At 31.0% G+C, this 102000-nt stretch carries 96 protein-coding genes and 2 tRNA genes; 65 read left to right on the top strand and 33 right to left on the bottom strand.

Annotated features, from left to right (window positions below; all coding sequences use genetic code 11):
* Window positions 1–131: 131 nt before the first annotated feature.
* From ACTF56_RS07085 to ACTF56_RS07095, 3 genes are read right to left on the bottom strand one after another with little or no spacing between them, the layout of a single operon-like run.
* Window positions 132–1151 (bottom strand): glycoside hydrolase family 53 protein, encoded by a 1020-nt coding sequence (locus ACTF56_RS07085; protein ID WP_438966213.1) that lies wholly within the window; start codon window positions 1149–1151, stop codon window positions 132–134.
* Window positions 1152–1154: 3 nt separating this feature from the next.
* The gene (locus ACTF56_RS07090) at window positions 1155–2228 is read right to left on the bottom strand and encodes a glycoside hydrolase family 53 protein (protein WP_438966214.1); all 1074 of its coding nucleotides are present in this window, start codon (window positions 2226–2228) and stop codon (window positions 1155–1157) included.
* Between the two features lie 4 nt (window positions 2229–2232).
* Window positions 2233–3285 (bottom strand): aldose epimerase family protein, encoded by a 1053-nt coding sequence (locus tag ACTF56_RS07095; RefSeq protein ID WP_438966215.1) that lies wholly within the window; start codon window positions 3283–3285, stop codon window positions 2233–2235.
* Window positions 3286–3387: 102 nt separating this feature from the next.
* Between ACTF56_RS07095 and ACTF56_RS07100 the strand changes: the two genes are divergently transcribed.
* The 3 genes from ACTF56_RS07100 to ACTF56_RS07110 all read left to right on the top strand — a co-directional run bounded on the left by ACTF56_RS07100 (window position 3388) and on the right by ACTF56_RS07110 (window position 6387).
* Complete coding sequence (locus ACTF56_RS07100; protein ID WP_438966216.1) at window positions 3388–4386, top strand: GntR family transcriptional regulator; 999 nt, start codon at window positions 3388–3390, stop codon at window positions 4384–4386.
* Between the two features lie 33 nt (window positions 4387–4419).
* Window positions 4420–5220 carry a zinc-dependent peptidase gene (locus ACTF56_RS07105; RefSeq protein WP_438966217.1) on the top strand — a complete coding sequence of 267 codons (801 nt, stop codon included), beginning with the start codon at window positions 4420–4422 and terminating at the stop codon, window positions 5218–5220.
* 126 nt (window positions 5221–5346) lie between these two features.
* Window positions 5347–6387, top strand: coding sequence for a T9SS type A sorting domain-containing protein (locus tag ACTF56_RS07110; protein ID WP_438966218.1), 1041 nt, complete (start codon window positions 5347–5349; stop codon window positions 6385–6387).
* 35 nt (window positions 6388–6422) lie between these two features.
* Here the strand turns inward: ACTF56_RS07110 and rpe are convergent, their stop codons facing one another.
* The 3 genes from rpe to ACTF56_RS07125 form a co-directional block, all read right to left on the bottom strand.
* Window positions 6423–7085: a ribulose-phosphate 3-epimerase gene (rpe, locus tag ACTF56_RS07115; RefSeq protein WP_438966219.1), complete on the bottom strand. Its 663-nt coding sequence runs from the start codon at window positions 7083–7085 to the stop codon at window positions 6423–6425.
* A gap of 324 nt (window positions 7086–7409) precedes the next feature.
* Window positions 7410–8273 (bottom strand): sigma-70 family RNA polymerase sigma factor, encoded by an 864-nt coding sequence (locus tag ACTF56_RS07120; RefSeq protein ID WP_438966220.1) that lies wholly within the window; start codon window positions 8271–8273, stop codon window positions 7410–7412.
* An 80-nt stretch (window positions 8274–8353) separates the two neighbouring features.
* Complete coding sequence (locus ACTF56_RS07125) at window positions 8354–9304, bottom strand: hypothetical protein (protein ID WP_438966221.1); 951 nt, start codon at window positions 9302–9304, stop codon at window positions 8354–8356.
* 97 nt (window positions 9305–9401) lie between these two features.
* Between ACTF56_RS07125 and ACTF56_RS07130 the strand changes: the two genes are divergently transcribed.
* The 3 genes from ACTF56_RS07130 to ACTF56_RS07140 are packed head-to-tail and all read left to right on the top strand — an operon-like array spanning window position 9402 to window position 11653.
* On the top strand, window positions 9402–10229 hold the full coding sequence (locus ACTF56_RS07130; RefSeq protein ID WP_438966222.1) for an LA_2272 family surface repeat-containing protein: 828 nt from the start codon (window positions 9402–9404) through the stop codon (window positions 10227–10229).
* 3 nt (window positions 10230–10232) lie between these two features.
* The gene (locus ACTF56_RS07135) at window positions 10233–10874 is read left to right on the top strand and encodes a hypothetical protein (RefSeq protein ID WP_438966223.1); all 642 of its coding nucleotides are present in this window, start codon (window positions 10233–10235) and stop codon (window positions 10872–10874) included.
* A gap of 5 nt (window positions 10875–10879) precedes the next feature.
* Window positions 10880–11653, top strand: a complete 774-nt coding sequence (locus tag ACTF56_RS07140) for an LA_2272 family surface repeat-containing protein (protein ID WP_438966224.1) — start codon at window positions 10880–10882, stop codon at window positions 11651–11653.
* Window positions 11654–11727: 74 nt separating this feature from the next.
* Here the strand turns inward: ACTF56_RS07140 and ACTF56_RS07145 are convergent, their stop codons facing one another.
* The 3 genes from ACTF56_RS07145 to ACTF56_RS07155 all read right to left on the bottom strand — a co-directional run bounded on the left by ACTF56_RS07145 (window position 11728) and on the right by ACTF56_RS07155 (window position 14866).
* On the bottom strand, window positions 11728–13893 hold the full coding sequence (locus ACTF56_RS07145) for a polyribonucleotide nucleotidyltransferase (RefSeq protein WP_438966225.1): 2166 nt from the start codon (window positions 13891–13893) through the stop codon (window positions 11728–11730).
* A 134-nt stretch (window positions 13894–14027) separates the two neighbouring features.
* Window positions 14028–14297, bottom strand: a complete 270-nt coding sequence (rpsO, locus tag ACTF56_RS07150; protein ID WP_338376346.1) for a 30S ribosomal protein S15 — start codon at window positions 14295–14297, stop codon at window positions 14028–14030.
* A 113-nt stretch (window positions 14298–14410) separates the two neighbouring features.
* A complete protein-coding gene (locus ACTF56_RS07155) occupies window positions 14411–14866 on the bottom strand; it encodes a GAF domain-containing protein (RefSeq protein WP_438966226.1) in 456 nt (151 codons plus the stop codon).
* Between the two features lie 70 nt (window positions 14867–14936).
* Here ACTF56_RS07155 and xrtF point away from each other — a divergent pair, with 70 nt between their 5' ends.
* From xrtF to ACTF56_RS07205, 10 genes are all read left to right on the top strand, one after another.
* Entirely contained in the window at window positions 14937–15482 is a 546-nt protein-coding gene (gene xrtF, locus ACTF56_RS07160) for an exosortase family protein XrtF (RefSeq protein WP_438966227.1), read from the top strand.
* Window positions 15469–15912, top strand: coding sequence for an exosortase F system-associated membrane protein (locus ACTF56_RS07165; RefSeq protein WP_438966228.1), 444 nt, complete (start codon window positions 15469–15471; stop codon window positions 15910–15912). Before xrtF ends, ACTF56_RS07165 begins: the two co-directional genes overlap by 14 nt.
* Before the next feature lie 18 nt (window positions 15913–15930).
* Window positions 15931–16338: an HYC_CC_PP family protein gene (locus ACTF56_RS07170; RefSeq protein ID WP_438966229.1), complete on the top strand. Its 408-nt coding sequence runs from the start codon at window positions 15931–15933 to the stop codon at window positions 16336–16338.
* A 55-nt stretch (window positions 16339–16393) separates the two neighbouring features.
* Entirely contained in the window at window positions 16394–18634 is a 2241-nt protein-coding gene (locus ACTF56_RS07175; RefSeq protein WP_438966230.1) for a TonB-dependent receptor, read from the top strand.
* Between the two features lie 53 nt (window positions 18635–18687).
* On the top strand, window positions 18688–19035 hold the full coding sequence (locus tag ACTF56_RS07180) for a heavy-metal-associated domain-containing protein (protein WP_438966231.1): 348 nt from the start codon (window positions 18688–18690) through the stop codon (window positions 19033–19035).
* Window positions 19036–19183: 148 nt separating this feature from the next.
* The gene (locus ACTF56_RS07185; RefSeq protein ID WP_438966232.1) at window positions 19184–19531 is read left to right on the top strand and encodes a hypothetical protein; all 348 of its coding nucleotides are present in this window, start codon (window positions 19184–19186) and stop codon (window positions 19529–19531) included.
* A gap of 177 nt (window positions 19532–19708) precedes the next feature.
* A complete protein-coding gene (locus tag ACTF56_RS07190) occupies window positions 19709–22198 on the top strand; it encodes a YbcC family protein (RefSeq protein WP_438966233.1) in 2490 nt (829 codons plus the stop codon).
* Between the two features lie 6 nt (window positions 22199–22204).
* Window positions 22205–24073 (top strand): proton-conducting transporter transmembrane domain-containing protein, encoded by a 1869-nt coding sequence (locus ACTF56_RS07195; RefSeq protein ID WP_438966234.1) that lies wholly within the window; start codon window positions 22205–22207, stop codon window positions 24071–24073.
* A gap of 62 nt (window positions 24074–24135) precedes the next feature.
* Window positions 24136–25734: a SulP family inorganic anion transporter gene (locus tag ACTF56_RS07200; protein WP_438966235.1), complete on the top strand. Its 1599-nt coding sequence runs from the start codon at window positions 24136–24138 to the stop codon at window positions 25732–25734.
* Between the two features lie 74 nt (window positions 25735–25808).
* A complete protein-coding gene (locus ACTF56_RS07205) occupies window positions 25809–26552 on the top strand; it encodes a DUF2490 domain-containing protein (protein WP_438966236.1) in 744 nt (247 codons plus the stop codon).
* Between the two features lie 173 nt (window positions 26553–26725).
* Here ACTF56_RS07205 and groL read toward each other — a convergent pair whose 3' ends face one another.
* The 7 genes from groL to miaB form a co-directional block, all read right to left on the bottom strand.
* Complete coding sequence (gene groL, locus ACTF56_RS07210) at window positions 26726–28351, bottom strand: chaperonin GroEL (protein ID WP_438966237.1); 1626 nt, start codon at window positions 28349–28351, stop codon at window positions 26726–26728.
* 71 nt (window positions 28352–28422) lie between these two features.
* Entirely contained in the window at window positions 28423–28698 is a 276-nt protein-coding gene (locus ACTF56_RS07215) for a co-chaperone GroES (RefSeq protein ID WP_438966238.1), read from the bottom strand.
* Window positions 28699–28836: 138 nt separating this feature from the next.
* The gene (secG, locus tag ACTF56_RS07220) at window positions 28837–29217 is read right to left on the bottom strand and encodes a preprotein translocase subunit SecG (protein ID WP_438966239.1); all 381 of its coding nucleotides are present in this window, start codon (window positions 29215–29217) and stop codon (window positions 28837–28839) included.
* A 2-nt stretch (window positions 29218–29219) separates the two neighbouring features.
* Complete coding sequence (locus ACTF56_RS07225; protein WP_438966240.1) at window positions 29220–30032, bottom strand: tetratricopeptide repeat protein; 813 nt, start codon at window positions 30030–30032, stop codon at window positions 29220–29222.
* Window positions 30033–30036: 4 nt separating this feature from the next.
* A complete protein-coding gene (lptE, locus tag ACTF56_RS07230; RefSeq protein WP_438966241.1) occupies window positions 30037–30540 on the bottom strand; it encodes an LPS assembly lipoprotein LptE in 504 nt (167 codons plus the stop codon).
* A gap of 1 nt (window position 30541) precedes the next feature.
* A complete protein-coding gene (locus ACTF56_RS07235; RefSeq protein ID WP_438966242.1) occupies window positions 30542–31807 on the bottom strand; it encodes a sigma 54-interacting transcriptional regulator in 1266 nt (421 codons plus the stop codon).
* Between the two features lie 10 nt (window positions 31808–31817).
* Window positions 31818–33269 (bottom strand): tRNA (N6-isopentenyl adenosine(37)-C2)-methylthiotransferase MiaB, encoded by a 1452-nt coding sequence (gene miaB / locus ACTF56_RS07240; RefSeq protein ID WP_438966243.1) that lies wholly within the window; start codon window positions 33267–33269, stop codon window positions 31818–31820.
* A 288-nt stretch (window positions 33270–33557) separates the two neighbouring features.
* Here miaB and topA point away from each other — a divergent pair, with 288 nt between their 5' ends.
* The 7 genes from topA (at window position 33558) to ACTF56_RS07275 (ending at window position 43109) form a co-directional block, all read left to right on the top strand.
* On the top strand, window positions 33558–36062 hold the full coding sequence (topA, locus tag ACTF56_RS07245) for a type I DNA topoisomerase (protein ID WP_438966244.1): 2505 nt from the start codon (window positions 33558–33560) through the stop codon (window positions 36060–36062).
* Between the two features lie 3 nt (window positions 36063–36065).
* On the top strand, window positions 36066–37214 hold the full coding sequence (locus ACTF56_RS07250; RefSeq protein ID WP_438966245.1) for a formimidoylglutamase: 1149 nt from the start codon (window positions 36066–36068) through the stop codon (window positions 37212–37214).
* Between the two features lie 152 nt (window positions 37215–37366).
* Window positions 37367–38731 carry a gliding motility lipoprotein GldK gene (gene gldK / locus ACTF56_RS07255; RefSeq protein ID WP_438966246.1) on the top strand — a complete coding sequence of 455 codons (1365 nt, stop codon included), beginning with the start codon at window positions 37367–37369 and terminating at the stop codon, window positions 38729–38731.
* 66 nt (window positions 38732–38797) lie between these two features.
* Window positions 38798–39445 (top strand): gliding motility protein GldL, encoded by a 648-nt coding sequence (gene gldL / locus ACTF56_RS07260; RefSeq protein WP_438966247.1) that lies wholly within the window; start codon window positions 38798–38800, stop codon window positions 39443–39445.
* Between the two features lie 56 nt (window positions 39446–39501).
* Window positions 39502–41034 carry a gliding motility protein GldM gene (gene gldM / locus ACTF56_RS07265; RefSeq protein ID WP_438966248.1) on the top strand — a complete coding sequence of 511 codons (1533 nt, stop codon included), beginning with the start codon at window positions 39502–39504 and terminating at the stop codon, window positions 41032–41034.
* 43 nt (window positions 41035–41077) lie between these two features.
* A complete protein-coding gene (gldN, locus tag ACTF56_RS07270; protein ID WP_438966249.1) occupies window positions 41078–41986 on the top strand; it encodes a gliding motility protein GldN in 909 nt (302 codons plus the stop codon).
* A gap of 67 nt (window positions 41987–42053) precedes the next feature.
* The gene (locus ACTF56_RS07275) at window positions 42054–43109 is read left to right on the top strand and encodes an NAD(P)/FAD-dependent oxidoreductase (protein ID WP_438966250.1); all 1056 of its coding nucleotides are present in this window, start codon (window positions 42054–42056) and stop codon (window positions 43107–43109) included.
* Here ACTF56_RS07275 and ACTF56_RS07280 read toward each other — a convergent pair.
* Window positions 43102–43503, bottom strand: a complete 402-nt coding sequence (locus ACTF56_RS07280; protein ID WP_438966251.1) for a DUF983 domain-containing protein — start codon at window positions 43501–43503, stop codon at window positions 43102–43104. The two genes, ACTF56_RS07275 and ACTF56_RS07280, sit on opposite strands and share 8 nt — an antisense overlap.
* Before the next feature lie 67 nt (window positions 43504–43570).
* Here ACTF56_RS07280 and ACTF56_RS07285 point away from each other — a divergent pair, with 67 nt between their 5' ends.
* A complete protein-coding gene (locus ACTF56_RS07285; RefSeq protein WP_438966252.1) occupies window positions 43571–45490 on the top strand; it encodes an ABC-F family ATP-binding cassette domain-containing protein in 1920 nt (639 codons plus the stop codon).
* Window positions 45491–45789: 299 nt separating this feature from the next.
* Here ACTF56_RS07285 and ACTF56_RS07290 read toward each other — a convergent pair whose 3' ends face one another.
* From ACTF56_RS07290 to ACTF56_RS07310, 5 genes are all read right to left on the bottom strand, one after another.
* Window positions 45790–46800 carry an 8-amino-7-oxononanoate synthase gene (locus tag ACTF56_RS07290; protein ID WP_438966253.1) on the bottom strand — a complete coding sequence of 337 codons (1011 nt, stop codon included), beginning with the start codon at window positions 46798–46800 and terminating at the stop codon, window positions 45790–45792.
* Window positions 46801–47074: 274 nt separating this feature from the next.
* Entirely contained in the window at window positions 47075–47554 is a 480-nt protein-coding gene (locus tag ACTF56_RS07295) for a DUF1761 domain-containing protein (RefSeq protein ID WP_438966254.1), read from the bottom strand.
* A 132-nt stretch (window positions 47555–47686) separates the two neighbouring features.
* Complete coding sequence (locus ACTF56_RS07300) at window positions 47687–48139, bottom strand: KTSC domain-containing protein (protein WP_438966255.1); 453 nt, start codon at window positions 48137–48139, stop codon at window positions 47687–47689.
* 282 nt (window positions 48140–48421) lie between these two features.
* Window positions 48422–48494 (bottom strand) — tRNA-Met (locus ACTF56_RS07305).
* Between the two features lie 33 nt (window positions 48495–48527).
* A tRNA-Met gene (locus ACTF56_RS07310) sits at window positions 48528–48600 on the bottom strand.
* Window positions 48601–48715: 115 nt separating this feature from the next.
* Between ACTF56_RS07310 and era the strand changes: the two genes are divergently transcribed.
* A complete protein-coding gene (era, locus tag ACTF56_RS07315; protein WP_438966256.1) occupies window positions 48716–49600 on the top strand; it encodes a GTPase Era in 885 nt (294 codons plus the stop codon).
* 37 nt (window positions 49601–49637) lie between these two features.
* Here the strand turns inward: era and ACTF56_RS07320 are convergent, their stop codons facing one another.
* Genes ACTF56_RS07320 through ACTF56_RS07330 form a run of 3 tightly spaced genes read right to left on the bottom strand, consistent with a single transcriptional unit; the run spans window position 49638 to window position 51278 of the window.
* Window positions 49638–50129: a hypothetical protein gene (locus ACTF56_RS07320; protein WP_438966257.1), complete on the bottom strand. Its 492-nt coding sequence runs from the start codon at window positions 50127–50129 to the stop codon at window positions 49638–49640.
* Between the two features lie 55 nt (window positions 50130–50184).
* Window positions 50185–50778, bottom strand: coding sequence for a GNAT family N-acetyltransferase (locus tag ACTF56_RS07325; RefSeq protein WP_438966258.1), 594 nt, complete (start codon window positions 50776–50778; stop codon window positions 50185–50187).
* Window positions 50779–50780: 2 nt separating this feature from the next.
* Window positions 50781–51278: a hypothetical protein gene (locus ACTF56_RS07330; protein ID WP_438966259.1), complete on the bottom strand. Its 498-nt coding sequence runs from the start codon at window positions 51276–51278 to the stop codon at window positions 50781–50783.
* 252 nt (window positions 51279–51530) lie between these two features.
* Between ACTF56_RS07330 and der the strand changes: the two genes are divergently transcribed.
* Entirely contained in the window at window positions 51531–52841 is a 1311-nt protein-coding gene (gene der / locus ACTF56_RS07335; protein WP_438966260.1) for a ribosome biogenesis GTPase Der, read from the top strand.
* Window positions 52842–52969: 128 nt separating this feature from the next.
* Window positions 52970–55753 carry an outer membrane beta-barrel protein gene (locus ACTF56_RS07340; RefSeq protein WP_438966261.1) on the top strand — a complete coding sequence of 928 codons (2784 nt, stop codon included), beginning with the start codon at window positions 52970–52972 and terminating at the stop codon, window positions 55751–55753.
* 85 nt (window positions 55754–55838) lie between these two features.
* Here the strand turns inward: ACTF56_RS07340 and ACTF56_RS07345 are convergent, their stop codons facing one another.
* From ACTF56_RS07345 to ACTF56_RS07365, 5 genes are all read right to left on the bottom strand, one after another.
* Entirely contained in the window at window positions 55839–56669 is an 831-nt protein-coding gene (locus ACTF56_RS07345; RefSeq protein WP_438966262.1) for a TPM domain-containing protein, read from the bottom strand.
* Window positions 56670–56672: 3 nt separating this feature from the next.
* Complete coding sequence (locus tag ACTF56_RS07350) at window positions 56673–57110, bottom strand: TPM domain-containing protein (RefSeq protein WP_438966263.1); 438 nt, start codon at window positions 57108–57110, stop codon at window positions 56673–56675.
* Window position 57111: 1 nt separating this feature from the next.
* Complete coding sequence (locus ACTF56_RS07355; RefSeq protein WP_438966264.1) at window positions 57112–57717, bottom strand: LemA family protein; 606 nt, start codon at window positions 57715–57717, stop codon at window positions 57112–57114.
* An 83-nt stretch (window positions 57718–57800) separates the two neighbouring features.
* Window positions 57801–58133, bottom strand: a complete 333-nt coding sequence (locus ACTF56_RS07360) for a MerR family transcriptional regulator (RefSeq protein ID WP_438966265.1) — start codon at window positions 58131–58133, stop codon at window positions 57801–57803.
* 79 nt (window positions 58134–58212) lie between these two features.
* A complete protein-coding gene (locus ACTF56_RS07365; protein WP_438966266.1) occupies window positions 58213–59190 on the bottom strand; it encodes a M23 family metallopeptidase in 978 nt (325 codons plus the stop codon).
* Window positions 59191–59353: 163 nt separating this feature from the next.
* Here ACTF56_RS07365 and alaS point away from each other — a divergent pair, with 163 nt between their 5' ends.
* From alaS to ACTF56_RS07440, 15 genes are all read left to right on the top strand, one after another.
* Entirely contained in the window at window positions 59354–61990 is a 2637-nt protein-coding gene (gene alaS, locus ACTF56_RS07370) for an alanine--tRNA ligase (protein ID WP_438966267.1), read from the top strand.
* A gap of 7 nt (window positions 61991–61997) precedes the next feature.
* Entirely contained in the window at window positions 61998–62429 is a 432-nt protein-coding gene (locus ACTF56_RS07375; protein ID WP_438966268.1) for a hypothetical protein, read from the top strand.
* A 69-nt stretch (window positions 62430–62498) separates the two neighbouring features.
* Window positions 62499–63449 (top strand): GSCFA domain-containing protein, encoded by a 951-nt coding sequence (locus ACTF56_RS07380; RefSeq protein ID WP_438966269.1) that lies wholly within the window; start codon window positions 62499–62501, stop codon window positions 63447–63449.
* 78 nt (window positions 63450–63527) lie between these two features.
* Entirely contained in the window at window positions 63528–64595 is a 1068-nt protein-coding gene (locus ACTF56_RS07385) for a hypothetical protein (protein WP_438966270.1), read from the top strand.
* A gap of 85 nt (window positions 64596–64680) precedes the next feature.
* Window positions 64681–65703, top strand: coding sequence for a hypothetical protein (locus ACTF56_RS07390; RefSeq protein WP_438966271.1), 1023 nt, complete (start codon window positions 64681–64683; stop codon window positions 65701–65703).
* A gap of 3 nt (window positions 65704–65706) precedes the next feature.
* Entirely contained in the window at window positions 65707–67521 is a 1815-nt protein-coding gene (locus ACTF56_RS07395) for an ATP-binding protein (protein ID WP_438966272.1), read from the top strand.
* Window positions 67522–68276: 755 nt separating this feature from the next.
* Complete coding sequence (locus ACTF56_RS07400; RefSeq protein ID WP_438966273.1) at window positions 68277–68981, top strand: hypothetical protein; 705 nt, start codon at window positions 68277–68279, stop codon at window positions 68979–68981.
* Between the two features lie 85 nt (window positions 68982–69066).
* Window positions 69067–70671 carry a hypothetical protein gene (locus ACTF56_RS07405; protein WP_438966274.1) on the top strand — a complete coding sequence of 535 codons (1605 nt, stop codon included), beginning with the start codon at window positions 69067–69069 and terminating at the stop codon, window positions 70669–70671.
* Between the two features lie 38 nt (window positions 70672–70709).
* Window positions 70710–72278, top strand: coding sequence for a hypothetical protein (locus ACTF56_RS07410; protein WP_438966275.1), 1569 nt, complete (start codon window positions 70710–70712; stop codon window positions 72276–72278).
* A gap of 8 nt (window positions 72279–72286) precedes the next feature.
* Window positions 72287–73018, top strand: a complete 732-nt coding sequence (locus ACTF56_RS07415; protein WP_438966276.1) for a DUF6498-containing protein — start codon at window positions 72287–72289, stop codon at window positions 73016–73018.
* Window positions 73019–73069: 51 nt separating this feature from the next.
* Window positions 73070–73486, top strand: a complete 417-nt coding sequence (locus tag ACTF56_RS07420) for a hypothetical protein (RefSeq protein WP_438966277.1) — start codon at window positions 73070–73072, stop codon at window positions 73484–73486.
* A gap of 81 nt (window positions 73487–73567) precedes the next feature.
* Complete coding sequence (locus ACTF56_RS07425; protein ID WP_438966305.1) at window positions 73568–75025, top strand: tetratricopeptide repeat-containing sensor histidine kinase; 1458 nt, start codon at window positions 73568–73570, stop codon at window positions 75023–75025.
* Window positions 75026–75172: 147 nt separating this feature from the next.
* Entirely contained in the window at window positions 75173–75349 is a 177-nt protein-coding gene (locus ACTF56_RS07430; protein ID WP_438966278.1) for a hypothetical protein, read from the top strand.
* Window positions 75350–75352: 3 nt separating this feature from the next.
* Window positions 75353–75997 (top strand): response regulator, encoded by a 645-nt coding sequence (locus ACTF56_RS07435; RefSeq protein ID WP_438966279.1) that lies wholly within the window; start codon window positions 75353–75355, stop codon window positions 75995–75997.
* 36 nt (window positions 75998–76033) lie between these two features.
* Window positions 76034–76693: a DUF4230 domain-containing protein gene (locus ACTF56_RS07440; RefSeq protein WP_438966280.1), complete on the top strand. Its 660-nt coding sequence runs from the start codon at window positions 76034–76036 to the stop codon at window positions 76691–76693.
* 27 nt (window positions 76694–76720) lie between these two features.
* Here ACTF56_RS07440 and ACTF56_RS07445 read toward each other — a convergent pair whose 3' ends face one another.
* Entirely contained in the window at window positions 76721–77029 is a 309-nt protein-coding gene (locus ACTF56_RS07445; protein WP_438966281.1) for a rhodanese-like domain-containing protein, read from the bottom strand.
* 128 nt (window positions 77030–77157) lie between these two features.
* On the opposite strand from ACTF56_RS07445, the gene ACTF56_RS07450 reads away from it, so the two are divergent.
* The 19 genes from ACTF56_RS07450 to ACTF56_RS07540 all read left to right on the top strand — a co-directional run bounded on the left by ACTF56_RS07450 (window position 77158) and on the right by ACTF56_RS07540 (window position 95594).
* On the top strand, window positions 77158–77730 hold the full coding sequence (locus ACTF56_RS07450; RefSeq protein ID WP_438966282.1) for a TetR/AcrR family transcriptional regulator: 573 nt from the start codon (window positions 77158–77160) through the stop codon (window positions 77728–77730).
* 182 nt (window positions 77731–77912) lie between these two features.
* Window positions 77913–78986 (top strand): 1,2-phenylacetyl-CoA epoxidase subunit PaaE, encoded by a 1074-nt coding sequence (gene paaE / locus ACTF56_RS07455; RefSeq protein WP_438966283.1) that lies wholly within the window; start codon window positions 77913–77915, stop codon window positions 78984–78986.
* A 342-nt stretch (window positions 78987–79328) separates the two neighbouring features.
* Window positions 79329–80309: a 1,2-phenylacetyl-CoA epoxidase subunit PaaA gene (gene paaA / locus ACTF56_RS07460; RefSeq protein ID WP_438966284.1), complete on the top strand. Its 981-nt coding sequence runs from the start codon at window positions 79329–79331 to the stop codon at window positions 80307–80309.
* 62 nt (window positions 80310–80371) lie between these two features.
* Entirely contained in the window at window positions 80372–80656 is a 285-nt protein-coding gene (gene paaB / locus ACTF56_RS07465) for a 1,2-phenylacetyl-CoA epoxidase subunit PaaB (protein ID WP_438966306.1), read from the top strand.
* Between the two features lies 1 nt (window position 80657).
* Entirely contained in the window at window positions 80658–81410 is a 753-nt protein-coding gene (paaC, locus tag ACTF56_RS07470) for a 1,2-phenylacetyl-CoA epoxidase subunit PaaC (protein ID WP_438966285.1), read from the top strand.
* 84 nt (window positions 81411–81494) lie between these two features.
* Window positions 81495–81995 carry a 1,2-phenylacetyl-CoA epoxidase subunit PaaD gene (paaD, locus tag ACTF56_RS07475; RefSeq protein ID WP_438966286.1) on the top strand — a complete coding sequence of 167 codons (501 nt, stop codon included), beginning with the start codon at window positions 81495–81497 and terminating at the stop codon, window positions 81993–81995.
* Window positions 81996–82059: 64 nt separating this feature from the next.
* Window positions 82060–82842: an enoyl-CoA hydratase-related protein gene (locus ACTF56_RS07480; protein WP_438966287.1), complete on the top strand. Its 783-nt coding sequence runs from the start codon at window positions 82060–82062 to the stop codon at window positions 82840–82842.
* A 52-nt stretch (window positions 82843–82894) separates the two neighbouring features.
* Window positions 82895–83257: a four helix bundle protein gene (locus tag ACTF56_RS07485; protein ID WP_438966288.1), complete on the top strand. Its 363-nt coding sequence runs from the start codon at window positions 82895–82897 to the stop codon at window positions 83255–83257.
* 56 nt (window positions 83258–83313) lie between these two features.
* A complete protein-coding gene (locus ACTF56_RS07490) occupies window positions 83314–84465 on the top strand; it encodes a 3-hydroxyacyl-CoA dehydrogenase NAD-binding domain-containing protein (RefSeq protein ID WP_438966307.1) in 1152 nt (383 codons plus the stop codon).
* Between the two features lie 86 nt (window positions 84466–84551).
* Window positions 84552–84956, top strand: a complete 405-nt coding sequence (locus tag ACTF56_RS07495) for a PaaI family thioesterase (RefSeq protein ID WP_438966289.1) — start codon at window positions 84552–84554, stop codon at window positions 84954–84956.
* Between the two features lie 27 nt (window positions 84957–84983).
* Window positions 84984–85298: a four helix bundle protein gene (locus ACTF56_RS07500; RefSeq protein ID WP_438966290.1), complete on the top strand. Its 315-nt coding sequence runs from the start codon at window positions 84984–84986 to the stop codon at window positions 85296–85298.
* 82 nt (window positions 85299–85380) lie between these two features.
* On the top strand, window positions 85381–86589 hold the full coding sequence (pcaF, locus tag ACTF56_RS07505; RefSeq protein WP_438966291.1) for a 3-oxoadipyl-CoA thiolase: 1209 nt from the start codon (window positions 85381–85383) through the stop codon (window positions 86587–86589).
* Window positions 86590–86695: 106 nt separating this feature from the next.
* On the top strand, window positions 86696–89191 hold the full coding sequence (gene paaZ / locus ACTF56_RS07510; protein WP_438966292.1) for a phenylacetic acid degradation bifunctional protein PaaZ: 2496 nt from the start codon (window positions 86696–86698) through the stop codon (window positions 89189–89191).
* Window positions 89192–89245: 54 nt separating this feature from the next.
* A complete protein-coding gene (locus ACTF56_RS07515; RefSeq protein WP_438966293.1) occupies window positions 89246–89536 on the top strand; it encodes a GIY-YIG nuclease family protein in 291 nt (96 codons plus the stop codon).
* A gap of 42 nt (window positions 89537–89578) precedes the next feature.
* On the top strand, window positions 89579–90331 hold the full coding sequence (locus tag ACTF56_RS07520; protein WP_438966294.1) for an enoyl-CoA hydratase/isomerase family protein: 753 nt from the start codon (window positions 89579–89581) through the stop codon (window positions 90329–90331).
* 92 nt (window positions 90332–90423) lie between these two features.
* Complete coding sequence (locus ACTF56_RS07525) at window positions 90424–91020, top strand: transferase hexapeptide repeat family protein (RefSeq protein ID WP_438966295.1); 597 nt, start codon at window positions 90424–90426, stop codon at window positions 91018–91020.
* A 40-nt stretch (window positions 91021–91060) separates the two neighbouring features.
* Window positions 91061–92347, top strand: a complete 1287-nt coding sequence (locus ACTF56_RS07530) for a dihydrolipoamide acetyltransferase family protein (RefSeq protein ID WP_438966296.1) — start codon at window positions 91061–91063, stop codon at window positions 92345–92347.
* A gap of 14 nt (window positions 92348–92361) precedes the next feature.
* Complete coding sequence (locus ACTF56_RS07535; protein ID WP_438966297.1) at window positions 92362–93417, top strand: branched-chain amino acid aminotransferase; 1056 nt, start codon at window positions 92362–92364, stop codon at window positions 93415–93417.
* 131 nt (window positions 93418–93548) lie between these two features.
* Window positions 93549–95594: an alpha-ketoacid dehydrogenase subunit alpha/beta gene (locus ACTF56_RS07540; RefSeq protein ID WP_438966298.1), complete on the top strand. Its 2046-nt coding sequence runs from the start codon at window positions 93549–93551 to the stop codon at window positions 95592–95594.
* A gap of 38 nt (window positions 95595–95632) precedes the next feature.
* Here ACTF56_RS07540 and ACTF56_RS07545 read toward each other — a convergent pair whose 3' ends face one another.
* Window positions 95633–96166: a DUF4136 domain-containing protein gene (locus ACTF56_RS07545; RefSeq protein ID WP_438966299.1), complete on the bottom strand. Its 534-nt coding sequence runs from the start codon at window positions 96164–96166 to the stop codon at window positions 95633–95635.
* A 47-nt stretch (window positions 96167–96213) separates the two neighbouring features.
* Window positions 96214–98442, bottom strand: a complete 2229-nt coding sequence (locus ACTF56_RS07550) for a urocanate hydratase (RefSeq protein ID WP_438966300.1) — start codon at window positions 98440–98442, stop codon at window positions 96214–96216.
* A gap of 110 nt (window positions 98443–98552) precedes the next feature.
* Between ACTF56_RS07550 and ACTF56_RS07555 the strand changes: the two genes are divergently transcribed.
* Genes ACTF56_RS07555 through hemL form a run of 4 tightly spaced genes read left to right on the top strand, consistent with a single transcriptional unit; the run spans window position 98553 to window position 101877 of the window.
* The gene (locus ACTF56_RS07555; protein WP_438966301.1) at window positions 98553–98879 is read left to right on the top strand and encodes a hypothetical protein; all 327 of its coding nucleotides are present in this window, start codon (window positions 98553–98555) and stop codon (window positions 98877–98879) included.
* A 1-nt stretch (window position 98880) separates the two neighbouring features.
* Window positions 98881–99786, top strand: a complete 906-nt coding sequence (locus ACTF56_RS07560; protein WP_438966302.1) for a 1-aminocyclopropane-1-carboxylate deaminase/D-cysteine desulfhydrase — start codon at window positions 98881–98883, stop codon at window positions 99784–99786.
* Window positions 99773–100597, top strand: a complete 825-nt coding sequence (locus ACTF56_RS07565; RefSeq protein WP_438966303.1) for a glucosaminidase domain-containing protein — start codon at window positions 99773–99775, stop codon at window positions 100595–100597. Before ACTF56_RS07560 ends, ACTF56_RS07565 begins: the two co-directional genes overlap by 14 nt.
* Window positions 100597–101877: a glutamate-1-semialdehyde 2,1-aminomutase gene (gene hemL / locus ACTF56_RS07570; protein WP_438966304.1), complete on the top strand. Its 1281-nt coding sequence runs from the start codon at window positions 100597–100599 to the stop codon at window positions 101875–101877. The genes ACTF56_RS07565 and hemL overlap by 1 nt, the downstream gene beginning before the upstream one ends.
* Window positions 101878–102000 lie beyond the last annotated feature (123 nt).

Here is a 102000-nt window from a genome sequence, read left to right on the forward strand (position 1 = left end):
GTACGCTTTACATACCGAATTTCTTCATTTCTTTCCATTTGGATACTTTTTGTGTATCGCTATTTCAGGACAAGACAATATAGAAATATAAAAAGTTGGGCTAAAAATAAGTAGTGTTTTTTTATCATAATTTATTCTTTAAAAGCATCTAAAGCTGGTGATGGTTGTCCGTTTTCGAGCCAAGCACTTAATCCGTAATGGCTCCATGATTTTGCTCCTTGTGGTTCCCAATAAAAAACGCCTAAACCTTTATTGTCAGGAACATTTCTAACCGCTTTAATTGTAGCACTTAATAATTCTTTGGTGTTTTCTATTTTATGGTCTTCGCCGCCAACTTCAACAACCATTACTTCTTTGTTGTATTTTTTTGAGAGTTCAATTAGGTTCTCTTCAAAATCTTTAATGACTTCTGTATAATCTTTTTTAATCCAATAAGGATAAAAGGAAAGCCCAATGATGTCATATTTTACATTTTGAGCAGTTGCATTGTCAAAGAAATCATTGAATTTTTCTTTGTTATTTCCTTCATCAACATGCACAATTACTTTAATATTTTTGTTTACTGCTTTTACACCTTCATAACCTTTGTTTAAAAGTTGCCCTAATTGGTCCCAGTTTTTTGTACTTCCTTCGGGCCAAAGCATTCCACCTGGAATTTCGTTACCAACTTGCACCCATTCTGGAGTGACACCTGCTATTTTTAAAGCATTTATAACATCATAAGTATGAGTATAAACATCATTTAACAATTCTGAGAAAGAATGATTTTCCCATGCTTTGGGTTTAAATTGCTTTGCAGGATCAGCCCAAGAATCCGAATAATGAAAATCAATCATTACACGCATGTTTAATTTTTGAGCTCTTAATGCCATTGCAACCGTTTCTTCTTTACTGCAATGTCCACTGGCTTTATCTTCATTTGGATTTACAAATACACGCAATCTAATGGCATCCATGCCTCTGTCTTTTAAGATTTGTAGACAGTCTTTTTCGCTACCATTTTCATCGTAAAATTTATAACCAGTTGCTTCCATTTGCGGTAGCCAACTAACATCAGCTCCTTTTGCAAAAGAGTTTTTGTTTGTTGCATTTTGTTGAGTTGAACAACTTAAAAACAGTATTGATGCTACGAATACAATTATTTTTTTCATTTTTTAATTTGCGTTAAATTCTTCTAATATTGGAAGTGAATTATTATTAAAATCCCAAAGCGCTTGATTTTCCCATGAAGATCCATTGCTAGCTGTTGGACCTCTAAAAGCAACCCATTCTGAACCCCAATAACAAAAACCAATACCGTGAGAACTTTGATTGATGGTGTTTTTTAATGCAGAAAGAAACGATTTTTGACCCATTTCAGTAGCTTGAAAAGCCGGAATTAATTGATTGCTTAATCCTACAATGTTATTTGTGAAGTCATTAAAGCCCAAAGTAAAAGGATAAGCCGTCTCAGTAATTACTATTTTTTTATTGTAAGTAGTTCCTAAACTATTCATGGTGTTTTGTAAATTCACTAAGCTTTTTCCATGAAAAATGGGATAATATGACAAACCAATATAGTCAAAATCTAAATTACCCACTTTACTAAAATACCAATCTGACCCTGAAATTCCTGCATAGTGCAACATGATTTTTGTAGAGGTTGATTTGCTTCTTACGACTTGAATTGCACTAGTTACCAATTGAACATATTGCGATTCATTGGTAGATAATCTTCCTTCAGGCCAAAGCATACCATCATTAGTTTCATTGCCAATTTGTATAATGTCAGGATTAATTTCGTCCATTATTTGAGTTGTATATGTAGTCATAGTATTTTTCAAATCTGTAAAAGATAAATTTTGCCATGCCGTTGGTTTTGTTTGACTTCCAGGATCAGCCCATGTGTCTGAATAGTGAACCGTTAACCAAACTTTCATGCCTTGCTGCTTGACTCTTGAGGACAAAGATTTTACTTCATTAAAACTTGAAGTTGCATCTATTGGATTTACCCACAAACGAATTCTAACAGCATTGCAACCCGCATTTTTTAAAGTCACTAAAGCATCTTGCGTTTGTCCGTTGTGCTTGTATTGTGTTCCTTCACTTTCGATTAAAGGTAAAAAGGACATATCAGCACCTCTAATTACTTCTTCTGTAATTGGTGTAGGTTCAAGACTTTGAGAAGTAGTATCTGAAGAACAAGAAAATATGATTATCAGAAGAAAAAGGAATAGAACTTTTTTCATGGCTTTATATGTTTTCAAATTTAAAAATTGTTTTTTGATGGTATTTTTCTCCCTTTTTTAATATTGAATTAGGAAAATGAGCATGATTTGGTGCATCAGGAAAATTTTGTGTTTCAAAGCAAATACCACTTGTTGCATGATAATCGGTATTGTTTTTTCCTTTAATTTGTTTAGAACAATTTCCACCAACATAAATATGAACAGATGGTTGATTGGTGTAAACATTCATTTTTAATCCGTTTTTTGAATTTAATAAAGATGCTGCTAAAGCGTTTTCTTTTTCAATTATGAAACTATTGTCAATGCTTTCAGGACATTTTTTTGGGCTACTGAAATCAAAATGGGTTTGGTCGACAGGTAAATAATTGCCTGTTGGAATGTTTTCAGAATTAATTTCAAGCATTTTATTTGAAAAAATTTCTAATTCTTGATTTAGAACACATCCTTTATGCCCTTCTAAATTAAAATAACTGTGATGTGTTAAATTAACAATCGTATCTTTTGTGGTAGATGCCCAATAATTTATAATCAATTCATTTTCTTCAGAAAGCGTGTAAGTAACTTTAATAGATAGTTCTCCTGGAAAATTTTCCTCATTTTCAGCACTTGTATATTCTAACTGAATTGAAGGATTTTCGTTATTCTTTACTAAAATTACTTTCCAAAAAACATTACTAAAACTATTAATACCTCCATGAAGAGAATGTTTTCCATGGTTTTTATTCAATTGAATTTGCTTCCCGTTTAAGTTGAAAGTTCCGTTGTTAATTCTACCCGCATAACGTCCAATTACAGCTCCAAAATAAGGAGCACCTTCCATTTGAAACGATTTTTTGTATTCTTCTAAAGTGTCAAATCCCAAAACTACATCAACTATTTCATTGTTTTTAGTCGGAATTTTTAATGCTGTTATAGTTGCTCCATAATTCATCACGGTGAGTTCAAATCCGTTTTTATTTCGTAAAGTATGTTGCAAAACGTTTTCTCTTTCAGTGTTTAAACCGAATGATTTAGGATTTATTGTTGTTGAAAATTGTGAATTACTATTTTTTAACATTGGTTTTTTATCATATTGTTATCAAAAGTATAAATTAATAGTATTTAAACATACCAGTACCTACCAGTTTTTTGTATCTTGCCACCAGTTAATAATTTATTTATGAAGTTAATTACCATTGATGCTAATTCAAATCAACCTAAGTACAAGCAAATAGTGTTTTCTATAGAATTGGCTATTGCACAAAACCGACTTTCCAAAAACGATAAATTGCCTTCTGTTAATAAAGTCAGTTTGGAATTTTCTATTTCTAGAGATACCGTTTTGTTGGCCTACGATGAGTTAAAAAAAAGAGGAATTATTTATGCTATTTTAGGTAAAGGTTATTATGTAAAAAGTGTCGAATTTAGTTTTGAAGAACGCTATTTTTTATTGTTTGATGAATTGAATGTTTTTAAAGAAGATTTGTATAATTCTTTTCTGAATACAATTAATGGAAGGGCACAAGTGGATATTTTTTTTCATCATTTTAATGTGGAAATGTTTAAAAAATTAGTCAATGAAAGTCATGGAAATTATTCAAAATATATCATTATGCCTACTAATTTAAAAGATGTTGCTTCAGTAATTAAGACTTTGCCTAAAAATGATGTTTTTATTCTAGATCAAACTAATTCTGAATTGAAAGATTTTCCATCTGTACATCAAAATTTTGTAAAAGATATTTATGAAGCTTTGGTTTTTGGTCAAGACAAATTAAAAAATTATGAAAAATTGATTCTGATTTTTCCCGGATTTAAAGAACCTCTCGGAATGGTTGAAGGTTTTGAGAAATTTTGTGAAGAGTTTGCTTTTTCCTATCAAGTAGTAACTTCTTTTGATTCCAAAATAATTAATAAAGGAGAAGTCTATGTAATTCCAAACGACAGGCATTTGGTTGAAGTTGTAGAGCAATCTAAAATTCAACATATTAAATTAGGTGTAGATTTTGGTATAATTTCTTATAACGATACGCCTTTGAAAAAAGTTGTGGAAAACGGAATCACAACAATATCTACAGATTTTATTGCAATGGGAAAATTATTAGCAGAAATGGTACTTTCCAACGAAAAAAAAAATATCGAAAATTCAAGTCAATTGATTTTGAGAAGTTCTTTGTAAAAGTTATTTTTGAATTCACATAAACTTCAATAATTGACTTATTTATTCCTTTTTGTCGGATTTCTTTTTTTAGTCTTCTTTTTGTATAATGCGGTTTTAGAACCTGCATATGCTTTTTTATTCAGAAAGCCCATTTATGTTCATTTTTATCCTTTTCCCAATAAATTAACTTTAGCTCAATTACACATTTTGGAAAATGAATTTGAATTTTACAAAAAATTAAATCCAAGATTGAAAAGATATTTTGAGCATCGAGTGGCTAATTTTATCAAAAAATTTCCTTTTTATGGTAATGATGGTTTACTTGTTACTGATCAAATGAAAGTTTTAATAGCTTCAAGTGCTATAATGTTAACTTTTGGAATGCGTAATTATTTATTTTCCATTATCGATAAAGTTATTATTTATCCAGATGTTTATTATTCCAGAATTAATGATAATTATCACAAAGGGGAATTTAATCCACGAATGAAAGCCATAGTTTTTTCATGGAAGCATTTCATGGAAGGTTATGAGATAAGTAACGATAATCTCAACTTGGGTTTGCATGAATTTTCTCATGTTTTGCATTTTCAAGGCATGGTAAATACAGATACTTCTGCAACTATTTTTTCGGTTACTTATCAAGAAATTATGGATCAAGTAAAAAGACCAGCTAATCTGAAAAGATTAATTGCTTCCAATTATTTCAGAATCTATGCTTACACTAATGAATTCGAATTTATAGCAGTGATATTGGAACATTTTTTTGAAACTCCTCTTCAATTTAAGCGCGAATTTCCAGAACTTTACGATAAAGTTAAAGTAATGATAAATTTTTCTGAAGGCATTTAATTTCAAATTTTAAGCAGGTTCAAAGATAGTTTAATCGTTAAAAAAAATCTTTTTAACGATTTTGTTAAGACGTTGTAATTTGTATAGATTTAATTCTTAATTTTATTTAAATTTAAACAACTACTTATGACTCAAAAAACTACTTTCAAAATTTTTACTTTTTTGTGTGTTATGCTTTTTCAACTTGGAAAGGCTCAACCCTATGTAAATGGTCCTTTATCTACAGGTGCAACTTCAAATAATGGCGTTGCTGCTCCAACAGGTTACACTTGGAGTGAATGTCAAAACAACACCGGTAATACTACAGAATCTAATACAAATTCTGGTTTTAGTTGCTTTTACAATACAGCTAATACGAGTAGTTTTAGAATTGCAGATGATTTTGCAGTTCCAGCAAGTGTTAGTTGGAATGTAACAAGCTTTGAATTTTTTTGTTATCAAACCAGTTATTCAGGAACAGTTCCTCCAATTGATGGGTTAAGAGTTCAGATTTGGGATGGTGATCCATCACTTGCAACATCAACTGTTGTGTCTGGTGACATGACCACTAATGTTTATGATGCGGCTAATTCTTCAGATGCTTTAATGTATAGAATATTTAATTCGGCTGTACCAGCAGTTTCTGCACCAACAACGGCAAGAAAAATATGGAAAGTTAGAGCAAATTTAACAACAACTTTAAATCCTGGTACATATTGGGTGGTTTATCAAACTCACGCTATTAATGACGCTACAATATTTGTTCCATCAGCTACTGTATTTGGATCAAGAGGACTTGCAGGTTGGAATTCAAAACAATTGAATGCAGTAACAAATACTTGGACAGACTTAGTTGATGGAGGTAATCCAGCAGCAGCACCAGATGTACCTCAAGATATGGCTTTTAATATTAACTATACAGAAGGGCCTTTGTCCAATGATTCTTTTGTAGAAAGTAATTTAAAACTATATCCAAACCCTTCTGCAGATGCTTTTGTTATTGAAAACACAAATGCTTCAAATACTATTAGTAGTGTTGCTTTGTACGATGTAAAAGGAGCAAAAGTAGTCTCATTTAAAAATCAAGAATCTTATTCTGTAAAAGATTTAATATCAGGAGTTTACTTTGTTAAGATTTATGATGATAAAAACACGTTGATAGAAACTTTGAAACTAATCAAAGAGTAATAAAAAAAAGCGAAACTATTGAGTTTCGCTTTTTTTTACTTTAATAATTCTTTCAAACTTTTAATAGTTTCAACAGGATTATCAGCACCAAAAACATAGCTTCCGGCAACCAAAACATTAGCTCCAGCTTCCACAAGTTGTGCTGCATTTTTGTTCGTTACACCTCCATCAATTTCAATAAGTGTGTCTAATCCTTGCTCATCAATCATTTTTCTTAGTTTTTTTACTTTTTGATAAGTAATTTCTTCAAACTTTTGACCTCCAAATCCAGGATTGATGGACATGATTAAAACCATATAACATTCTGGTAAAATGTCTTCCAAAACGGAAACAGGTGTGGTTAAATTAAGAACTACTCCAGCTTTGCAACCAGCAGCCTTAATTTGTCTTAAGGTTCTATGCAAATGCACAGTAGATTCGTAATGCACTGTAATAATATCTGCACCTATTTTAGCAAATTCTTCAATGTATCGTTCAGGCTTTTCAATCATTAAATGCACGTCTAATGGTTTAGTGGCATGTTTTTTAATAGCTTGGATAACTGGCATTCCATAAGAAATGTTGGGTACAAAATGACCATCCATAACATCAATATGAAACCAATCGGCCTCACTATTGTTAATCATTTCGATGTCTCTTTGAAGGTTTGCAAAATCAGCAGCTAATACTGATGGAGCGATAAGTATGTTTTTACTCATTAGTAGTTATTGTTTTTTTAGAATTCGTGATTATACGTTTTCATGTTGTGTTGTTGTTTGTGCAAAGGTAGTTTATTTGTTTAGGAGTAAAAAAAGTTTAGAAGTTTAAATAGTCTTTTAGTTGATATTAAAAGGTTTATTTTTCTGATAAATAAATTTTTGAAAACTAATATATTACAAATATACAGTAGATTTATTCCTAAAAAATAAAACTCCGGTAATCAGCCGGAGTTTCAATCATCAATCAAAAAACGAATAGTCTAAGACTATTGTTTACGGTATATAAATTCTATTTTTGAAATTTGGAATTTATTTTTTTGGAATTTATCCAAGGTATGTTTTTAATATTTTACTTCTAGAAGTATGTTTTAATCTTCTGATAGCTTTTTCTTTTATTTGACGAACACGCTCACGAGTTAAGTCAAATGTTTCACCAATTTCTTCTAAAGTCATTGGGTGTTGATCGCTTAATCCAAAATACAAACGCACCACATCAGCTTCTCTTGGAGTTAATGTTTCCAAAGCTCTTTCAATTTCTGTTTGTAATGATTCGTGAATTAATTCTCTATCTGGATTTGGCGATTCACCAGAACGTAAAACATCGTATAAATTAGAATCTTCACCTTCTACTAAAGGAGCATCCATAGATAAATGACGGCCTGAGTTTTTCATAGACTCTTTTACATCATTTACGGTCATGTCTAGTTCTTTTGCAATTTCTTCTGCAGAAGGAGCACGTTCACTAGATTGCTCTAATAAAGCATACATTTTATTGATTTTATTGATCGAACCAATTTTGTTAAGTGGTAATCTAACAATACGAGATTGTTCCGCTAAAGCTTGTAAGATAGATTGACGAATCCACCAAACAGCATAAGATATAAATTTGAAACCACGAGTTTCATCAAAACGTTGAGCCGCTTTAATTAAACCTAAGTTACCTTCATTAATTAAATCGGGTAATGTTAATCCTTGATTTTGATATTGTTTTGCCACTGAAACCACGAAACGTAAATTAGCTTTAGTTAATTTTTCTAAAGCTCTTTGGTCACCAGCTTTGATACGTTGTGCTAATTCTACTTCTTCATCTGCAGTAATTAGGTCAACTTTTCCAATTTCTTGTAAATATTTGTCTAAAGATGCAGTTTCACGATTGGTTACCTGCTTTGTAATTTTAAGTTGTCTCATTCTTTTTTACAGTACTTTTTTATTCGCGTACTATTGTTATACGTAGGTGTTACAAAAAAGTTACAAAAAAGTTATCTTTTTTAATCTAAAACAAAGCTTTCTATTTTTTTAGAATAAAAGTCTATCTTTTGCAGCATTTTATTGAAAAACATTTTTTGTTCTTTCTTGCCGGAAGATTGCAAGGATTTTGAGTTTTTTAGTTGATTTTGAAAATAACTGTTAATTTCAGAAGTAACTTTTTCATTCTTTGTTGTAAAGTAACCCAACATATTATAGGGAATAAAAACCTGCTTCGACGATTTTGAACTAAACAGAACATTGTTGTTTAAAATCAACAATTCATTATAATAAATTTGATAATTGTCTGAAGGATTTTCGCATTTGCTTTCTAAAGATTGAATGATTGTTTTAATTTCCTCCAATAAAATTTTAGAAGTGCCATAGCTTAAAAATCCCGATTCAAAGTAGTATATAATTTGAAGTAAACTACTGTTTATGGTAGTGTCGTTCCAAATTTCAATTACTTTTACATTGTTTAAAATAGCATTTATTTTAGAAGTTTCACTGAGTAGCGAATTTTCAATATTAAATTTTTCAAAAGCTATGACAGGATTTTCGGTCATGATGTTGTACCATACATACATTTTGAATTTAGATAAAATACTTCCACCAATAGTATAGAAAATGGGTATGTCTTTGGCAGAATAATATAAAGTAGTTTCTTCTTTGGGATTAAGATGAATTTTAGTTGCAATTTCAGAAAAATAGCTTTCATAATCTGCTATTTGAGCAATAGTTTTGGTTTTTTCAAGGACTATTTTTTGTTCGTTTTTAAACAAATTATCCATTGAAATTTTAAAATGAGCACTAAGTGCAACGGCTTCATCAATGGAGAATTTGCTTTTATTGGAAACTCTTCTGTGTGAAGCATCGTAACTTATATTTAAAATTTGTGCTATCTCATCAATAACTGAAACCCCATCGTTTAATTGTTTTCTAATGGCATTTAATAAAAGTTCTTGTGTTTTCATAATTGCGATTTTCACAAATATAAAAAATATTATTATTATTTAGCACAATATTATTTGTGATAAACGAAATAAATTTGTCAAACAAAATCAACTTATTATGAACACTTTTTTTAGTACAATAAGAAAACGAATTTCAATTTCTCTAGAAGGTATTACTAGTGACGATTTGAAATTGTATTCCAAAAGGATTAATAAGATTCAAACCCAATCTCTTTTAAACACTACTATTAAGGATTTTAAAAGGTTAAGTTTAGTGCTGTTTTTTTTGTTTTCAACAGCTGGTTTTTGTCAGGATTCATTAAAATTCAAAAAGAAGAATGCTTTTTTTGCTTTTACGCCCAATCAAATTGAAAAAGTTAACGGTTTAGCTCTAGGTTTAAGTTTAGAAGGTTCTGATCAAATTAAGCTGAAACAAAAAGTAAATGGACTTAATTTAGAAGTAAACCCTTTATCCGTTTTGATAGTTTTGTTTGCTGACCCAAGAGGATTCTCAAAAACCGAAAGTTGTGTTGTAAACGGATTACACATCAGCTCGGGAAATTTATCCGATTCCAAAATTAATGGTGTGGCTTTAACTACTTTTAATATCAATCATTCGATCAATGGTTTTTCGATTAATGGAATATATTCTTATGCCAAAGAGTTAAACGGTTTTCACATCAGCGGAATTTCTAATATGTGCGAGACTGCGAACGGAGTAACCATTGCCTTTTTTAACGAATCAGAATCTATGAAAGGTTTTCAATTGGGAGCTTTCAATCAGGCTAAGGTTTTGAGTGGCTTTCAATTGGGTTTATATAACAATTCTTTTGCCTCTAAAGGACTTCAAATAGGCTTGATTAATGTCTCGAAAAAGCATAAAGGATTGCAAATCGGACTTTGGAACATAAATCACAAAAGGTCGATGCCTTTTATAAATTGGTAGTCTATGAAAAAGTATCAAGTAGTAGTGCTGTTTTTATTGGTAATAGAACCATTATTTTCTCAAGAAATAAATTTTAAAAAGTTCAAAATTGAAACAGGTGTTCACATGCCAATGGGTAATTTAGCAGATAAAATAGGTCTTTCTGAAGAACTTGGATTGTATTACAGAATGCAATCTTCATTTGATGATATAGTTGATTTGGGTTTTAAAATAAACATTCTGAACCATACCAAGGCGTTTACTTATTTTGATAGAGATACTATTTATCAAACCAATTCAAAAGATGTTAACCTTAGTTTTTTAACGAAAATAAACAAGCATTATGATGTTAATTTTTTGAACAAGGATTTTATAATGGAATGGACTAATGGTTTTGGCTTCAATTTTTTGCTCTTTGATGATAAAGAACGTATTAAAAATGAGATTTATTCTTATACAGATGACGATGGAAATCTGGTAATTAACATTGAGAATGATATAAAATCACTGATTTCGCCCTATTTCAGTCAAGGAATAGGGATAAGTAAAGGAAATTTTGGATTTTCTGTAAACTATATTTTTACACCTTACAATTGGCTGTCTAAACGTATTGAAAAGAATTTTGGAAACAGTAGTATCACTTATTTAATAACTTACAAACTTTAAAAATCATGAAAAAATTTATTTTAAGCATTGTAATTCTTTTTGCAATCCACAGTTATTCTCAAGTTGATTCGCCGAAAATTTCAACTTATAGTTCTAAAATAGATACTGTTAAGTATCCGAAACACAGAGATTTTAATTATTTTGACCGAAAATCAAAAGGGGATTTGCGTAAGGATAGTATTCGCTATTTTAGTTTTTCACCTATTTATAGAAAAAATGCCAGAGTGGACGGTTTAGCATTTGGTGTTGGACATTTTGAAAATTGCAGAATAAAGCAACAAACTGTAAACGGATTAAATTTAGAAGTCAGTCCTATGGCTTTGGCTCTGATTCCTTTGTTGCATGTTCCTATTGAAGGCTTGTTTGTGGGTATCAATGACAAACAAATTAATAATGTTGCTTTTTTCGATTATGATTATGAAACCTATATAAAAATAAACGGTTTAAATATTTCTTCTGGAGGATTTATGGGTGGAGCTCAAGTCAATGGACTTAATATTTCTGTTTTTTCGGGTATGAACGAAATGAACGGAATTTCAATAAATGCGACACTTTTAGGAACAAAAAGTTTCAATGGAATTAGTATTTCAGGAATTGCAAATATTACTGAAAAGGGTAGAGGAGTTCAAATTGCGATTTCCAATGTATCTCGAAATCATAAAGGAATTCAAATAGGTTTGTTTAATCATTCTAAAAATTTAAGAGGTTTTCAATTCGGTTTATGGAACACTAATGGAAAAAGAAAATTGCCATTTATTAATTGGCAGTTTAAGAGTTAGTTTTGAAGTTTTTTTAAACAAAAATCCCGTTACAAATAAATGCAACGGGATTTTTTATGAATTAAATAATCGAATTAACCTTGAGGTTTATCTTTTTTCTCGATTGGCTTTTCTTCTCTAGGAGGTCTAGGCAATAAAGCTTTTCTTGAAACTTTTTCTTTTCTTGTTTTTGGATCAAGTCCGAAATATTTCACCATAAATACATCACCCATGTTTACCACATCAGTAACATTTTCTGTTCTTTCCCAAGCTAATTCAGATACGTGTAATAAAACTTCGTTACTTGGTGCTTGTGTATATTCTACAACAGCTCCAAAATCTAACATCTTAATTACTTTAACTTCGTAAGCTTCACCAACAGTTGGTTTGAAAATGATAGAATCAATCTTAGCCATAACTGCTGCAATTCCAGCTGGGTCAGTTCCTAAAATTTCAACAATTCCCTCTTCCGTAATTGGATCTTCATTGATAACAATTGTTGTTCCAGTAGCTTTTTGTAATTCTTGAATCACTTTTCCTCCAGGTCCGATTAATGCTCCAATAAATGCATTTGGAATTCTTCTTGTAATGATTTTTGGAGAATGATCTTTAACGTCAGTTCTAGGTTGAGCTAATGTTTCTGTTAATTTTCCTAATATATGTAAACGTCCATCACGAGCTTGAGCTAGTGCTTGCTCCATGATTTCATATTTCAATCCGTCAATTTTGATGTCCATTTGGCATGCTGTAATTCCTTCAGAAGTTCCAGTTACTTTGAAGTCCATATCTCCTAAATGATCTTCATCACCTAAAATATCAGATAAAACTGCAAAACGATCTCCATCAGTAATTAATCCCATCGCAATTCCAGAAACTGGGCGAATCATTTGAACTCCAGCGTCCATCAAAGCTAATGTTCCAGCGCAAACTGTTGCCATTGAAGAGGAACCGTTAGATTCTAATACTTCAGAAACAATTCTGATTGTATAAGGATTTTCAGCAGGAATCATGTTTTTTAAAGCACGTTGTGCTAAGTTTCCATGTCCAACTTCTCTTCTTGAAGTTCCTCTTAAAGGACGAGCTTCTCCAGTTGAGAAAGGAGGGAAGTTATAGTGTAAGTAGAATTTTTCTTCTCCTTGTTGTGAAGGTGAGTCGATTTGGTTAGCCTCTCTAGAAGTTCCTAAAGTTGCTGTAGCCAATGCTTGAGTTTCTCCACGTGTAAATAATGCAGAACCGTGAACCGATGGTAAATAATCTACTTCACACCAAATTGGTCTGATTTCTGTAGTTTTTCTACCGTCCAAACGAGTTCCTAAATCTAAAGTTACGTTACGAACAGCTTCTTTGTTAACTTTATAGAAATATTTAGAAACTAAATCTCCGTTTTCTGCTAATTCTTCTTCTGTAAATAAAGCTTTAACTTCTTCTTTCACTTCGTCAAATGCTGCTGAACGTTCATGTTTAGCTGAACCTTTAGAGGCAATTGCATAAATTTTATCATAAGCCGCAGCTTTTACTTTAGCATGAATAGCTTCATCTTCTCTTTCACCTTCGTAAGTACGAACTTCTTTTTTACCAAAGGCATTTGCTAATCTTTCTTGAGCAGCAATTTGCACTTTAATATGTTCGTGAGCAAATTTGATAGCTTCTACCATTTCTGCTTCTGAAATTTCTTTCATTTCACCTTCTACCATTGCGATAGAATCTGTTGAAGCACCAATCATCATGTCGATGTCAGATAATTCTAACTGAGCTTGTGATGGATTGATGATGAATTTACCGTCAATTCTTCCAACTCTAGCTTCAGAAATTAAAGTTTCAAAAGGAATGTCTGATAATGCCAATGCTGCCGAAGCTGCTAATCCTGCAAGAGCATCTGGCATAACGTCATCGTCATGAGACATTAATTGAATCATAACTTGAACTTCTGCATGGTAATCTGATGGGAAAAGTGGACGTAAAACACGGTCAACTAAACGCATTGTTAATACTTCGCTGTCACTTGGACGAGCTTCTCTTTTGAAGAAACCACCTGGAAAACGACCTGCTGCAGCAAATTTCTCACGATAATCTACTGTTAATGGTAAAAAGTCAATGCCTGGGCTTGCTTTTCTTGCTGAAACAACTGTACCTAAAATAACAGTTTTTCCAATTCTAACTACTACAGAACCATCAGCTTGTTTAGCTAAACGACCTGTCTCGATTGTGATGTTTCTGCCATCACCTAAATCGATGTTTTCTACAAATAATTGTGGAATCATAATTTTTTATTCTTAATTAAACAAAGGGTTAGTTGTGTTGTAGTTGTTGTGTAGTTGCATGAAACCCAATGAAAAACCGAACTTTTTCTAATATAAAACGTAAAATAAAAGGGGCAAAAAGCCCCTAGTATTATTTATTTTCTGATGTTTAACTCTTTGATAATCGCACGATATCTCAAAATGTCTTTCTTAATTAAGTAATCAAGAAGACTTCTTCTTTTTCCTACTAAAAGTACTAACGAACGCTCTGTGTTATAATCATGACGATTTTTTTTCAAATGTTCTGTTAGGTGTGAAATTCTGTGAGTGAATAACGCGATTTGTCCTTCTGCAGATCCTGTGTTTTCTGCTTTTCCTCCGTGTTTGGCGAAGATTTCTGCTTTTACTTCTTTAGTTAAGTACATGCTAATATTATTTTAAATGATTATTATGTATGAATTATATAGTGGTAATTCGGGTGCAAAGATAAACATAATTATGAATTATGAGTTATGAGTTATGAATTATTTTAAAAAAGTTAAAACAACATCGCAACTTGCTCATTCACAAACTCTAAAAAGCGTTCATCAGCTTCGGTAAATGGATCAATGACATGTGAATCAATATCAATTTGACCTATATTTTTACCATCAACAAATAACGGAACGACAATTTCCGATTTTACTGTAAAACTACAAGCAATATAATTATCTTGAGCAGTCACATCTGGTACTACAAAATTAGCATTTGATTCTGCTACTTGTCCACAAATTCCTTTTCCAAAAGGTATTACTGTATGATCTGTTTCAGCACCAACATATGGACCAAGGTGCAAAGTTTTAGCTTCGTGATTGGCAAAATAAAACCCAACCCAATTATAGTAAGCAATATTGTCTTGTAAGTAATGACAAATATGTTTTAGTTTTTCATCTCTTGTTAAGGATTCATTTTTAACAATATCAACAACCGATGGTTTTAATGTTTCAAAGTTCATTTTTAATTTTTTTACAAAAGTATTTAATCCAATTCATATAAAAATGTATATTTTTGAAAAAAAATAACTCTTGAAAAATATTCTAATTCAATACAAGCCCTTTTTTGTTTTTTTGGCTAAGTTTTTTGTGACTTATTTATTGCTTTCTCTGCTGTATAGCTTCTATTTAAGTAATTTTGATGCTTCTAAAAATGAACTTGATGGTGTTTCTAAATTTGTAGCTTCCAATGTCAATGAAATGTTGTTGTTTTTTAATCAAGATGTTTCTTTTCAATACAGCGAAAAAGAACCGGCAGCAGTAATGTTTTTTAATGGCAAAAGTGTTTCAAGAATTATTGAAGGTTGTAATGCTGTTAGTGTAATGTTGTTGTTTGTGGCTTTTATCGTGGCATTTTCATCTAATTTTAAGCATACTTTTTTTTATATTTTATTAGGATTGGTATTAATTCATTTTATGAATATTGCACGAATTGCTTTTCTTAATTATTCACTTTTTTATTATCCCGAACAAAAAGAATTGCTTCATGACATTGTTTTTCCATTAATTATATATGGTAGTGTGTTTTTACTTTGGATATTGTGGGTTTTAAAATTTTCGGGTTATGCAAAAAAATAAAAATCTATTCCTTAATTTTTCTGGTGTTTTTATATGTGTTTTGTTTTTTGCTTTAATTCGTTTTTTTCAGAACCAATTATTTTATGATCCTTTTATTATTTTTTTTAAAACAGATTATAAAAACACTAGTTTACCTGATTATGAATCTTTAAAATTATTTTTTTCTTATTCGTTGCGATTTTTATTGAATACCTTAATATCGATAGTATTGATTTTTATTATTTTTAGGGAGAAAGAAGTAGTTAAAATTTGTACCATCTTGTTTTTTGCTATTTATCTTATTTTACTGTTAGCTTCAGTTTTTACTCTTAATTTGGATTCAGAAAATTACATGTTGTGGTTTTATGTTAGAAGATTTATAATTCAACCTTTGTTTGTAATGCTTTTTATTCCAGGTATTTATTATCAAAAGAAGATGGTTTCAAAATAATTTTGTAACTTTGCAACAATGAAAAGTAAAAAAAGCATTTCTTTTTTATTATCTTTTTTTATACTATGTTCAAGTATAGGATTGAATTTTTCTGTGCATTATTGTAACGATGCTATTGCTTCAATTGCTCTAAATGCAAGTGTTGATGAACCTTGTCATAAACCTCTAGTTTCTTGTTGTTCTGTAGCCAATAGTCATGACGATTGTTGTTCAAATAAAATTATAAAAGTAGATAAAAACTCAGATGAAGTAGTTTTTTCTAACTCTAAAATCACTTTTGAATCATTAGTTTTTTTATCGCAAAACCCACAAGTTTTATTCAAAACAATACATTACGATCCAAAAAACGAATTTCTTTTTTTTTATTGTGATTCTAATGCGCCACCCATTTACAAATTAAATTGTCAATTGGTTTTTTACGCATAATATTTAATGTTTTTTATCAAATATACATTGATTAAATAACGTTAAATGAATAATTATGTTTAAAAAAATTAAAATTCTATTATTTTTATTTCCCATTATTTCATGGTCACAACAAACTGTTGAAGGTATTGTTTATGATGATTTGAATGAAGTAATTATGGGTGCAACTGTTTTTTGGGAAGGAACAGATGTTGCAACCACTTCCGATGAAAGCGGAAAATTCATCATTAAAAAATCGGATAAATCTTCTGTATTAGTCATTAGTTATCTTGGTTTTGAATCTACTAAAATGACTATCACTTCTGAAAAAGTACTTTCAATAAAATTAAAAAGTGCCAATCAATTAACTACTATTGAGCTAGTTAAAACAAAAAAAAGTACTGAACATTCTATGTTTAAAGCTACCAATGTGCAAACTATGGGGCAAAAAGAGTTGCTAAAAGCGGCTTGTTGTAATATATCTGAAAGTTTTACAACCAATCCATCCATTGATGTTAATTATTCGGATGCGGTTACTGGTAATAAACAAATTAAAATGTTAGGATTAACAAGTCCTTACATATTAATAGCAGAAGAAAATATTCCTTCCGTACGAGGCGCTTCTCAAGCTTATGGTTTGTCTTTTGTGCCGGGAACTTGGGTCGAAAGCATTCAGATTACTAAAGGTGCAGGAAGTGTAATTAATGGGTATGAAAGTATTTCAGGTCAGATTAATTATGAATTATTAAAGCCTGCTAATGATGATCAATTTTTTGCCAATGCTTATGCAGATATGAGTGAGCGTTATGAATTGAATACACATTTCAATAACAAATTAACGGATAAATTAAGTACTACATTATTTGTACACGGCAGTGCAAGATTAGGTAAAAACGATCTGAATCACGATCATTTTTTAGACAATCCAATTGGCAAACAAGTTAATGTGTTAAATCGTTGGCAGTATAATGATGTTGAATCGGGAATAGTGAGTTTTTTAAATCTTCGTTATATGAAAGATGATAAACAAGCTGGTCAAATGCATTTTAATCCTGATACGGATAAATTAACAACCAATCATTGGGGAAGCGAAATTGAAACTGAAAAGTTTGAATTTTCTAATAAAATAGGCTACGTTTTCAAAGATATTCCTTATCAAAGTTTAGGTTTTCAAAATTCATTTCAATCGCATACACAAAATTCATATTTTGGTTTAAATCAATACAATATTGACCAAAAAAGTTATTATTCTAATTTGTTATTCAATTCCATAATTTCCAATACTAAAAATAAATTTACTACAGGAATTAACTTCACTTTCGATAAATACAAAGAGTTTGTTGCCGTAAATTTTGCAAGAGATTTTTCTAGAATAGATAATTCTGTTGGTGCTTTTTTTGAGTATAATTATGATAATTTAGACGATTTTCAGGTTGTGGCAGGAATTCGATTGGATAATCACAACAGATTGGGAACTTTTTTAACACCAAGAGTTCACATAAGATACAATCCTTGGAAAGATGCTGTGCTAAGAACTTCAATAGGAAGAGGAAAACGCGCAGCGAATATTTTTGCCGAAAATCAACAACTTTTTGCTTCTAACAGAACTTTTTCAATCCAAAATAATAACGGAAAATTATACGGTTTAAACCCAGAAATTGCATGGAATTATGGATTAAGTTTTATTCAAAATTTTAAATTGTTTGGTAAAGAAGCTGCTTTTATTTTGGATTATTACAGAACCGATTTTCAAAACCAAGCCGTTGTCGATGTTGACTTTAGTCCTCAGCAAGTTCTTTTTTATGATTTAAATGGGAAAAGTGTTGCCAATTCCTTTCAAGCTGAATTTAATGTCGAATTAAAAAAACATTTAAATTTAAAAACAGCCTATAAATATTATGATGTAAATACCGATTTTACAGTTGGAAATCTTCAGAAAGCATTACAAGCCAAAAACAGATTTTTTGCCAATTTATCTTACGAAACGCATATTTTAGACAAAGGACAACAATGGAAATTTGACGTCACTTACAATTGGTTAGGAAAACAACGTTTGCCCATTACATCAAGCAATCCTTCACAATATCAACTAGCTGAGTTTGGTGAAGCTTTTGCAGTAGTTAATGCACAAATTACTAGAACGTTTTCAAGTACTTTTGAAATGTATATTGGTGGTGAAAATATGGGAAATTACAAGCAAAATAACGCAATTGTTGGTGCTGATAATCCTTTTGGTGCGTATTTTGATAGTAGTATGATCTATGCCCCAGTTTTTGGTCAAATGTATTATGCAGGTTTGCGATTTAAAATAAAATAGTTGAATTAATCAATTGCCGTTCGGCTTCAGCCAACGGGTTAAATAATAATAATATGAAAAAAATAATTTTAGTACTCTTAGTTTCATTAATTGGAATTTCAGTACAAGCTCAAGAAAAAAAGAAAAACAAAAACGCAAAACTTGAATTTAAAGTTGAAGGCAATTGCGACATGTGTAAAAAACGAATCGAAGCAGCTGCTTTCTCCGTAAAAGGAGTAAAAAGTGCCGATTGGCATATTGATCATAAAGACATTCATTTAATTATTGACGAAAATAAATGTTCTAAAGAAGATGTTGCAAAAGCGATTGCAAAAGTAGGTCACGACACAGAATTTGCAAAAGCATCTGACGAAGTGTATGAAGAATTACACGGTTGCTGTCAATATGAAAGAATTGATTAAATACTATAAATATCCCGAAATCGTTTTCGGGATTTTTTATTAAAAAAAAGCAAAAAAAAATTTGTGATTAGAATTTTGTTATACATTTGTTCCTTATTAAAGAGTAAGAGTGAGTTTAAGAAAATATAGTTTTACAAAGTTAATTTTTATGCTACCTGTGTTTGCACTATTGCTTGCACTGAATTCATTTACTCAAAATTTAATTTCATCTGAAACAGCAACTCAAATAACTGTTTCAAACAAAGTTGTAAAAAGTAATACTAACGCTACTTTTATTGCTTTTGATTTAGAAGATAACGATTTGTTGTTCAATGAATCTGAACCTTCCGAATTTGAAATTGAATTTGATTTTTTTCACGATTATTCCTTTTCAGATAACTTTCTTGGTATACAATTAGAATCTGAAAAACAAACAATAACTTATGGTTTTCATAAAATAAATCAAAAACTTCCTTTGTATGATTTGTTTTGTAATTGGAAATTAAATCTTGCATAATACTTAAGCTTTAATTGTCTTTGTTGTTTTGGATTCGACTTGTTCTGAACTTGTTTCAGTAATTCAAAATCTCTGACAATTTTAAATTTGTTTTCGACATTCCAGTCCTTCTGAATTTATTTCTGAATTTAAAACAAATTTATTTTCACTTATGTATTAACCTTTTTTATTCAAAAAATGAATACAAAAAACTCAAGTTTTGACGAACATCATGTTCTTCATCACTTAACTCATTATTTGCCAGCGCAAAATCCGTTGAAAGATTTTGTGCATCACAATACATTACACGCTTTTCAAAACAAACATTTTTTTGAAGCTTTGCACGAAGCTTCTGAGATATTTGGTTATAAAACCTATTTGTCAATTGAGGTTTTTAGAAAGCGTTTTCATCAAAATGATATTAATCCTGAAATTTTAAATCAGGTTATTATCAAAAACAAAGGCATTGAAAATCTAGATTTATGGAAAAATAAAATGCTTCAAGAGGCTTATGACGAATCGATTAATCCACGAATAGGAAAATTGCGTTCCAATTGGAAGTCGCAATATGCCATGAATTTAGACAAATCAACTCACAGTACTTTGTTTAGAGTATTATGTAGTTATTTGGATCAAGGCATCGCCATGTGGTCTTTTCCAGTCCATGACAAAGGATTTTTGGTTTCTATTAGAGAATTAGAACGTACTAGTTTTTCAGGATTTTTCAGTACCAAACGAGCTAAAAAATTATTGGAAGAAAAAGCTTCAATTACCGATTTATTGAAAATTATAGTTGGTGATGAACGCTTTTATGAAACTTATATTTTTGACCAACAGTTTTCTCATCCAGGTTGGAGTGGTATGGTAGCCACTTTAGAAAGCAATCCTACATCATTATTAGATAAAAAATCTATTACACTTGAAGAACTTATTATTTTCGAATTATTATTGGAAATTGATACGTTAGATAAGAAATTCAATGAGAATTGGGCACCTTTAGCCAGTAGAATTAAAGCTGAACCTGAAGATTTATTCAAAATTGTTCTTGCTGATGAGCATTTTGAAGTTTTATCACTTTGGCAACAAGCTTTTGAATGGTCTTTATACGATCAAGTTTTAGCTACAGTTAAGCAATATAAGCCTTCTAGCGAAAAAATCACACCTAGTTTTCAAGCATTCTTTTGTATGGATGATAGAGAATGTTCGTTCAGAAGACATATTGAACATATGGATAAAAACGCAGTAACGTTTGGAACAGCAGCATTTTTTAATTTCGAATTTTTCTATCAACCTGTAGATGGTAAGTTTTTTACAAAGCTTTGTCCTGCACCAATGACGCCAACTTTTTTAGTTAAAGAAAAGCCTAGAAAGAAAAAACATGCCAAAGATTTTCATTATCATAAGCGTTCACATTCGTTATTTTTTGGATGGATTATTTCTCAAACTTTAGGATTTTCAGCCGCTTTAAAATTGTTTTTGAATATTTTCAAACCAACAATGACTCCTGCAACAAGTGCTTCTTTCAAACATTTAAACAAAAAATCAAAATTACATATCGAGAACAAAGATGTTACTGATAGAGTCGATGATTTGCAAGTAGGTTTCACAATTGAAGAAATGGCAAATAGAGCAGAAGGTTTACTGAAAAGTAACGGTTTAATTGAAAACTTTGCTCCAATGGTTTATTTAGTTGGCCATGGTGCTACAAGTGTAAATAATACGCATTATGCAGGTTATGATTGTGGTGCATGTTGCGGTAGACCGAGTTCGGTAAACGCTAAAGTGGCTTGTTTTGCAATTAATCATCCTGAAGTTAGAAAAATTTTGGCTGAAAGAGGTATTGTAATTCCAGAAACGACACAGTTTTTACCGGCTTTACATGATACTACACGTGATGAAATTACTTTTTATGATGAAGATACTTTGAACGTCATCAATAAAGATTTACATCAACAAAATAGTCTAGTTTTTGAAAAAGCTTTATTACATAATGCCAAAGAACGTTCTCGCAGATTTGATACAGTTGATTCTACACAATCGCTTAAAAAAGTTCATGAAAGCATCAAAAGACGTTCGGTTTCTTTATTTGAACCGCGTCCTGAATTAAATCATGCTACAAATGCTATGTGTGTTGTGGGAAGAAGAAGTTTGTCTAAACATATGTTTTTAGACCGACGTTCCTTCATGAATTCCTATGATTATACAATTGACCCATCTGGTGATTATTTGGCCGGAATATTAGGTGCTGTAGCTCCAGTTGGTGGTGGAATTAACTTGGAATATTATTTTTCAAGAGTAGATAATCAAAAGCTTGGAGCTGGAAGCAAATTACCTCATAATGTTATGGGATTAATTGGTGTTGCTAACGGAATTGATGGCGATTTACGTCCAGGTTTGCCAAGTCAAATGATTGAAGTGCATGATCCCATTCGCTTGTTGGTTGTTGTAGAGCATTTTCCAGAAAAGGTTAAATATGCGATTACTAAAAATCCAGCGACTTATGAATGGTTCATTAATGAATGGGTAAAATTAGTGGTGGTTCATCCAGAAACGTTAGTGTTATATCATTTTAAAGCTGGTGCATTCGAAATTTACAACCCAATTCAACAAAATATAATTACAGTTGCTGACGAGTTAAAATTAGCTGAAGAAAGTATTAATAACCTTCCAATTGGAATTTTAAATTAAGGTAAGATGAACGAGATATTATTATTTTTTATAGCATTACCTTTTATTGGTTTTATTATAAGTTTGTTGTTGCCAGAAAAAAAAGAAGCTTTGATTTCTTGGGTAGCTTTTGGAACGGTTTTTACACAGTTTTTAGCATTAACTTTATTTATTGTTTTTTGGATCATTGATGGTGCCAATCATTTAAACTTAAACGAAGTTACTTTATTTAAAACAGATCATTATGAGTTTTTTATTGATTTTTATTTTGATAAAATTTCCGCTGTTTATTTCTTTATTGGAGCACTATTAACTTCAATGATAACAACATATAGTCGTTATTATTTGCATAGAGAAAAAGGATACAAACGTTTTTTTAATACGGTTTTGTTTTTCTTTTTTGGATATAATTTAGCCATTTTAGCTGGAAATTTTGAAACGCTTTTCATTGGTTGGGAAATCATTGGAATTTCATCTTTCTTGTTAATTGCTTTTTATAGAGAACGCTATTTGCCTGTAAAAAATGCTTTCAAAGTATTTTCAATTTACAGAATTGGCGATATCGGAATGATTTTAGCCATGTGGGCAAGTCATCATTTATTCCATGAAAACATTACCTTCATGAAAATGAATAATTATGAATTGGTCAATGAGCATTTACAAAATCATTCACTTATTGGAGTATTTATTGCCCTTTCTTTAGCATTAGCAGCAGCAGCAAAATCGGCTCAAATTCCGTTTTCATCATGGTTGCCTAGAGCTATGGAAGGTCCAACACCTTCAAGTGCTATTTTTTACGGTTCACTTTCGGTGCATTTAGGAGTTTTCTTGATGTTGCGAACTTTTCCTTTTTGGGAACATCAAACTTCGATGCGAATTTCTATTGGCTTGATGGGTTTTACAACTAGTATCATGGCAGCTTATATGGCAAAAGTGCAATCGTCTGTTAAAAGTCAAGTGGCTTACAGTTCTATTTCTCAAATTGGATTGATTTTTATTGAAATTGCTTTAGGATTTGAAACGTTAGCTTTGTTTCATTTTGCTGGTAATGCATTTTTAAGAACGTATCAATTGTTGGTATCACCATCCGTTGTGAGTTACATGATTCGGGAACAATTTTATAATTTTCAACCCAAAGAAAGAGCCATCAAAAATACTTTGCCTAAACGTTTAGAATACGCCTTGTATATTTGGAGTTTAAAGGAGTTCAAGTTGGAACAATTTATGAATTTAATTCTTTGGAAACCTTTAAAAACCTTAGGGAAATCATTGGATTTTATAAACTTAAAACGATTGATTTTAGTGTTTATTCCAACCTTTATTTTAGGAATATTTTTATATGAATTCCAAGAATCAATTCCAGAACGATTTTTAAATTATTTGCCTGAACTTTTCGCATTTATTGGACTTTTATTTGTTTTCAAATCTTTTTCAGAAAGAAAAAGTCCTTTTATAGCTTGGGTTTTAATCGTATTAAATCATTTCTGGATTGCATTGGCCATTGTGTTTAATGAAAAAGTTGATTATTCCGAATTACTGGTTTACTTATCAGGAATAGTTTTAGCTGGAGTAGTGGGTTATTTGGCACTGGTTAGATTGAGTAAAATGGAAGCTAAGATTAGTTTAAATCAATATTTAGGTCATGTTTATGAGCATCCAAAATTTGCATTTTTCTTTTTATTGGCGGCTTTAGGAGTTACAGGATTTCCAATTACAACCACTTTTATAGGCGAAGATTTGATATTTAGCCACATTGAAAGTGAACAAGTGATGTTGGCTTTCTTTATTGCATCAAGTTTTATTGTTTCTGGTATTGCTGGAATTCGAATTTATACACGATTATTCCTTGGGCCACACATTAAAACGTATCATGAACTGCCTTATCGTTCATCATAACTACATCAAAAATCTATAACAATAAATTCTGAATTAAGTTCAGAATAACAAAACATAAAAAAATGAATTCAAAAATAAAAAAAATAATTCCTGCTGATGGATTAGCAGGTTTAAAAGAAAACTTCAAAACAGACGCAATTTCGGGATTTATTGTTTTCTTATTGGCATTGCCTTTAAGTTTAGGGATTGCAAAAGCATCAGAATTCCCACCAGTAATGGGATTGTTAACCGCTATTATTGGTGGTGTTTTAGTGAGTTTTATAATGGGTTCACGATTAACAATTAAAGGACCAGCGGCCGGTTTAATTGTAATTGTTGCCGGTTCGGTTGCCGAATTTGGACAAGGTGATAACGTTCTTGGATGGAAATTAGCACTGGGAGCCATGGTTGTTGCTGGAATTGTTCAAATTTTATTTGGTGTTTTTAAACTGGGTAAATTGGCCGATTTTTTCCCTCTTTCTGCTATTCACGGTATGTTGGCAGCCATTGGAATTATTATTATCGCCAAACAAATTCCTGTTTTATTAAACGATGATCCCATTTTAGGAAAAGGAAAAGGACCTATTGAATTGTTAGCAAACATTCCTAATTTCATAATGAATTTAGATCCAAAAGCGTCTATAATTGGTATTGTGAGTTTAGCAATAATGATGGGTTGGCCTTATATCAAAAACAAAAGTATAAAAATGATTCCTGCTCCATTGGTGGTTTTATTATTTGCAATTCCATGCGAATTATTTATGCATTTTAAAGAAACAGAACCTGCTTATGCATTAGTAAAAATCGGAAATTTTGTAGATAGCTTAGGAATGAATGCCAGTTTTGCTGGATTATCGCAAACAGGAGTTTTTATTAAATATGTTGTGATGTTTGCGTTGGTGGGAACTTTAGAATCACTTTTGACCGTAAAAGCCATTGATTTATTAGATCCTTTCAAGAGAAAATCAGATATGAATAAAGATTTAATTGCGGTTGGAATTGGAAATACTTTTGCGGCCTTTTTAGGAGGTTTACCAATGATTTCTGAAGTGGCACGTTCTTCATCTAATGTAAATAATGGAGCAAAAACTCGTTGGGCAAATTTCTTTCATGGTGTATTTATTTTAGCTTTTGTTTTATTGGCTGCACCAGTTTTAGAAATGATTCCAAATGCTGCTTTAGCTGCGATGTTGATTACTGTAGGAATTAAATTAGCACATCCAAAAGAGTTTATTCATACGTTTCAAATTGGTAAAGAGCAATTGGCTATTTTCTTGGTGACTATTTTCTTTACTTTATTTGAAGACTTATTAGTAGGAATTGCTGCTGGAATTGTATTAAAAATGATTATTCATTTATTTAACGGAACACCCTTAAATTCTATGTTTAAAGCACCAACTTTAGTTTCTTTTGAAGGAAATAATTATTTAGTTGAAATTGATAAAGCGGCTGTTTTTACCAATTATTTAGGTGTAAAAAGTAAATTAGATGCCATTCCACCTGGATTTAATGTAACCATTGATTTGAAGAAAACGAAACTAGTGGATCATTCTGTCATGGAAAATTTAGAACATTTTAAACACGATTATGAATCGCATGATAACAGCACAGTTTCAGTTATTGGATTAGAAAATCATCAATCGTTATCGAGTCATCCTTTGGCTTCTAGAAAAAATAAATAACTCTTATTCTTTTAACAATTTTGTCAAGGTTTTTGAATTTTGACAAAGTTGTTATGTTTAAAAATAAATATAAAATGAAAAATAATATGCATTTAGTTGTAAGTTTCTTACTTATTACTGGGGCCATTTCAGCACAAGAGACTATTCGTCATGACGATACAAATACTTGGTTCACGATGTTAAATAGATTAACTATTAACTCTAAATGGAGTGTTTCTAATGAAATACATGAACGAACAGGTGCTTTTTTAAGTGAACAAGGGACTTTTTTACTTCGCCCTTCTGTAGATTATCATTTAAATAACAATGTAGAGTTTAGTGTAGGTTATTCTTACATTAATAACAAACCTAATGATCCAAATCCGAGTCAGAAAATTGGGGTTATTGAAAATAACATGTGGGAACAAGTTTTATTGAAAAATGATATTGGAAAGGTGCATTTTCAACACAGATTTAGACAAGAAAACAGATGGTTTGATAAAGTAGGTCATAATTTGGATGGAACTTATACTAAAACAGGAACGAATTATGCCAATCGTTTTAGATATCGTTTGACTGTAAATACGGATGTTAAAAAATTTGAAAATGGTAAATCTTTATTTTTTCAAGCTTTTGATGAGGTTTGGATTCCACAAACGGATAAATTGGCTCCTAAATCGTTGTCAAGAAATTGGTTGTATTTAGGATTAGGCTATAAATTTAATCCAAAGTCAAATATTCAATTGGGTTATATGAATCAATGGGATGTTTTAGGAACCAATTCCTATATTTCTACTCCAATTTTGCAAACGACTTTTGTACGAAATTTTGATTTATAAATGTTTTTCGAATTCAGTGAAATGCCCTAGCCCAGATAGGAACGGCATCCTTTTTATTTTGTTTTGTAAAAACAGAATAAAAAGATAGAGTGGATAGCTGGAAATAGCTTCAAAAAAAAATCCCGATAAGATTAATTTCTCATCGGGATTATTATTTATTTAGTACCTTAAAATTACATCATTCCTGGCATTCCACCGCCCATTGGCATTGCTGGAGCATCTTCTTTGATGTCGATTAATGCACATTCTGTAGTAAGAATCATTCCAGAAACCGATGCAGCGTTTTCTAAAGCCACACGTGTTACTTTTTTAGGATCAATGATTCCTGCTTTTAACATTTGAACATATTCACCTGTTTTAGCATTAAAACCAAAATCTTCTTTACCTTCTAATACTTTTGCAATTACAACTGAACCTTCACCACCAGCATTTTCAACGATAGTTCTCAATGGAGATTCTACGGCTTTATTTACAATTTGGATTCCAGTTGCTTCGTCAGCGTTTTCTGATTTTAAGTTAGCTAAGGCAGCTTTTGCTCTTACTAAAGCAACTCCACCACCAGCAACAATTCCTTCTTCTACAGCAGCTCTTGTTGCGTGTAACGCATCGTCAACTCTATCTTTTTTCTCTTTCATTTCTACTTCAGAAGCAGCGCCAACGTATAAAACAGCAACTCCACCAGCTAATTTAGCTAAACGTTCTTGCAATTTCTCTTTGTCATAATCAGAAGTTGTAGTTTCAACTTGTGCTTTGATTTGGTTTACTCTTGCTTTGATATTATCTGGAGCACCAGCACCATTTACAATTGTAGTATTGTCTTTGTCAATAGTTACATTTTCGGCTGTTCCAAGCATTTCTAAAGTAGCATTTTCTAATGAATATCCACTTTCTTCAGCAATTACAGTTCCTCCAGTTAAAATTGCAATATCTTCTAACATCGCTTTTCTTCTGTCACCAAAACCTGGAGCTTTAACAGCTGCAATTTTTAATCCACCTCTTAATTTGTTTACTACTAAAGTTGCTAAGGCTTGACCGTCAACATCTTCTGCAATAATTAATAAAGGCTTTCCTGATTGAGCAACTGGTTCAAGAATTGGTAATAATTCTTGTAAGTTAGATATTTTTTTGTCGAATAATAAAATGTATGGATTATTCAATTCAGCAATCATTTTATCTGCATCAGTTACGAAGTAAGGAGAAAGATATCCTCTATCAAATTGCATTCCTTCTACAACATCTACGTAAGTGTCAGTTCCTTTTGCCTCTTCTACAGTAATTACACCTTCTTTTCCTACTTTGTCAAATGCTTGAGCGATTAATTCGCCAATAGTATCATCATTATTTGCAGAAATAGAAGCGATTTGCTTGATTTTTTCAGATGAATTTCCAACCGTTTGCGATTGTTTAGCTAAATCTTCAACGATAGCTTCAACTGCTTTGTCAATTCCTCTTTTTAAGTCCATTGGATTTGCTCCAGCAGCTACGTTTTTTAAGCCTTCTTTTACGATTGCTTGTGCTAAAACTGTTGCAGTTGTAGTTCCATCTCCAGCTAAATCATTAGTTTTTGAAGCTACTTCCTTAACCATTTGAGCTCCCATGTTTTCTAATGGATCCGCTAATTCAATTTCTTTTGCTACAGAAACACCATCTTTTGTTACTGAAGGTCCACCAAATGATTTGCTAATAATTACATTTCTTCCTTTTGGTCCAAGAGTAACTTTTACAGCATTTGCTAATGCATCAACACCTCTTTTTAAACCATCTCTTGCTTCAATGTCGAATTTAATATCTTTTGCCATTTTAATTTATTTTTTGTTATTAATCCGTTGGCTAAAGCCTAACGGCAATTTAATTGTCTTTAATACTCTAATTAAATAATTGCGTAAATTTCTTCTTCTTTCATGATAAGGTAATCTTTACCTTCATACTTTAATTCTGTTCCTGAATATTTACCATACAATACTGTGTCTCCAACTTTTACAGTCATTGTATGATCTTTTTTACCGTTTCCAACTGCCATTACTGTTCCTTTTTGTGGTTTTTCTTTAGCAGTATCAGGGATTATTAATCCTGAAGCGGTTGTAGTTTCTGCGGCCATTGGCTCAATCACTACACGATCTGAAAGTGGTTTAATGTTTAATGACATAGTTTTTATATTTTTTTAATTTATTAAATGTTTATAATCTATTTTCAGAAATTGTGCCAAGTCATTTTTTATGACAATTTTGCTAAAAAAAAATGCCAGCACTGACATGCTGGCATTTTATAATTTTATAAAAAACGATTATTTTTTTTCTGTTTCTGTAGCAGGTGTCGATTCTGCTGGATTTGTAGTTGCAGCAGGTGCTGTAGTAGCGTCTTTTGACATGTCTGGCATTGCTGGAACTGCTGGTGCTACAATAGTACTTTCATCTACAATTTTAGAAGAATTAACACCTCCTTTAGGAAAACTTAAAGTAGATAAGAAAATTAATACTACCAATGCTCCTGCTAAATACCAAGTACTTTTGTCTAAAAAGTCGGTAGTTTTTTGAACACCACCAATTTGACCACCACCACCAAACGATGAAGATAAACCTCCACCTTTAGGGTTTTGTACCATTATTGCTATAATTAATAGAAAACATACTAATGTTATCGCTACTAAAAATCCTGTAAATCCCATAGTTAATTATTTTGTTGTAATTCTTTTATATCTTTAATTCGGTTTGCAAAGAAAATACTTTTTTCTGGATATTTCAAAATTAATATTTCATATGCTTGAATTGCTTTCTTATATTTTTTTTGTTCTAAGTAAATTCTTGCTAATGTTTCGGTCATTAAATGTGTTGGTTCTTGTAAACTATTGCCTAAAACATTAGTGTTTGCAAGGTTTGACTTAATTGGACCAATTTTAGGATTACTTTCTATAAATTTATCTATTAAATCTATTTTTTTATTTTTTTCTTCTAAATTTTCTTCTAAATTTTCATTTTCATCACGTTTTATAGGCTCAAATTTAGTTAATTGAAGCCATTCTGAAAAGGAATGTGTCTCAGAAACATCAAAAAGTAAAGGTTTGCTAATTTCGAGTTTTTCTTCAATTGGAGTTAAAATTTCGGTAGAAGTTTCGTTAGATTTTTTAAATTCTTCAATTTTTAAACTGTTGTATTCTTCGTTTGGAATTATTACTTCAAAACCTTCAACTATAATTTCATTTATTGTTTTTTGTTGGTGCTCAATTAGTTCGTAATTGATTGTTTTGAAATTTTCTGAAGTTATAAAATCGAAAAGTAGGCTTCTATCTGTTGTGTAAGCAGCTGTTTTTTTTAATTCGTGATTGTATCTGTAACTTTTTAAGTCATGAAGTCCTTTTAAATAAACAGCTCTAAGTCCTTGTAAATAGGGATATTGTGTCAGTATTGATTCTAAATTCATGGTCTGAATTTCATCAACTGTAGAAGGATTGTTTAATAAATTTGTAATTTGATTTAACTTCATTTAATTACCATTTTGCTAAGGAATCATTAAAAATATCCAATGTTATTCTTTCAAAAATTTCGTCTAAAGCGGTTGTTAATTTTGAACCTACCAATTGTTCATTTGCATCAAAATCGTAAAAAAAAGAAAATCGTTTTTCAAAATCATCTTCTTCATCATTTTTATTAGAAAAACGCACCATCACACTAACGGATAACCTGTTTTGTGCTGCTCTTTGATCAGCAGTTGCAGTCATTGGAGTAATTCTATATTCCACAATTTCACCTTCATAAAGTAATTCGCCACCTTGCGAAACTAAATCTAAATTGGTTTGATTTCGTATTAAATCTTGTAATTTTAGAGTAAATGTTCTTTCGATTCCAGGTTCAATTAATTCAGCATTATTTTGAAAATAATTGACTTGAAATGTTTTTGCGTTTATGGGTTTGGCTCCAGTAAAATTATAAATTCCACATCCAGAAAAAAGAGTGAATAACAATATAAAAGAGGTGTATTTTATGTGCTTCATTTTATAAATCGTATTGTTTTATTTTTCGATATAATGTTCTTTCAGAAATCCCTAATTCGTCAGCAGCAGCTTTTCTTTTGCCTTTATTTCTATCTAAAGATTTTTTGATCAGTTCTATTTCTTTAGCTTCTAAACTTAATGTTTCCTCTTCTTCCTCAACGGTTTCTGCAAATAAATAGTTTTCGTCATCATCTAAAAAGTCATCATCCTCCGAGGTGTGATTTTTGTTTGGAATTACGTTTAGTCTAGGTTCTTCTTCAAAAATAGTATTGTTTTCTTCAGTTTTTCCATAGATTTTTTGAATTAACCCTTTGTTGTTTTCTTGGACTTTTGAACTTCCGTTTTGCATTAATTCAAGCGTTAATTTCTTTAAATCATTCAAGTCACTTTTCATATCAAAAAGAACTTTGTACAGAATTTCTCTTTCTGTACTGAAGTCGTTTTCGGCTTTTTTGGATCCAATTACCGAAGGTAAGTTGGTGCTTTCTAGAGGCAAATAGGAGGCTAACTTTTGATAATTAATCTCTCTTTTGGTTTCTAATACAGATATTTGTTCCGCAATATTTCTTAGTTGTCTGATGTTTCCACTCCATCTGTATTTAGTCAACAATTCTACAGCATCATTTTCAAGTTTTATAGGAGGCATTTTGTATTTGTGTGCAAAATCTGCAGCAAATTTTCTAAATAGCAAATGAATGTCTTCTTTTCGATCCCTAAGAGGTGGTAATAATATGTCAACGGTACTCAATCTGTAAAATAAGTCTTCTCTAAATTTGCCTTTTTCAATAGCATCAAACATATTGACATTAGTCGCTGCAACAATTCTTACATTTGTTTTTTGAACTTGAGAAGAACCTACTTTTATAAATTCACCATTTTCTAAAACACGTAATAAACGCACTTGAGTAGTTAATGGTAATTCTCCAACTTCATCTAAAAATATAGTTCCACCATTTGCAACCTCAAAATATCCATCTCTAGAACCTGTAGCTCCAGTAAAAGATCCTTTTTCGTGACCAAATAGTTCACTATCAATAGTTCCTTCAGGTATTGCGCCACAATTAACAGCAATAAACTTTCCGTGTTTTCTATGAGAAAGCGAGTGTATTATTTTAGGAATACTTTCTTTTCCAACACCACTTTCTCCTGTAACTAATACAGAAATATCTGTAGGAGCAACCTGTATGGCTTTTTCTACAGCACGATTTAGTTTTGGATCGTTTCCAATGATTTCAAACCGTTGTTTTATGGCTTGTACTGATTCCATGTTTTTTTTATTAATTCATTATTTCAGAATATCCAACTGCTTTTCCTATTAAGGTGGCTGCTGTACAATCTGTAATTTTCACCCAAACAAAATCACCTATTTTATAGTTTTCTTTATCAAAAACAACTACTGTGTTTTGAGAATTTCTACCCGACCATTGTTTGTCTGAACGTTTCGATTCTTTTTCTATTAACACTTCAACAGTTTGTCCAACAAAACGTTTTGTTCTTTCTAAACCATGAATTTGTTGTAAATCTACAATTTCAGTTAATCTGCGTTTTTTTACCTCTTCAGGAATATCATCTTCTAATTTTCTAGCAGCTAAAGTTCCAGGTCTTTCTGAATAAGCAAACATAAATCCAAAATCGTACTTAACATATTCCATCAAACTTAAGGTGTCTTGATGATCTTCTTCTGTTTCCGTTGGAAAACCAGTAATCATATCTTGTGAAAGAGAAATATCTGGAATTATGGAATAAATTTTATCAATCAATGCCATATATTCTTCACGTGTATGTTGGCGATTCATTTCTTTCAAAATTCTAGTGCTTCCACTTTGAACCGGTAAATGTATGTATTTACAAATATTATGATGTTTTGCGATAATATGTAATACCTCTTCATGCATGTCTTGCGGATTGGAGGTTGAAAATCTAAATCTCATTTTTGGAAATAGAGTAGCTGCTTTATCTAACAATTGCGCAAAATCTACGGCAGTAGCTTTTTGCATTTCGGTAGCTTTTTCAAAATCTTTTTTTAACCCTCCACCATACCATAAATAACTATCAACGTTTTGTCCTAATAAAGTAATTTCTTTATAACCTTTTTGATGTAAGTCTTCAATTTCATCATAGATACTTTGTGGCTCTCTACTTCTTTCTCTTCCTCTTGTAAAAGGAACTACACAAAAAGTACACATATTATCACAACCTCTTGTGATGGATACAAAAGCATTAACTCCATTACTGTTTAATCTAACAGGTGCTATGTCTCCATAGGTTTCTTCTTTGGAAAGAATAACATTAATTGCATCTCTACCTTCTTCAACTTCCGCTAATAAATTTGGAATATCTTTATAGGCATCTGGTCCAACAACCATATCCACAATTTTTTCTTCTTCTAAAAATTTGTCTTTCAATCGTTCAGCCATACAACCCAAAACACCCACTTTCATGTTTGGATTAATGTCTCTTTTTATTGCATTGTATTTTTGTAAACGTTTACGAATAGTTTGTTCAGCTTTATCTCTTATGGAACATGTGTTGACCAAAACCAAATCAGCATCCTCTAAACTTTGAGTTGTGTTATAACCATTATTGTGTAAAATTGAAGCTACAATTTCACTATCAGAAAAATTCATTTGACACCCGTAACTTTCTATAAAAAGTTTTTTTGTATTTTCTTTTTTTTGATCTAAAACTAGACTCTCACCTTGTTTTTTTTCGTCAATTATCTTTTCCATATCAAAGATTTACTATTTTATGCTTAATTTGAAGAATTGCAAAGATAATACTAATTTATATAATCTGACAAGTTGGCAGATATAGTTTAACTTTTTATTTCAAATTTATTAGGTTGTGTTTTAAAATTGATTTTTTTGAGATTCAGACTGATGTGGATTTAATTCACTTAATTATGTATTTTAAAACCTGTTTTTTGAGTTTTGAGTTTCGTTCTCAAATATAAAATTGACTACATATCTTCAAAATTTAAAAAAAATAGATACTTTTGCGAAACAAAAAAAGTGAAAATGGCAAAGAATTTAGTAATAGTTGAGTCACCTGCAAAGGCAAAAACAATCGAAAAATTTCTAGGAAGTGATTATCAAGTTGAATCAAGTTATGGACATATTGCCGATTTACCTTCCAGAGAAATAGGAGTAGATGTTGAAAATGGATTCAAGCCCAAGTACGAAGTTTCTGCCGATAAAAAAGCATTAGTTAGTAAACTTAAAACGTTATCAAAAAAAGCCGATATGGTTTGGTTGGCTTCCGATGAGGACCGAGAAGGTGAAGCAATTTCTTGGCATTTAGCTGAAGAATTAGACTTAAAGCCTGAAAAAACAAAAAGAATTGTTTTTCATGAAATTACCAAATCAGCCATTCATAAAGCCATTGAAAATCCTCGTTCTATAGATTATAATTTAGTAAATGCGCAACAAGCTCGTAGAGTTTTAGATCGATTGGTAGGTTATGAATTGTCTCCAGTACTTTGGAAAAAGGTAAAAGGTGGATTATCAGCAGGAAGAGTGCAGTCGGTTTCAGTACGTTTGATTGTTGAAAGAGAACGAGAGATTCAAAACTTTAATGCTGAAGCTTCTTACAGTATTACAGCAGAATTTACCAATCAAAAAGGAAAATCATTTAAAGCTAAATTGCCAAAAAACTTTGGTTCCAAAAAAGAGGCAGAAGAATTTTTAAATAAAAACATCAGTTCTACATATAAAGTTGCAGATTTAGAAACAAAACCAACAAAAAAATCTCCAGCAGCACCTTTTACAACTTCAACTTTACAGCAAGAGGCTGCTAGGAAATTATATTTGCCTGTTGGAATTACCATGCAAATTGCACAAAGATTGTATGAAGCCGGTTTGATAACTTATATGAGAACCGATAGTGTTAATTTGTCTAAAGAAGCCATGACAGCTGCTCAAGATGAAATTACAAATTATTATGGTAAAGAATATTCTAAACCAAGAAACTTCAATATCAAATCAAAAGGTGCACAAGAAGCTCACGAAGCCATTCGTCCTACCGATATGTCGCTTCATACAGTAAATGTTGAAAGAGATCAAGCCCGATTGTATGATTTAATTTGGAAAAGAACTTTAGCTTCACAAATGGCTGATGCAGAATTGGAACGAACTAATGTTAAAATTGAATCTAATAATCATTCTGAAATATTTGCTGCAACTGGTGAAGTTATAAAATTTGAAGGCTTTTTAAAAGTGTACTTGGAAGGTCACGATGAAGATGAAGAAGAGCAAGAAGGTATGTTACCTGCAATGAAAGTTAATGAGCCATTAAACAATAATTACATTTCTGCTACAGAACGTTTTTCTCGTCCACCAAGTCGATATACAGAAGCATCTTTAGTAAAAAAATTAGAAGAATTAGGAATTGGTCGCCCATCAACTTATGCGCCAACAATTTCTACCATTATAGCCAGAACTTATGTTGAAAAAGGAAGTTTTGAAGGTCAAGAGCGTAAGTACAATCAAATTATTTTAAAGGAAAACAAAATTAATGCTCAAGTTCTTACAGAAAATGTAGGTTCTGATAAAGGAAAATTAGTCCCAACTGATATTGGTATTATCGTAAATGATTTCTTAGTTAAAAACTTTGAAACCATCTTAGATTACAACTTTACTGCCAAAGTAGAACAAGATTTTGATGAAATTGCCGAAGGAAATGTGGATTGGGCAAAAATGATGAATGATTTTTATAAGCATTTTCATCCTAATGTAGTTGATGTTGAAAAAAATGCTGAAAGAGAAAGTGGCGAACGAATTTTAGGAATTCATCCAGAACTTGGAAAGCAAGTATCCGTTCGATTAGGAAAATATGGAGCTATGGCTCAAATTGGCGATATCGATGATGAAGAAAAACAATTTGCAAGTTTACGTCAAGATCAAAATATTGGTAATATAACTTTAGAAGAAGTCTTAGATTTATTCCTGCTTCCTAAGCAATTAGGTACTTATAAAGAGGAAGAAATTGAAGTCAATAACGGTAGGTTTGGACCTTATGTACGATTTGGAAGTCAATTTATTTCCTTGCCTAAAGGGGAAGATCCCTTGGATGTTACTATGGAAAGAGCTCAAGAATTAATAAACGAGAAAATTAAGGCTGATGCTCCAATTGCAACTTATAATGATTTGCCTGTTCAAAAAGGAACGGGACGATTTGGACCATTCATCAAATGGGATGGTATGTTTATTAATGTAAATAAAAAATATAATTTTGATAACCTTTCTCAATCAGATATTGTCGAATTAATTGAAGATAAAATTCAGAAAGAAATTGATAAAGTAATTCACAATTGGGAAGATGAAGGGATCAAAGTTGAAAAAGCACGTTGGGGAAGATCGGTAATTACTAAAGGCAAAATAAAAATTGAATTAAGTAAAGATGTGGATGCTGCAAAATTAACACTAGCGCAAGTTCAAGAGTTAATTGAAAAGAAAGCACCAGCCAAAGCAAAGAAACCGGCAACTAAAAAGAAAGCTACAGCCAAAAAAACCACAAAAAAATAATTCATGATATTCGAATTTTTGCAACCAATTTCTGATGATTTACTTATAGATATTCATAAGAATTCTAACCAATCCCTTGCAAAAAAAGTTGTTTTTCATACCGAACATGAAACTCCAAATCTGGAAAATAATACTATTGCTATACTTGGAGTTTTAGAAAACAGAGGAAATGAATTGGTATCAATAGAGCCAAATTTAGAATTGTTAAGATTGCAATTTTATGCTTTATATCCTGGAAATTGGAATGTTACTATTTACGATTTAGGGGATATAATTGCTGGAAATACTCTAGAAGACACTTATTTTGCTCTTAGAACCGTATGTGCTGCCTTAATTAAAAAAAATATTTTACCCATAGTAGTGGGTGGAAGTCAAGACTTAACTTATGCGATTTACAGATCTTATGATAAATTAGATCAAATGGTCAATTTGGTGAATATTGACTCCAAGTTTGATTTTGAAAATGGACAAAATACTTTGATCAGTAATTCATACTTATCTAAAATAATAGTGGAGGAGCCAAATAATTTGTTCAATTACAGCAATATCGGTTATCAAACTTATTTTAATTCTCAAGAAGAGATAGATTTAATTGAAAAATTGTATTTTGAAGCGTACAGATTAGGAGAAGTTTCTCAAAACATAACAATAGCAGAGCCTGTTTTTAGAGATGCTGATTTGGTAAGCGTAGATATGAGTTCTGTTAAATCGAGTGATTCAGGTTCTAATAATCCTTTCATGCCAAATGGTTTAGATGGAAAAGAAATTTGTACCTTAGCAAGATATTCGGGCATAAGTGATAAAGTTTCTTCATTTGGGATATTCAATCATAATTTTTCAGAAAAAGAAACGTTATTATTAGCTCAGATTATTTGGTATTTTATTGAAGGTTATCATTACAGATCTAAAGAATATCCAATCGGCAGTAGAGAAAACTTTATCAAATATATAGTTCCAATTGAAGATGATGATTTGGTTTTCTATAAAAGTGATGTTTCTGAAAGATGGTGGATAGAAATTCCTCATAATTCTTTAAACAATAAACTTAAAAAAAATACGTTATTACCATGTTCGCAAGAAGACTATTTGATGGCAACTCGACAAGAAATACCAAATAGATGGTGGAAAGCACAAAGAAAAAATTGTGTTTAGTTATAATAAATCTATTAAAATCTCGTTGTATTGCTTTATTTTGTTAAAACTTAAGAAAATTTTAAGTTTTTTACTGAAAAGTATTGTTTTTGTCAAATAAAATAAATAGGTTTACGCCCTTAAAATAGAATAAATTTTTAACCCAAATTAATATGAAGAAGTTCATAATATTTTTAATGTTTACGTCATTATTTACAAGTTGTGGTAAAGGTGATAAAGGTGAACTAGTAGGAGACAAAGGAAAAAAATGGCATCCTGAAAAACCATACGGGATGACTTTAGTCCCTGGTGGTGCTTTTATCATGGGTAAGTCAGATGATGATTTAGCTAACGTAGGCGATGCTCCAACTAAAACAGTAACTGTTCGTTCGTTTTATATGGATGAAACAGAAATCACAAATAACGAATACAGAAAATTTGTTAACTGGGTAAAAGATTCAACAATCAGAACTAGATTAGCTATTTTAGCTGATGAAATGGGTCAAAAACCTGGTTCAGGTGGTATTGGAGAATATGGTTTTGCTGATGCAGATCCAGCTAATATGACTCCTTACGAGAAATATATGTATGAAAACTATTACAGCGTAGGTTCTGATGATGATCCTTTTGCTGGTAGAAAACTAAATAAAAAAGTAAAATTAATTGATGAACCTAACAAATATCCAGATGAATATTATGTTGAGGTAATGGATTCAATGTATTTGCCTGTTACTGAATCTTACAACGGATTAAGAACTCCTGACGTTTCTAAATTTAAATTCAGATATACTGAAGTTGATTTAAATGAAGCAGTTAAGAAAAAAGGTAGAAAAGATTTCATCAAAAAAGCTGAACCAGTTGAGATCTATCCAGATACAACTGTTTGGATTAAAGATTTTGCTTACTCGTACAACGAGCCAATGCACAACGATTATTTTTCTCACTCAGCTTACGGAGAATATCCAGTTGTTGGTGTTACTTGGAAACAAGCAAAAGCATTTTGTGCATGGAGAACGCTTTATAAAAATGCTTACATTAAAAGCAAAAAGAAAAAAGGACGTGATCAAATTAATAACTTCAGATTACCAATCGAAGCAGAATGGGAATATGCAGCAAGAGGTGGAATAGAATCAGCAACTTTCCCTTGGGGTGGTCCTTATGCTCACAGCGATAGAGGATGTTTCTTAGCAAATTTCAAACCAAATAGAGGAGATTATGCTGCTGATGGTGCACTTTACACTGTAGAAGCTAAGTCTTATGAGCCAAATGAGTTCAATTTGTATAATATGGCTGGAAACGTTGCGGAATGGACTGAAACTTCTTATGATCCAGGAGCATACGAATTTGTTTCAACAATGAATCCTAATGTTCCAGACAGAAAAAACCAAAGAAAAGTTATTCGTGGTGGATCTTGGAAAGATGTTGCTTACAGTTTGCAAAATGCTACTCGTGAATTTGAATATGCAGATTCAGCAAGAAGTTACATTGGTTTCAGAACTGTACAAGATTATATGGGTACTGATGTTACAGGAAGATAATATACTCAAACTATTATATTAAACAAAAACTAAATTAAAAACTTAACAAATTAAAAAACTATTATTATGGCAATTTTATCACCGAAATTAATGAATTTCCTATACGGTATGGGAGCAGCAGTTGTAATCATTGGAGCATTATTTAAAATTACTCACTATGAATTAGGACCTTTAACAGGTACTGTAATGTTATCTGTTGGTCTTATTACTGAAGCACTTATTTTTGCAATTTCAGCTTTTGAAGTTCCTGCAAAAGACTTAGATTGGTCTTTAGTTTATCCTGAATTAGCAGGTGGTGAGGCTACTACTAAAAAAGTAAAACAAGAAAACCCAGCTGAAGCACAAGGTTTATTATCACAAAAATTAGACTCTATGTTAAAAGATGCTAAAATTGATGGTGAATTAATGTCTAGCTTAACAAACAGCATCAAAAACTTTGAAGGAGCAGCTAAAAACATTGCGCCTACAGTTGATTCAATTGCTTCACAAAAGAAATACAGTGAAGAAATGTCAATGGCAGCTTCTCAATTAGAATCTTTAAATAGTTTATATAAATTACAATTAGAAAGCGCTAACAGAAACGCAGAAGCTAATAAAGAAATTGCTGAAAATGCTTCTAAATTAAAAGAACAAATGCAAAGCATGACTTCTAATATAGCTTCTTTAAACTCTGTTTATGGTGGTATGTTAACAGCTATGAGTAACAGAGGATAATTAGTTTTATCTATTAAATAAATTTTATTAAAAACTAATTAAACTTACAAATTAAAATGGCAGGAGGAAAATTAACCCCTAGACAAAAGATGATTAACCTAATGTATTTGGTTTTCATCGCAATGTTGGCAATGAATATGTCAAAAGAAGTTTTATCTGCGTTCGGATTAATGAATGAAAAATTCGAAGCAGCTAATCAATCTTCTATTTCTAATAATGAACAAATGATGTTGGCTTTAGATCTTAAAGCTACTGAAGCTAAAGGTGGAGAGTTTGGAGCTGCTGCTGCTACAGCTCATAAAGTTGAAGCTGCTACAAAAAAATTCTATGATTTTGTGGCAACTCTTAAAGCTGAAGTTCTAACTGGTGTTGAGCCTGAAGATGGTAAATTACCATATGAATCTATGGATAAAGCTGATAATTTAGACAACAGTTGGTTTCAAGGTGAAGGTTATACAAAAAGAGGTCAAGAAGTTATTACTGCAATTGAAACTTTTAAGTCAGAAGTTAAAGCTGCATTAGGAGACGAGAAAAAATACGCTCCTGTTTTAAAAGAAATTTTAGGAAAATTTGATTTGTCTGATGTAGCTAATAAAGAGGGTTTAAAAGATAAATATTTAAATTATCATTTTAAAGGCTTCCCAGCAATTGCTTCTTTAGCTAAACTAACTGCATGGCAAAATGACGCTAAAAAATTAGAATCTGATGTGATTAGTGTTGCTTTAGGTAAAGCTGCTGTTGAAACGGCATCTTACAGTAATTATCAAGCTATTGTTGTTTTAGATAAAAATGCATATTTCCAAGGAGAAAAAGTTACAGGTAAAGTTGTTTTAGGTCGTTATGACGAAAACACAAAACCTCAAAGTGTAACTGGAGCTGTTTTAGACCCAGCAACAGGACAAGCAAAAATAAATTTAACTGCTGGTGGTGTAGGAGAACAAAAAATTGGTGGTCAGTTTACTTTTGTGGAAGATGGTAAAACTATTCCATTAAAATTTGACGGTACATATGTTGTAGTTCCTCGTCCAAATTCTGCAACTATTTCTGCTGATAAAATGAATGTGGTTTACAGAGGTGTTGATAACCCTATTTCAGTTTCTTTTGCGGGTATTTCAACTAATAATGTATTTGCTAGTGCGCCAGGAATGACAGGTGGTAACGGTAAATACATATTAAGACCAGGTTCTGGAACTGAAGTTGTAGTTACTGCTACAGGAAAATTACCTGATGGTACTACTGCAACTGATAAAAAACCATTCAGAATTAAAGGATTACCTAGTCCAACGGGTAAAATTAGAGGAGAAGTTGATGCAAAAGGTTCAGCTTCAAACTTAGAGTCTTGTCAAATTACGGCTGCTCTTGAAGATTTTGATTTTCCGGTGTCTGTAAATGTTACTCAATTTACTATAAAAGTACCAGGTCAACCAACAGTAGTTGTTAATGGAAATAGAATGGATTCTAATGCTAGATCTAAAATAAAATTAGCTAAAAGAGGAGATGTTGTTGTTATAAATAACATTAAAGCTAATTTCACTGGTATCAATCAAGTACCAAAAACAGTTTCAGCTTGTACTTTTGAAGTACAATAAAAAGCATTTTTTCGAGTTTTACTAAAAACTAATATTTTATATAATGAATTACAAAAGTTTAATTTTAACGTTTTTATTTTTAGGAGCTTTGAATGTTTCAGCGCAATCTAATTTATTAAACGCAAAGACACCAGATCAAATTGGTAAAAAATCTGAAGCTCAGATGAATTCTGACAATGATAAACCTTTACCTTACGGTTATGTAGATGATAGAGATGTACTTTTTGGAAAAAAAGTTTGGGAGGTTATTGATCTTGATGAAAGAGTGAACTTTCCTATGTATTACCCTATTGATGAAAACATGGGTGAAAACAGAAAATCATTATATACAGTATTGGTAGAAGGTATCAGAGAAGGTAAAATTACTGAAGTTTATGATTCAAGTTATTTTATTAATAAAAAATCTTTAGAAGAAATTGAAAAAGTACTTGTTTTAGTAGACACTACTGATGGAGGTAAAGATCAAATTAATGAGGATTATGATGCATACATGTCTGGTGCGAAGAAGATTGATGAACAATTTATAAATGTTACTGAATTAAAAGCTATCGATGTTGATGGTTATAAAACTGTTGGATATTGGTTTTTTGATAAAAGACAAGGAGAATTAAAATACCGTCTTCTAGGAATTTGTCCAATTATTCCTGATGTTTATACAATGAACGCTGAAGAAAAAGAATATGTTGATTTATTTTGGGTGTTTTTCCCATCTGCTAGAGAAGTGCTTCATGAGCATACAGCTTTCAACGAAAGAAATTCTGCTTCACCTATATCTTTTGATCATCTTTTAAATGCTCGTAGATTTAGTGCAGTTATCTATCAAGAAGAAAATGTGATGGGTGACAGACAAATTAAAGAGTATATGAAAGAGAATTCTCAAATGCAGTTATTAGAATCAGAAAGAGTTAAAACAAAAATTAGAGATTTCGAACAAGATATGTGGAGTTACTAATTAAACTTTATTCTTAAAATATATAAAAACTCTTATCATTTTGATAAGAGTTTTTTACTTTTACACCATGATTGATTTTATAATTGTCGGAAATGGTCTAGCTGGTGTTTGTTTTGCAGAAATTGCTCTTCAAAATCAGAAAAAAATACACGTATTTGATGCTGAACTCACTTTTTCTTCTAAAGTTGCTGCAGGTTTGTATAATCCTGTAGTTTTGAAACGATTCAGTGAAGTGTGGAAAGCTAAAGAACAATTGGAATTGGCGATCCCGTTTTACAAATCTTTAGAGGACAGATTTAATGTAAAATTAGATTACACTATTCCTTTATATAGAAAATTTGCTTCTATTGAAGAACAGAACAATTGGTTCCAAGCTGCTGATAAACCGAATTTGAGTTCCTTTTTATCATCCGAATTGGTTAAAAGTCAACTTGGTTATATTGAGGCACCCCTTAATTATGGATTAGTCAATAATACTGGATATTTAGACATTAAACTTCTTTTAAAATCTTATGCAGATTTTCTTAATGAGATAAATTGTATTTCAAACGAAAAGTTCGATTATGATAATTTAGAAGTCTTTGAGGATTATGTTCAATATGGGTTAATCAAAGCCAAACACATTGTCTTTGCGGAAGGGTATAATTTGACTTCTAACCCTTTTTTTCAAGATTTACCCATTGATGGAACTAAAGGCGAATTATTGTTGATTAAAGCTCCTAATTTAAAACTTGAAGTGATTGTAAAATCAAGTATTTTTATTTTCCCAGTAGGTAACGATTTATACAAAGTAGGAGCAACTTACAATTGGTCAGATAAAACCAATACACCTACACAAGAAGCTAAACAAGAGTTATTATCGAGCCTTAAAGATTTAATACTATGTGATTTTGAAATTGTATCTCATTTGGCAGGTATAAGACCCACAATCAAAGACAGAAGACCTTTAGTTGGAACGCACTATAAACATAATAATGTACACGTTTTAAACGGATTAGGTACAAGAGGTGTGATGCTAGGTCCTTTTTTAGCCAAGCAGCTTTACAATTCCATCGATTTGGGTATTCCTTTAGATTCAGAAATAGATGTTAAAAGAGTATACAAAAAAAGAAACCTTATTTAGTTTCTTTTTTCAATTTATCTTTCCAATTTTTTTCAAAAGATACAAACATATTTATCCAAATATTTCTTGAATAACGCATCATTACTGGCAATAATACTATTAGCGTAACAATAATTGAAATAAATGCTGTTTTCACAGTGGTTTCTAAAATAACATAAGAAATCACATAAGCCGCTATTGCAAAAGCAACACCTAAACCATAGCTTACATACATTGCTCCATAAAAAAAGGAAGGTTCGATGCTGTATTTCAATCCACAGTGACTGCAATTTTCATGCATTTTATATATTGAGCTGATTTTGTAGGGGTTATTTTCTAAATACATGCTTTCTTCCTGACATTTTGGACAACTTCCTGTTAAAATACTATTTAATTTGGATCCTTTTTTTAACATTTGCAAAAATTTTAGTCAAAGATACACTATCAACAGTTTATCTTTGTAACAATTGTAACAAAATATAATGCTAAACATACACAATTTATCGGTTTCCTTTGGTGGAACATTTTTATTTGAAGAAGTCACTTTTAGATTAGGTGCAGGTGATAGAGTAGGACTTGTCGGAAAAAATGGAGCAGGAAAATCAACCATGTTAAAAATTTTAGCGGGTGATTTTAAACCAGATTCTGGAGTTATTGCAACTGAGAAAGAAGTGAAAATGGGCTTTCTTCGCCAAGATATAGATTTTGAAGAAGGAAGAACCGTTTTAGAAGAGGCTTATCAAGCTTTTGAAGACATAAAAAAAACAGAATTTCGTATAGATGAAATCAATCATCAATTGGCTACAAGAACCGATTATGAAAGTCAAGTTTACTCCGAGTTAATTGAAGAATTGAGTGATTTAACTCATCATTACGAAATTTTAGGAGGTTATAATTATGTTGGAAATACCGAGAAAATTCTTTTAGGTTTAGGTTTTAAACGTGAAGATTTTAATAATCTAACTTCTACTTTTTCTGGTGGTTGGAGAATGCGAATTGAATTAGCGAAACTATTGCTTCAAACTAATGATATTTTATTGTTGGATGAGCCAACCAATCACTTAGATATAGAAAGTATCATTTGGTTAGAAGGTTTCTTAAGAAATTTTGCTGGAGTTGTAGTTATCGTTTCGCATGATAAAATGTTTTTGGATAATGTTACCAATAGAACCATCGAAATCTCATTAGGTAAAGCATACGATTTTAATAAACCTTATTCGCAATATCTTGAATTACGTCATGAAATTCGCGAAAAGCAATTGGCAACTCAAAAAAATCAAGCCAAAAAGATTGAAGAAACTGAAAAGTTAATTGAAAAATTTAGGGCAAAAGCTTCTAAAGCATCTATGGCTCAGTCGCTAATCAAAAAATTAGATAAAGTCGAGCGTATTGAAGTGGATGAAGATGATAATTCTGTTATGAATATTTCTTTTCCTGTTTCTCAAGTTCCTGGTAGAGTTGTGATTGAAGCCGAAAATGTTACCAAAGCTTACGGTAATAAAACGATTTTAAAGGATATTTCATTGTTAGTAGAACGAGGAAGTAAAATTGCTTTCGTGGGTCAAAATGGACAAGGAAAATCAACTTTCATAAAAGCAATTGTAAATGAATTCAAATATGACGGAACAATTAAGTTAGGTCATAATGTACAATTGGGTTATTTTGCACAAAACCAAGCGGAATATTTAGATGGAGAAATTACCCTTTTAAGAACCATGGAAGATGCTGCAACAGATACCAATCGTTCAAAGGTTAGAGATATGTTGGGTTCCTTTTTATTTGGTGGTGATGATGTAGAAAAGAAAGTAAAAGTGCTTTCTGGTGGTGAACGTAATCGTTTGGCATTGTGTAAGTTGTTATTGCAGCCAATCAATGTTTTGGTTATGGATGAGCCAACCAACCACTTGGATATCAAATCTAAAAACGTTTTAAAAGCAGCGTTGCAAAAATTTGAAGGAACGTTACTTTTGGTTTCTCACGACAGGGATTTTTTACAAGGTATGTCTAATATTGTATACGAATTTAAAGATCAAAAAATAAAAGAATATTTAGGAGATATTAATTTCTTTTTAGAACAACGCAACATGGAAAACATGCGTGAAGTTGAGAAAAAAGACATTTCTAATCCTAAAACTGATGTGAATCAACCTAAATCTGCAAAAATATCCTACGAAGATCAAAAAAAGAACAAGTCCCTTCAAAATCGTCTGAGTAAAATTGAAAGCCAAATTAAAGATTTAGAAATCAATATTCAAAAAGACGATAAAGAATTGGCCTCTAACTACGATAAATTGATTGAAAATGCTGCTTTTTTCATGGCTTATGAAAAGAAAAAGAAAGAACTCGATAAATTACTGGAGGATTGGGAAATAGTTCAAGAAGAAATTGACGCACTTTCTTAAAAAAAGAGTAAAAGTTTCTGTACATAAACCGCGACTGAATACTAAAAACTGTACACTGAACACTTTTTTAAGAAGCTTATCCAGCTATCCATTACAAGAAAACAGTTAAAAACAACATTTTGTTCATAAAATAAAGGAGCTTCTTTTAGTCGCTCTTTTTTTTATACAAAATTGTCATTTTTATCTGTTTTGCTTTTCATTCCTATCTGGGCTAGGGCATTTGTTGTAAAATAAAAAATAGAGTTTCCTTTTACATTCTAGACCTTAATCTAAATCACATTCAATAAAAGTATTGTTTTTTACTTAAACGGATTCCGTTCTTTCCACAGAGTTTCAGGTTCCAAATAACAAAATATTTTGCCAATAAAAAAATCAATAAACCAATTGGAATGTTTAATAAAACCAAACATTTTTTCGGGTTTTGCTCCAACGGAACTTTTAATTTCAAGTGCTGTTCTGGCAAAAACAATTTCATTGAATTCTTTTTTAATAGAATATCCAATCATGTCGTACAACATGTTTAAATACAGCATTTTTTCTCTCTGAATGGTGTCGTCATAGCCTAAAAAATAGGTATCCATGGCTTTGCTGTTTTTAACCAAGGTATTGAATCCTATCATTTTATCATTCAAAAAGTAACCGTAAAATAAAAAATCATCACCTATAATTTTTTTAAATTCGCAAAAGTGATTTTCAGTCAAAAAGAAAGTATTGAAAGGAGCATTTTTGGCCACATGATGATACAATTCGTGGATGGTTTTTTCATGATGCTTTATTTCTTCACAAGACAGTTTTTTTTTCTCAATACCAATTATTTTTTTTCTTGCTCTTTTGTATTGGTCTCTGTATTTTTTATTTAAAGCATTGACATAATCTAGTTCTGTTTTCCATTCTTTTGGAATTTTAAACAGCATATTGGGTTGTGTTGTAAATTTATAAAAATCTTTAAGTGAGTTGCTTATGTAATTGCTTGTGTTTTTGTCAAAATCTTTGTAAACAGTTAAATGAATTTTTTGATTTCTTTGTTTAAATTGTGCTTTTAGTTCTTCTACAGCACTCATTAAAGTATTAAGTGTTTCTGTAAAACCAATCTTGTTAGAATACACAAACGCGTTTTGACCAGTAAGCATGTTGTTTCCAATAAATAAAACGTGGGAACAGTAATTTTTAAATACAAAATTCCTAACAGAAGTTTTAACAGAATGATCTCTTTCTCCAAAGGAATTTAATAAATTTAAATTCAAAAATTGAGTTAATGCAATACCAACTAATTCATTATCAGTAAATATTCCGATGTAATGACACTGCATGTTTTTTGGTGCAGAAAGTTCTAAAACTTTTAAATATTTAGAGGATAAGAATATGTTTTCTCGAGCAATAACATCCCATTCTATAGGAAGTTCTTTTGCGGAATTGTATATTTTAAATGGTTTAATGATTTTCTTTTTTTCAAATATAAATAAAACTTAAAACAAAGAAATGTTTTTATGTTTAATTTAATAGCTAATGGTCGATATAAAAAGTAAAGTTGTCTTAATATTCAGTTTCGTTGGATTAACAAATTAATTTTAAGACAACTTTTTATCATTTCCAACCGCAAACAATAGCTCCAATTATAGCTAAACAAATTATCCAATAGCCAGAATGAATCAGAATATACTTCCATGATTTTCTTTCAAATAAACCATTAATTCCTATCAAAGGGAAAACAAATAAAAGTCCCATCATGGTACCATGTAAAGCACCGTGACTAAAAGTTCTAAACTTTCCTGCATAATCATCCATAAAAGCTTTGTATGAGGGTAGTGCGCTTTCCTCTGCACCGTTAATCATTCCAAATGCTCCAAATTCATGAATCACCATAAACTGCATCATAAACGCAATAAAAAATGAAAACAGAAGGGTTAGTCCAAAAATTTTCAACATGTTTCCTTGTTTCAATTCTTCTTCAACAAAACCGTTTTCTTTCATCCAAATTTTCCCAAAAAGAGGTCCATACCAAACAAAACCTACCAGTAAAGTACTAAAAGACGCTACAATAATAGCTAAAAAATTAATTTCCATAGTTAAAATAGTTATTGGTTAATAAGTCAAATATAGATAAAAAAGAAACACTTAAACACTTGTTAAATAAATTCCATAAAAAAACCATCTACAAATTAAGTAAATGGTTATTGGAATCTTATAAAAATATATTTATTCAGCAGCTGTTAATTTGCTTGAACTTCTGTATAAGTAAGAGGTGTAAATATGTCTTCTAGCAAAACGACTAGGAGATTCTGCATTTACCATTTTTATATAAATGTTTCTAGGAACACCAAAATATTCAAATTGAGAACCATCTAAAAAATTAATATATAAAACCGTATTGTCCATATAAAAATCTTGAATGTTGTAATTTTTAATAGTTGCTTCATAAGCTTCTTTAACTTTTTCTTGAGTTTCAGGAGCAATACTTACTAAAAAATGATAAGCTTCAATAACGTTTTTACTTCTTTCTTCAGCTATTAAACGCTCAGCAGCATCAGCAATAGTGTCAGGATGATCTTCTTTCATGCTGTTTCTGTAAATAGTTTTTAACTCTTTTAAAGTTACATTTTTATCTACATTTAATAATTTTCTGTATTCAGCAATCTTTTTTGTATTCATGTTTCAAAAATTTAAGCGGCAAAAGTAGTGTTTTATATTGAATTTCAGCTCATTTACAAGAAAATCCTAATGTTAAAATAATTTGGGCGTTACCCCAAAGAAAAATTTGGGGTCAGGCTATACGTTCCAATCTTACATTTTTACAAAAAAATAAAAGGATTTCCACTGCTATCCTTAACGCATTAAAAAGAACGATAGGTTTTTAATTAATGTTTGTCAAAAATTAAATGGAACTTATATTTTTTACAAAAAAAAACCATTCATTTCTGAATGGTTTCTTAGTAGCGGGAACAGGACTCGAACCTGTGACCTTCGGGTTATGAGCCCGACGAGCTGCCTACTGCTCTATCCCGCGATGTACGGTTTGTAATTCAATAAATTAACTTAGTAGCGGGAACAGGACTCGAACCTGTGACCTTCGGGTTATGAGCCCGACGAGCTGCCTACTGCTCTATCCCGCGATTTGTGAGTGCAAAAGTACAATGATTATTTGAATAAACAAACCTTTTTTTAAATAATGTTTTATTTCTCCTATTCGATCGATATGATTACCTTTGCAAAAAGAAATTAATGAACATGGAACACAAAGCAGGCTTTGTAAATATAATTGGCAATCCAAATGTAGGTAAGTCAACGCTAATGAACGCATTGGTTGGTGAACGTTTATCCATTATCACAAGTAAAGCACAAACAACACGTCACCGTATTTTAGGAATTGTTAATGGAGATGATTTTCAAATTATTTTTTCAGATACACCAGGGATTATAAAACCTGCTTATGAATTGCAAAGTTCCATGATGAATTTTGTAAAAAGTGCTTTTGAAGACGCCGATGTATTGATTTATATGGTAGAAATAGGAGAGAAGGAGCTGAAAGATGAAGCTTTTTTCAATAAAATTATCTATTCTAAAATTCCAGTTTTATTGTTGTTGAATAAAATTGATAAATCCAATCAAGAGCAATTAGAAGAACAAGTTGATTTTTGGAAAGTAAAAGTACCCAACGCAACTGTAATTCCAATTTCTGCTTTAGAAAACTTTAATGTAGAAACCGTTTTTACAACCATAAAAGAATTATTGCCAGTTTCTCCAGCTTATTATCCAAAAGACGCTTTAACTGATAAGCCTGAACGTTTCTTTGTAAACGAAACCATTCGCGAAAAAATTCTTTTAAATTACGATAAAGAAATTCCTTACGCTGTAGAAATTGAAACAGAAGAGTTTATTGAAGATGATAAAATCATCCGAATACGTTCTGTAATTATGGTGGAACGAGATACACAAAAAGGAATTATTATTGGACATAAAGGTGGTGCATTGAAAAAAGTAGGTATGCAATCTCGTGCCGATTTAGAAAAATTCTTTGGAAAACAAATTCACATTGAATTGTATGTAAAAGTCAATAAAGATTGGAGAAGTAGCGAATACCAATTGAGACGCTTTGGTTACAATCAGAAATAAAATATAATTGCCGCTGGTTTTAATTAGCGGTTTTTTTTTACAATTCAACAATTCTACTTATTAATTTGTTAAGTTCATGCATTTGCGGTTGACATTTTTTTCGATTGATTCTTGCCTGAAAATATAAACCAAACCAAAAAATAACCATCAACCCCATAATTATAAAATCTAAAGTTGTTGATTGTTTTAATCTCCAGTGCGAATAGGCTATCATAGAAAATAAGAGAAATATACCAGCAATAATAAAATGCAAAAAAATAAAAAAGGTCCAAACGGTTTGATCCGGTCCAAATAACCCTTTTATGTTTGTCGTTTTATCCTCATTTTCTGTCAATTCTACGTGCAAATGAGGCGAATAGTATTTTCGTTTTGTCAGAGTAATGAAAAAAAAAATATGATGGTCTGAGATTTTAATGCGATAATTTTCTTTAACCTCATTTTTAAGTTTGGAAGCATTTTTTAAAATTTCTTCCATAGATTTTGATACGTCTTGACTAAATCTAGGTCTTAATACTATTGTGTTTTCCATTGTTTTGAAATTTAGATTTAACAACTGTTGAACTAAATTACATAAAAAAAGTAAATTACAATCGCTTTAAAAGATTTTCTTTAACTTCATCGATCCATTCTTGTTTTAAGATGCTCAAAACAATACTATCACGTCTTTCTCCATTGGGTTTAATGAAATTTTTTCTTAAAACTCCTTCTTCTTTACAACCTATACTTTTCATGGCCGCGATGCTCTTTTTGTTTTCAAAATCGGCTCTAAATTCCACTCGTTCCATATTCATTTTTTCAAAAGCAAATTCTAGTAATAAATATTTACAGTTTTTATTTAAACCCGTTCCTTGAAAAGATTTTCCATACCAAGTAAAACCTAATTGTACTGTTTTGTTGGCAAGTTGCATGTCATAAAAACGTGTACTACCAGCAAATGCATTGGTGTTTTTGTCAAAAACAATAAATGGATAGGAATTGCTTTTAGTTCTGTTCTCAATGGCAGTTTCTATATAATTTTTCAAACCTTCTTTTCCTGAACCTTTTTGCAAAGAATATTCCCATAATTCGGGTTCGTTTACAGAAAATGAAACTAAATTATTGAAATCTATAATTTCTAAAGGTCTTAATAAAACCCTTTCATTTTCAAGAATGTATTGTTTGCTAAAGTCGAAATTCATATTTAATCTTCAATGACTTTGTTAAATAATTCTTCTAATTCTTTCATTTGCGAAATTCCTTTGCTGCGATTTAATCGGGCAATAAAATAAAGTAAAAACCAAATAATTGTCATGGTTAACATCACCATTAAATCAAATTTAAAAGGTTGGCCTAGAGACCATTTGGAGTAAACAACAGCTGTAAAAATTAAAAAAACTAAAGCCACAACACCATGCAAAAACATAAAGAAAAACCATAACACAGGATCTGGACCATAAATTCCTTTAATATAGGTGTTTCCATCTTCCATTTTTTCTAAGGTTATTTTTAGATTCGGTGAATATTTTTCACGTTGAAGCATTCCAATAGAAAAACGGATGTATAATTCGGTAATTTTAATACGATAATCCGGTTCCACGCTGCTTTTTAATTTTTCACAACTTTTTTGAATAGCATCAACGGGTTTTGACACTACTTTATCGAATCGAAATCTTAATTTTAGTTCTTTTTCTGGTTCCATGAATGGATTTTGGTTTGCGAACACTAAATTACAATTTATTTTGGAAACGTAAAGTTATGTGTTATAGTATTTGTTAGCCCTGATAGTAATGAAAAGCTTTTTTTTGGAGGCATTTTAATTTTGTGGTTTTAAAAAAGCGACCTAAGAAGCTCTTTTTGAAGCCTACAAAATAAATGAAAACGAAAAAAACTTGCAATGGATAGCAGGTTTAAGCTTCAAAAAAGTGTACTTTTGCACTTTCAAATAAATGTTATGAACAATATTGTTGCCATTGTAGGTAGACCAAATGTAGGGAAATCGACTTTTTTTAATCGTTTAATTCAGCGTAGAGAAGCGATTGTAGATTCCGTTAGTGGTGTGACTCGTGATAGAAACTACGGGAAAAGTGAATGGAATGGAAAAGAGTTTTCTGTGATTGATACTGGTGGATATATTAAAGGTTCAGATGATATTTTTGAGGCAGAAATTAGAAAACAAGTCGAATTAGCTATAGACGAAGCTGATGCGATTATTTTTGTGGTTGATGTGGAAGAAGGCATAACGCCAATGGATGATGAAGTGGCAAAATTGTTAAGAAAAGTAACAAAACCAGTGCTTTTAGTTGTCAATAAGGTAGATAATGCCATGCGTACTAATGATGCTTTAGAATTTTATAATTTAGGTTTAGGTGAATATTTTGCTATTTCTGGAATGACTGGAAGTGGAACAGGTGAATTGTTGGATGAATTGGTAACGGTTTTACCAGAAATGCCAGAAGTTACTGAAGATGAAAACCCCTTGCCACGTTTTTGTGTAGTGGGAAGACCTAATGCAGGAAAATCATCGTTTATTAATGCTTTAATTGGTGAAGATCGATTTGTGGTAACGGATATTGCAGGAACGACCCGTGATGCTATTGATACTAAATACAATCGTTTTGGTTTTGAATTTAATTTGGTGGATACAGCCGGAATTAGACGAAAAGCAAAAGTGAAAGAAGATTTAGAGTTTTATTCGGTAATGCGTTCCGTTAGAGCTATTGAAAACAGTGATGTTTGTATCTTAATGATTGATGCTACTCGTGGTTTTGAAGGGCAAGATCAAAGTATATTTTGGTTGGCTGAAAAAAACAGAAAAGGAATTGTAATCTTAGTTAATAAATGGGATTTGGTTGAAAAAGATACGATGTCTGCAAGAGATTATGAAAGAAAAATTCGTGAAGAATTGCAACCTTTTACCGATGTGCCTATTCTTTTTGTTTCGGCATTAAACAAACAACGTTTAATTAAAGCTTTAGAAGTTGCAGTTGAAGTTTTTGAAAACAGAAAACACAGAATTCAAACTTCTAAATTTAATGATACCATGTTGCCGATTATTGAACATAATCCGCCACCAGCATTAAAAGGAAAATACGTAAAAATTAAATATTGCATGCAATTGCCTACACCAACACCTCAGTTTGTGTTCTTTTGTAATTTGCCACAATATGTAAAAGATCCTTACAAACGATTTATTGAAAATAAATTAAGAGATGAGTTTAATTTTCAGGGAGTTCCCATAGAAATTTACTTCAGACAAAAATAAGATTTAAGCATCCATTTGGGTGCTTTTTTTATTAAGTGTTGTTAAATTAATTGTAAGAATTTTTATCATTAAACAATATTTTTTTTATTTGTCTGTTATAATATTCATCAACATCAATCAAACTTAGTATGCTTAAAAAAATTATTCTCACAGTTTTTATGCTTTCCGCTTTTTGTGTTTTTAGTCAAAATACTTTTAAAATTAGCGGTAAAGTTTTAGAAAAATCAACACAAGCACCTTTAGAATCTGCAACCATTTATTTAACCACAGTAAAGGATTCAACCATTGTAGACTATACCATTTCTGATAAAAATGGAAATTTTACTTTAATTGCCAAAAAAACGGACAATCCAATTAATTTTAAAATTTCTTATAATGGTTATAAAAACTTCACAAAAACTTTAGACAATATTTTACAAGAAAATAATTTGGGTACGATTGAATTGGTCGAAAATGCCAATCAATTGGATGAGATTGTGTTAAAAGGTGAAATTCCTCCAATCCGAATTAAAAAAGATACTTTAGAGTTCAATGCTGGGTCTTTCAAAGTCAATCAAGATGCTAATGTAGAAGCACTTTTGAAGCAATTACCTGGTGTTGAAATTGATGAAGCTGGAAAAATAACAGTAAACGGCAAAGAAGTCAATAATATATTAGTAAACGGAAAACCTTTTTTTGGAAAAGATGGTAAAATTGCCACTCAAAATTTACCTGCTGATATGATTGATAAAGTTCAAATCACGGATACCAAAACTAAGTCTGAAGAATTATCTGGTGATGCTTCAAGTTCTAATGAAAGTACCATAAATCTTACCATTCAAGAAGATAAAAATAAAGGTTTGTTTGGAAAAGCAATGGCTGGTAAAGGTTCAGATGACCGATATGAATCGAGTTTGTTGTTCAACTATTTTAAGGATGTTCAAAAAATCAGTATTTTAGGTTCGTCTAACAACATTAATTCGGTCGGATTTTCTATGGATGAAATATTTGATAACATGGGTGGTGGAAGAAACAACACTATTTGGACTAATGATGATGGTAGTTTTGCTATTAACGGAAGGCAATTTGGAGGTGGAAACGGAATTACCCAATCCAACATGATCGGAATAAACTATGCTGATGAATTGCTCAATAAAAAAGTTGATACTAATGGAAGTTATTATTTCAATAATGCAACAACCAACAATAACAACAGAACTAACAGAACCAATTTATTGCCAACGGGAACCACTCAAACCAATTCGGAATCAGTATCAAAAAACGATGTAAATGGACATAACATTTCTTTTGATTTTGAAATAAAGTTAGATTCATTGTCAACCATTTATTATACGCCTTCATTCAATAAAGGGAATTCTAAAAATTCTTTTACACGAAATTCGGCAACATTTAATGAAGCCAACAGTTTGCAAAATGAAAATTTTACAGACAATTTTACAGATTCAGAATCGACCAATTTTGCCAATAATTTTTATTTCAGTAAGCGATTTTTAAAGAAAGGTAGAAATATTAATTTTTCATTTGATACGAATAATGATTCAAATAAATCGGATACGAAAACCATCAATAACACCATTTTTTATCAATCAGGAAATGCCAATGATAGTAGAAATCAAAATCAATTGGATGAAAATACTACAGACGATTATAATTTCAATTTTAGTTATTCGGAACCTATTTCAGATTCCTTATCGCTATCATTTAGAACCATTTATCAAACTAAAAGGCAAAGAAATTCTACCGAAACATTTGATTTTAATGGAACAGATGCTTTTGATGTTTTCAATGGATTACTATCCAATACAATTGATTCAAAAACCAATTCATTAAGTTCTACTGTTGGTTTAAATATCAGAAGAAAAAAGTTCAGAACAGGATTTTCATTAGGTGTTGATTTGTTAAATTACGATAACCAATCTAATTATTTAAGTACACTAACAACACTAAAAAACGATTACGTTTATCCAAAAGCAAGAGGTTATGTGAGTTACAACTTAACGAAATCAAAATCGTTTTATTCTTTTTTCTCTTATGAGGCCAGTTTGCCAAGTGCTCAACAATTGTTACCTTTTCAAAATTTAGCCAATCCATTGAATACCATTATTGGAAATCCAAATCTAAAACCAATTGAAAATTATTCCATGTATTTCAATTTCAATAATTATGATTATGCCACTCGTTCAGGTTTATATGCTTATTTTGGTGGAGATTTCAAAACCAATCAAGTGGTGAGTTCTACGGTTTATGATCAGGATTTTAAAGCAGTTACTACTTATGAAAATGTAGATAAAGGAGCAAATTTTTACACAGGTTTTAATGTTAATAAATCGTTTAAAAAAGAAAAAAGAACGATTAAGTATGGTTTTGGACTAGGCTTAAATTACGATTTCAATCAAGGATTGACAAATGCTCAATTGTATGAATCTACTGGAATTAGCTTAAACCCAAGAGTTAATTTTTCATATATGATTGATGATTTAGTCACAATTTCACCTTCTTATAGATATTCTTACAGACAAAATAACTTTAAAAATTATATTATTGACAAATCAAATAACTATACCCATAGTTTTAAAATTGAAACCACTTCTTATTGGCCTAAGAAATTTGTTTTAGGTAATGATTTTGGATACAACTATAATTCCAACATTGCTGATGGATTTCAAAAAGATTTTTATTTATGGAATGTAAGTTTAGGATATAATTTTATGGGTGATAATTTATTGGCTAAAGTAAAAATTTATGATTTATTAAACCAAAATGTTAATGCAACGAGAACGATATCACCAACAGCAATTTCAGATGTAGAAAACACTGTTTTGCAACAATATGTTATGTTTTCATTGACTTATAAATTAGAAAAGTTTGGAGGAAAAAAGAAAAGCGATAGCGACTTTTATTTTGAAGATTAGTTAGCTCTTTCATACAAAACAAAAACTCGTTTCATTAATTTGAAACGAGTTTTTATATGTTTACGTTCTAAATTCTAACTTCAAATTACCAGCTTCCACCAGCTCCTCCTCCTGAAAAACCTCCGCCGCCAAATCCACCACCGAATCCGCCACCGCCAAATCCACCACCAGAAGAACCGCCACCAAATCCACCTCCAAAGCTTCCGCCACCACGACCCATTCTACTTAGAATAATCATATCTAATAAATCGGGACCGCCAAATTTTCCTGTTCCATTGTTATCATTGCCATTGTTTCTTTTTTTAGAAATTAGAATTAAAATGACTATTAAAATTATAAAAAAGGCTATAAAAGGGAACGGATTATCATTTTTGTTTTGAATTCTTGTTCCTTTGTATGTTCCTTTAATAACATCAAAAATTGCAGATGTTCCTGCGTTTAATCCATTGTAATAACTACCAGCTTTAAATTCTGGTATTATTATATTTCTAGTAATTTCACCGTTTATTCCTGCAGTTAAATATTGTTCTAAGCCATAGCCCGGAGAAATCCATATTTTTCTTTCTTCTTTAGCTAATAATATTATTACTCCATTGTCATTTTGTTTTGTTCCTCCAATTCCCCATTCTTGACCCCATCTTGGAGTAAGAATTCCGATGTCTTCTCCATTTAGACTTTCTATTGTTATAACTACTATTTGTGTAGTTGTTGAGTCGGAAAAATGGACTAACTTATCTTCTAATGTTTTTTCTTCTTTGGAATTCAAAACATCTGCATAATCATAAACAGAAGTTTGAAATTTGGGAATTTCTGGAATTATATATTGAGCAACAAGTGAACTGTAACTAAGTAAAAAAAGTATAAATACAGTTTTCAAAAGGTTGGAATTTGGAATTTTATTTTTTAAAATTTTCATTATTTATCCTTTTGAAATTTCGTTAGGCAATTCATTACTGTCATCCACTTGATATGGAAAGTATTTTTTCAATTGTTTTCCTGCTTCTTTAATCCCTTTTGTTAATCCTTTTTTATATTTTTTTTCTTTGAAATGTTTTAAAACTATTTCTTTCGTACTTTCCCAAAAATCTGTTGGAACTACTTGGTCAATGCCTTCATCTCCTAAAATAGCAAACTGATTTCCAGAAACATTGATGTAAAACAAAACACCATTTCGGGCTTCAGTTTTATACATTTCTAAAGAATTAAAAACCTCCTTTGCTCTTTCGAAAGGAGGTTTTTCTGATTTTTCTTCAATGTGTACACGAATTTCTCCCGAAGTATTTTCTTCAGCAATTCTAATAGCTTCAACAATTTTTGCTTCTTGTTTTGAAGTTAAAAAATCTTCGGTTTTTGACATTTTATTGTGGTTTGTTTTCAAAATCAAAATCAAAATCAACTGGTTTTTCAGCACCTTCTACGGCTTTGAATGCCTCTTTTTCTTTGTATTCTGATAAAACGAACTTTCTTGGAACATTTAAAACATAGTTGTTATATTTTTCAATTGATTCATTAAATCTAGTTCGGGCTGTTAAAATTTGATTTTCAGTACTTGATAGTTCATCTTGTAATTTTAAGAAATTTTGATTTGCCTTTAAATCTGGATATTTCTCTACCGTTACTAATAAACGTGACAACGCACTACTTAATCCACTTTGTGCTTGATTAAATTGAGCCAATTGTTCAGGTGTTATATTAGTTGGGTCTATATTAATTGATGTAGCTTTTGAGCGTGCATTTATTACAGCTTCTAAAGTAGATTTTTCAAAATCTGCAGCACCTTTTACAGTTTTTACCAAATTTCCAATTAAGTCATTTCTTCTTTGGTAAGAAGTTTCTACATTTCCCCATTCTTTTTTTACTGCTTGATCAACTTTAATTGCACCATTTTTAACACCAAAATACCATGACACAATACCAAATCCAATTACAGCTATAATAATTACAGGAATTAACCATTTTTTCATAATTTCTAATTTTAAGTTTAATTTATTGTTTTGTTATTAGTCTATTTTTGTTTTGAATTGTTTCAATTTTGAAAATTCAATATTTATAATTCTCCTTTGAACTTAATCAGTTCGTTTTTGATGCTTTCTAGTTTAGAGATGATGTCAAACTTGTCTAGCGTTTTCTTTTGATTTTCCTTTAAATGCGTTTTTGCTCCCTCTAAAGTAAAGCCTCTTTCTTTTACCAAATGATAAATCAAATGAAGATTTTTGATGTCTTCTGGAGTGAATTTACGGTTGCCTTTGGCATTTTTTTTGGGTTTTAAAACGTCAAACTCCTTGTCCCAAAAACGAATTAATGAAGCATTAACATCAAACGCTTTGGCAACTTCCCCAATACTGTAATATAATTTTCCTTCTGGTAAATCTATGTGCATATTTTTTTAAATTCCAAATTAATAAATTCCAAATTCCAACGATTTCATTCTAAAATCATTAATCCTTAATCAACAATCGTTAATCTAATGATTGATTCTCCTGGTTAGCTATTTTTGATATGTTAATATATTCTTCAGCCGAAATACTTCCATAATAAAAGTTAAGCGGATTTACTTTTTTACCATCTTTTATCACTTCATAATGCAAATGTGGTGCTTCACTTCGGCCAGTACTTCCAACATAACCAATTACATCACCGCGTTTAACTTTTTGTCCAGCTCTCACTTTATATTTACTCAAATGGGCATAAAGCGTTACATATCCAAAACCATGATTAATTTCAATATGATTTCCGTAACCTGATAAGGAATTATCTGCTTTTAAAACAGTTCCATCACCGGTTGCGTAAATTGGGGTTCCATTGGGTGCTGTAAAATCCATTCCGTAATGAAATTTACGTGCTTTTGTAAACGGGTCACTTCTATATCCAAAACCAGAAGCCATTCTTTTTAATTGCTCATTTTTAACAGGTTGTATGGCTGGAATTGAAGCTAATAATTTTTCCTTTCCTTTAGCTAAACCGATTATTTCATCTAATGATTTGGATTGAATTACAAGTTCTTTCGTTAATATATCAACTCTTTTTGTGGTGTTTATTACTAAGTCAGAATTATTGTATCCTTGCAATTCTTTGTATCTGTTTACTCCACCAAAACCTTCTTTTCTTTGCTCTAATGAAATGGGTTCACTGTTAAAATAAACACGGTAAATATTATTATCTCTATCTTCAATTGCAGAGAGAACTTCATCAACTTGGTCGATTTTTTTGTTTAATATTTTATAATTAATTTTCAAGTTTTCAATTTCTCTTGCCTGAAATTTATCTTTTGGAGTTTCTAAAAACTTACTGTTTAATAAAAGTAAAAAACCCAAAAAACCAAACAATGCTGAAGATAAAAGAAATAACAAAAAGTAACCAATTTTTCTCCCTTTTCTAGGGGTAATCTTTTTGTAAGATAAATTTTCTGGATCGTAATAATATTTTACCTTCGACATTATATAAAATATAGTATTTTTGTGTCCAATTAAAATGTTAGACAGTAGTTATACGAACAAATTTAAGAAATGTTTCATTCAAATCTATTTTTTGAAGTAAAACTTTTATGAAATTTTAATTTATAATGCTGTTTATCTATAATAGTTTAAATCAAAATTAAAAATGAAATCACAAGACATAAGAAAGCAATTTTTACAATTTTTTGAATCCAAAGGGCATTTAATTGTTCCATCTGCACCTATTGTGCTTAAAGATGATCCAACATTAATGTTCAACAATTCAGGAATGGCTCAATTTAAAGAATATTTTTTAGGTAATGCAACTCCAAAAAGTAACCGAATTGCTGATACTCAAAAATGTCTTCGTGTTTCAGGTAAACATAATGATTTAGAAGATGTAGGTTTTGATACGTATCATCACACGATGTTTGAAATGCTTGGAAATTGGTCTTTTGGAGATTATTTCAAAAAAGAAGCAATTAACTGGTCATGGGAATTTTTAACAGAAGTTTTAAAGTTAGATAAAGACCGAATTTATGTTTCTGTTTTTGAGGGTAATCCATCAGAAAATGTACCTTTTGATCAAGAAGCCTTCGATTTATGGAAACAATATGTAAATGAAGACCGAATCATTAAAGGAAATAAGAAAGATAATTTCTGGGAAATGGGTGATCAAGGTCCTTGTGGTCCTTGTTCTGAAATTCATATCGATTTGCGTTCTGACAAAGAAAGAGCAGCTGTTTCAGGTTTTAGTTTGGTAAACGCAGATCATCCGCAAGTAGTGGAAATTTGGAACAACGTATTCATGGAATTCAACCGAAAAGCAGATGGTTCTTTAGAAAAATTACCAGCTCAACACGTTGATACTGGGATGGGATTTGAGCGTTTGTGTATGGCAATGCAAAACGTGACTTCAAATTACGATACCGATGTTTTTACACCACTTATTGAAAAAGTAGAACAAATTACAGGTTTAAAATACACCTCAAACGAAGTTAAAAATATATCAGAAGAACAAAACAAGACTAATATTGCGATTCGTGTAATTGTCGATCACGTTCGTGCTGTGGCTTTTGCAATTGCAGACGGACAATTACCTTCAAACACAGGTGCAGGTTATGTAATTCGTAGAATTTTGCGTAGAGCCATTCGTTACGGATTTACATTTTTAAATACAAAAGAGCCTTTTATCTATCAATTAGTTGAGGTTTTAGCGAATCAAATGGGAGAATTTTTCCCAGAAATTAAAACACAACAATCTTTAGTAACTAATGTAATTCGTGAAGAAGAAGCTTCTTTTTTGAGAACTTTAGATCAAGGTTTACAATTGTTAGATAATGTAATAGCTAATGCAAAAGGAAAACAAGTTGATGGAGCAAAAGCATTTGAATTATACGATACTTTCGGATTTCCAATTGATTTAACGGCTTTAATTTTAAGAGAAAGAGGTTATGAATTAGATGAAGCTGGTTTTGAAAAAGCCATGCAAGAACAAAAAAATCGTTCGCGTGCTGCTTCAGAAGTATCAACAGATGATTGGAAAATTTTAGTGGAAGGAAATAAGGAAACATTTGTAGGTTATGACCAAACCGAAAATGAAGTTAAAATAACACGAATCAGAAAGATTGATTCTAAAAAAGATGGTGTTTTATATCAAATCGTTTTAGATGCAACTCCTTTTTATCCAGAAGGTGGAGGACAAGTGGGTGATAAAGGAACTTTGGTTTCAGCAAATGAAACTATTGAAATTATTGACACTAAGAAAGAGAATAATTTAATATTACATATCACAAAAAGATTACCTGAAAATATTGAAGCTAATTTTATAGCAAAAGTAAATACAGATTTAAGAACAGCCTCTTCTAAAAATCACTCAGCTACACATTTGATGCATTTGGCTTTGAGAACTATTTTAGGAACTCATGTAGAACAAAAAGGTTCATTGGTTAACCCCAATTATTTGCGTTTTGACTTTTCTCATTTTTCAAAAGTAACTGATGAAGAAATTAAGCAAGTGGAAGATTTTGTAAACCAAAGAATTCAAGAACAATTGCCATTAATCGAAAGAAGAAGTATTCCAATCCAGCAAGCATTAGATGAAGGTGCAATGGCTTTATTTGGAGAAAAATATGGTGATAATGTTAGAGCGATAAAATTTGGAGATTCCATGGAACTTTGTGGAGGAATTCACGTGCAAAACACTGCAAACATTTGGTCTTTCAAAATTATTTCTGAAGGTGCAGTTGCTGCTGGAATTAGAAGAATTGAAGCGATAACAGGTGATGCTGTGAAAGATTATTTTGCAAATCAAGAAAATACGTTGGCTGAAATAAAAGAAACCTTAAAAAATCCCCAAGATACAATCAAAGCAGTGATTTCATTACAAGATGAAAATGCTAAGTTGAAGAAACAAGTAGAGCAATTACTAAAAGAAAAAGCTAAAGGTTTAAAAGGAGATTTAGCAGCTCAAATTCAAGAAGTAAATGGAGTTAAATTCTTAGCGACCCAAGTAGATTTAGATGCTAATGGAGCAAAAGATTTGGCTTACGAATTAGGAAATAATGAAACGAATTTATTTTTAGTTTTAGCTACTGCAACGGATGATAAACCAATGTTAACCTGCTACATTTCAAAAGAATTAGTGGAAGCAAAAGGATTAAATGCAGGACAAGTTGTTCGTGAATTAGGAAAATACATACAAGGTGGTGGTGGAGGACAACCATTCTTTGCAACTGCTGGTGGAAAAAATGCAAACGGAATTAAAGAAGCTTTGGAAAAAGCGGTTGATTTTATTAAATAATTTAAAAATGAAAAAGGTATTTATTTTTTTAGCAATTTTAATCTTAAGTTGTAATTCAGATGATAATTCTATGGCGTCAGAATTACAAATAAACAAACAAAATTTACTTGGAAAATGGTATAATAAAGGCAGCATTACCAATGGAGGTAGTTTTGTAAACTACAATCACAATTGTACAACATCAAAAGATTTTCAAGAATTTTTGGTTAACGATGTAATAAACTATAAAGGTTTTAATTCATCATGCGACAACAATTTAATTTATACTAATTTATGGTATTTAAGCGATAACCAACTTACTATAGATAACTTTGATCCTGCTTTTCAAACTCAATTTTACACTGTATTAAAAATCACTAATGATGAATTAAAATTGAAACAAATTGTAAATACTAGTAATGGAGTTGAAAATAGAGAAATTTATTTCACAAGAAATTAAAACAAATTCAAATCCCATAACTTAAAAAGACTTAGATTGTTTATATAAAAGTCAATTTAAATAACAGCTATGCAATTCACCACAAAAATTCCAATACAAAAATTTCAAAACCCAATTACATATGAAAGTAAGATAATGGCTTTTGGTTCTTGTTTTGCGGAAAACATGAGTGAAAAGTTGGACTATTTTAAATTCCAAAATACAACAAATCCGTTCGGAATTATCTTCAATCCAGTTTCTATTGAAAAATTAGTAAATCGAATTGTAAATAAAATTGAATTCACAGAAAATGATATCTTTTTTCACAACGATTTATGGCATTGCTACGAAGTACATTCCGAATTATCTAATCCAAATAAAGAAGAATTCATTAATAAGTTAAATATAGTAATTAATAAAAATCATTTTCAAATTTCCAAATTAACTCATTTTCAAATTACATACGGAACTTCATGGATATACAGAAATAATGAATCCAACCAGATTGTAGCCAATTGTCATAAAGTACCACAAAAGCAATTCTCAAAAGAGATTCTTTCCATTGAAACTATTGAAAAATCTATTCAAAATACAATTCAATTAATCCAAAAAGTGAATCCAAATTGTAATTTCATTTTCACAATTTCACCAGTTCGACATATAAAAGATGGTTTTATAGAAAATTCATTAAGTAAATCACATTTAATTACTGCATTGCAAAAATCCATCAACCAACAACCAGCAACCATCAACTACTTCCCAAGCTTCGAAATCATGATGGATGAACTTCGCGATTATCGTTTTTATGGGGAAGATATGTTGCATCCCAATCAAACAGCCATTTATTATATTTGGGAACGATTTTCAGAAAATTTCATTTCAGTTGAAAGTCAAAAAGTAATGGAAGAAGTCGATAGTATTCAAAAGTCACTTCTGCATAGATCTTTCAATCCCAATTCTGAAAGTCATAAAAAGTTTTTAGATAAGCTGAAAACAAAGATACAAATGCTTCAAAGTCAGTTTCCTTTTATGCAATTTTAGTAAAATAGGGCAATTGCCTTATTTCTTTGTTTTTCAAATTTATGGAGTTTTGTAGTGTCAACATAAAACTTCAAAATCATGAAAAAAAATTTTAAATTTTTAGGAATATTTCTTTTCTTATTTTCATTTTTACAGGCTCAGGAATTGGGTGAATTAAAACCCAAAGACGATACGTTTGGATTGGGAAAGCTGAAATCAAAGCCAAAAAGAATTTATATTTCCAATTTTTCAATTAATTATCAGTTATTTAACGAAAAAGAAAAAACCAAAAAAGGTGGTGCTTTATTTCGTGACAAAGGTGTTCGTGGTGACGTAACTGCAGAATTAATGGTTGGATTAGGAAATCTCACAGAGAATGATTTTCAAAAAATTACAGACAGTTTATATGTGGTTTTTGTTACTCAACTTAAAGAAAAAGGCTTCGAAATTATTTCGGCTGATGTTGCGGGCAAAACGGATACATACAAAGATTGGACAAAAGCTTCTGGTCCAAAAGTTGAAGTTTCGGCAATGCCTGGAATGATAACAGCTTATCCAAAAGATTATACGTTTTATTATGAAGAAAAAACAAAAGTTGGAAAGTTTTTTGGGGATAAATTTGCTGCTTTAGATAAAACACCTCAAAATTTATCCAAAGAAATGGATGATGCTATCGTTGTTGATGTGGATTTATATGTTTTTTTTATGAAAGATTTGTATGCTTTTCAGGGAAATGCGGCTAACATTAAAATTAAAACCCAATTAAGTTTAGTATCTAATGAAACGGTTTCTGCAAAAAGTGACGATAATAGTTTACTTTTCAGAAAAAAAGTCGATTATGCTACTGGAATCAACAGCATCCAATTTGTTTGTGGGAAATATGCTATTGGTGGAAGCGCAGAATCGGTTTACACAGGAACATTGAAAAAAGATTTAACCATTGACAATGTAATTGATGAAAAAGTAATTCAAAGCTTTGCAAAAGGAGAAGTAGATTTTGTAGGTAATGACACTTATTTTGGTAAATATTATAGTGCAGAAAATAAAACTTCGGCAAAAACAACCATTATTGAAGTGGATACTGAAAAGTACAAAGAAGGTGTTTTTAAAGCAGGAGAAGCTTTTATCGAACATCACTTAAATGAATTTGATAAGGAGTTTAATTAGGTTTTGGTTTTGATTAAAAATAGGGCAATTGCCCTATTTTTTTTGGTTACATTTTTTTTGACATTCGTGAATTATTAACACAGTAATGAAAAAAATAGTTCAAATTCTATTTTCGTTTATTTTGCTTCTGTTTTTATGTTCCAATGTTTCTCAACCTGGAATTTACAACAGTGGTGGAATGGCTTTTTCCATGCTTTTTTCCGAAGATTCTTTGGCTTATAAGAAAGTTCAAATGAAAGAAGAGAAAATTTATATTCAACTTTATAAAGGTTTTGCAGTAGTAAAAGGAATTTATAAAATGGTAAATACTACTAATGAAAAGTTAAGTTTTAAAATGGGTTATCCTATTAACGGAATTTTCAATGGTGGTGAAGTTGATATCAATCAAGTGAAATTGGATTCGATTTACAAATTTAATGTCAAGTCGAATTATAAAGAATTGCCAATTGATAAAAGTATTCAAGACGAATCGGAAAATGTAATGACTTTTAACAATCAAAATTGGTTGACTTGGCAAATGAATTTTGCTCCAAAGGAAGTTAATTTTGTTGAGGTTTATTTTATTGTCAATACCAACAAGGCTCAAGTTGCTAAAGGATATAATCGAAAAGACATAAATACGTTTATTTATCTTTTAGAATCTGGAAGTGTTTGGAAACAACCTATTGAAAGTGGAAATTTTATTGTAGAGTTAAAAGATAATTTAAAATTAGAAGATTTGGATGGAATTTCAGATCATTTTAATTTAAAAAAATATTCTAAAAAAAACATCCTTTTTGGAATAAAAACCAACTTTTCTCCAACTCCAAAAGACAATCTAATCATTACTTATTTTAATACATTAAAAGAGTTTGATTTTGAAAAAATTTTAAATAATGACATGCAATTGTATGCAGCAATTGATCAACTTTCAGAGCAAGAAATTCCAAATGATTTAATTGACTATGAAGTTAAAAATCCCTACGAAGTAAAGGCAACTGCTTTGGGATATTTGCCAATGATTTTGACGTTTATCGTAATTTATGGACCCATATTCTTAATTGGAATTTTATTGTTTTTATTAATTCGATTTGTGTATAAAAAATTACTTACTAAAAATAAAACTTAATTTATGAAAAAAATAGTTTTAGTCATTTCGATTGCTCTTTTTTCATTAGGATTTGCACAAAAGAAATGGTCACATTTTGATAGTTTAAAGTTGAAATTGGAACAATTATCCATAAAGGATAAAATAAAAACCATAAATAAAATTCCAAATGCGGCTTACGTGGCTGAAGTTGAAAAAGCAGAACAATTATTTAAACTAGCTGAAAATTTGGCGATTAAATCCAATGACAGCGTAGCATTGGGTGAAATTGTTTTCAAATTGGGACAATTAAAAACGTATCAAAATAAAATGGATGAAAGTATAGCACTATCCTTGAGAGCTATTAAAATTCTAGAAAATAAAAATGAAATTGCAAAAGTAGGAATGGCTTATGGTGGTTTAGGTTATAATTTAAAGAGAAATAATTTGGAGCGAAGTCTAAAATACATGCGAAAAGGAATAGCATTATTAGAAAAAGCAAATGATTTAAAAAACATTCACCCAGTATATGATAATTATGGAGTTGTACTTACCATGGTTCAAAAAAACGATAGTGCATTGTTTTTTCAAAAGAAGTCTTTATCGATAAAAAAGACATTAAAAGATAGTGTTGGTTTAGGTTATGGATATGCAAATATTGCCAATACGTTTGCCGAAAAAAAGAATTTTAAATTGGCTAAGATATATGTAGATAGTTCTTCAATAATTCGGAACAAAATAGCGGATAATTACGGAATTACAGTTAATTATGTTCAGAAAGCAGAAATATTAGTTTTAGAAAATAAATTCAAAGAAGCTATTGAGAATTTTAAAATTTGTGCAGTCTTATCTCGAAAATATAAATACAAACATTTGGAACAATATTGCTATGAAAATTTAGCAAAATCGTACTTAGAATTTAAGGATTATAAGAATGCTTATTTGTACAAAGAGCAATTTCAAACTATTAAAGATAGCAGCAATAATGTGCAAACCAATAACAAAATTGAAGAACTTCAAATTCAATTTGAAACCGAAAAAAAAGAAAAACTTTTGGTGGAAGCGAACTCCAATTTGTTAGCCAAAGAAGCTAAAATAAAACGAAAGAATTTATTGCTATATTCAGCTTTAGGTTTAGCTTTTTTATTGGGTTTAATTGGTTATTTGGTTTACAAACAGCAATCTACCAAGCAAAAGCAATTGGTTAAAGAAAATGAACTCAAACAAGCATTAATCAAAATTGAAAATCAAAACAATCTTCAAGAACAACGTTTGGCAATTTCAAAAGATTTGCATGATAATATTGGATCACAATTAACTTTTATCATTTCGTCTTTAGATAATTTAAAATATTTTGAATTTACAAAAGATAAATTATACACTAAATTTGATTCCATAGGCACTTTTACTAGAACAACAATTACTGATTTGCGTGATACGATTTGGGCAATGAATAAAGAAGAAATTACTTTTGAAGATTTAAAAACACGAACTACCAATTTTATTGAATCAGCAAAAGCTTCCTTATTAGGCATTCATTTTGATTTCAATTATCCAACAAATCAAAAGGAAATTGTTTTAAACTCTAAACAAGGAATTGAAATTTACAGAATCATTCAAGAAGCTGTAAACAATGCAGTTAAACATGCCAAGGCTTCCAAAATAACTGTTGATTTTAAAAACGAAAACAATCAAGTTATAATAGCCATTTCAGATAACGGAATTGGTTTTGATAAGGAAACTATCGAAAATGGAAATGGACTAAATTCCATGCAAAAAAGAGCCAGCACGATTGATGCTACTTTAGATTTGATTTCATCTGAGAAAGGAACAACAATTCGTCTAAACTTTAAACCCTAAAAAATACGACAATTGCCTTATGTTGATCTTTATTTTTTAATTTAATATTTGTAAACAACTAAAAAAATTAACAAATGTTGGTGAAGCAAAACAATTTAGTTAATTATTTGTCCCTTTTTTTAATGACAATTATTACGGTTTTTTCAATAATTAATAAACAAACAACAGTTTTCTATATTTTATATTTGTTTTGGTTTGACGAATTGATTAGAACTGTTTTTGACAGATTAAAATGCTATTTCAGAAAAAATCAAATTGAAGATTTGTAAGTTTTTTTGTCTGATAACAACAATAGATTTTTTATGCTTTCTGTGTATTTGGTCTTTATTCTTGTTTTTTTTGGTTTAATGATGGATTGGAGGCATTATGAAATAATAGGAAATAATTTCAAAGTCTTCTTCTTTCAAAATTCACTTTTTAACTCAAGTTTGATTACCTTTTTATTTCGCGAATATTATTTATTCAAAAACAATAAGGCTCAATTAGAATCAAAAACCTTACTTTCAAACGGAATAATTATTCTACATTTATCATTAATTTTCGGAATCCTGTTTTGGTTTATTTCCAGCAAGAAATTTCTTCTCTTTCAAGAATATGCAACCTTAATTTCAATTATACCTTTTTTACTTTTAAAAATCGTTTTCGAAATAAAATCTGAAAATCAACTTGTTTAATCTTCAATATAAGGCAATTGCCCTATTTTTTAACATTTTAAAAACAACCAAATTTGTTTCATAATTATAAAATGTATAAAAATGAAAAAAGTAATTGTTATTGTTCTGTTTCTGTTAGGCTATAATTTTTCAAGTGCACAAAGCGAATGTATTAGAGGCAACTGTAAAGATAATTTTAGTTTTCAAAATTTTGAAAGAAGCTATCAAGTAGGTTTTTATAAGGATGGAAAATTAGAAGGATTTGGTGTTCAGGTTGATAGTACAAGTGAGTATTTTGGAAACTTCATCAAAGGCAAAAAAGAAGGTTTGTTTTATTATGTTAAAAATAAAGAAGCAATTTACGGAAGTTTTAAAAATGATCTTCCAATTGGTTTGCATGTAGCACGAATAGCATCAGGTTATGATTACAGAAATTATAATGACCAAGGAGAAATGGTTAGTAAATCGCCACCAGTTGTAAATGAGGTTACTGTAGGTTGTATTCAAGGCGATTGTATGAATGGATATGGAGTTGTAAATCAAGACGATAATTTTTTTGCAGGTAATTACATTGATGGAAAACTTCAAGGAAACTCGATGCTTTATAGAACTGAAGAAAAAAGAATCATTTATTGCGAAATGAAAGCTGGAGTTTTTAACGGAACTTGTATTGTTTATGATTTTGATGGTACAATAAATTTGTACAACATGGCTCCAACAAGAGAAGGACAATCTTTTTGCAGAACAAAAGACTCAAAATATAAAGGATTTCTTTACAAAAACAATGAAATCATTGAAAAATATTAACTAATTATTTAAATATAAGGCATTTGCCCTATTTTTTTACTTTTTAATTTTCTACAAATTTGCATTAAACTTTAACATATTTATCATGAAAACAAAACTTATACTTATTGCATTTCTCTTTTTAAGTGCAACTTCCCAGGCACAATTATTAGATGAAATTAATTTAAAAGATTATGGAATCTTAACTAATGATGTTGTTAAAATTACAGAAAAATCTTTTAATTATGCTAAAAATACTAATTCTTACAAAGAGCCAGAAAATAAAATATATGATTTCGATTCACAAGGTTTTATTTTGTCGGCATCTTTATATGATAAAGTTGAATATGGCAAAACGTTTATCTATAATCAAAAACATGATAAAGTAACCAAGTTATATGGTAATGGCAAAAAATTCGATTTTGATATCATAAAAGTTCCTTATGGAAATGTACTAATCGGAGCTGATAAATATGAAGTTCTAAAAAATTCGGACGGTTCAATAATGAAAATTGATTATTCGGGAGATACTTCTAAATTAAGTTATAATTTCAGTTATAACGGAAACATCATTACGGTAAATCCTTCCAATGACGGATTAAACACCACAAGAGCTACAAAAGATGGCTTACTATTATCTGAAGAAAATAAGTACATGAATTTATTTTATTCCTATGATTCTAAATCAAAATTATTATCTCAAAAAGTTTCTATAATTAAAACAAACACAAATACAAGTGTTCATTATATCAATGTTTACGCATATGATAAAAAAGGAAATTGGATAGTAAAATATGAATTATCTGCCGTACCATTATACGGAATTAGTGGAAACAATATTACTGCAATTACTGTAAGAGAATTAACTTATAAGGATAAAACTAAAACAGGTCAATTAGTAATTAATGATCTTATGAAAGCAAATGCAACATCATTTATCGCCAATATGAAGGTCAAAGATTTGGATAAAAGTAATTTATATGCTACACCAATTTATATAGATTATGATGCCAACGAGCTTTTAAAACTTAATGCCACGAACATGCCATTAGATGCAAATTGTGTTGGCGATTGCCAAAACGGTTGGGGAAAATACTCCTACAATAATGGATATTATGATGGTTTTTGGGAAAACGGACAAAAATCGGGTTATGGAATTTATAAATGGAACAACGGTGATTTGTATTTAGGACATTGGTATAAAGATAAAATGAGTGGTTTTGGACAAACCATTTTTGAAAATGGTAATGAATATGCTGGTGGTTATTTAAATGGAAAATATGACGGATATGCTATTTTTTACAGCAAAACAACTGATAAAAATCAATATAATAAATATAAAGACGGAAAATTTGAAGTTTCAAATGCTATGAATAATAATGGTGTTTCTGTTGGCTGTACGCACGGTGATTGTAACAATGGATTTGGAAGATATGCCTTTGAAAGCGGTGGCGTTTTTATTGGTCAATTTGTAAATAAGGGCTTGTATATGGGAGTTTATTATTTTAAAAATGGCGACGTTTATCAAGGAACTTTTGATTTTAAAACCAATAAATTTAGTGGTTATGGACATTATCAATACAAAGAATCTGGAGAATTCTATAAAGGAATTTGGGCCAATGGAAAGCAAAACGGTAGAGGATTGTCTTACTCACAAGGAAACTATTATAAAGATGAGTGGAAGGATGATAAAGTTGTAAAATCATTTTAAAATTAAATTAAAATAGACATTAAAAATAATAATAAGCTATGAAAACTAAGTTAACAACTCTACTATTATTAGTTTTTGTATTCACATCAAATGCACAATTTAAAGCTAATTTACAGTTAAAAGATTTTGATATCAATACTAACGATGTAGTAGCTTTTAAAAAGATTTATGTTACATACGTAAAAGATTTTGGTAACGAATTTGAGGACAGTTATACCTTTAATTCAGATGGATATTTGACTTCGGATAAATACTATTCTAAAATAAGCTATCAAAATTCGTATCAAAAAGTTACTAAAACTTCAAGAAAAGAAAATAAAGAATATACCTACTTTATATTAAAAACACCTATTGCCACATATTTGGCAGATACCAAGCAAGTAAAAACTAATTCAAAAGGTGTAATTACCGATATTTTTTTCAAATCAAATGATGGTAAATATGATTCTAATTTAGAGTTTACTTATGATGATAATTTGATCATGACAAAACCAGATTTGGATTATTTGAGCACAAACATCTATACAGAAAAAGGATTGTTGATAAAAGAGTTTAATGCATCAATGGGAAACTATTACAACGCTTATGATGCTAAAACCAACTTACAATCAATTAGGGTTTTCAATTTGTATAATGATTCATCTACAGATTTATACAATGTTTATTTTTACGAATTTGATTCTTTTGGCAATTGGATTGTAAAATATGATTACGAATCTTTTCCAACTTACGGCAATAAATTAGATAATTTAAAACGTATTGAAGTTAGACAACTTACGTATAAAAATGGAACAAAAACAGGGTATGCTTCTGTAAATCAAGACATAAAAAATAAAGGTTTGGCAAAAATAAAAACCTTAAATGTTCAAAAAATCGATAAGTCAAACTTTCCAATATATTATGAGCAAAAAGAACAAATTCTTGCAAATACTTCAATGATTTTAAATGACTCAAAATGCGAAGGTGATTGCCAAAACGGTTGGGGGAAATACACATACAACAACGGTTATTATGACGGTTTTTGGGAAAACGGTCTTAAACAAGGTTATGGTGTTTACGGTTGGACTAATGGCGATAAATATTTTGGATATTGGTATAAGGATAAAATGAGTGATTTTGGACAAACTCAATTTATAAATGGAAATGAATATGTAGGAAGTTATTTAGAAGGAAAATATCACGGTAATGCTTTATTTTATGAAAAAGATAAAAATGCCAACCAATACAATAAGTATGAAAACGGAAAATTTTTGGCTACCAATTCTATGGCTAAAACAGGACTAACCAAAGGATGTACTCATGGTGATTGTACCAATGGTTTTGGAGTAATGAATTATGAAAATGGTGAAGTTTTTGTTGGAGAGTTTAAAAATGAAGGCTTTTTTAAAGGATTTTATTACTTTACAAATGGAGATACGTATCAAGGTATGTTCAATCATTTAACCAATAAATTTAAAGGGTATGGTTTTTATCACTACAAAGCATCTGATGATTTTTACAAAGGAATGTGGGTCGAAGGAAAACAAAACGGTAGAGGTTTATCTTACACAAACGGAAAATATTACAAAGATGAATGGAAAGATAATAAAGTCGTAAAATCGTTTTAAATTATGTTATGAACTTACCTTTTCTTCAAAATCAATCTAAAACCAATAATGTTATACTAATTAATGCAGTTTTTCTTATTGCATTACTACTTTCAGGCAAAGCCAATCCAATGGCAATCGTGTTTGCGTATGTTTTTGAAACCATTATTATTGGAATTATTCATGCTGTAAAATTATTCTACATAATAAGGTATGATAATGAACCAGGAAAGGTTGAAACAAAGTTAATTAACTTTGCTTCAATCTTTTTTTTCTTAATTCATTATGGTTTTTTTGTAGCTATTCAAAGTATTTTTCTTTATGTAGCGTTTGCTATAAATGATGATAGATTTAGTACTTCATTAAATCCCAATAATTTTTTGGTAATTTTTAAATTAGAAGGCTTTTATCTGGTTGCAATTTCTGTCATTTTGACTCATTTAGTTGAATTTTATTTTAATTTCTTAAAAAATAAAAAGTACCTAAATCAAAATTTTGGTAGTTATTTTTCAAAGCCTTATTTGCGAATTTTTATTCAACAATTCTTAGCTATAATTCCTTCTTTTTTTCTCTTTTTTACAGATCATGTCGGAATTATCGCAGCTCTATTACTAATACTTATGAGAGCATTTTTAGATATTTACATGAATCAAATCGCAAAAAATCCCCAAAAAATCAAAAAAATAGCTAAATTCTTAACCAAAGCTAAGCCAGAAGAATATGAAAAAACTGAAAAAATAGTGACTAGTTTTTTCGAATAATAAACGTCGTATTAAAACTTTTATTACTTTTAAGTTCAAAACAAGTACTAGATGAAAAAAATAATTGTTTTATTTCTATTTACTTTTCAATTTATAAACGCTCAAAATCATAAAATTGACAGTTTAAATCAGGTCATAAAAACTACAAAAAATGATTCTGTAAAAGTTGATGCCTACAACAAATTGGCATGGAAATATATTTTTAATGATAAAGATAAAGCACTAGAAATTTTAAATGTTACAGAACAATTGGCCTTAAAAACCAATCAAAAATATGGCTATAATACCTTTTTAAATAACAAAGGAATTTTCTTTGATGTCAACGGATTTTCTGATTCTGCCAAAATCTATTTTGAAAAAGCGGTTGCTTTTAGTAAAAAAAATAAATTTTCTGTTCAAGAGCAAAACGGTTACAACAATTTAGGAATGTACGCTTGGAATAAAGGTAAATTTGAAGAAGCCTTATAATCTTTTTTCAAAGCCTTAAAACTTGCCGAAGAAAATGTAAATACCAATCCATCCATCTTAATCGATGCTCCATTAAATAATATTGGGTTAATTTATCAAGACATGGAAATGTATGAAAAAGCCATTCCGTATCATCAAAAAGCATTACAGATTCGTTCTCAAAGAAATTACAGTCAAGGTGAAGCTTCTTCTTATAATAATTTAGGAATTTGTTACAAAGAATCAAATAAAATTAAAGAAGCTATAATTTCATTTGAAAAAGGCATTCAAAAAGCCAATGCAGCACAAGACAAAATCTTGTATTATAATAATTTACAAGGTTTAGCCCAAATTTATGCCATAGAAAATAATCTTGATAAAGCTTTAAATTTATTTTTAGAATCATACAATCGTCCATTTGAAGTTCCTTTCAATTCCTCTTCAAAGGTAAAAGTCACAAGCGAAATTGCTGAAATATATTTTAAAGTAAATCAAACTCAAAAAGCCATTGATTTTGGAGAAATTTGTGTTGCCGAAATCAATAATAATACTGAAAATACGGAAAATGAAGTATATGAAGTCAATGTTTACAAAACTTTAGCAAAAGCTTATTTTAAAATTGGAAACACTGAAAAAGGTAGTTTTTATAATGATTTATTTTACGAAAAAACGACACAAAAATTCAAAGTATCTAGTGCTAAAGCCTTGCAAGAATTAGAAACCAAATACGAATTAGAAAAAAAAGAATTAGAATTAGTTAAATCAAAAAACGAGAATTTACTCAAAGAAGCTAAAATTAAACGCAAAAACTATCTCATTTATGGTGCTTTTGGATTGGCTTTTTTATTAGGATTAATTGGTTTCTTATTCTTCAAACAACAAAGATTAAAAAACGTTCAATTAGTCAAAGAAAACGAATTACGACAAGCTCTAACAAAAATTGAAACTCAAAATAGTTTGCAAGAACAACGTTTAGAAATTTCAAGAGAATTGCATGATAATATTGGTTCGCAATTGACCTTTATAATTTCCTCTATAGACAATTTGAAGTTTTTTGATTTGTCTAAAGAAGATTTCAATAAAAAATACGATACAATAAGTGGTTTTACCAGAAAAACCATTACTGAACTTCGCGATTCCATCTGGGCAATGAACAAAGAAGAAATCACTTTTGAAGATTTGAAAGCACGAACCGCTAATTTTATTGAAAATGCAAAAATTTCTCTTCAAGGCATACAATTTGAATTCGATTACCCTAAGGAACACGAAACAGTTTTATTAGATTCTAAAACCGGAATTACGATTTATAGAATCATTCAAGAAACTATAAATAATGCCATTAAACATGCAAATGCTTCTAAAATAAAAGTAGCAATCGAAGTGTTAAACAACCAAATTATGATTACAATTTCCGATAACGGAAAAGGATTCAGTATTCAAAAAATTGAAAAAGGAAATGGTTTAAAATCAATTGAAAAAAGAGCTAAAGAAATCAATGCATCTGTTGATTTTACAACCCAAAATGGAACACAAGTATCATTTGTTATTCCAAAAATATAAGGCAATTGCCCTATTTTTTAGAGTTGTTTTTGGATCTACTTTTGTAGGTGTTCATAAATTAATTTAGAAATGGTAATTTTAGTCGTTTTTCTTTTTTTAAGTATTGCAATATTTCTTTTACATTTAAATATTCAAAGGAAAAGTTGGATGTTACACAATGCTATTTCAGTATCATTACAACTGCAACTTAATGCAGAATTTTCAAAAAACGAATCTTTAAAAAATAACAGAATTTTAAATGCTGATGATAAAACGGTTTACAAACTAAACGTCTTGAAACAACAAGTCCAATTGTTAGAAATTATTTCAAACCAAACTAATTAAAACATGAAAATAGCCATCATAGACGACAATAGTTTTTTAATTTCTTCCATTAAGGAAAAACTATCTTTTTTTGAAGAAGTTTCTATAAAATTTACAGCAAATGATGGGTTAGATTTGTTAAAAAATTTAGAGCTAAATCACAATATTGATGTGCTTTTAATGGATATCGAAATGCCAAATCTTAACGGTATCGAAGCTACAAAATTAGTCAAACAAAAATATCCTCAAATTAAAATCATCATGTTGACGGTTTTTGATAATGATGAAAATATTTTTAATGCTATTAAAGCTGGTGCAGATGGTTATTTATTAAAAGATGTTAATCCTCATGCTTTATTTGGTGGAATTGTTGAAACTATGAATGGTGGTGCTGCTATGAATCCTTCAATTGCATTAAAAACCCTTAAATTACTCAGAAATCCTGTTGATTTTAATTCAGAAATCGAAAATGAAAAAATTGAACTTACATCAAGAGAAATTGATGTTTTAGAACAATTAGCACAAGGACTAAGTTATACCGTTATTGCTGAGAATTTATTTTTATCGCCATCAACAGTCAGAAAACATATCGAAAACATTTACAGCAAACTTCAAGTGCATTCCAAATTAGAAGCCGTACAAAAAGCCAAACGAAATAATTTGATATAGTGACTTTTCCTTATCTTCGTATCAAATTACTAAAAAATGGAAAATAACAGTTCAAATAACTTGGGTTTCTTTGGGAAATTATCTGAAATCAGAAAATGGATTTTAGTGGTGTTTGTTGCCTTTCTACTTTTTTGGATTTTTAATTACGTTATAAAATCTGATGATGCTTCAACTATTGAATATGATACCAATCTAATTCAAACTCAAATCAAAAATGTAGGTAAATTAGTGGTTACAGAAGGACATTTTGCAGAAGTTTTGACCTATAAAGATAAAAAAGAGACTTACATTCCTGGTTTGTCTTTTAATAAAAAAGCATTAGTTGTTATAAATGCTGATGTTATGGTTAGTTTTGATTTAAGTCTGATTAAATATGATATTGATGCTGAAAGGAAAATTTTAACCATAACCAATATTCCAAAAGAAGAAATAAAAATTAGTCCAGAATTCAAATATTACGACACAGAGTCTTCAACATTTAATGAATTTACAGGTGAAGATTATAATAAAATCAATATAATGGCTAGAGAAAATTTAGCTAAGAAAATTGAAAAATCTACCCTGAAATCTAATGCTAAAAACAGATTACTTTCCGAATTGTCAAAAATGTTAATCTTAACAAATTCGATGGGTTGGTCATTACAATATGAAGGTAACAAGGTTAAAACTGAAAAGGATTTAGAAATACAACTGTAAAAAAAGCTTCAATTACTTAAGCCTTTTTTATAATTTGTTTTGTAAACTGGTCCAACCACCACCATTAATACAATCAATACCGTTTTGTTTTAAAATTGAGGTTGCTTGAGCACTTCTCATTCCAGAACGACAACAGGCAATTATTGGTTTATTCCATTTTTTAATTTCAGCAATTTTACCATTCAATACTTGTAAAGCTATATTTTTTGATCCTTGAATGTGACCTTCTTTGTATTCCTCAGAAGTTCTAACATCTAAAATTATTGCTCCTTTTTGAACATATTCTTGAACATCATTTGTTTTGTTTCCAAAACCCAATAAGTCTAATAATCCCATGGCTTTACTTTTAAAATTAATCTAATTTGTTTTTTTAACTTTTTAATTTACATCAAAATTACAATTTACTTATTATACTTTTGTAACATTTGTTACCTCAATCAATTCAATTTACTATTTTTGAACTAATGAAGCCTATTGATAGAAAAACCGAAATAATAAATTGTGCTGCTAAACTTTTTAAAGAAAAAGGATATAGCGCTGTAACTATGCGAGATATTGCCCAAGCTTTAGATATAAAAGCCGCAAGTTTATACAATCATATTAAATCCAAACAAGAGATTTTAGTGCTAATTGTTTTAGAAATTGCAGAAGAGTTTACCAACAGAATTAATTTGATAGCGATTTCAGATTTGAAAACAATTGAAAAAATTGAAAAAGTTGTAGAACTTCATATAGATATTACTATTAGAAATCCTGATGCATTAGCTTGCTTAAATAACGATTGGATGCATTTAACTGATGACGAATTGACTTACTTCATCAAAATGAGAGAAAATTACGAAGAGACTTTTAGAAATTTAATTAAATCAGGCATTCAATCTAATGAAATTAAGAACTTAAATCCAGAAGTAATTATTTTTTCAATACTTTCCACTTTACGAACACTCTACTTATGGTATGGAAAGAAAAAACCATTAACAGAAGCTTCCCTTAAAAAAAACATGGCAGAAGTTCTTTTAAAAGGAATTGTAAATTAGCAAAGTTCAAAAGGTTTCAAAACATAGAGTTTTTTTTATGAAAAACTTTGTGTATAAGTATATTACTTGCAAATAAATAAAACAAAAGTTAAAAATATATAACGATTTCGTAACATTAAATATTTTTCACTAAATTTGCATAGTAAACTAACGGTTGTTAGTTAAATTTTGATAAGTACCAAATGGCAAAATTTCATAACATACAAGTCCAAGATATATATAAAGAAACAAGAGATTGTTCTGTAGTTACATTTCAAATTCCTCAAAATTTAACCGATGAATTTCAGTACAAGCCTGGACAACATTTGACTCTAAAAGCAATAATTGATGGTCAAGATGTTCGTCGTTCTTATTCTTTATGTTCAAGTCCAATAGAAAATAAATGGCAAGTTGCTATAAAAAAAATTAACGGTGGTTTGTTCTCCACTTTTGCAAATGAAAATCTGCAAAAAGGAGATTTTCTTGAAATTATGGCTCCAAGTGGTGTTTTTAATGTAGAAATTAAAAAAGAAAAAGCTAAAAATTACATTGTATTTGCAGCAGGTAGCGGAATTACACCTATACTTTCCATTGTAAAAACACATTTGGCTTCTGAACCAAACAGTACATTTAAGCTGTTTTATTTGAATAGAAGTGTAAAATCAATTATCTTTAAAGAAGAAATTGAACAATTAAAAAACAGATACTTCGGTCGTTTTGAGATTTTTCATTTCTTAACAAAAGAGCACCGTTTTTCAGAATTATTTAATGGAAGATTTACAAAAGAAAAAATACAAGTTCTTACAGAAAAAATAATAGATGTTCCTTCAGTAGATGAATGTTTTATTTGTGGACCAGAAGAAATGATTTTCTTAATTCGTGACGAATTAACTGCCGCCGGATTAGAAAAAGATAAAATTCATTACGAACTATTTACTTCTGGAATTTCCGAAGAAGATAAAAAAAGAATCCAAAAAATAGTAGAACATAAAGTCAGCGGAACCGATGTTACCATTATAGATGGAGGAAAAGAATTCCATTTCATCATGGAAGATTCTTACGACAATATTCTCGATGGAGCATTAGCAGCTGGAGCCGATTTACCATTCGCATGTAAAGGCGGAGTTTGCAGCACATGCAAATGTATGGTAGTAGAAGGAGAAGTAGAAATGAAAATAAATTATGCACTTGACGCTCACGAAGTTGCACGCGGATTGGTTTTAAGCTGTCAAGCTGTACCAACTACAGACAAAGTGGTAGTAGATTTTGGAGTATAAGATTAACGATTTAAGATTAACGAAATTTGATTGGTAAACATAAAATCTAAAATCAACAATCGTTAATCAACAATCAAATAAATCATTTAGAGCAAATGGCTCGGGCATTTTAGTGGTCCATTTTCCTGCTTTACGTTACAATCTTTTTTTATAAAAAAAGGATTTTCACTGCAATCAGGGATAGAAAGGAAACGAATTGAAAAAAAATAAAATATAAAAAAACACATCTTAATGAACCTTAAATGACTTAATGGTTCAAGAAGAAAAAAGTATTAATCGTTCAAAGTTACTGCAAAGTAAAGAATTACGGCGACTGAACACTGAACACTAATTCAAAAAAGTATGTCAGAAAAAGAAGTAAAAAACCCATGGGCTGAGCGCAGTCGAAGTCTAGAAGAAATTTTCGATGCAAAAATTGCAAGAGACGAAAAAATCGAACCAAAAGATTGGATGCCTGAAAAATACCGTCAAACACACATTCGCCAAATGTCCCAACACGCACATTCTGAAATTGTCGGAATGTTGCCTGAAGGAAATTGGATAACTCGTGCTCCATCTTTAAAACGAAAAGTAGCTTTACTAGCTAAAATTCAAGATGAAGCAGGTCATGGTTTATACCTTTATTCTGCGACAGAAACACTTGGAATTTCTCGCGAAGAATTATACGAACAATTGCATTCTGGAAAAGCAAAATATTCAAGCATTTTCAATTATCCAACCTTAACTTGGGCAGATATGGGAGCAATCGGTTGGTTAGTTGATGGTGCAGCTATTATCAATCAAGTACCTTTATGTTCCACCTCTTATGGCCCTTACGCTAGAGCAATGGTTCGTGTTTGTAAAGAAGAAAGTTTTCACCAAAGACAAGGTTTTCAAATCATGATGACTTTGGCCGAAGGAACTCCTGAACAAAAAGAAATGGCACAAGACGCTTTAAATCGTTGGTGGTGGCCTGCTTTAATGATGCTTGGTCCTTTAGATGCTGAATCTATTCATACAGATCAATCAATGAAGTGGAAATTAAAACGAAAAAGTAACGACGATTTACGTCAACAATTTATAGATCAAACGGTTCCACAAGCAGAAATGATTGGCTTAACCATCCCAGATCCTGATTTAAAATGGAACGAAGAAAAACAATCCTACGATTTCGGAGAAATGAACTGGGATGAATTCTGGCAAGTAGTCAAAGGTCACGGTCCATGTAATAAAGAACGTATTTCTGCAAGAGTAAACGCTTGGGAAAATGGAAAATGGGTTCGAGATGCAGCTATGGCTTACGCAGAAAAACAAGAAAATAAAGTAGTAAAACAAGCAATTTAATCAATTATGAGTTATGAGTTTTGAATTATCAGTAACTCATAACTCATAACTCACAACTCATTATTATGAAGAATTGGCCTCTTTGGGAAGTATTTATAAGAAGTAAAAACGGATTAGAACATCGTCATTGTGGTTCACTTCACGCAAGCGATGCAACGATGGCACTAGAAAACGCACGTGATGTTTATACGAGAAGAAATGAAGGTGTAAGTATTTGGGTTGTTCCATCAGCTCAAATTACGGCTTCAAATCCAGATGATAATGCAGAACTTTTTGAACCTGCAAACGATAAAGTGTATCGTCATCCAACTTTTTATGAATTGCCTGACGAATTAAAACATATGTAAGATGAAGGATAATTTAGTTCAATATATTTACGGAATTGCAGATAACGCTCTGATTTTAGGACAACGTTTAGGTGAACTTTGTGGTCACGGTCCAAGTTTAGAAACTGATATCGCAATGACCAATATTTCATTAGACTTATTCGGTCAAGTGAGAAGTTATTTTCAATATGCTGCCAAATTGCAAGGAGAAGAAGTTACAGAGGATACAATCGCTTTTTTACGAAAAGAGCGTGAATACAAAAATGTCCTTTTAGTAGAACAACCTAATCGCGATTTTGCTTATTCCATTACAAGACAATTCTTTTTTGATATTTATCATTTGTTATTGCTTTCAGAACTACAAAATAGTAAAGATGAGACCTTAGCTGCAATTGCTAAAAAAAGTATCAAAGAAGTTTCGTATCATACTCGTTTTTCATCAGATTGGATGAAGCGTTTGGGAGATGGAACCGAAGAAAGTCATAGCAGAATTCAAACAGCAGTCAATGATTTATGGGAATTCACTGATGAATTATTTCACAAAACTGATGCTGATAAAGCTATGATTTCAGAAGGAATTGGAGTTGATGTTAGCTTGTTAAAAGATTTATTTTATAAAAAAGTAAACGAAATTTTAGAAGAAGCAACCATTCAAACTCCAGATATAAAATATTTCCAAAAAGGAGGTAAACAAGGAATCCACAGCGAACACATGGGTTATCTATTAGCGCAAATGCAATACATGCAATTGGCTTATCCAAATATGAATTGGTAGTGATTAACGATTAACGAATATTGATTTAAGATTTCAGAAGTTCAAAAAATCAAAAATCGTTATTCTTCAATCAAATAAATCTTTATGACAGAAGAACTAACACATATCGACCAAAAACTATTCGAAATACTCGAAACAGTTTCCGATCCAGAAATTCCAGTCTTATCGATTATGGAAATGGGAGTTGTGCGTTCTGCAAAACTAGTCAATGATATTGTTGAGGTTCAAATCACACCAACATACAGTGGTTGTCCAGCAATGGATGTCATTGGAGAAGATATCATCAAAGCATTCAAAGACAAAGGATATAAAGCCAAAGTCGAATTAATATTATCACCAGCTTGGACAACCGATTGGATTACTCCAAAAGGAAGAAAAGCATTAGAAAAATACGGAATTGCTGCTCCATTATCTGAAACAGCTGATAAGGAAGCACTTCTCGGAAATAAAAAAGTAGTTAAATGCCCACAATGTGGTTCATTCAATACAAAATTAGTTAGTCAATTTGGCTCTACAGCTTGCAAAGCATTTTTTCAATGCGAAGATTGTTTAGAACCATTTGACTATTTTAAATGTTTAAAATAAAATATGCGAATTTGTGGTTTTAGTCTTTGCGACTCTGCGACTTTGCGAGAAACATAAATAAGGTATGAGTAATTCAATTGAACTAAAAATTGAAAATAAAATAGCATTTATAACTCTGAATCGTCCAGACGTTTTCAATAGTTTCAATCGCGAAATGGCATTGTCTATGCAAGAAAAAATAGATAATTGTGCTAGCGATTCAAATGTAAGAGCCATCGTAATTTCCGGAAACGGAAAAGCATTTTGTGCTGGACAAGATTTAAAAGAAGTTACTGATCCAGAATTAAATCCTGGTTTCAGAAAAATATTAGAAGAGCATTACAATCCAATCATCCAAAAAATAAGAACCATTGAAAAACCGGTAATTGCTGCTGTAAATGGAGTTGCAGCTGGAGCTGGTGCAAATATCGCTTTAGCTTGTGATATTGTTTTAGCCGTTGAAAGTGCAAGTTTTATTCAAGCATTCAGTAAAATAGGATTAGTGCCTGATAGCGCTGGAACCTTCTTTTTACCAAGATTGATTGGTTTCCAAAAAGCAACAGCTTTAATGATGTTAGGAGATAAAGTTTCCGCTCAAGAAGCTTTAGATTTGGGAATGATTTACAAAGTGTTTTCAGTAGAAAATTTTGAAGAGGAAGTCAATAAATTAGCTACGACTTTAGCTAATATGCCAACAAAAGCATTAGGGTTAACAAAAAGATTATTAAACCAATCGTTAATTAATAATTTGGAACAACAATTAACTTTAGAAAGCGATTTACAAATAGAAGCAAGTTCATCAAACGACTATAAAGAAGGTGTAACGGCTTTCGTAGAAAAAAGAAAACCCGAATTTAAAGGGAATTGATTAACGATTAACGAATTTTGATTGTTGATTTTAGAATTAAATAGTAATAAATATGAAACCCAATATATTAGAAGAGCGATTAATTCAATTTGCAGTAGATATAATTTTACTTTGTAAAAAAATAGACCAATCTTTTGCTTCAGAACATTTAGCAAAACAATTGATTCGTTCTGCTACTTCCTCGGCATTAAATTATGGAGAAGCTAGAAGTGGAGAATCAACAAATGATTTTTTACATAAAATGAAAATTTGTTTGAAAGAATTAAGAGAAAGTTTAATAAATATGAAAATCCAAAAAGGAGCAAATTTGATTTCAGATATTACTTTGTTAGATAAATTAATAAAAGAAAATGATGAATTAATTTCAATTTTCGTTGCAAGCATAAAAACTGCGTCTTTAAAAAAACAATCATGAATTTTGAAATGGACGAAAAAAATCAAAAATCAAAAATCGTTGATCAGCAATCGTTAATCAAAATTGCTGTTATCGGTTCTGGAACAATGGGAAGTGGAATAGCACAAGTCGCTGCAACTTCTGGTTATCAAGTAAAATTATTTGACCTAAATAATGAAGCTTTAATCAAAAGTAAAATCAGTTTAGAAAAAGTTTTAGATAGATTAATCGAAAAGCAAAAAATTGATGCAGCTGAGAAAAATCGAATTCAGAATAATATTTCTTACGTAAATACATTAAACGATTTATCAGATTCAGATTTAGTTATCGAAGCCATAGTTGAAAATCTTGAAGTCAAGCGAAAAGTGTTTTCTGAATTAGAAATAGTAGTCTCAGAAAATACAATATTAGCTTCAAATACATCCTCATTATCCATAACTTCCATTGCAGCTTCTTGCCAGAAACCAGAACGCGTCATTGGAATTCACTTTTTTAATCCAGCACCTTTAATGCAATTAGTGGAAGTTGTGCCAGCGATTCAAACCAGTGAAGAAGTTTTAAATAAAACGGTTCAAACTATTTCTGACTGGAAAAAAGTAGTTGCAGTTGCAAAAGACACACCAGGATTTATAGTAAATCGTGTAGCTCGACCTTTTTACAGCGAAAGCTTACGAATTCTAGAAGAAGGTTTTGCAGATATGGCAACCATCGATTGGAGTTTAAAAGAAATGGGTGGTTTCAAAATGGGACCATTTGAATTAATGGATTTTATTGGTCACGACGTAAATTACGTAGTAACCGAAACCGTTTTCACAGCATTCTATTTCGATCCAAGATATAAACCATCTTTAACCCAAAAACGTTTAGTCGAAGCAGGTTATTTAGGAAGAAAATCAGGAAGAGGTTTTTATGATTACAATAAAGAATTACCAAAACAAACAGAAGATAGAATTAAAGCACAACAAATATTCGATAGAGTTTTAGTAATGTTAATAAACGAAGCAGCAGATGCTTTATTTTTAAATATCGCTTCAGCAAAAGATATCGACAACGCAATGACAAAAGGAGTTAATTATCCAAAAGGATTATTAGCTTGGGCAGATGAAAAAGGAATAAATTGGTGTGTAGAAAAATTAGACGAATTATATAACGAATATCACGAAGACAGATACAGATGTAGTCCAATTTTGAGAAGAATAACAAAATCAGGTAATAAGTTTTTTAATTAACGCTTGAAGATTAACGATTTTTGATTTTTGAGCTTTTCGAAACTTCTAAAATCAAAAATTGTTAATCAACAATCAAATAAATCATTATGGAAGGAACAAAAATACCATACAAAATGCTAGCTCAAGATGCTTACAGCCAATGGTTAGGTATCGAGATTTTAGAATGTGAAATCGGTCGCTGTAAAGTAGCCATGAAAGTTCGTCCAGAAATGCTAAACAGCATGCAAAAAGCACATGGAGGAATCACATATTCGTTAGCCGACACAGCCTTCGGATTCGCAGCCAACACACATGGAAAATTTGCAGTTTCAATTGAAACATCCATAAATCACATAGAAGCAGTAAACGAAGGAGATTATTTAGTTGCTGAATCTGTAATAGAAAAAGTAAACAATAAATTAGGTTTCAACATCATAGAAGTTAAAAGAAACGGAGAATTAGTCGCTCTTTTCAAAGGTGTAGTATATCGTACTCAAAAAGATTGGGAGTAAATAATTATGAATTATTAATGATGAGTTATGAGTGATAGCATTGTTAAAAATGAAAGTTTTGAATTAGCAATTTCAGGAGTTAATTTTTATAAACATTTAGTTTCAGAAAAGAAGGAATTCGTAATGAGCAAACAATTTTTACGTTCTATAACTTCAGTTGGTGCAAATGTTAGAGAGGCTGCAAATGCTCAAAGTAAATTAGACTTCATTCATAAATTATCAATTGCTCAAAAAGAATGTGATGAATCAATGTATTGGTTAGAGCTATTAAAAGAAACAAAATATATTGAAGAGAAAGATTTTAAAAGAATCTATTCACAATCAACAGAAGTATTAAAATAATTAAAAGTATAATTATTACAACAAAGAAAAATTTACAAGTTAAGAACTAATAATTCATAACTAATAATTCATAACTATTGAAATGGAAGCATACATAATAGACGGAGCAAGAACTCCAATAGGAAGTTATCAAGGAAGTTTAGCACCGGTTCGTCCAGACGATTTAGGCGCATTGGTAATCAAAACTGTAGTTGAAAACAATCCAAATATACCAAAAGAAGCATACGACGATGTAATCATGGGTTGTGCTAATCAGGCAGGAGAAGACAATCGTAATGTGGCGAGAATGTCTTTGCTTTTAGCAGGTTTACCTCATACAGTTCCCGGAGAAACTGTAAATCGTTTATGTAGTTCAGGTTTATCAGCCATTATTCATGCCAATCGTGCTATAAAAGCTGGTGACGGACATATTTTTATTGCTGGTGGAATCGAAAACATGACTCGCGGACCATTAGTAGTTTCAAAACCATCTTCTGCTTACGGAACAGATTCAAAAATGTACGATTCAAGTTTCGGATGGCGTTTTATAAATCCAAAAATGCACAGCATGTTCGGAACTGACGGAATGGGAGAAACTGCTGAAAATTTAGTAGAAAAATATTCCATTTCAAGAGAAGATCAAGATAGATTTGCTTTGAATAGTCAAATGAAAGCAACTGCAGCACAAAATTCTGGTCGTTTGGCAAAAGAAATCGTACCAGTAGAAATTCCGCAAAGAAAAGGTGATCCAATAATTTTTGAAAAAGACGAATTCATCAAACCAAATTCTTCATTAGAAGTATTAGGAAAATTACGTCCGGCCTTCAAAAAAGACGGTAGCGTAACAGCAGGAAATTCATCAGGATTAAATGATGGTGCAGCAGCAACCATAATCGCATCAGCAGAAGCTGTAGAAAAATATAAGCTGAAACCAATAGCTAGAATAGTAAGTTCAGCCGTAGTTGGAGTAGAACCAAGAATCATGGGAATTGGTCCAGTGGAAGCCACTAAAAAAGCTTTAGCAAAAGCTAATTTAACTTTAGACCAAATCGATATCATAGAATTAAACGAAGCCTTCGCTTCACAAAGTATAGCATGCTTACGCGAATTAGGATTAAAAGACGATGACGCAAGAGTAAACCCAAACGGTGGTTCCATAGCAATCGGACATCCATTAGGAGTAACTGGTGCAAGAATTGCCTATTCAGCAGCATTAGAATTACAACTAACTCAAAAAAGATATGCATTAATAACAATGTGTATCGGAGTTGGACAAGGTTACGCAGCAATTATAGAACGCGTAGCTGAATAGCCGTTGGCTTTAGCCATCGGATAAAAAATTAATTAAAGATTAAAAATGGACAATTTTTGATTTTAAAATTATTAAAAAGTTCCGTAGGAACGATATTTAGGTAACAATGAAACTACAAAACTACATAAACGGAAGCTGGCAAGAAGGACAAGGACAAGGAACTCCAATGTTCGACGCCATAACAGGAGAAATAATCGGATTTACTACAACCGATGGATTAGATATTCCAAACGTTTTAGAATACGGAAGAACAAAAGGTGGTGAAAAATTACGTAAAATGACCTTCCAAGAAAGAGGAAATATGATCAAATCATTAGCCTTATATCTTACCAAAAAGAAAGAAGCCTTTTACGAATTAAGTTACCGAACAGGAGCAACAAGAATCGATAGTTGGATTGACATTGAAGGTGGATTCGGAAATCTATTTGCTAATGCTTCTCTACGAAAATTATTCCCAAACCAACCGTTTCATGTAGAAGGTGATCCAATCGACTTATCAAAAGGTGGTCGTTTTATGGCACATCATATTTTGGTTCCAAAACACGGAGTTGCGGTTCATATCAATGCCTTCAATTTCCCAGTTTGGGGAATGTTAGAAAAATGTGCCGTGAATTGGATGGCTGGAATGCCAGCTGTAGTTTTGCCAGCACCACAAACTTCTTTCTTAACAGAAGCAGTTGTTAGAGAAATAATCGCATCAAAAATATTACCTGAAGGTGCATTACAATTGTTAACCGGAATGACAAAATCAATTTTAGATACTGTCAATTCGCAAGATGTTGTAACATTTACAGGTTCAGCACAAACAGGAAGATTATTAAAAAATCATCCAAGATTAATTGAAGAATCTGTACCATTCACAATGGAAGCTGATTCTTTAAACTGTTCTATTTTAGGAAAAGATGCTGTTCCAGGAACACCAGAATTTGATTTATTCGTAAGAGAAGTCAAAAACGAAATGACCGTAAAAGTCGGACAAAAATGTACTGCAATCCGAAGAATAATTGTTCCAGAAGAATTAATCGATGAGGTTCAAAAAGCTTTGGCATCACTATTAGATAAAGTCACTATTGGTGATCCAAGAGTAAAAGAAGTTCGAATGGGAGCTTTGGTAAACAAAACTCAAGTCGAAAGTGTAAAAACCCAAGTAAACAAAATCGCTCAAACAGCACAAATGGTTTACGGAAACTTTGATGAGGTTCAAACTATCGGAGCTGATGCTAAAAAAGGTTCGTTCTTGAAACCAATTTTAATGCGAGAAAATAATCCATTCACAAATACAGCTTGTCACGAAATTGAAGCCTTCGGACCAGTTTCTACGATTATGCCTTATAAAACTTTAGAAGATGCTATCACTTTATCGCAAATGGGTAAAGGTTCGTTGGTTTCTTCCATTTTCACTTATGATGATGCCACTGCAAGAGATTATGTAATCGGAGCAGCATCACATCACGGTCGAATTTTAGTCGGAAATCGCGAAATGGCTAAGCAAAGTACAGGTCACGGTTCACCATTACCAATGTTGGTTCACGGTGGTCCAGGACGTGCTGGTGGAGGAGAAGAAATGGGTGGAGTTCGAGGCATAAAACATTATATGCAACGTTGCGCGATTCAAGGTTCGCCAACCACAATTACAGAAATCACAGGCATTTATCAAGCCAACGCTAAATACAAAGAAGCACCAGAACATCCTTTCAAATACCATTGGGAAGATATTCAACCAGGAATGTCGTTAAAAACACACAAACGTACTTTTACCGATACAGATATCATCAATTTTGCCAATTTAACGTGGGATCATTTCTACGCTCATACAGATATCACATCACTTGACGGAAGTATATTCGAGAAAAGAACTGCTCATGGCTATTTCATTTTAGCTGCAGCAGCAGGATTGTTCGTATATCCAAATAAAGGACCAGTTGCCGCTAATTATGGTTTAGAAGAATGTCGTTTTTTACGTCCATTATACCATAACGATACCGTTTATGTTCGTTTAACGTGTAAACAAAAAGTAGATAGAGATGTAGCTTCAGCCGAGCATCCAAGCGGCATTGTAAAATGGTTTGTTGAGGTTTTTGATGCTGAGGATGAATTAGTAGCAGTAGCAACAATTCTAACAATGGTACAAAAAAAGCAAGAAGTTTTTGTTGAAATGACCGATGAAAAAATAGAAGAGTGCATCAACAAATTGACAGAAAACACAAAACCAAAATGGGGCATTTTAACGCCTCAACATCTGTTGGAACATTTAGAGCACGGTTACAGAATAATGTCTGGAGAAATTCAAGATTTTGAAATTGCAACACCCGAAAAAATTCTAGATAAAGTACAAAACTCATTATACAATTACGATAAATTTCCAATGGGAACTTCTTTTCCAACCATGAAAAAAGGAGAAGTAGAAGCTTTAGTTCATCCCGATTTTGAAACAGCAAAAGCCAAGTTTTTTGAATCAAGGCAGGCTTACAAAACCTATTTCAAAGAAAACCCAGAAGCAAAAGTAAAAAACATGGTATTCGGAGAAATGAACAAATATGCCTCGTATTTATTAGAAAGAAAACATTTGAATCATCACTTTGAACAGTTTGATGTTTTGTAAAACATCAAACTGTTCAAAAATTCCCACGAAGGTGGGAATCTAATATAAATATATATGCCTGAAAAATTTTATATATACATAATCACAAATAAAAAAGATGGTGTTTTATATATTGGATATACAAATAATTTGAAAAGAAGAATATATCAACATAAAAACAAAGTGCATCCAACAACATTTTCTGCAAGATATAATTTGGATACGTTAGTTTACTATGAAGTTTTTAATACAAAAGAAGAGGCTCTTTTGCGTGAAGCAAGATTTAAGAAATGGAATAGAGAATGGAAAACCAATTTAATAAATGAATTCAATGTAGATTGGAAAGATTTATATAATGAAATTTAAGTTTAATCAATTAAAAGATTCCCGTATGCACGGGAAATAGATATGACACAAGCATACGTAAAACACGAAATAAAAAACAACATCGCAACCATCGAGTTCTTTCATCCAGAACACAACTCGTTACCAAGCGATATATTAGCCAAATTAGCCAACACCATCACAGAAGTTGGAAACAATAACGAAGTAAAAGTTATAATTCTAAAAAGTGGTGGCGACAGAACTTTCTGTGCCGGAGCCAGTTTTCAAGAACTAATTTCTATAAATGACGCAGCCACTGGAAAAGTATTCTTTTCAGGATTTGCAAACGTAATCAATGCTATGCGAAAATGCCCAAAATTCATCATAGGAAGAATTCAAGGAAAAACCGTTGGTGGTGGAGTAGGAATTGCAGCAGCAACTGATTATTGTATGGCAACAAAATTTGCAGCCATTAAATTATCGGAATTAAATGTTGGAATTGGACCATTTGTAGTTGCACCAGCCATCGAAAGAAAAATGGGAGTTTCAGCCATGTCACAAATTGCTATTGATGCCAATACATTTTACGAAGCAACTTGGGCAAAACAAAAAGGTTTATTCGCAAATGTATATGAAAGCATAGAAGAATTAGACACAGAAGTTCAAAAATTTGCCGAGCATTTATGCACTTACAATCCAGAAGCGATGCAAGAAATGAAAAAAGTATTCTGGAGAGGAACAGAAGATTGGGACAGCCTTCTAGCCGAAAGAGCAGCCATCAGCGGAAGATTAGTTCTATCTGATTTTACAAAAGAAACGTTAAAGAAGTTTAAATAAGAGAATAGAGAAAAGAAGCAAGAGAAAAGATATAGTTGAAACGATTAAATCTTTCTTCTTTGTTCTTGCCTCTTTCTTCTAAAAAAGAAAAAATGATATACGAATTCAAAGGGTTCATCCCAGTAATACACGAAAGTAGTTTCATTCATCCGCAAGCAGCTATTACGGGTAATGTCATTATTGGAAAAAACGTATATGTTGGTCCAGGAGCAGCCATTCGTGGAGATTGGGGCGAAATCATCATTGAAGATGGTTGTAACGTTCAAGAAAATTGTACCATTCACATGTTCCCTGGAAAATCTATGATTTTAAAAGCAGGAGCACATATTGGACACGGAGCCATTATTCATGGAGCTAATATTGGTGCGAATTGCCTTGTCGGAATGAACGCTGTAATCATGGATGATGTAAACGTTGGAGATGAATGTATCATTGGAGCTTTAGCTTTTGTAAAAGCAGGAATGCAAATCCCAAATAGAAAAATGGTCGTTGGAAATCCAGCGACAATTATAAAAGATGTTTCAGACGAAATGATTGATTGGAAAACAAAAGGAACAGCTCTATATCAAAAACTGCCATCAGAATGTTATGAAAGTTTAAAAGCAGTAGAACCATTAAGAGAAATTCCAGCCAATCGTCCAACACAAGAAGCTTTATACGCTACTTTAAATGAATTTATAAAAAAATAAAATTTGTGCCTTTGTGCCTTCGTGGCAAAAAAATATTAAAATGATAACAGAATTCAAAATGCCCAAAATGGGTGAAAGTATATCCGAAGCAACGATAATTTCTTGGTTGAAAAACGTAGGAGATTTTGTCGAAGCAGAAGAAACGATTTTAGAAGTCGCAACCGATAAAGTCGATAGCGAAGTGCCTTCACCAGTTTCAGGAACAATTACTGAAATTCGTTTTCAAAAAGACGATGTAGTTGCTGTTGGAACAGTACTAGCTTTGATAGATGCTGATGGGAAGCAAGAAGCTAAAAGTGTAAAACAAGAAGTTGTTAGTACTAAAGTTGAAACTCAACCAGAAGTTGCGAAGCAATCGAATACCGAATTTAAACAGTTAAAAAGCAATCCTGATGCCTTTCTTTCTCCTTTAATTGTGAGTATCGCACAAAAAGAAAATCTTTCTTTAGAAGAAGTGCAAAGTATTCCAGGTTCAGGAACTGATGGTCGAATTCAAAAAAGTGATGTTTTTAATTACTTGAAGAATCGTAAATATCCACTAAAGTCTATCTCAACAACCAACAACCAACAACCAACAACTTCTTCATATCCAAAACCTAAAATCAATTACGTTGAAGGAAAGGATAACATTGTTGAAATGGACAGAATGCGCAAAATGATTGCGGATCACATGGTCTATTCGAAACAAACTTCACCTCATGTAACTTCTTACATTGAAGTAGATGTTACGAATTTAGTGGATTGGAGAAATGCCAATAAAGATAAATTTCAAGAAAAATATAACGAAAAACTAACCTTTACGCCCATTTTTGTTCAAGCTGTAGCCAAAGCGATTGAAGATTTTCCGTTAATCAATGTGTCTGTAGATGATAAAAAGATTTATGTTCACAAAGATATTAATGTTGGAATGGCAACGGCTTTACCAAGTGGGAATTTAATTGTTCCTGTGGTAAAAAATGCCAATGAAAAAGATATTCTTGCTTTAGCGAAAGATGTAAATCAATTAGCAGAAGCTTCCCGAAATAATAAATTAAAACCCGAACAAATTCAAGGAAGTACGTTTACAATTTCAAACGTAGGAACTTTTGGAAGTTTAATGGGAACACCAATCATCAACCAACCAGAAGTTGCGATTTTAGCTTTAGGAATAATAAAAAAACGTCCAGAAGTTATCACTACTGAAAGAGGTGATGAAATTGCAATTAGAAGTATGATGTACCTTTCTCTTTCATTCGACCATAGAGTTGTTGATGGGTTTTTAGGAGGATCATTCTTGCGAAAAGTGGGAGATTATTTAGAACAATTTGATACAAATACAACGATATAAAAATGACAGAGTTTATGACATCCGAAATAAAAATAAATAAAGTTAAAGAATCAAAAGTTACCCAAGTTGATTTGGATAATGTTACTATGGGATTCAACTTTACAGATCATATGTTTGTTTGTGATTTTACTAATGGGGAATGGCAAAATCCAAGAATTGAAGCTTTAAATTTAATACCAACACATCCAGCAGCTATGGCATTGCATTACGGGCAAGCTATTTTTGAAGGTATGAAAGCTACAAAAGGACAAAATGGAACACCTTTGTTATTTCGTCCTGACCAAAATGCTAAACGTTTGAATTTTAGTGCTGACAGAATGGGAATGCCTCAATTTCCTGAAGATTTATTTGTAGAAGCTTTAAAACAATTTACAGCCATTGAAAAAGATTGGATTCCAACCAAAGAAGGAAGTGCGTTGTATTTAAGACCTTTTATGTATGCAGATGAACCTTTTATTGGAATGCGTGCAGCATCTAGTTATAAGTTTATAATTTTAGGTTCACCAGCTGGACCATTTTTTAGTAAAAAAATTAAATTATTTGCTGAAAATAAATATGTTCGTGCTGTAAACGGTGGAACAGGAGAAGCAAAAGCAGCAGGAAATTATGCAGCAGCGATTCGTCCAACTGAACTAGCAAAAGCAAAAGGATATGATCAAGTTTTATGGTTAGATGCACAAGATTTTGAATACATTCAAGAAGTTGGAACCATGAATATTTTCTTCAAAATAGATGGAAAATTCATAACACCAGATCTATCAGGTTCTATTTTAGCTGGAATTACAAGAATGAGTGTGATCGATTTATTAATAGATAAAGGTTTTGAAGTAACCGAAAGACCCATCAAATTATCTGAAATCAAAGAAGCATCAGCAAATGGAACTTTAGAAGAAGCTTTCGGAGTAGGAACAGCTGTTGGAATTGCCATGATTGAAGAAATTGGAAATGATGATTTCACTTTAAAATTACCAGCTGAAAATCCAGTTTCAAATATGGTTAATGATACCTTGAATGCTATAAAAGTTCAAAAAGCAGAAGATAAATTCGGTTGGATTGTTGAAGCAAAATAGTTTTAAAACCATTTAGTTCATTAAGAAAATTAAGAAATAAAACTAATGTTCAATAATGGTTGAGAAACAATTAAAAAATTAATGTGAAAACTTAATGAACCTTAAATAACTTAATGGTTTAAAATAATAAAATGTTAGAAAAAAATATATTAAAAAAAGCATTTTCAACCATGGCAACCGCAAAAGCCATGGCCGAATTGTATGAAGAAAATTTCAAAATAGTTTCCAAATACGTGCATGCAACTTCTCGTGGTCATGAAGCGATTCAGATTGCTGTTGCAATGCAATTATTGCCTCAAGATTATGCTTTTCCTTATTATCGTGATGACGCAATGTTATTAGGAATTGGAATGCAACCTTATGATTTGATGTTGCAATTGTTGGCCAAAAAAGACGATCCATTTTCTGGTGGTCGAACGTATTATTGTCATCCAAGTTTGAATGATGCTGATAAACCAAAAATTCCACATCAATCTTCTGCAACCGGAATGCAAGCAATACCAGCCACTGGAGCAGCAATGGGTTTTTGGTACAAAGAAAAAACAGGTATTCAAGATAAAGATCAAGAAAATCCATTGGTAGTTTGTTCACTTGGTGATGCTTCTGTTACTGAAGGAGAAATTGCCGAAGCATTACAAATGGCAGCTTTAAAACAATTGCCAATTTTATATTTGGTACAAGATAACGGTTGGGATATTTCTGCTAATGCAGCAGAAACTCGTGCACAAAATGCATTTGAATATGCCAAAGGGTTTCACGGAATTGAAGCCATTTCAATTAATGGAGCCAACTTTACAGAAAGTTATGAAGCTTTAGAAAAAGTAATTAAAACGATTCGTACAGAAAGAAGACCCTTTTTAGTGCATGCAAAAGTTCCCTTATTGAATCACCATACATCTGGAGTTCGAATGGAATGGTATCGTGACGATTTAGATGAAGCAAAATCTCGTGATCCTTATCCAGTTTTGATTCAACAATTAAAAGATAATGGATTTTCAGATTCAGAAATTAATGAAATTGAAAACGATGCTATTTCAACTGTAAAAGCAGATTTTGAAAAAGCTCAAAAAGCAGAAGATCCAAAACCAGAAGATTTATTTACACATGATTTTGCTCCAACACCAATTACAGAAGAAGTTGGAGAACGAAATCCAGCACGTGAAGAAAAAGTGGTAATGGTTGATTGTGCTTTGTTTGCTGTTGAAGAAATCATGAGAAAACATCCTGAAAGTTTATTATACGGACAAGATGTTGGAGGACGATTAGGTGGAGTTTTTAGAGAAGCAGCTACCTTAGCACAAAAATTCGGAGACGAAAGAGTTTTCAATACACCAATCCAAGAAGCATTTATTGTAGGTTCAACTGTGGGAATGTCTGCTGTTGGATTAAAACCAATTGTTGAGGTACAATTTGCAGATTATATTTGGCCAGGTTTAAACCAATTATTCACTGAAGTTAGTCGTTCGTGTTATTTATCGAATGGAAAATGGCCAGTAAGTATGATTTTGCGTGTTCCAATTGGTGCTTATGGAAGTGGTGGACCATATCATTCATCATCTGTAGAAAGTGTTTTAACCAATATTAGAGGAATAAAAATCGCTTATCCAAGTAATGGTGCCGATTTAAAAGGTTTGTTGAAAGCAGCCTATTATGATCCAAATCCGGTTGTGTTTTTAGAGCATAAAGGTTTGTATTGGAGTAAAGTTAAAGGAACCGATGCAGCAAGAGTCAACGAACCAAGCGAAGATTATATGTTGCCTTTTGGAAAAGCGAATATCGTTCAAGAAATTTGGGAACAAGAAACCGAAGAAACCATTTCAATTATCACTTACGGAATGGGAGTGCATTGGGCATTGAATGCTTCGGCTGATATTAAAAACCAAGTTGAAATTATCGATTTACGTACTTTATATCCTTTGGATGAAGAAGCGATTTTAAAATCAGTACGAAAAACTAAAAAATGTTTGGTTGTAACCGAAGAACCAACCAATAATTCCTTTGCTAGAAGTTTAGCAGGTTTAATTCAAGAAAAATGTTTCAAGAATTTAGATGCACCAGTTATGGTAATTGGTTCTGAAAACATGCCAGCTATTCCTTTAAATAGTACATTAGAATTCACGATGATTCCAAATGTGGATAAAGTTAAAGTAAAGATTGACGAGTTGTTGAATTATTAGTTAAAAAAAAACCTCCAAATTGGAGGTTTTTTTTAAATTTATTTCTTCAAAACAGGTGGGTATTGCTCCAATATTTTCGCTACAAATTCTTTAATTCTAGCATCTTTTTTGTCTGTATTCTTGGTTAAATAACCACTTCCTTCACCTTGCCAAATCATGTCTTTTGTTTTGGCGTCAAAAAAATCTATAAACAATGTTCCTTCAGGTGTAACAGAAACGGTATTCATTCCCATTCCCCACCAAGGATTCCAACCCCAACCGAAGCCCATTCCCCACATGTTGTTGTTATAAACATCGACACGTTCGCTTTCTTTTGTAAAGATGCTGACTAACATTTGAGGATTTTCTGACTTGGTAAATCCTTTTGCAGTCATAGTTTCGTCAATGGAACGTAAAATTCTTTTTTTATCTAAATCCGAAATTTCAACTTTATCTATATTTGCTTTTATGTAAGCATAAGTTTTGTATTGATCAAAATTGACTTTCTTGTCATAATCTGCATTTACTCTTACAGATCCGCAAGAAGCAAGAACGAAAAGCATAAACAAAGGAATTAATTTTAGTGATTTCATAGCGTATTATTTTAGATTGTTAGACAATTAAAAATGTTCAAAAAATATTATTCAAACAAATAGTCTTCTACTATATTAGGGATGGTAACTTTCAATAAAGGTTGCGTCTCCATCGCTCTTTTTATAGCGAAAATAGCTCCTTCGTTTCTTGCCCAGTTTCTTCTTGATATTCCGTTATTCACATCCCAGAAAAGCATTGACTCTAAACGTCTTGAAGCCTCTTTACTACCGTCAATAACCATACCAAATCCGCCATTTATAACTTCACCCCAACCAACACCACCTCCATTATGTATGGAAACCCAAGTTGCTCCTCTAAAACTATCTCCAATTACGTTTTGTATCGCCATATCAGCCGTAAAACGAGAGCCATCGTATATATTAGAAGTTTCTCTGTAAGGAGAATCAGTTCCTGAAACATCATGGTGATCTCTTCCTAAAATTATATAACCAATTTCTCCTTTTGCTATAGCTTGGTTAAAAGCTTCTGCGATTTTTATTCGACCTTCTGAATCAGCATAAAGAATTCTGGCTTGCGAACCTACTACTAATTTATTTTCTTGAGCTCCTTTTATCCATTGAATATTATCTGCCATTTGTTGCTGAATTTCTTCGGGAGCATTTTTCATCATTTCTTCCAAAACATCACAAGCAATTTTATCGGTTTTTGCTAAATCCTCTGGTTTTCCTGAAGCACAAACCCAACGAAAGGGTCCAAAACCATAATCGAAACACATAGGTCCCATGATATCTTGTACATAACTATTGTATTTGAAATCAATGTGATTTTCTGCAAAAACATCTGCTCCAGCACGAGATGCTTCTAGTAAAAAGGCATTTCCATAATCGAAGAAATAAGTTCCTTTTTCTGTATGTTTATTGATAGCTGCTGCATGACGACGCAATGTTTTTTGAACTTCTTCTTTAAATTTGGATGGATTATTTGCCATCATTTCATTCGATTCTTCAAATGTGAATCCGATTGGGTAATAACCACCAGCCCATGGATTGTGTAAAGAAGTTTGATCTGAACCTAAATCAATCAGTAAGTTTTCTTGGTCAAAACGTTCCCAAACATCTACTACATTTCCTAAATAAGCAATAGAAACAACTTCTTGATTTTCCAATGCTTTTTTAACTCTTGGAACCAATTCGTCTATGTTTTCAATCACTTCATTAATCCAACCTTGTGAATGACGAATGTGTGTGATTTTTGGATTTACTTCGGCACAAACTGTAACACAACCAGCAATATTTCCTGCTTTTGGCTGAGCACCTGACATTCCGCCTAAACCTGAAGTTACAAATAAACCTCCTTTTGGAGACTTTTTTATTTTTCTAAATCCGTTTAAAACGGTGATGGTTGTTCCGTGTACAATTCCCTGTGGGCCAATATACATATAACTTCCAGCGGTCATTTGTCCGTATTGCGAAACTCCTAATGCATTCATTTTTTCCCAATCATCCGGTTTTGAATAATTTGGAATAACCATTCCGTTTGTCACTACAACTCTTGGAGCATCTTTGTGACTGGGATATAAGCCCATTGGATGTCCAGAATACATCGTTAAAGTTTGTTCGTCTGTCATTTCAGACAAATATTGCATGGTTAAAAGATATTGTGCCCAATTTTGAAAAACAGCACCATTTCCACCATAGGTAATCAATTCGTGGGGATGTTGTGCTACTGCATAATCCAAATTATTTTGAATCATCAACATGATTGCTTTGGCTTGTTCGCTTTTACCTGGATATTCTGAAATTGGACGCGCTTTCATTTCATAATCAGGACGAAAACGATACATATAAATTCTTCCGTATTTTTCTAATTCTTCTTTAAATTCAGGAAGTAAAGTTGCGTGATGTTTTGGTTCAAAGTAACGCAACGCATTTTGTAAAGCCAACTTTTTTTCATCATCCGAAAGAATTTCTTTTCGTTTTGGTGCGTGATTAATCTCATTTTCATATGGTTTTACATTGGGTAAAACATCTGGAATTCCTTGTTGAATTAGTTCTTTGAAAGTCATTATTTTGGATTTTGGATTTTCAGATAATAGATTTTCAGATTTTAATATCTGATTACCTGAGGTCTGAATATCTGATTTTTTAATTTTTCCTGTTTTCTTATCGTATCCGTATGCACAATGTCTGCATCCACTTTTACAACAATACCCTCTTTTTAAGTGATATTTTTCTGTAAAAGATTTGTATCCTTCAGTTGTGTAATAGAAATCTTCTCCTTCTATTAAATCATTAGGATTTATTTCATTGTTCATAGCTTCAAATCACATTATTGTTTAATACAAAATTAATTATTTTAATGTGATTCTTTCTTTCCTTTGGCAAAAATATTATTTAAAGAAAAAATTTATCAACTTTGCATCAAATGATAGTAGTAGTTTTTAAATATTTAACTCCTAAATGGGTAAGAGGGATATCAATTTTTCCTTTTATTGTTCTTTCTTTTAAAGAAGATAAATTAAATCCGATTTTGCTTAATCATGAAAAAATTCATATTCGGCAACAATTAGAACTTTTGGTTATTCCTTTTTTTATTTGGTATGGTTTAGAATTTATAGTTCGATATTTTCAATATAAAAGTTGGAACAAAGCTTATATGAATATTTCTTTTGAACGGGAAGCTTATCAAAACGAAAAAAACCTTTACTATTTAATGCAAAGGTCTTTTTGGAATTTTATAAAATATTTATAATTTGAATACTCAAAATCAAAAAATTAACTTTAAAAATATTTCTAACAATCTTTTTATTAAAAGAGAAGATTTAATTCATCCTTTAATTTCGGGAAATAAGTACAGAAAACTAAAATATAATTTACAAGAAGCTCAAATTCAAAAGAACGATACTTTAATTACATTTGGTGGAGCATTTTCAAATCATATTTTGGCAGTGGCAGCTTTAGGTTTTGAAAATAATCTTAAAACAGTTGGAATAATCAGAGGGGAAGAATTGTCCTCAAAAATAAATGAGAATCCTACTTTAAAAAAAGCTTCTCTTTTAGGAATGCATTTTGAGTTTGTTTCTAGAGAGATGTATAGAGATAAAAGTTCCTCAGATTTTCTTATTAGTTGGAACGAAAAATATCAAAATGCTTATTTTATTCCTGAGGGTGGAACAAATGAATTAGCTGTAAAAGGTTGTGAAGAAATTCTTTTGGAGTCCGACGCAATATTTGATTATATATGTTGTTGTGTGGGAACTGGAGGAACTATTTCTGGGATTATAAATTCAAGTAAAACCAACCAAAAAATTCTGGGTTTTCCCGCCTTAAAAGGTGATTTTATTTCAAAGGATATTAGTAACTTTGCAAAGCAATCTAATTGGGATTTGAAAACAGATTATCATTTTGGTGGATATGGTAAAATATCTTGTGAATTAATTCGTTTTCTTAATGATTTTTATTTAGAAACTTCAATTCCTTTAGATCCAATTTATACAGGAAAAATGGTTTTTGGAATTGTAGATTTGTATCAAAAAAACTTTTTTTCTGAAAAAGATAAAGTATTAATAATTCATACGGGTGGTTTGCAAGGAATTGCTGGTATAAATCAAAAGTTGGCAAAAAAAAATAAAGAAATATTAAAATATGAGAATTTTTAAAATAATTTTTTCTGTTGTAATGGTTTTATTTTTAATTAGTTGTGGTTCAAAAAGAAATGTAAAATCAACTAAAATAAGAACGACCTCTACCGCTCAAAAGCCTATTCCAAAAAAAGCAATTGAAGTTGATGAAGAACTTGAAGCAACTTCAAAAGTTGTAGTTAATTATGCAAATGTTACAGAATATATTAAGTCGTTCAAAGAAACTGCCAAAACAAATATGAAAGAATATGGAATTCCTGCAAGTATAATTTTAGCTCAAGGAATTTTAGAATCTGGTTCAGGAAATGGTACTTTAAGTATAAAAGCTAACAATCATTTTGGAATTAAATGTCATTCGGAATGGGAAGGGGATAGAGTATATCATGATGATGACGAAAAAGGAGAGTGTTTTAGAAAATACAGTCAAGCTTCAGAATCTTATAGAGACCATGCTTTATTTTTAACTACAAGAAAAAGGTATAATTTTCTTTTTGAATTGGATCAAAGTGATTATAAAGCTTGGGCTAATGGTTTAAAACAAGCAGGTTATGCAACAGATCCCAAATATCCTTCTAAGTTAATTAGCATCATTGAACGTTATAATTTAAGTGATTATGATAAAGAGGTTTTAGGTTCAAAAGCAATTTCCAAAAAAGATGAAAAAAAAGACGAGATAACAGAAACTAATTCAAGCGAATATACCGTAGTTCAAGGTGATACACTTTATAACATATCAAAAAGGTTTAATACTACTGTGGAACAATTAGTTAAGTTGAATAAGATTAAAGATAATGCCATTTCAATTGGACAAAAAATAAAAATTAAATAATGCAATATAAAAGAAGTAGCGAATTATTTGTTGAAGCCAATAAAGTAATTCCAGGTGGAGTAAATTCTCCAGTTAGAGCTTTTAAAGCTGTTGGAGGAACTCCAATTTTCATCAATCGTGCTAAAGGAGCTTATATTTTTGATGAAGATGATAATAAATACATAGATTATATTAATTCTTGGGGACCAATGATCTTGGGGCATGCTTTTGAGCCAGTAGTTGATGCTGTTATTGAAAGAGCTAAAATGGGAACTTCATTTGGAACTCCTACTGAACTGGAAACCAAAATTGCTGAATTGGCTGTTTCTATGGTTCCAAATATCGATAAAATAAGATTTGTTAGTTCAGGCACAGAGGCTTGTATGAGCGCTATTCGTTTGGCAAGAGGTTTTACTAATCGCGAAAAAATCATAAAATTTGCAGGATGTTACCACGGACATTCAGATTCTTTTTTAATTCAAGCGGGAAGTGGTGCTATTACTTTTGGGAGCCCAAACAGTCCTGGTGTTACTAAAGGAACTGCTAAAGACACTCTTTTAGCCAACTACAACGATATTGAAAATGTAAAAGCTCTTTTCGAATCTAATAAAAATGAAATTGCTGCAATCATTATTGAACCGGTTGCTGGAAATATGGGTTGTATTCCTCCAAATAAGGGATTTTTGGAAGCAGTAAGAAATTTATGTGATGCTAACAATACGTTGTTTATTTTTGATGAAGTAATGACGGGTTTCAGATTAGCAAAAGGGGGTGCACAAGAATTATACAATGTAAAAGCAGATATTGTATGTTTTGGAAAAGTAATTGGAGGTGGTTTGCCTGTTGGAGCATTTGCTGCAAGAGAAGAAATAATGAATTATTTAGCTCCAATTGGACCGGTTTATCAAGCAGGAACATTATCAGGAAATCCATTAGCAATGGCCGCTGGTTATGAAATGTTGAAGGCTTTAAATGCCGATTCAGAAGTTTATAACAGATTGGACCAAAAAACAGCTTATTTAGAGCATGGGATTAGAAAAGTTTTGAATCAAAATAACGTTGTTTTTACAATAAATAGAGTAGGTTCAATGATTTCAGTTCATTTTGATGCAGCTCCTGTAGTGGATTTTAATACGGCTAAAAATGGTGATAATGACCATTTTAAAAACTTTTTTCATGAATTGCTTAAACGAGGAATTTATATTGCTCCGTCAGCCTATGAAACTTGGTTCATTACGGATGCTTTATCTTATGATGATTTAGATTTCACAATCAAAGCTATTGAAGAAGCCACTAAATAAGTTCAAAAAAAAGTCCGAAAATTAATTTCGGACTTTTTTATATTTTTGTCTTGTCCTGAAAAAAGTTGACTAAATATTAAATAATATGTCAACAAAAAAGAAAATTTCAAAAATTCCGAGTTC

The sequence above is a fragment of the Flavobacterium sp. genome (assembly GCF_965657075.1).
Lineage (GTDB): Bacteria > Bacteroidota > Bacteroidia > Flavobacteriales > Flavobacteriaceae > Flavobacterium.

Coding starts and splice junctions, on each gene's coding strand:
- rpsO (WP_338376346.1), bottom strand. CDS start 14,297: ATGTACTTAACTAAAGAAGTAAAAGCAGAAATCTTCGCCAAACACGGA.
- ACTF56_RS07395 (WP_438966272.1), top strand. CDS start 65,707: ATGAAAAAAATAGTTTTAGTCATTTCGATTGCTCTTTTTTCATTAGGA.
- ACTF56_RS07390 (WP_438966271.1), top strand. CDS start 64,681: ATGAAAAAAATAGTTCAAATTCTATTTTCGTTTATTTTGCTTCTGTTT.
- ACTF56_RS07100 (WP_438966216.1), top strand. CDS start 3,388: ATGAAGTTAATTACCATTGATGCTAATTCAAATCAACCTAAGTACAAG.
- ACTF56_RS07110 (WP_438966218.1), top strand. CDS start 5,347: ATGACTCAAAAAACTACTTTCAAAATTTTTACTTTTTTGTGTGTTATG.
- rpe (WP_438966219.1), bottom strand. CDS start 7,085: ATGAGTAAAAACATACTTATCGCTCCATCAGTATTAGCTGCTGATTTT.
- ACTF56_RS07275 (WP_438966250.1), top strand. CDS start 42,054: ATGATTGATTTTATAATTGTCGGAAATGGTCTAGCTGGTGTTTGTTTT.
- ACTF56_RS07530 (WP_438966296.1), top strand. CDS start 91,061: ATGATAACAGAATTCAAAATGCCCAAAATGGGTGAAAGTATATCCGAA.
- lptE (WP_438966241.1), bottom strand. CDS start 30,540: ATGAAGCACATAAAATACACCTCTTTTATATTGTTATTCACTCTTTTT.
- ACTF56_RS07445 (WP_438966281.1), bottom strand. CDS start 77,029: ATGGGATTATTAGACTTATTGGGTTTTGGAAACAAAACAAATGATGTT.
- hemL (WP_438966304.1), top strand. CDS start 100,597: ATGCAATATAAAAGAAGTAGCGAATTATTTGTTGAAGCCAATAAAGTA.
- der (WP_438966260.1), top strand. CDS start 51,531: ATGAACAATATTGTTGCCATTGTAGGTAGACCAAATGTAGGGAAATCG.
- ACTF56_RS07415 (WP_438966276.1), top strand. CDS start 72,287: ATGAACTTACCTTTTCTTCAAAATCAATCTAAAACCAATAATGTTATA.
- ACTF56_RS07430 (WP_438966278.1), top strand. CDS start 75,173: ATGTTACACAATGCTATTTCAGTATCATTACAACTGCAACTTAATGCA.
- ACTF56_RS07440 (WP_438966280.1), top strand. CDS start 76,034: ATGGAAAATAACAGTTCAAATAACTTGGGTTTCTTTGGGAAATTATCT.
- gldM (WP_438966248.1), top strand. CDS start 39,502: ATGGCAGGAGGAAAATTAACCCCTAGACAAAAGATGATTAACCTAATG.
- ACTF56_RS07175 (WP_438966230.1), top strand. CDS start 16,394: ATGTTTAAAAAAATTAAAATTCTATTATTTTTATTTCCCATTATTTCA.
- ACTF56_RS07385 (WP_438966270.1), top strand. CDS start 63,528: ATGAAAAAAAATTTTAAATTTTTAGGAATATTTCTTTTCTTATTTTCA.
- ACTF56_RS07120 (WP_438966220.1), bottom strand. CDS start 8,273: ATGAGACAACTTAAAATTACAAAGCAGGTAACCAATCGTGAAACTGCA.
- ACTF56_RS07205 (WP_438966236.1), top strand. CDS start 25,809: ATGAAAAATAATATGCATTTAGTTGTAAGTTTCTTACTTATTACTGGG.
- ACTF56_RS07250 (WP_438966245.1), top strand. CDS start 36,066: ATGATATTCGAATTTTTGCAACCAATTTCTGATGATTTACTTATAGAT.
- topA (WP_438966244.1), top strand. CDS start 33,558: ATGGCAAAGAATTTAGTAATAGTTGAGTCACCTGCAAAGGCAAAAACA.
- ACTF56_RS07215 (WP_438966238.1), bottom strand. CDS start 28,698: ATGTCATTAAACATTAAACCACTTTCAGATCGTGTAGTGATTGAGCCA.
- paaZ (WP_438966292.1), top strand. CDS start 86,696: ATGAAACTACAAAACTACATAAACGGAAGCTGGCAAGAAGGACAAGGA.
- ACTF56_RS07520 (WP_438966294.1), top strand. CDS start 89,579: ATGACACAAGCATACGTAAAACACGAAATAAAAAACAACATCGCAACC.
- pcaF (WP_438966291.1), top strand. CDS start 85,381: ATGGAAGCATACATAATAGACGGAGCAAGAACTCCAATAGGAAGTTAT.
- ACTF56_RS07450 (WP_438966282.1), top strand. CDS start 77,158: ATGAAGCCTATTGATAGAAAAACCGAAATAATAAATTGTGCTGCTAAA.
- ACTF56_RS07180 (WP_438966231.1), top strand. CDS start 18,688: ATGAAAAAAATAATTTTAGTACTCTTAGTTTCATTAATTGGAATTTCA.
- ACTF56_RS07435 (WP_438966279.1), top strand. CDS start 75,353: ATGAAAATAGCCATCATAGACGACAATAGTTTTTTAATTTCTTCCATT.
- ACTF56_RS07535 (WP_438966297.1), top strand. CDS start 92,362: ATGACATCCGAAATAAAAATAAATAAAGTTAAAGAATCAAAAGTTACC.
- ACTF56_RS07420 (WP_438966277.1), top strand. CDS start 73,070: ATGAAAAAAATAATTGTTTTATTTCTATTTACTTTTCAATTTATAAAC.
- gldK (WP_438966246.1), top strand. CDS start 37,367: ATGAAGAAGTTCATAATATTTTTAATGTTTACGTCATTATTTACAAGT.
- paaE (WP_438966283.1), top strand. CDS start 77,913: ATGGCAAAATTTCATAACATACAAGTCCAAGATATATATAAAGAAACA.
- ACTF56_RS07340 (WP_438966261.1), top strand. CDS start 52,970: ATGCTTAAAAAAATTATTCTCACAGTTTTTATGCTTTCCGCTTTTTGT.
- ACTF56_RS07405 (WP_438966274.1), top strand. CDS start 69,067: ATGAAAACAAAACTTATACTTATTGCATTTCTCTTTTTAAGTGCAACT.
- ACTF56_RS07555 (WP_438966301.1), top strand. CDS start 98,553: ATGATAGTAGTAGTTTTTAAATATTTAACTCCTAAATGGGTAAGAGGG.
- ACTF56_RS07155 (WP_438966226.1), bottom strand. CDS start 14,866: ATGAACTTTGAAACATTAAAACCATCGGTTGTTGATATTGTTAAAAAT.
- ACTF56_RS07360 (WP_438966265.1), bottom strand. CDS start 58,133: ATGCACATAGATTTACCAGAAGGAAAATTATATTACAGTATTGGGGAA.
- ACTF56_RS07365 (WP_438966266.1), bottom strand. CDS start 59,190: ATGTCGAAGGTAAAATATTATTACGATCCAGAAAATTTATCTTACAAA.
- ACTF56_RS07350 (WP_438966263.1), bottom strand. CDS start 57,110: ATGTCAAAAACCGAAGATTTTTTAACTTCAAAACAAGAAGCAAAAATT.
- ACTF56_RS07190 (WP_438966233.1), top strand. CDS start 19,709: ATGAATACAAAAAACTCAAGTTTTGACGAACATCATGTTCTTCATCAC.
- ACTF56_RS07540 (WP_438966298.1), top strand. CDS start 93,549: ATGTTAGAAAAAAATATATTAAAAAAAGCATTTTCAACCATGGCAACC.
- miaB (WP_438966243.1), bottom strand. CDS start 33,269: ATGGAAAAGATAATTGACGAAAAAAAACAAGGTGAGAGTCTAGTTTTA.
- ACTF56_RS07130 (WP_438966222.1), top strand. CDS start 9,402: ATGAACACTTTTTTTAGTACAATAAGAAAACGAATTTCAATTTCTCTA.
- secG (WP_438966239.1), bottom strand. CDS start 29,217: ATGGGATTTACAGGATTTTTAGTAGCGATAACATTAGTATGTTTTCTA.
- gldN (WP_438966249.1), top strand. CDS start 41,078: ATGAATTACAAAAGTTTAATTTTAACGTTTTTATTTTTAGGAGCTTTG.
- ACTF56_RS07345 (WP_438966262.1), bottom strand. CDS start 56,669: ATGAAAATTTTAAAAAATAAAATTCCAAATTCCAACCTTTTGAAAACT.
- ACTF56_RS07300 (WP_438966255.1), bottom strand. CDS start 48,139: ATGAATACAAAAAAGATTGCTGAATACAGAAAATTATTAAATGTAGAT.
- ACTF56_RS07410 (WP_438966275.1), top strand. CDS start 70,710: ATGAAAACTAAGTTAACAACTCTACTATTATTAGTTTTTGTATTCACA.
- ACTF56_RS07125 (WP_438966221.1), bottom strand. CDS start 9,304: ATGAAAACACAAGAACTTTTATTAAATGCCATTAGAAAACAATTAAAC.
- groL (WP_438966237.1), bottom strand. CDS start 28,351: ATGGCAAAAGATATTAAATTCGACATTGAAGCAAGAGATGGTTTAAAA.
- ACTF56_RS07200 (WP_438966235.1), top strand. CDS start 24,136: ATGAATTCAAAAATAAAAAAAATAATTCCTGCTGATGGATTAGCAGGT.
- ACTF56_RS07320 (WP_438966257.1), bottom strand. CDS start 50,129: ATGGAAAACACAATAGTATTAAGACCTAGATTTAGTCAAGACGTATCA.
- ACTF56_RS07195 (WP_438966234.1), top strand. CDS start 22,205: ATGAACGAGATATTATTATTTTTTATAGCATTACCTTTTATTGGTTTT.
- ACTF56_RS07085 (WP_438966213.1), bottom strand. CDS start 1,151: ATGAAAAAAATAATTGTATTCGTAGCATCAATACTGTTTTTAAGTTGT.
- ACTF56_RS07140 (WP_438966224.1), top strand. CDS start 10,880: ATGAAAAAATTTATTTTAAGCATTGTAATTCTTTTTGCAATCCACAGT.
- alaS (WP_438966267.1), top strand. CDS start 59,354: ATGAAATCACAAGACATAAGAAAGCAATTTTTACAATTTTTTGAATCC.
- ACTF56_RS07285 (WP_438966252.1), top strand. CDS start 43,571: ATGCTAAACATACACAATTTATCGGTTTCCTTTGGTGGAACATTTTTA.
- ACTF56_RS07550 (WP_438966300.1), bottom strand. CDS start 98,442: ATGAACAATGAAATAAATCCTAATGATTTAATAGAAGGAGAAGATTTC.
- ACTF56_RS07400 (WP_438966273.1), top strand. CDS start 68,277: ATGAAAAAAGTAATTGTTATTGTTCTGTTTCTGTTAGGCTATAATTTT.
- ACTF56_RS07355 (WP_438966264.1), bottom strand. CDS start 57,717: ATGAAAAAATGGTTAATTCCTGTAATTATTATAGCTGTAATTGGATTT.
- ACTF56_RS07145 (WP_438966225.1), bottom strand. CDS start 13,893: ATGATTCCACAATTATTTGTAGAAAACATCGATTTAGGTGATGGCAGA.
- ACTF56_RS07090 (WP_438966214.1), bottom strand. CDS start 2,228: ATGAAAAAAGTTCTATTCCTTTTTCTTCTGATAATCATATTTTCTTGT.
- ACTF56_RS07185 (WP_438966232.1), top strand. CDS start 19,184: ATGCTACCTGTGTTTGCACTATTGCTTGCACTGAATTCATTTACTCAA.
- ACTF56_RS07375 (WP_438966268.1), top strand. CDS start 61,998: ATGAAAAAGGTATTTATTTTTTTAGCAATTTTAATCTTAAGTTGTAAT.
- ACTF56_RS07280 (WP_438966251.1), bottom strand. CDS start 43,503: ATGTTAAAAAAAGGATCCAAATTAAATAGTATTTTAACAGGAAGTTGT.
- ACTF56_RS07545 (WP_438966299.1), bottom strand. CDS start 96,166: ATGAAATCACTAAAATTAATTCCTTTGTTTATGCTTTTCGTTCTTGCT.
- era (WP_438966256.1), top strand. CDS start 48,716: ATGGAACACAAAGCAGGCTTTGTAAATATAATTGGCAATCCAAATGTA.
- paaA (WP_438966284.1), top strand. CDS start 79,329: ATGTCAGAAAAAGAAGTAAAAAACCCATGGGCTGAGCGCAGTCGAAGT.
- ACTF56_RS07325 (WP_438966258.1), bottom strand. CDS start 50,778: ATGAATTTCGACTTTAGCAAACAATACATTCTTGAAAATGAAAGGGTT.
- ACTF56_RS07135 (WP_438966223.1), top strand. CDS start 10,233: ATGAAAAAGTATCAAGTAGTAGTGCTGTTTTTATTGGTAATAGAACCA.
- paaD (WP_438966286.1), top strand. CDS start 81,495: ATGACAGAAGAACTAACACATATCGACCAAAAACTATTCGAAATACTC.
- ACTF56_RS07565 (WP_438966303.1), top strand. CDS start 99,773: ATGAGAATTTTTAAAATAATTTTTTCTGTTGTAATGGTTTTATTTTTA.
- ACTF56_RS07480 (WP_438966287.1), top strand. CDS start 82,060: ATGAGTAATTCAATTGAACTAAAAATTGAAAATAAAATAGCATTTATA.
- gldL (WP_438966247.1), top strand. CDS start 38,798: ATGGCAATTTTATCACCGAAATTAATGAATTTCCTATACGGTATGGGA.
- ACTF56_RS07225 (WP_438966240.1), bottom strand. CDS start 30,032: ATGAAGTTAAATCAAATTACAAATTTATTAAACAATCCTTCTACAGTT.
- ACTF56_RS07495 (WP_438966289.1), top strand. CDS start 84,552: ATGGAAGGAACAAAAATACCATACAAAATGCTAGCTCAAGATGCTTAC.
- ACTF56_RS07165 (WP_438966228.1), top strand. CDS start 15,469: ATGCAAAAAAATAAAAATCTATTCCTTAATTTTTCTGGTGTTTTTATA.
- paaC (WP_438966285.1), top strand. CDS start 80,658: ATGAAGGATAATTTAGTTCAATATATTTACGGAATTGCAGATAACGCT.
- ACTF56_RS07290 (WP_438966253.1), bottom strand. CDS start 46,800: ATGCAGTGTCATTACATCGGAATATTTACTGATAATGAATTAGTTGGT.
- ACTF56_RS07380 (WP_438966269.1), top strand. CDS start 62,499: ATGCAATTCACCACAAAAATTCCAATACAAAAATTTCAAAACCCAATT.
- ACTF56_RS07525 (WP_438966295.1), top strand. CDS start 90,424: ATGATATACGAATTCAAAGGGTTCATCCCAGTAATACACGAAAGTAGT.
- ACTF56_RS07235 (WP_438966242.1), bottom strand. CDS start 31,807: ATGGAATCAGTACAAGCCATAAAACAACGGTTTGAAATCATTGGAAAC.
- ACTF56_RS07330 (WP_438966259.1), bottom strand. CDS start 51,278: ATGGAACCAGAAAAAGAACTAAAATTAAGATTTCGATTCGATAAAGTA.
- ACTF56_RS07170 (WP_438966229.1), top strand. CDS start 15,931: ATGAAAAGTAAAAAAAGCATTTCTTTTTTATTATCTTTTTTTATACTA.
- ACTF56_RS07515 (WP_438966293.1), top strand. CDS start 89,246: ATGCCTGAAAAATTTTATATATACATAATCACAAATAAAAAAGATGGT.
- ACTF56_RS07485 (WP_438966288.1), top strand. CDS start 82,895: ATGAAACCCAATATATTAGAAGAGCGATTAATTCAATTTGCAGTAGAT.
- ACTF56_RS07500 (WP_438966290.1), top strand. CDS start 84,984: ATGAGTGATAGCATTGTTAAAAATGAAAGTTTTGAATTAGCAATTTCA.
- ACTF56_RS07295 (WP_438966254.1), bottom strand. CDS start 47,554: ATGGAAATTAATTTTTTAGCTATTATTGTAGCGTCTTTTAGTACTTTA.
- ACTF56_RS07095 (WP_438966215.1), bottom strand. CDS start 3,285: ATGTTAAAAAATAGTAATTCACAATTTTCAACAACAATAAATCCTAAA.